This is a genomic window from Dyadobacter fermentans DSM 18053 (assembly GCF_000023125.1).
Lineage (GTDB): Bacteria > Bacteroidota > Bacteroidia > Cytophagales > Spirosomataceae > Dyadobacter > Dyadobacter fermentans.
The window spans coordinates 2652891-2768233 of the sequence record NC_013037.1; the positions used below are offsets into that span (position 1 = coordinate 2652891).

Below are 115343 nucleotides of genomic sequence, written 5' to 3' on the forward strand. Positions count from 1 at the left end.
AGGGCAATGCAATGTCCAGCTCCACGAACTTGCCGCCGCTGATGATGTCCATCACCGAGGTCGCCAGCGAGTAGAGGCACAGAAATATGATCACGGCCGACTGCAAGGTCATCGAAAACGGCTCAAACTGCGCGCGTCCGAAGGGCAGATCGTCGTCGTCGGGCTTGCGGACGAAATTATTCACCAGCAGCGATACGCCCGACAGGCTGATGCCCACCATCGAAAAGAGGGCGTCGAAAATAATGGATTTGGAGTCGCCGGCGATGCCGACGACGATGGCCCAGACCGTAAAAGCCGAGCCGGTGACGATGGAAAGCTTGATCAGTCGTCGCTCCCTCAGCCGCTTTTGTCTCTCATTCATAGCGTGCAGGCGATCGCAAAAGTGCCGGCGCGATCGCCCCGAATAAGTTATAAAGTCCGGAGCCGGAAAGCAAGTTCCGGGGCGTGCATTACCAATTTGTGAAGTTTGGGGCGCGGCGCTGTGCAGCTGTGACGCGTGGGCCGTGAAGCGATGTCGCTTCACGGCTTGGCGAGAGGCATTAGAGGAGGGTTCGCGGTGTTGTTACAATGCTATGAATCAGCCTGTCCAGCTCTTTTTCCATATCTTTCAGGCGGGCGAGGACGTTGATATCACGCGTGGCTGCGTAGGAATTTTGCAAATCCCTGACTTCCTTGATCCGAAGTGCAAAACTGAGGAGCGTCATGAGTTTGTTGATTAGATGTATCAATTAATGCAGCAAAGAAAGCGCGAATCGGCCGCTCGTGTACGGGGTTTTACGGATTATAATAAAAATCTAATCCTTACTATACGTAAAGGCACTATATTGGTACGATCCGCGACCTTGCCACAACTATGAAGAAAATCGCATTGTTCATCGCCCTCGCACTTGTCGGGGCCGCATGCCGTACCGCATCCGAGAAGAAAACGGAGATCGCCGTGCGCGACACCACGATCACCGTCCAAAACTCATTCACCGAGCTGTTCATCGACACCACGGCATTCGCATCGTACGTGGGCGCGCATGCGCCCGACGACAGCCTGACCGCCCGGATGCGCAGTTTCTACAACCACCGGAACTACCAGTACGCCTGGTTTTTCCCCGACGGCATGGCCGAGTTCGTGCCCATTTTCCGAAGCCTGCGGAACGATTACGTGCATTATTCCGGCGACAGCTCCTTGTACAATGCCGCACTCGACAAGGCGATCGACTCGCTTTCGCAGCTAAAAAAAATCCGCCCGGACAATCCGCTGGTGATCGAAACGGAACTCGCATTGACCGAACAATTTTTCCGCTACACCGACCTCGCTTACTCCGGCGATAAGCGGATCAATACGCAGGAGCTCAACTGGTTCATTCCCCGCCGAAAGCTCAACCCGGAAGTTTTCCTGGATTCTTTGCTCAAAAACAAAGGTCAGAATGTGGCAGCCTACGAACCTGTGAACCGCCACTATAATTTACTGAAACAGAAAGTATTAGAATATTATACCATCACTAAAAACGGCGAACCGGCAGCCGTGGATACGGACAAAAAATTCCGCGAGGGCGACCGCGACACGCTGATCACGGCATTGAAAACCCGCCTGCATTTGCTCGGCGACCTGCCGGAGCCGGACAGCACACCGGTTTTCGATACCACGCTGACGGCCGCCGTGAAGCATTTCCAGCAGCGCGTAGGACAAAAGCAAACCGGCGTTACCGGCCCTGCGTTTTTCAAAGAACTGAATGTGCCGGTCACGGCGCGTATCCGCCAGATGCTCATCAATATGGAGCGCATTCGCTGGATGCCCGCCGCCCCGCCTACCGACTACATTCTGGTTAACATCCCGGAATTTACCTTGCACGCTTATGAGGATGGCAAATTGTCATTTGATATGGTGGTAGTGGTCGGTTCCGAGGCCAATAGTACTGTCATTTTTTCAGGCACTTTGAACCAGGTCGTATTCAGTCCTTACTGGAACGTGCCGACGAGCATTCTCAAAAAAGAAGTTTTACCGGGCATTAAGAAAAACCCGAACTACCTGGCACGGCATAATATGGAATGGAATGGCGGCTCGGTGCGGCAGAAACCGGGCAAATCGAACTCGCTGGGGCTCGTTAAATTCCTCTTCCCGAATAGTTACAGCATTTATTTCCACGATACTCCGAGCAAAAGTTTGTTCAAAGAAAGCCAGCGGGCATTCAGCCACGGCTGCATCCGGCTTGCAGAGCCTAAAAAGATGGCCGAATGGCTGCTCCGCCGCGATAGCACGTGGACGAGTGAAAAAATCACGGCTGCCATGAATTCGGGCAAGGAAAAATATGTGCGGCTGCGCGGAAAGAACGAGGTGCCGGTATTCATCGGCTATTTCACGTCGTGGGTGGACCAGCACGGCAATTTGCAGTTCCGCAAGGATGTGTACGGCCACGACCGTCGGATGGAAGAAAGGCTTTTTGGGAAAACTGAAATGCCTGTTGCCCAGGCGCTCCAACCGTGACAATGCCCCACGGGCACGATTTTTAACATTTGTGCGGGAAAGGCAAAGGTAACCTGTGAGTTACCGGTCATCGGTTGGTATTTCAGAAAAGCCGCCGTACCTTTGCTAACATCGTTAGGTAAATCTGAGAATTACCATGGGAATCCTCGAACGAAAAATACGGCAGAAAGAAAATATGCGCACCAATATCCTGGCGGTAGCCTTGCAATTGGTGAAGGAAGAAGGCTGGCAATCCCTGTCAATCAGGAAGATAGCTGATGCCATCGAATATAGCGTACCGGTGATCTACGATCACTTCGAAAATAAAGAAGCGATCCTCTTTGAACTTTCTATGGATGGTTTCCGGTTACTCGATAGATTATTGGAAAAAGACAAGCGTAAATACGCAGATCCGGAGGAGCGGCTAAGGGCCCACGCCGAAACTTACTGGACCTTCGCTTTCAAAAATCCCGAATACTATCAGCTCATGTACGGTTTGGGAATGCCCTGTTCCAGCCCGGGCAAAGCGAAACCGGAGTTCAACAGCTTCCGCGATCACATAGGCGAGGCTATTGAAGGAATCGTAAAAGATAATAAATCTTCCGATGAGGAAACTTGCTTTAAAATTCATGCGTTCTGGTCAGTACTCCACGGCTTGATTTCGATCGTAATGATGCGCTGCTCGGATATCGACGACACTCAGATGAACAAAAAAGTAATGGACGACACTGTAAACGCATTCATCAAAAATCTCTAAATTTTTTTTCTTTAAGGTTAACACCGTTAGTAATAATAACTTCACTACCTATTCGCAAACAACTGATTAACACCGCAAAAAATCGTCCACATCCATGAAAAAGAACCAAGTAAAAACAGTTAAAGGGCTAGCCGCACTTCTGTTACTAACCGCCGGTTCCGCACTGATATACAGCTGCGGTTCCTCCACCGCCAATGCCCCCGAGTCGGCACCGCCGGCACAGGCCCTGCCGGTTATCACTGTTAGCGATCACGAGGTCACCTCGCACCGCGAATTTACGGCGTCCATCCAGGGCAGCCGCGACATCGAGATCCGCCCGCAGGTGGATGGCTACCTCGACCGCATTTCGGTAGACGAGGGCGCCTATGTACACAAGGGCCAGGTGCTGTTCCATATCGACGCCCGTCCTTACACCGAGCAGCTCAATACCGCCAAAGCCAGCCTCCAATCGGCCAAAGCCGCTTTGGAAAGTGCTTCGATCAATGTCGACAAACTGACCCCGCTCGTCGCCAACAAGGTGGTTTCCGATGTTCAGGTGAAAAGCGCGAAAGCGGCCTATGACGCCGCCAAAGCGAATGTAGCCCAGGCGCAAGCGGCTGTCGACGCGGCGAAGATCAACCTCGGTTACACGTCCATCACCGCGCCGGCCGACGGCTATATCGGAACGATCCCGTATAAGACCGGCAGCCTCGTTGGAAAAGGCACGATGGAGGCCTTGACGGTCCTTTCGGAGACAAAAGATATCTACGTTTACTTTTCGATGAGCGAGCTCGACTTCCTCGATTTCAAGCAGGAATTTGAAGGAAATACGATCGAACAGAAGATCAAGCATATCCCGCCGGTTGAACTCGTGCTGGCCGACAACAGCATTTATCCCCAAAAAGGAAAAGTACAAGTCGTTGAAGGCCAATTTGATAAAACAATGGGAGCCATCAACTTCCGTGCGACTTTCCCGAACGGGAACGGGCTGCTGCGCTCGGGAAACACGGGCAGGGTCCGCATTCCGCGCCAGCTCGCGAAATCGGTGCTGATCCCGCAGGAAGCGACGTTCGAATTGCAGGACAAGGTGTTCGTATACACCGTACTTGACAGCAACAAGGTGGAAGGCCGCCCGGTGACGGTGGCGGACCGCAGCGGACGTTACTACCTCATTTCCAAAGGTTTAAAACCGGGTGAAAAGATCGTGTACGCCGGGCTCGACAGGCTGCGCGACGGTATGGCCATTGCACCGCAAAAAATGTCGATGGACAGCCTGTTGCACGCAAATCCGATCTAAGCCACTGGGTGTAAAAGGTTTACCAGATTCCACACCAATTAGCAGAGCACCATCGCATTGACTGAAATGCGATGGACCGCTCCCACTTTGCCAAAACACTCGATAATGCGCCCCGAGAACGGGGACAAATTCAAACTATATGTTTCAGAAATTTATAGAAAGGCCCGTCCTTTCGACAGTAATATCGATCCTGATATTACTGCTCGGGATCATATCGCTCACCACGCTGCCGATAACGAAGTTTCCCGACATAGCCCCGCCGACGGTACAAGTAACCGCCGTATACCCGGGAGCGAACGCAGAAGTGGTTGCCCGCGCAGTGGCAACGCCCATCGAAGAAGCCGTGAACGGAGTTGAGAACATGACCTACATGACCTCGTCCTCCAACAACGACGGTACCATGGCCCTAAATGTGTATTTCAAACAGGGCACCGACCCGGATATCGCTGCCGTGAACGTTCAAAACCGCGTTTCCAAAGCGGTAAGCCAGATTCCCCAGGAGGTGGTGCAAGCCGGTATCTCCACGCAAAAACAGCAAAACTCGATCATCATGTTCGTAGCGCTTTCGAGCGAAGACAGCACTTACGACGAGACGTTCCTTTTGAACTACATTAAGATCAACCTCGTGCCTCAGCTGCAACGTATACCGGGGGTCGGTCAGGCGCAGCCGTTCGGTACGCGGGATTATTCGATGCGGATCTGGCTCAAACCCGACCGTCTGGCAGCATTGGGACTGTCGCCGCAGGAAGTAACCGGCGCCATTCGTGAGCAAAGCCTTGAAGCAGCCCCGGGACGTCTCGGCGAAGCGAGCAAAGAGGTTTTTGAATATGTTTTGAAATACAAAGGAAAACTAACGCAAAACAAAGAGTACGAGGACATTATCATCAAAGCCAATAGCGATGGTTCCGTGATTCGCCTGAAAGATGTGGCGCGCGTCGAATTCGGTTCTTACACCTACTCTTCCAATGGTAAGCTGAACGGCAACGCATCGTCCGGTGTGGCGGTGTTCCAAACGGCCGGTACCAATGCGAACGACATCCTGATCCAGGCAGAAAAGCTGATCGAAGATTTTTCCAAAACATTACCCAAAGGTCTGAAAACGACCATCATGTACAACTCGAAGGACTTCCTCGACGAGTCGATCAACCAGGTACGGTCCACACTTTTGGAAGCATTCATTCTCGTGTTTATCGTAGTGTTCATCTTCTTGCAGGACTTCCGCTCGACGCTCATCCCGGCCATTGCCGTGCCGGTGGCCATTGTGGGAACGTTCTTTTTCATGCAGCTCTTCGGGTTTACGATCAACTTCCTCACGCTCTTTGCATTGGTGCTCGCGATCGGGATCGTGGTGGATGACGCCATTGTGGTCGTGGAGGCGGTGCACTCGAAAATGGAGCGAACGAACCTGGCGGCCAAATCGGCTACCGTCGAGTCCATGAACGAGATTTCGGGCGCGATCATTTCCATTACCCTTGTAATGGCCGCGGTGTTTGTGCCGGTCGGATTCATGCAGGGCCCCGCCGGGGTATTTTATCGGCAGTTTGCATTTACATTAGCCATAGCCATTTTGATTTCCGCATTGAACGCGCTCACACTCAGTCCCGCGCTCTGTGCATTATTCCTGAAAAATCCGCATGCCGAAGAAGGGCATGGCGGTAAACGCAAAGGTTTCGCGGCCCGTTTCTTTGCGGCATTCAATGCAGGGTTCGAGTCGATGACCGGCCGGTATGTGAAAAGCCTTCAATTCCTGATCCGTCGTAAATGGGTGACTATCATAGGATTGCTGGTCATTTCAGGCACAACACTTTGGCTCACCAAAACCACGCCTACGGGGTTCATCCCGACCGAAGACCAGGGCTTCCTGCTTTACGCCCTCAACACGCCTCCGGGCAGCTCCCTCGACCGTACCTCGAAAGCGATGGCGCAGGTGGATAGCATCGTGAAAAAGTCGCCCATCGCCGACCAGCGCTACATTGTGGAAGGTATGAACATCATTTCGAACTCCAACGCATCGCCTTACGGTGTGGGCTTCATCCGCATGAAACCGAAGGAAGAGCGGGGCGAAGTGCAGGATTTCAATGAGATCGTAGGCATGATGTCGCAGCAGGTACGCTCGGTGAATGATGCCAATGCATTCTTCTTCACCTTCCCTACCGTGGATGGTTTCGGTAACGTCAGTGGCTTCGAGTTTATGCTGCAAGACCGCGGAAACGGTTCACTGGAAAAACTCAGCACCACTACCAACGCATTCATCGGCGCGCTGATGCAGCGTCCGGAGATCGCTTATGCATTCACCACCTTCGCAACGGGTAACCCGCAATTCCAGCTGGAAATCGACAATGCGAAAGCCAAACAGCTGAATGTACCCGTGAACGAATTGCTGCAAACGCTGCAAATTTATTACGGTTCGAGCTTTGTGTCGGATTTCAACCGGTTTGGTAAATATTACCGCGTGATGGCCCAGGCCGATCCGCTGTACCGCCAGAACCCGGCTTCGCTCGATGGTATTTATGTCAAAAACACCGAGGGCGAAATGGTACCGGCCAACCAGCTGGTGAGCCTGAAACGCGTGTTCGGACCTGAAACGGTGACCCGCAACAACCTGTACAATGCCGTGATGATCAACGGAACGCCTAAGCCGGGTTACAGCACCGGTGACGCCATCCGCGCCGTGCAGGAAACCGCCGAAAAGGTGCTGCCAAACAACTACAAAACCGAATGGACCGGTATGACGCGTGAAGAAATTAACTCCGGCTCGCAGATCATCCTGATTTTCGTGCTCAGCCTGGTGTTCGTGTACTTCCTGCTCGCCGCGCAATATGAAAGCTACATCCTGCCGCTGGCCGTGATCCTCACCATTCCGCTGGGGGTGTTCGGCGTGATGCTGTTCATCAACTGGATGGGTATTGAAAACAATATATATGTACAGGTCGGTTTGATCATGCTCATTGGCTTGCTCGCGAAGAACGCGATCCTGATCATCGAATATGCCGTGCAGCGCCGTAAAGCGGGCATGAGCATCGTAGAGTCGGCATTGGAAGCCTCGCGACTCCGCTTACGTCCGATCCTGATGACCTCGTTCGCATTCATCGTTGGGCTGTTACCGCTGATGCGCGCCACCGGTGGCTCAGCGCTTGGAAACCGTTCGATCGGTACCGGGGCGGTCGGCGGGATGCTTACAGGGGTGATTTTCGGGGTATTCGCGATCCCCGTGCTGTATGTGATCTTCCAGTATTTGCAGGAAAAAGTCGTCAAAAAACCGGTTGAACCGGAACTCGCCGAAGCCGAGGTGCACTAGTGGCGCGCGGTTCGGAACCAGCATGCGATGACTGTTTTATTTAGAATTAACATCATGAAAAATACATTTAGATTAACGCAAATACCCGTTCTGATTCTGCTGGTAACTTTGCTCGCCTCTTGCAAGGTGAGCAAGGACTACCAGCGCCCGGAACTGGCCCTGCCCACCGAGTACCGCAATGTGCCTTACGGCGACACCGCCACCATCGCAGATATGGGCTTCAAGGAATTTTTCCCCGATACGACGCTGCAAAGGCTCATCGAGCGCGGCATTGCTTATAACTACGACCTGCAAATCGCGCTGAAGCGCATTGATATCGCACAGCAGCAGGTAAAACAGGCCAGGATGCTGCAACTTCCGCGCGTAGATTTGCGCATTGCGGGCACCTATAACCGGCCATCGAGCAACAGCTTGAACGGGATCAGCGCGAGTAGCTTCCTAAAATCGAGCCATATCGAGAACTATATCACCTCGGTGGACCTGTCGTGGGAAGCCGATATATGGGGTAAGATCCGCCGCCAGCAGCAGGCTACGTTGGGCCAATACCTGCAAACGGTGGAAGCCACCAAAGCCGTGCAAACGCGCCTCGTGGCCGACATCGCGAGAGGTTTTTTCAACCTGCTAATGCTCGACAAACAGCTCGAAGTGGCGAAACACAACCTCGAACTGAGCAATAACACCTTGAAACTGACGAACCTGCTCAAAGATGCGGGCGAGGCAACGTCGCTATCGGTGCAGCAGGCGGAAGCACAGCGCGAGGCCATTGCATTGCTCATCCCGCAGCTCGAACAGGACATTACGATCCAGGAAAACGCACTGCAAATCCTGACCGGCCAAATGCCGAATGCCGTCGATCGGAAGGTAAAACTGGCCGATTTCCAGGCAAACGACAGCCTTGCCACCGGCGTGCCGGCTGCATTGGTAAGTCGCCGTCCCGATGTGCGTGCGGCGGAAATGTCGGTGCTCATCGCGAATGCAGAGCTGGGCGTGGCGCAGGCGAGCATGTACCCGTCGCTGATCATTTCGGCGAGCGGCGGTATCGAATCGTTCAAATCGAGCAACTGGTTCAACATTCCCGGTTCGCTGTTCGGCATTGCGGCCGGTACGATTGCACGGCCGATTTTCGCCAGACGACAATTGAAAACGAACCTGGAAGTCGCCAAAATCGGGCGTGAACAATCGGTTCTGGAATTCCGCCAATCGGTGCTGAATGCCGTGGGTGAGGTTTCGAACTCGCTGGTTCAAACCCAGAAACTGAAAGAACAGGAAGCCATCGCGAACAATCAGGTGAACATTTTGCAGCAGGCCATTTCCAATGCGCAGCTGCTGTACCAAAGCGATATGGCTAATTACCTGGAAGTGATTACGGCGCAAGGCAATGCATTGCAGGCCGAACTGAACCTCGCATTCATCCGCAGCCAGTCGCTCGTAGCGCGCGTAGACCTCTACCGCAGCCTGGGCGGCGGCTGGAAATAGATTCCATCAGACCTGCACACACTATCAATTAGCGTCTTTGTTAAGTGTAGTTAAGCGCAAAAAGCCGTCAGACTCGATCCGACGGCTTTTGTATTTTACTTAAAATCAAATAATTATTAACCCAAAACACGGGTGCGTATTGCTACCGTGTCCGCGCCTGCCGCGCGCATTTTCTGGTCGGCCTGCGCTTCGATCAGGTCCTTTAACAGTTCCAGGTTGGCATCGAATGCCACGTGCCGGCCCATCATGAACGACAGGTCATATTCAATATCCTCCCAGGTGCTGATGTCGGCCTCGTTGTGCTGCAACTGCACTTCTAGCTTGTCGAATGCATTCGCCACGCGGGCCGTATAGGTGATTTTTTCTTCAAATTCGAACCACAATTCATAGATCTCCTGTCCCAGCGGCTCGCCCAAACGCATGCGCAGGCTCTCGATCGCCTCGATTTCACGCTGCTGTTTGATCAGTTTCAAAGCGGGATTGCGCATCATTTCCGTCACCGGCACGTCACCTGCTTCGGCTTCGATGAGGTCGTGGATGATAATCATTTTCAATAACTTGGCCATGTCGATCGACTTGTCCAGGTAAGGCTCCATGAGCACGGCCATGAGCGACATGCGCCAGGTATGCTCGGCCACGCTTTCCTGCCTGCCGCTGGAAGTGTAGCTATGACGAAGTTCAAATTTCAGCCGCTCCGCAAGGCGCAGGACGTCGAGAACGGCTTGGAGTTGTGGGATTGTAACCATTTGCAACAGAATGTATTTACTTCCGCAAAGATACGCAATGCGGGCGGGCAAGTCGCTATTTTTCGAACGTGATGGTCGTGTCGCCGACGCCCATGATCACCTTTTTGGCGATGTTGATAAACAGCCCATGTTCCACCACGCCCACGATCCGGATCAGCTGATCGGCCAGCAAAGCAGGGTCTTGTATCAGCCCGAAATCGCCGTCGATCAGCAGGTTGCCCTGCTCTGTAACGAGCGGTTTGCCATCCGCCAGGCGGATTTTACCCAAACCGTTCAGCTTTCCGATCTGCGCCAGCACGTAATTCTGTGCATAGGGAATCACTTCGATCGGCACGGTGAACTTGCCGAGCAGTTCCACTTTTTTAGTTGAATCGGTAATGATGATTTCGGCCTTCGAGAGCGAAGCCACTACTTTTTCTTTCAGCAAAAAACTGCCGCCGCCCTTGATGAGCTGCAAATCGGGCGTGAATTCATCGGCACCGTCGATGGTAATGTCGATCGAACCGACTTCCTCAATGCTGAGCAGCGGGATATTCAGCGATTCGGCCAGTGCACGCGTTTTTTCAGACGTAGGCACTCCCTGAATATCCAGGCCGTTTTTCACCAGTTCCCCGATTTCCGCAATGGCAATGTACGCGGAGCTGCCGGAGCCCAGGCCCACAATCTGCCCGTTCGAGAGGTATTTGACCGCTTCTTTCGCGGCCAGTGCTTTTTCGCTTTTTAGGTCTTTCATTATTTCCTCCCCTTTTTGTGGTGTTCAAAAGTGATTGCAAATGCGCCGCATTCGGTTATGCTTCCGGCACGCTCGCGCCCGGACATTACCATTTGGCCCTTTCATATTGCACCGGCCACGCGACGTTTTCCTTCAAATCGTGCGCGGCTTCCAGCGGAAAGTACGGATTCCGCAAAATCTCCCGTGCCATGATGATCATATCTGCATCCCCATTGACGAGGATCGTTTCGGCTTGCAGGGAATTGGTGATCAGGCCTACGGTGCCGGTCAGAATGCCGGTTTCACGTTTAATGCGCGAGGCGAACGGCAGCTGATAAGCCGGTCCGACCGTAATCTGCTGATGCGCAGCCAGGCCACCCGACGACACGTCGATTAAGTCAATGCCTTTTTCTTTGAGAATGGCCGCCAGTTGCACGGATTCGTCGATGTTCCAGCCGCCTTCGGCCCAGTCGGTTGCCGAAATGCGCGTAAACAGCGGCAGGTCAGCGGGCCATACGGTTTGAATACCCTCGATCACGCGTAGCAGCAGGCGAATGCGATTCTCGAAGCTGCCGCCATATTCATCGGTGCGGTGGTTGCTGAGCGGCGACAGGAACTGGTGCAGCAGGTAACCGTGCGCGGCATGTATTTCGATCACTTTGAAACCGGCCTGCAAGGCACGTTTGGCGGCTTCGGTAAAATCGGAAACGACTTTTTCAATACCCGCTTCGTCTAGCGCAACCGGCTTGGGATAGGTATCCGAAAACGGAACATCGGAGGCCGAAACCGTTTGCCAGCCTCCCGCGCTCGCGGGCACTTCCGCCCGACCTTTCCACGGTACGGCCGTGCTGGCCTTCCTGCCCGCATGTGCGAGCTGCACACCCGGCACACACCCCTGCTCGCTGATAAACGCGGTAATTTGCGAAAGCATTTCAATATGCTCGTCCTTCCATATTCCGAGATCTTCGGGCGAAATGCGCCCCTCGGGCGACACGGCGGTGGCTTCGGAGATGATAAGCCCGGCGCCGCCTACGGCACGGCTCCCCAAATGAACCAGGTGCCAGTCGGTAGCAAAGCCGTCGATAGACGAATACTGGCACATAGGAGAAACAACGATCCGGTTTTTGAACTGGACACTTTTAATAGTAACAGGAGAAAATAGCTTTGACATATCGGAGACGTTAGATTTGGCTAATATAGAAACTATTCGCAAAGCCCGTCCGTTCCCGGCCGACGATCAAAGCAATGGCAGAAGGAGGGAAAGAATCTGATCACCGACGCGCATCAACCTGATCTTCCGGCAGATGCCAATTACCTTTTAAGAATTACCCGGTTGATTTCCGAACCATCTTTCATACGGATTTTGACGATGTACCTGCCCGTCATCAGCTTTTTGGCATCATGGAGGTGCGCAACGCTATCCGCACGGTAAACGATTCGCCCTGCCAGGTCTGAAACTGTAATTTCCTTCACATTTGACTCGTCAACCGACAGCCTCAATGACATTCGGTCGTCGATGGGATTAGGAAAAATAGTGATTTGCGCGTCAGCAAACTGCACGCGCCGGATTCGGCTGTATGCATAAGAGGAATCCGAATCCATCATTTTCAATCGATAGTACGATATGCCCGGCAGGGGAAGCGAATCGACAAAAAGATAGTTCGAGACCGTTTCACCTTCATTCCTGGCTACTACCTTATCAGTTACCTGCCAGTCGTGTCCGTCCGGACTTCGCATAATTTCGAACCAGGCACTGTTCGTCTCGTTGGCTGTCGTCCATGTTAGTACCGCTTTGCCCTCCGACGGGCGGGCATCGAAAGTCGCCAGCGTTACTGGCAATGCGCGGGGGTCGGTTTCAGCGAAACATAATGCATATTCTTCGAAAAGGTGGTTGGCCATCAGCACGGAGCGCGGCACAAATGCATCATCCTTTTCGAGCGTAGCATACAGGATATCATTTCCCAAGTGAGCAAAGGCATGTTTCGTAGTGTCGTTCTGAAACGTGAGCAGGTAGTCACCTTCCCAAAAGCCCTGGCAGTCAATGGGATTGAAGGAATTATTATCTCCAATGAGCGTCAGCAAATCCGGACAATTGCTCACATTTACGGTTGCTGAGGCGGTCGACGTCAAATCGGGCCGCCCGGGATAACTTCGCTCACAGGTTACCCTGTATTGACCTGCGGTGTAGACGTAAAATGTAAAACTCGTCTGATCACTCATCAGATAACCCTCCTGGGTTTCCAGCGAGCCGAGTTTTTCTATCAATAACGTTTGACGATAATCCTGCCCCGTAGCGGACACATTCACCGTTATAGGAAACGACTGATCCGTCCGAGTTTCGGTAAAAGGGAAACAATAGCTTTGGCTGAAATAAATGTTTGGTGTTGGCGGGATGGGAGCGGCGGGGCAGGAAGGGTCAGGCGTTAGGATTCCCTCGGCAATGCCCATGACTCGCCAGGGTAGAAGTTGAGGTGCTACATGAAATCCGTTGCGATCAGTGGCATGGCCATAAACTGCCGAAAAAGGCATTTGAATTGGTAGCACGTCATGGACGTTTAATATCTCTCGTTCGTCCTGTGTGTCCCGTGGTCCGGTGAAGTCAATTGAGCTAAAAGTTGGTACGAAACAAAAGTCAAATGTTTTTGTTGCCAAAAATTTCAACACCCTTACGCTTATTGAAGACTTACCACCCGGCAGAAAATCGTCATTCAGCAGGCTGTCATACTTTACATCCTTCATCACAAATGTGGGAAACTTGGGAGGTATCTGCGTGATAAACAGCCTTGCAATGGATTTCTCGTCATTCAAAGCATTGGTATGCACATCGAAATGCGTACTCCGCCTGAACCCGGGCAACCATCCCAGCATGATCCGGTCGCCATAGTTGAATTCGTCAAAAAGGCTCCGGTCTTCCGCCGTCAGACTGCCCTCTATCATCGCGATATTATCGCATGTTGCAGGATATCCGCCGTGCCCCATTGCAGTAAGGGCGTCCTGAGCCTGATTTGAATGCTATGAGGTCCCGTTGCAGCAAACGAGTGGGTGATTACCTGCTCTTTCAAAGCATAACTCTTGTAACTCTTTCCATCGCCAAAATCGATTTCCAGTCCAATCAGGGACGGCTTATTGGATACTAGCAGTGCTTCGCCGATTTTGAAGCTGGCCTCAGCCTGATACAATGTTTCCTGTAATACGGAGGCATCAAGGAAACGGATCTTCTCTGCTACCTTCCCGGATGCCCTATTCTCCGGCGCGTGTTCCCCTTCTATGTCCATTATGCCGATTGGAATGATATCGGCCTCGCTATTGCTCCTCTCCTGGTCCCGCATCATCGACCGCCAGTCGGGGAACCGGCTCATCACACGCGGATGCGCGCCTTTGCGCAGGCGGTCGTACAGACTGAGCCATGCTTCGGGGTTGGTTTGTACCGGTTTGTCGTCGGCATGCGCTTTTCGATAGTAATCCAATTCACCGGGGGCAAACTCGACGCGGTTGAGCAAAATGTCAATTTCAGAACTTGCGGAATCGCTGGCTTCCGCAAAAGATATAGTCGATTCTGGCTGGGTATTTCCATAAACTGTTTCGCATATGCCAAGCAATAATGCAGCTGCAAACAAACACTTTCCGGTAGATAAAATCTTGCTCATTGGCCAATCCATTCAGATGAAATCCAAATAAAATGGCATCGGAAGCCGCGCATTTAATCCGATGAGCAACCGGAAGGAATCAATAATCAACCGAAAAATAACGCTTGCCAACTAAGCAATAAACAGGGTTTACAATCTTTATCAGGGAACTTATTTGAATAATTTAAAATCAAAATTAGCCTTCCAACCCGCTACTACGCTGCAACAGTTTTTTATTTTCTTTCCATCTTGCCATGCCTCTGCGACGCGATATTCTTTGGAGGAAACAGGGTCACTATCTAGTACAACAGAGCATTCAATTTGGCTATACCCCCGCGGCGCATCGACGGTCACCTCATATTTTCCTTCCTTGTCGGTATAGGCGTTGGTCAAAAACTTAGTTCTTACGAAGCCGTTCGAGGCAATGACCGAGATCCTCACACTATCCACCGGACCATACCCCGGCGCGGTAACAGTCCCGTAAATAGTAGTAATCCCTTTTAACCTGTCGCAACTCCCGAGCAACGTTCCAATTATCCAAAGGCAAAATGAAGCGCCGATGAACCGGACATTTATATTGGCAAATGGCTTTCTTATCATCTTCCATTCAGATTTAGTCAGTCTTAGCGGCGTATTTCCAAAAGCTGTTTCGCATATCCCAATCAATAACGCAGTTGTAATCAAACACTTTACGGTAGATAAAGTCTTGCTCATTGGCCAATCCATTTCAGATGAAATCCAAAAAAAATGGCAACGGACCCCGCGCATTTAATCCGATGAGCAACTGGAAGGAATCAATAATCAACCGAAAAATAACACTTGCTAACTGAGCAATAAATCAACCCATACAGTCTTTGAGAAGAGCATTTCTATTTGAACAATTTAAAGTCGAAGTTGGCCTTCGCTCCCGCTGAGACGCCACAGCAGGTGTTCAGTTTTCTACCATCTTGCCACGCCTCGCCCTTCGTGTATTGCTGGGTAGTCGGGCTACCATCAAGTATCAAATCACATTCAACACGGCCATACCCGCGTGGGGCATCCACCGTCACCCGATACTTTCCGTTTGCATCTGTGAGTGTTTCAGCTACAAATTTCGTATTTGTCATAGTCTGTCGGGCAATAAAAACAATCCTCGCACTATCGACCGGACCATACCCGGGCGCGGTAACAGTCCCGTAAATAGTAGTAATCCCTTTTAACCTGTCGCAACTCCCGAGCAACGTTCCAATTATCCAAAGGCAAAATGAAGCGTCAATGAACCGGACATTTATATTGGCAAATTGTACTCTTATCATCTTCATTCAGATTCAAAATTGACAATTGCCAAAAAGTAGACAACAAACCATTCACCGATTGCAAGGAATGTGCAACCGGCAGAAATGAATAATCAAGCGAATGGGACACGCCGCAAACCAGCTTGAAAGCCCGACCTACCTCTGAAAACCACCCCTACCAACTCAAAGAACCACGATCCGCTCCTTCTGCACCACGCCGTTCTGCAACGTAATATGCAACTGGTAAATCCCCGTCGCGAGGTTCCGAGTCGAGAGTGAATGCGGCACGTTGCGGGCTTCGTACACCGTTTTGCCCTCCGTGTTCACAATCCGTAGCAGCACTGCCTCCCGGTGGTTTGAGATGAAGAGTACGTCCGAAACCGGATTGGGATAAACGTTGCCTGCGTGGTTGTCGGCGAAACGGACGCTCACGATGCGGCTGTATGCGTAAGTGCCTTCCAGGCCGTTTTTGGGCCTGTCTTTCATTTTGAGGCGGTAATAGTTCAGCCCGCCGGCAGGCGCATTATGTACCCATTGGTAATGGACGAGTACATTGCTTTCGCCCTTCGCGCGGTGCTCGCCTGCCTCGTGCCAGGTTACGGCATCCACGCTGTGTTCGATCCCGAAGGCTTCGCTGTTGCTTTCCTCCGCCGTTGTCCATTGCAAAACAGCTGCGCGGCCTTCTTTATGGATTTTAAAATCGGCGAGGGTAACCGGCAGCGCGGAACAGGCCGCTTGTATCGCCGACTGATCCTCACACCCCGGCCCGTTGCCGGTAATGCTCGCCGTGTTGGAGCCGACAAACTCACATACCGCCGAAATGGCGCAATCCGATAAGCTGGCGTTGTTCCGGATCACCAGTCCGCCGATCGTGAGCGCGGCCGTCCGCGCGCCGGAATTGCTTCGGCCGTTACTTACATTGCTACCCAGCCCCGACAGGCTCGTCAACGCCGCATTGTCGCTGATCTGTATCCATCCGATGTTCGTCAGGTTTTCCAGCCCCGAAAGATCCGTCAGCAACTCGTTGCTCCGTATGATCATGTTCGTGGCCGAAGTAAGGCTGCTGAGCCCGGCAAGACTGGTGAGCCCCTTGCTCTCCCCGATCACCAGCCAAAACACCGACCCTACACTTTCCAGGCCCGACAGGTCGGTCATCAGGTTATTATCGCTGATGTATATTTCACTCAGGTACGTGAGATTGTCGAGTCCTTTCAGGCTGGTCAGGCCGGGATTCGAGCTCACGTGCATTTGGTAAGAAACGGATGTTAAGTTTTCCAGGCCGGAGAGGTCCGCCAGCGCGTCATTCCCTCCAATATTGATCCGGCTTACACCACTCAGCTTATCCAATCCCTTCAATGTGGCCAGGCGTACGTTCGACCCGATCGAAAGAATGTCCGAAACGCCTTCCAGGCTACCCAGCCCGGAAAGGCTTGCGAGCGAATCATTGTTGGTAATGTAAAATGTGGACGCATTGACAAGGCTGTCCAGCCCTTTCAGGTTATCGAGGTTTTTATTGAAACGAATGTGGGTAGTGCCCCAAACGGCTTTCAGTTTCTTGAAACCCGTCAGATCAGGCAGCAGATCATTGCTGTAAATGAGCAGATGCTGGGCGGAGGTGATGTTTTCCAATCCCGTAAGGCTGGCCAGCTTCGGATTGGCCTGGATCGTGAGCTTGCCATTCATGACCTCAATGTTCTGTAAAGGCGTAAGGTCGGTAATGTCGGAACCCGAAATGGTAATATCTCCGTTGATGGTTTTACATGAAGCATTAAAGGAATTAACGGCCGCCTGGGTGGTCAGTTTAAGATCGAAAACGTTACAAGACTGTGCGGTTGCGAAGGAGAAAAGGAAACCATGGGATACAAAAATCCCGATGAGACTGCGTAGCGCTCTTTTCATGTCAGTAAGTGATTAACGTTGAGTAATGGGCCTGAATATAATTGATTTATAGGGCAATAGTGATTGCTGACCACAAATTTTCGACCAACGACTAGCAACCTTTCGAAACGATTTCATTTCGCTGAAATCTGACGCTTTCAAGCGGCTTGCGGCAGCGCATTACCAAGCATGGATAAATTAATTTCCATAATAAAAGATAAAAAAGTCTTTATTGTTGGGTCAGCACTTACATTTGCATTCAGGTAAGCGGCGGTGTGCCGGATCAGACGATGGGAATATTTTCAAAAACGTGCGAATATGCGATCAGGGCGGTGTTTTACATTGCCCAAAAATCGGAGGAAGGCCAGAAGGTCGGCATCCGGGAGATTGCCCTGCATATCAACTCGCCTGAGCCGTTCCTGGCAAAAATCCTTCAAAAGCTCAGTAAAGATGGCCTAGTGCTGTCGTCGAAAGGCCCGCACGGAGGATTTTACCTCGATCCCGGCGGACTGCAACGTTCCCTGGCCGACATTGTCCAGGCCATAGAAGGTGACAGCATTTTCAACGGGTGCGGAATGGGCCTCAGCTACTGCTCCCAGGCCAACCCCTGCCCTTTGCACAACGATTTCAAGAAAATCCGGAATCAGATTGTGATCATGCTGCGCAATACTTCGATCGGCAAGTTCAATGAAGGGCTCATCCAAGGGCAGCTTACCCTGAACAAATAAAAATTTTTTACCCAAATAAAGGATAAAAAAGTCTTTTATTCTAAATCTCAACATTATGTCTCCACAACAAAAAGAACTCGTAAAAGCCACAGTTCCCGTACTAAAAGAGCATGGCGTGCTGCTCACCACCCACTTTTACAACCGGATGTTTACCCATAATCCCGAATTGAAGCATCTTTTCAACATGGGTAACCAGCAAAACAAGCGCCAGCAAACCGCCCTGGCAATGGCCGTGCTGGCCTATGCCGAAAACATCGAAAATCCGGCTGTGCTGCTGCCGGTGGTGGACACCATCGGGCACAAGCATGCAAGCCTGCACATCCGCCCAGAGCATTATGCGATCGTGGGAAGGCACCTCATCGCCTCCATCGGCGAAGTGCTGGGCGATGCCGCCACACCCGAATTGCTCGAAGCCTGGACCATCGCCTACAACCAGCTGGCGGCGCTCATGAGCGGACACGAGCAAAAGCTGTACGACCAAAAAGTGGCATTGCCAGGCGGCTGGTCGGGCTGGCGGCCATTTGTGGTGCGCAAAAAAGTGAAGGAATCGGAGGAGATCACCTCGTTTTACCTCTACCCGGTCGACGGCGGTGCGGTGGCAGATTTCCAACCCGGCCAGTACATCAGCATCCGGCTGTTTCTGCCTGAAATTAACCTACAACAACCGCGGCAATACAGCCTGTCGAGCGCACCGAACGGTGAATTCTACCGCATTTCGGTGAAACGCGAGGCCGGCAGCGTGCATCCCGACGGTATGATCAGCAACCGCCTGCACGATTTCGTCGAGCCCGGCGACGTGGTGGACCTGTCGGCCCCTTCGGGCAATTTCACATTGCAGGCAGAAAGCGGAAGACCAAAAGTATTCATCAGCGGCGGTGTCGGACAAACGCCATTGATCTCAATGCTCGAAGCCCTCGTACGTGCAGACGCCACCACGCCCATTACCTGGGTACACGGATGCCGTAACGAGCAGGTTCATGCATTCAAAACCGACCTGCAAGCCATTTCCGACCAGGTGGCACACGTTGAAAAACACTTTTTCTACGATTCGGCCGAGCAGCTTTCGGCGAATGAATACCTCGGCTGGGTGTCGCTGGACCAGCTCCCTGCCGAAGCCCTGCACGCCGATGCGGAATATTACATTTGCGGGCCGGGCGCGTTCATTCGCCAGCATTACCGTTTCCTCGTCGATCGTGGCATTGACCAATCGAACATTCATTTCGAAGAATTCGGGCCATTATCGCTGTCGCTGAACTAACCGTGCAAGGGGCTTCGGCCCCTTGTTACCATCGTTCCTCCGCAATTTCCTTTTCCAGCCGGGCATTCACATCGACCCGCGCATCCAGGAATACAAACACCACCGTTCCATGCTCCCGGGCAAAGCGGTTCGTCACCGAATCTGCCGCGTAACCGGTTGCGAACAGCGGACCCGTTTCCTTCATCTCTTCCTCTCGTTCGCCGCCGGTTTTAACCCTGATCAGGTGCTTGTACCGTTGGTTCAGGTCGAACCAGTTCACATAATCCGCATTGAAAGTGACCGCCTTTACGCCCATTTTCGAGTAATAGTTGATCGCCCCGGCCTGGCCGTAATTGTCGCAGAGCACGATCGTACTTTCCGGGTCCGGTGCGGCGGCGTAGGCCGCATCCACTTTGGCTGCCAGCTCACGCCAGCCCAGCATATCGGCAAAATCCTGCGGAAGCTGGTGATCCTTCCCATCCTCCCAGCGCAGCAACCCCAGCTTCCGGTAAGGCTCGGGATTCGTCACGATCCGTTCGGGTGTTTTGTTGGGAAATGCAACCTGCAACAATGGAATGAACAGCACAACGGGCAACAGTACAAACGCGCCCCGCAGCCACCTGGCTCTCACCTGGGCAGCAATGTAAACGGCCCCAAAAGCGATGTAAACGGGGTAAATGCCGATCGCATAATAGCCCTTCGCGCGGAGGTAGGTGAAAGTTGCAAGCGTGATGACAATGGTAAAAAAGAATAACCGGTAGCGCACAAATGCCGCGTGCGAACACAATGCGAAGAGCCCCGCGGCGATCACCGGAAGCGCTCCTGCGAAAAACAGCAGCTGTTCCTTCAGGAAATCCATGCGGTTGACATTCACCAGCTGCGTTTCGGCCAATGCTTGCATGTGGTGAAGCACGGGAAAATTATTCCGGTACTGCCAGATCAGGTTTGGCGCGATGAGCAGCAATGCCAGCAATAATGCCAGATAAATGTGTTTGTTGAGCAAAAGGTGTCGCTGCGATGTGAGCAAAATCGCCGGCAGCAGGCCTACCGCTGCGAATATGATGTTGTATTTATTTAAAAAACCCAATGCGAAAACCGCTGCCAACCCGTACAGCCAGCGCCGGTCGGTGGATGCGATAAAGCTTATCAGCAAATAATACAGCGCCGTCCAGCATAGCACATCGAAAGAATTGGGCTGAAAAAGCTGATTGAGCCGCAACAGCACCGAAAACAGCATACACGACGCCGCAAGTCCGCAGGCATACAACCCGCCCCCAAGCCGCTCCACGGTTTTCCAGACCACCAGGATCGTGAGCGCGCCCCACAGCGCCGGGAAGAACCGCACCACCCATTCGCCCTTGCCCAATGCATGGATAAGCCACGCAATCCAGGACGTCACCGGCGGCACCGACACGAAGCCCCAGGCCAGGTGATTGCCCTGATCGAGGTGCAGGTATTCATCGCGATGCAGCTCGTACTCAGGGATAATGAGGAAATATTGTAACAGAAATTTCAGGACGATCACCGTCAGGAGCAGCGTGTTTCTCTGGTTCATAGCTAATTCAAAATCATAGGTCAAAAGAATGCGACATGGTTCGGCTACTGCTATCCGCGGGTGGTTCGTGCTTTTTCGGCAACCCTGGCATGGAATTTGTCCTTGAAGCACCCAAAAAAATCAGCAAACCATGAACTCGATACCCAATCACGACCATACATCCGCCTCGCTTTCAGACGAAAAGCAAGCCGAGCGCGATGGCGCCAACAACAGCCTTTGGCAGACCAATGTCACCGCTCAGCCCGCTGGTAACCAGCCCGGTAGTAATGCGCCGGTATATGACGTGCTCGTCGTCGGAGCAGGCATTACCGGCCTCACCACCGCATTGCTGCTTCAAAAGGAAGGCCGCAAATGTATCATCGCCGAAGCGCATTCGCCGGGATACGGCACTACTGGCGGCACTACGGCCCACATCAACACCTTTGCCGACACCACGTACGCGGAAGTGGAAAGCGATTTCGGCCAGGACGAAGCCCGGCAATTTGCCGGGGCCATCGCAGAATCAGTGGCGCTCATTCATCATATGGTGGAAACGTATCAGATCGACTGCGATTTTGAATGGAAGAACGGCTATGTGTATTCAGAAACAGACGATGAAACGAAGCAGCTCGACGATCTTTACCAAAGCGCACTCCGCGCGGGCGTGGCAACCGAGCCCGCACACGATGCTCCGGCGCCGTTACCATTTCAAAAAGCAGTCGTTTTCAGTAAACAGGCGCAATTTCACCCATTGAAATACTTGCAGGGACTGCAAGAGGCATTTACAGAACTGGGCGGGGTGATCGTGGAAAACACGCTGATCGACCAGATCGATTCCAGCGACGAATACCACACGGCGCGCTCGGGCGAGCGGGAGATCAGGGCGAAATCCGTGGTATACGCCACGCATATCCCGCCCGGAGGCATTAATGTGCTGCATTTCAGGAATGCGCCCTACCGCAGCTACGTGATCGCCGCCACATTGAAAGATAACGCCTACCCCGACGCGCTGATTTACGACATGCAGGAGCCCTACCATTATTTCCGCACCCACACCATCGACGGACAAAAGTACCTCGTGGCAGGAGGGCACGACCACAAAACCGGCCACGGCGATCCTGAACAGGCATTTGCGGATCTCATCGAATATACCAAAAAGTGCTATCCCGTGGACCAGGTAAGCACCCGGTGGTCGGCACAATATTACGTCCCTGCCGACGGCCTGCCTTACATCGGCCAGTTGCCCGGAGCGTCCGGCGGCATTTACGCGGCCACCGGATACAATGGCAACGGGATCATTCTCGGAACGGTGGCGGCCATTGTGCTTAACGAGCTCATTTCGGAGGGCACCAGTCCGTATGAAAAGCTCTTTGATCCCGCCCGCGTGAAACCGGTGGCGGGGTTCACCGAGTTTGTGAAGGAAAATGCGGACGTCGCCGCGCGTTTCGTAGCCGACCGGTTTGGACTGGAACAAATCGAATCGTTGGGAGAAATCGCAGCCGGAACGGGCAAAATCATCGAATACGAAGGCCAGAAGCTGGCAGTGCATAAGAAAGACGACGGCGAACTCACCGTGCTCGACCCTGTATGCACACATGCAGGGTGTATCGTACAATGGAACAATTCGGAAAAGAGCTGGGACTGCCCTTGCCACGGTGCGCGGTTCAACTGCCACGGCGAAGTGCTCACCGGTCCCGCCCGGAAGCCGCTGGAACACGTGGAAGTAAAGCAGCCTTCCGCTTCCTGAAACACGAATGGCGGCCCGGTTTCACGGGCCGCCATTTTTTAAGCAATAGCCGATCGCATTACTGCGCTGCCGAAGCCAGCACTGCCTGTGCACTCATTACAACCATCAGACTACCGGATGATTTAGAAGGGTTTACAAAAATCATATACACATCGTGAGACTTGCCGTCGGCGGTATGCTTCACGGGAATATCCAGGGTGGATGGTTTGAAATCCAGCTTATCGGACGGTTCGAGAAACTCCGACTCCCCTATTACTTTGCCGGTGGGGCTATCGAGACGCAGCTCTATTTTACCACCCGCCGCATTCAGCTGCGGCTTAGGGGCCATGGCCATGATACGGAATGCCGATACGCCGTTCAGGTCGACCTGCTTCAAGCCCATGTAAGCGCCCGATTTGGCAGGAATAGCGAGGTTATTTCCGCCGTAAGACATTTTGTTGACATCATCATACACATCAAAACTATGCACGTCCATTGTCGCATTGCGTAGCACGAATGTATGCTCCGACCGCAGCGCGGGCAGGCCTTTCGCCCCATTGTCCTCGTACGCCGCGCGCACCACGAACACGCCCTTGCCTTTGTCGCCATTCGGCAATGCGGCGGTGTAGCTTCCCTTCACAGGCAGCGAGGCTTTGGCCGCGGCGTCGCCGGTGAGGCTCAGGATGTATTTCACCATTTCGGAAGCGTCGGTGGTCGAGAGTTGCGGGTGTGCCGCCATGGCGGTTTCGCCCCAAACGCCGCCACCGCCGCTGATCACCTTGCGGGTGAGGGTTTCCAACGCGGAGCTGTTGCCTTTGTATTTGCGGGCCACATCGGCATACGCAGGGCCAATCGACTTTTTGCTTACGCTATGGCAAGCCTTGCAGTCGCTTCCTTCGATCAGCTTTTTACCCGTTGCGAATTGCGCCGCCGCGTCCGCCGAGCGGTGTCCGCGGGCAATCGCCACCTTGTCGAATCCCTCGGGCAGATAGTCGATGTTTACAGCCACGCGGTCCGCGTCGATGCCGCTTCCAAGCGTGCCGTCCTCCTTGTCTTTCACCTTCACATCATATTGAAAAGGCTTTCCGGCTACGAAAAATGATTTGTTGGCGCCGGGCATATCCAGGCTCAGTACCGGTGCTTCGTTACCCACCGTCACATCCAGCGACTGCGTGGAAATGCCGCCTTTGCCGTCGTTCACGGTCAATGCGGCTTTGTAGAGGCCGGTTTTAGTGAGCGTCAGCGCTGCGTCTCGGGTGTTGATGGTTTTGGTAAAACCGTTTTTGGAAGTGATTTTCCATGAATATGTCAATGCATCCCCGTCGGCATCGTCGGTACCCTCTGCGGTAAGTTTCAATGCCAATGGTGCCGAACCGCCCAGCTTATTGGCGGCCATTTCGATTTTCGGCTTGCGGTTGCCGCCATTGTATTCAATGCGGATCAGGCGGGCGTCGTCGTTGGCGCTGAACCAGCCCGAGCCGTATTCAAGCATGTATAAATCGCCGTTTTGTGCAAATTCCATATCCATCGGATTGGAAAACTTATAGCTGGGCATGAAACGCTCCATCGAAGCATAATTGCCATCTTTATCCATCGTCACGGCCATGATCCAGCCGCGCATCCATTCATACGCCAGCAGCTTGCCATTGTAGTAAGCCGGAAAAGCGCCCGGCGCATTCTTGAAATCGTCCGAGTAGAACACCGGCCCGGCCATTGCATTGCGCCCGCCCGCCCCTACCAGCGGAAATTCCGGCGAGGCGTCGTAGGGATACCATATAAATGCCTTCTGTGCAGGCGGCAGCACTTTCAGGCCCGTGTTGCTGGGCGACTGGTTGGTCGGTGCGGCCACGTCCCACTTCTCCCCCGACCGGCTCGCTGCGAAGTCGTATTTGTTATAGGCCTTATTATCGCCTACAAAATGTGGCCAGCCGAAATTGCCGGCCTTGCGGGCCTGTCCTACCTCGTCGTGACCGGCTGGGCCACGGTTGGCGTCGGGCTTGGCGGCGTCGGGGCCCACCTCTCCCCAGTATACGTAGCCGGTACGCTGGTCCACCGAAATGCGGAAGGGGTTGCGGTGGCCCATGGTGTAAATCTCGGGCCGTGTATTGGGCGTGCCGGGAGGGAACAGGTTGCCTTCCGGAATGGTGTAAGGAGTGCCGTCGGGCTGCGGTTTAATGCGGATAATCTTTCCGCGCAGGTCGTTGGTGTTCGCCGACGATTTCTGTGCGTCCCACGCCTCGCGGCCGGGGCGCTCATCGCTCGGGCTGTACCCGCTGGAGCCGTGCGGATTGGTGTTATCGCCAGTCGAAAGGTACAGGTTACCCTCCTTGTCCCAGGCAATGGAGCCGGCTGTGTGGCAGCATTCTTCGCGCTGCGTGGGCACGTCGAGCAGCACTTTACGAGAAGACATATCGAGTTCATCCCCTTTCAGTTCGAAGCGTGCGAGCACGTTTTTCGACTCGTTCGGATCGGAATAATAGAGGTAAATCCAATGATTTTGTGCAAAATTCGGGTCTTTGTTCAACCCCAGCAAACCATCCTCGCCCATCGACTCCTTGCCTTCCTTGCTGACATAATGCGTACTCACCGGCAGTTTGGCAATCGTTTTAAGCTCCCTGGTTTTGAGGTTATACAAACGCACCTCTCCTTTCCGCTGAATAATCAGGATTCTGCCGTCGCCAAGCACGCTCAGCTCCATTGGCTCGTCCAGCTTTTCGGCCAGTATCACCTTCGAGAAGCGGTTTTCCTCGGGCCGCGCCTTCGAGAAATCGACCGGCTTGGGAGCGTCGCCGCCCATGGCGTAGTGAATGCCCGCCCAAAGGTGGTTCAGGAAAAGCGGCTCTGCGAATGTTTCGTCGGTGTGGCCCATTGCGGTGTAAAACGACCGGCCACCGTCGAACTCCTGGTACCAGCTCATCGGGTGAAAATCCGGGTTTTTACCGCCGGTGTAACTCTTTTCGTCGATCGCAAGCACGACATTGATTTTGGGGGAAATATTCTTGAAGCTGTAAAACTCGTCGCTCCGCTCAAACTCATCGGGCATGCCGCGGGTAGCCCAGTGGTCCTTTTTCGTTACGATAAACTTTCCTTTCTGCACATTATCTGGCATGGGATGATCAAGGAACCAGGCGCCCGCAAGCGCGCCGTACCAGGGCCACTCGTATTCCGTGTCGCTGGCTGCGTGAATGCCCACATAACCGCCTCCGGCCTGAATGTAGCGCTCAAACGCATTTTGCTGCTCCGGATTGAGGATATCACCGGTAGTATTGAGGAAAATCACGGCCTGGTATTTTTTCAGGTTGTTTTCCTTAAACTGGGCTGCGTCTTCCGTAAAAATGGCCTGAAAGCCCTTTTCGGTACCCATTTTCGTGAGCGCCTTCTGGCCGGCCTCAATCGACGCGTGCCTGAACGCCGCCGTTTTGCTGAACACCAGCACGCGCAGCCTGGGTGCCTGGGCCAAAACCTGGCCCGCGAACAGCCATGCACAGCATAGCAGCACGAAAGCGCCCCGTAATTGTTTCTTCATCTGGTTCATCGTTTGAATTTATGACCATCAAATGTACAGCAAAAAGTATTATTGTCTATATTTGAGACAATAAAATTTATGCTATAATTTATTTCAACAATGCAATAAACGGATACATGATACGCTGTAACAAAAACCGGGTACGCTCCCGAAATGTTGCTGTGCATATTTGTGCCTGAAAGCCGTATCTGCGATATTGCCGCGCCAAACACGCCTAAACACCACATGAGGGACATGCATTCACCCAGCGAACAGGACTACATTCAGCAGCTTTCCATTGACTGCGTCATTCTGGGTTACCAGGATTCGCAACTCAGCGTGCTGGTGCCGAAGCTGAATTTCCGCGGCGATTTCTGGGCTTTGCCGAGCGGGTTTATCAACCAGGACGAGGGGATCGATCAGGCTGCGCGGCGAATCCTGGAAGACCGAACGGGCATCAAGGACATTTACCTCGAACAATTCCGCGTGTTCGGCGATGCGCCCCGTTCCAACATCCGCTTCCTCGAACGACTGATCGAACTCAATGGCGATACGCTCGGCGACAAGCGCTTTAACCGCAAGGAATTCGACTGGATCACGCGGCGCTTCGTTTCGATCGGCTACTACGCGCTGGTGGATATCAGCAAGGTAGTCCCGCGCAAGACCGAGCTCGACGAATCCATCGACTGGTACCCGGTGCGCGCATTGCCGCCGATGATCATGGACCACCACGACATGGTGAAATGTGCATTGGAAACCGTGCAGCTCAACCTCGACCAGAAGCTCATCGCATTCAACCTTTTGCCCGAAACATTTACAATGCGCGAGCTGCAAGAGCTCTACGAGTCGATTTATGACCGTGCATTTGCGCGGAACAATTTTCAGAAAAAGATCCTGGACCTGGATGTGCTCGAAAGGCTCGAAAAGAAATTCACCGGCGCGGCCAACAAGGCGCCGTACCTGTACCGGTTCAGAAGAAGGGACGCCTAGCGCTGTGGCTCCAAAGCCACAAAGGCATCAGCGAAGAGCCACCCGAAATTAGCGGCGGAGCGGGGATATTTGTACCGGCAAATAACCGATTCCGTGACGATGAAAACTGAAAGCGCCCTCAAAGTACTTATATTTGACCTCCATCCTGTTTCCCGGAAGGGAATCCGGCTCATGCTCGACATGACCGATCTACCCATTAAAGTGACCGAAGCCAGTCGGCTGCGGCAGTTCTATAAATATGCAACCGGCCAGCACTTCGACCTCGTGATCCTGAGTGTGAACGAGCCCGACAGTTTCGACACCAGCATTATTTCCGGCATTCTTCCTAAAACCGTAGTGCTCTACACCGAGGAAGGTGCAGAAACCGCCATGGACCTGATGGCATTGGGCGCGGGTGCCTGCATGTCCAAAAAATGCTGCGATACATCGCTCAAAGAGGGCATTTTCGCCGTGCTGCAACAGCGGCAGCATGTTTGCGACATCACTCAGGCGCATGTGAATTCCGAATACTGGCGGTTCAGGGCGATCCGGAACGGCGCGCACCTCAGCTACCGGCCGCGCGTCCGCGAACTCACCGGCCGCGAAAATGAGGTGGCGGCATTGCTCGAAACCGGCATGAAAACCGGCGAAATAGCCAGCCGCCTGCAAATCCAGGCCAGCACCGTCAGCACGCTCAAAGCGCGCGCATTCCGCAAGCTCTCGGTCACAAACCTCACCCAGGCGATCCAGGCCCTCGACTAACGTATATCAGATACCGCCATTCCCTCTTCCAGCCCTCGTCACGCCATGCTTAACGTTATTTTGTACGACTCCCACCCGATTATCCTGACGGGCCTCAAAGAGTTTTTCAGGAGTATCGGGAAAGAATTCGTTTTCTTCGAAACAACGACTGTCGGCGGCATTTCAAAGTTTCTTTCGCAACGTCCCATTCACCTGATCGTGGTGGGGTTAAATGAAAGGACGGGCATCGAAGCGAGGATCATTCAGCGCAACAGTACCATTCCCTGGGTGATCATGTACAACGATAACCTTTACAAAAAAGCCCTGACGCTCCTGCTTTCCGGCGCGAGCGCGTGCATTTCCAAGGGCTGCGGCGACCAGGAAACCGAAAAGTGCCTGAACGAAGTGCTGGCATCGCGGACGTACATCTGCGAAAGCACGCTCCACCAATTCGGCTACGAGTTTCTGTTCGACCCGGCCAATCAGGCGCACATCCGCAACTTCCTCAAATACAATCTCCACAGAAAACCAAGCCGGCTCTCTCCGCGTGAGCAACAGGTAGCCGGCATGCTGGTGAACGGCATGCGGACGTCCGAGATCGCTACGGCGCTGAACGTCAGGCACAGCACGATCAGCACGATCAAACGGACGATCATGCTGAAAAAGCATGTCATCAACATCGCCGAACTGGCCTCCGTATTACCTTAGTGATCTCATTTTATTGTTTTGTATTTCAATTTGAAATGCTTTAATTTCAGTCATTTACGACCGACCTGTAATCTCTGAAAGGACCCGTTTCAATTATGCCGCTCTCCATTCTCATAGCCGACGATCACCAGCTCGTCCGAAAAGGACTACAGATGGTCGTTAAAGAGGTTTTAGGGTTCAATGTGATCGTAGAATTCGCCGAAAACGGCCGCGAAGTGATCGACAAGGTTACCGCGCAGGAGTTCGACCTCCTCATTACCGACCTGAACATGCCGGACACCAACGAGCTGGCCCTCATTCCCGACATTTTACGCATTCGGCCGAAGCTTCGTATCCTGGTCGTGACGATGAAGCCCGACAAGGTTTTTGCGGCCCGTTTCTTCCGTGCGGGCGCGCTGGGGTATGTGAACAAAACCGAGGCGGACGAGGTGCTCGCCGAGGCGATTTACACGGTAAGCCAGGGCCGGCGGTACATTTCCCGGTCACAGAACGAGATTTTCTCCGATGCGTTGATCGGCAATACGGCCAACACGCCGTTCGACAAATTATCCAAGCGGGAATTTGAAGTGGCGCTGCTTCTGCTCAAAGGATATGGCGCCCTGGAAGTAGCCAAATCACTGTCGATCAGCGCATCCACGGCCAGCAGCTTCCGGTGCCGCGTTTTCGACAAACTGGAAATCAAGAACCTCCTTGAATTGAACCACCTGGCGCAGCTGTATCAGATTGACGCAGATTTTGAAGGCTGATCGTGAAAGTGCTGCCCTTTCCGGGTTCACTCACGATGGAAATCGCCCCATGAATGTAATCCAGCATGGTATGAATGAGCAGGCTGCCCGTGCCGCGGTTGCCGGCCAGCCTGTCGCGGCTCATGAATTGGGTAATCTGCTCGCGGGTCAGCCCCTGCCCCGTGTCGCTGATCAAGATCTGAATGCGGCCGTTCCTTTCAGCACAGGAGAGCGTGATTTCCCCGTCAGATGTGTTCTTATTGGCATTGTCGATCAGGTTGCGGATCACTACGGAAAGAATCTGGTAATCCGAAACGCATTCGAGGTCGGTCGGGACGATATGGAGTGTGTTTCGATTAAACTTGAAAAGCTCCTTGTATAGCGAAGCGATTTCCTCAAACAACGAATTGATCGCAAACGACATTTTGCTGATCTTGAAACCTTCCTGCTGCGTGCCGATCCACATAAAAAACTGTTCGGTGAATCCCAGAAGATTTTGCGTGCCGAGGTGAAGATCCGACAGGTAAGCGTCAAGATCCGAGGGTGTGAGGCGTGTGTGGTTTTTCAAAAGGTTACCACTAATGAGCGAAATAAACCGCAGCGGCGAGCGCATATCATGCAGCACCATCGTAATGACGTGGTCCTTGAACCGGTTGCTTTCCAACAACGCCATTTCGGACCGCGCCAGGTCATCGACGGCGTTTTTCAGCTCCTCAGTCCGTTCCGAAATCACCTTTTCCAGCTGCTGCGCCTCCGTTTCGAGCTTTACCAGCCTTCTTTTAAACAACATATAACCCATGCAGATCGAAACGCAGATGCATAGCGCGTAAAACCACCAGGTGTTGTAAAACCAGGGCTGTACTTCCACGGACAATTCGAAACCGCCGGCGTTGTCGGCCGCGGGCGCGCCGTTCCGCCGCACCACGAGCTTGTAGTAGCCCGCCGGAAGGCTGTTAATCATCACCTGGCCGTTTTTTTCGACCTTTCGCCAGTCGGCATCCAGCCCGGCAACCTGGTATTCCAGATCGAGGTTGGCCGGATTGCCGAAATAAGGCGATGAAACCTGAACGGAAAGGCGTTTGAAATCGGGCGGGAGAATAAGACCCTTTTCCTGCGGCTGGACCAACCGACCGCTCACGGCGAGGCTGTCGGCGAAAATGCCGCGTGCAGGGTAATAGGGTTTCAGTTTATTAGGGTAAAACCAAACCAGTCCTTTCATCGACGGGAGCGATAACAGGCTGTCTTTTAACCACACATAGGAAGGATCGCAGCCCCCGTTGAACTCGTTCGTAGGCAGGCCGTCGGTCCGGTCGAAGCGAAAAAAGTTGACCGCATCCGATTTACCCACAGCGAATGTAGTAAGCTCGCCTTTGCGGACTTTGAACAGCCCGTTGTTCGTAGGCAGCCAGAAAAACCCGAGGCCGTCCTCGATAAATGAATGCACGATTTTGAGTGCTTGCCGCGGGCCGAGGGGCATGCGGTAGAGCTTGTTGTTTTGGAACAGGTAAAACCCCTGTCCGTAAGTCGAGATCCAAATCTTGTCCGCATCGGCATACACCGTCCTGATCTGCATGGAATCCAACACCGATTTGTAGATTCGGTTCAGTTGATAGTCATACCATTTCAACCCCTTCTCCGTACAGACCAGGAAGTGCCCCGACCGTAATTTCCTGACAAACAAAATCCCCGCACGTTCCGGAAACGCCTTGAAACCGCCGAGCTTGCCATTCACGAGCATGGCAAAACCCCGGTCGGTAGCAATGTAAAACCGCCCCTCGCCATCGTCATCCATATGCATAACCTTGTACACCGGCGCTATGGCGGATGAAGTGGCCTTCGCAATGTCGAGCTTCCGCAACTGGTATCCCTGCTCGTAGTACAATTGTCCGTCGCCACCGGCAAAAAGCCACGGGCCCAGGCCGACATCGATAGGCAACTTTCGGGCCGGCCGGGAGACGGATACAAGCATGTTTTTGACAACCAGCTGGTCGTCGGCCACCTTCGCCTGTGCATAAAGGCTTTGTTCGAGGGCGGGCGAAAGTGAGGGCGGCGTGAAAAATGGATTTTTCTGCACGACAAACAGGCCGTCCGATGACGAGCCGAGGTAAAACATTCCCTGCCCGGACTGGTAGGCTACCGCAGATAAAAAAGGCACGCGCAGTCCCTGTAATGCAATTTCAGAATCGAGCTGTCCATTTCGGAGCAGTACTTTGTAAAGACTCGTACCTGCGTATACGTAAAGGCCGTCGGCGCTGGAATAAAGCTGGAAATCGCCCGAAATGAACCGGGCGTCCGAAGCGAGCGGCCCGCGTATCGAGGCGTAACCAGGCAGCAGCCGGCCATTTTTCCACGCCTCCACGCGGTTGCCCGGCATGATGCAGGCCAGGAACTGCCGTGCGAAAACGGCATATTGTGGTTTCCGGCCCGTGTAATCCCTGATTTTGACAGGCGCTGCGAGCCCGGCCGACAAATACATCAGACTGCGCTCATTCCTGAGGTAAATCTCGCGGTCCGACACACTCGACGAAAACAGGAACGGGTTCTGGCCCAGCTGGTTGTAAAACGCCGCCAGCTTGCGCAGCATGGTTTTATTGCTCACCGCCACCCCTTGCGCGCCCACATGCACCGACCATTCGGGCAGCAGCACCGGGGCAGGCGCCGCATACTTGCCCGAAACGGCTATTTTGATGATCTGCCCGCCGTATAGCCGCGCGTAGAGCGTTCCGCGTGCATCGGCCGTGAGCCCTTCCACCCTCGCCGACTTCAATCCCGGCAGCTGGGATGTGTCGTAGGTCACAAAATGCTGCCCGTCGTAGCGCACCAGGCCCATTTCAGTGGCCAGCCAGCAGTACCCCCATTCATCGAACGCGATGTCCTTCACGCTGTTTTGCGGGAGTCCGTTGTCGGTATTGTATTGAGTGGTAATCAGCCGCGCCTGTTGCGCAGCCGCGGGGAGGCCACGCAAAGCGAGCGCAATCAACGCGACCAGGAGGACTCTCATGAGGATGCTATTACGGACCGGGACTTTTTGCTGTTTTGAATTTACTAAATTATGCGACATCAAAACATCTACTTCTTTGTGTGTAAGAAGTACTACGATTGCGCTGATGGATGCCCGATGCCCTGTGGCAGCTTCATGGCCGGAAGCGGCGGCACGCATTTTGTACGTATATAGGCAAAACAATGCATTGCTATGCCTGAAATGCCCGATTGGAGACAAATCCTCATGCACGACCACCCCTTCACATTCCTGCTGGAAGTGGTGTTGAGGACCATTATCATGTTTGTGATTATTCTGGTGGCGCTGCGGGCGTCCGGAAAGCGGGGAATCAAACAGCTTTCCGTGTTCGAGCTCGTGCTTATTATCGGACTGGGTTCCGCCGCGGGCGACCCGATGTTTTATGAAGACGTGGGCATTTTACCCGCATTCGTCGTTTTTCTGGTGGTGATCAGCTTATACACGTTCGTCACCCGGCTTTCCGACCGTTTTGTAAAAGTGGAAAAAGTGCTGGAAGGCGAGCCGCTGTACGTGATCCGCGACGGGAAGCTGCTCCCGGATGCGTTTCGTGAATCGGGGCTGTCGCAGGATGAATTTTTCGCCGCACTCCGGTTGAGCCATGTGGAGCACCTGGGCCAGGTGCGCACCGTGCTCATCGAAACGTCGGGCGAGTTCAGCATTCTTTTTTATGCCGATGACGAGGTACGGCACGGCCTGCCGATTTTCCCCGATGACCTGAAACGCAAGCTTACCGGCAACGAAACGTGCGATCACATCGCGTGCACCAAATGCGGCGGCACCCGCAACCGCAATGGACTCGAAAAGCTACCAACCTGCCCGCAATGCGAGGTCCACGAATGGGTGGAAGCATCGGCCACCAGGCGCATTTCGTGATAAGTAACTGAATGACAAGCAGATTGTCGGTAGCCGGATAGCGCGAACCGCCGGTCAGATCGGCGCGACCTCGGGCTCGTCGAGCAGCACTTCCTGGCGCGAGCGGAGCCGCTCCACCAGCGAATCGTAATGCAGCAGTCCGGCGGCTTCCACCACCAGTACGCCCACAAACTCGCGGCCACGCCCGATGACATTCAATCGCCTGATCTTCACGCCTTTCACCGATTCAACCAACGAAGTAATATGGTGCACACTGAGCGATTCCGGGTAGGTAAGTCTGAGTTGATAAGTTTTCATACGCCTCGTATTAGTAGTTTGTTAATCAATGATCTCCATACCGCTTCTCTCCGGCCGAAACGGCCAGCGCCAGCTTGTTCTGCTTCGGGGGAAGCGGGCAGGTGGCGTAAGGCGAGAATGCGCACGGCGGGTTAATCGCCTTGTTGAAATCGAGCCAGGCAGTGCCGTCCGGCTCCACGGAGGAGTACAGGAAGCGGCCCGAGCCGTAGGTTTCGTGCTTGTTGGTCTGGTCGGCGAAGATAATGAACAGGCTCTCCGGTTTGCCGACGGCGTCGAGGCTGTATTCGCGGCCATTCACGGTAAATACCAGCTTGCCGGGCGACACCTGGTCGTCGGTGCGGCCGGTAACGTCGGTGATGGACACAGTATGGCCTTTTGTAGGCACAAAACGCGCCTTCACACGCCAGCTTTCCTGCACGGGGTATCTTTCAATGCCTGTAAAACCTTTCAGATATTCACTTTCAAGATCGCGGAGACGGATCGCGTATCGATCGCCGCGCTTGATCACGAACCAGCGCAGTGAGCCGTGTTTGAGTGTAACGGGCTTGTCGGCGGACGAAAGGTCCAGCGCTGTAACAGGCTGATCGTCAGCGAAGATCTGCGCATCGGGCCGGGCTTTGAGTGTGATTCTATCTTTTTCCAACACAATCTCGCCCAGATGTGGCCGGCTCTTGCCCTCGGGAAACAGTATGTCGTTTTCTTCCGCACTGCCGAACGTGTTTTTGCCTTCCTTCAACCAGAACAGCCCGGCCAGGTTCAGCCAGCCCGATTCGGCTTTCAGACTTTCGATCCGCTTCTGATGCCAATCGCGGAGCTCCGCTTCGTAGGTATTGTCCAAGGCGGCAAATGCACTCAGCAAGCACGCCACGGCCAGCCCCGATAGGTGATATACGTACCTTTTCATGTTAGGTATGATAATTAATGGTGGTGGCTGGTGTACAAATTTAATTAAACTATTTAGTCTACCAATTTAATAGTTTAAAATTTTGCTAAAATATTTCGATGTACGCATTCCGGATGTCCTTCCCTGAAAAATCCGTCGGTTGACCTTACAATAAGAACCGGGAACCCGCTAGCGGCATTTTTTGTAATTTCAACTTATGAATACAAAGACGGCGTTTCCGACCCTGGGCATCGATGCTTTCGACTCTTCCGCGGAGGCGGTTTATAAGTTGCTACGCCATGAGGTGGATGGTAAAAGTCGGATCGAGAAGCCGCATAAGCATGATTTCTTCATGCTTTTTGTCGTAGCCAAAGGCAGCGGCACGCATTCCATCGATTTTGCCGACTACGCTGTTGGCGATCACCAGGTGCATTTGCTGTTCCCGGGCCAGGTGCACCGCTGGGAGCTGGAGGAGAATACGTCGGGTTTTCAACTGATGGTCGGCCGGCGTGCATTCGAGGCGTCTTCCAATTTTCTCAGGCTGTCGTTTATATTGTACCGGAACCACCAGGTGATCGACCTTCCCGTCGCGGTATTCCAGGCCCTTTGCTACGAACTCGAAGCGCTGGAACGCGAACTGGCCGCACCGGCCGTGGACTGGGATATGGTACAACTTCGGAGCCGCGTGGCGCTGCAACTGGTAAGCCGCGAAGCCGAGCGCATTTACGAAGATATCGGCACCTACCGCACCAACCCGATCCTTTTCCGCTACCATGCATTGATCGATATCCATTTCAAGGCCCATAAGACGGTGGCCTTCTACGCCGACCAGCTGAACATCTCCCCCAACTACCTTAATATCCTCTGCAAAAGGCATTTGCATGTACCAGCCACGTTTCTCATCCACAACCGCGTGGGACTCGAAGCGAAGCGGCTTCTACTCGTATCGGCGCAATCGGCGAAAGAGATCGCATTCGAACTTGGTTTCAGCGACCTTCCTCATTTTTCCAACTTCTTTAAGGCGCAGACAGGCCTCTCGCCCCGGGCGTTTCGCAATTCGTTATAAATCCTACAAGTTATGGGATAAATAGCGCATCGTAAGGGAACGCCGGCGCGGTTACCTTTGCAAAAACCTTAATCCCAGACAAATGGAATCCATTTCGCGCAAAACGTTCATCCAGAGCTCCGGCCTGTTGCTGGCGGGTGAAATACTCGTTAAAAAAAATGCAGCAAAAGCCTCGGACGCCCCGCGATCCGGGCAGCCGGCCGCAAATGCCGCGAAAAAGTCGACGCTCAAAAACGTTCGGCTCGAAACGGGTTTTGTGTATGAGGATGAAGAGGTAATTGCCACCGAAACCGGCCTTTTCAGGGTCGAGATCGAGGATGGCAAGATCAAAGCCGTGCTGCCCAACGACCCCAAAGCCGACGCTACCGATGCCAAAGGACAGCTCATGCTGCCGGCGTTCAGGGATATGCACATTCATTTGGACAAAACATTCTACGGCGGACCGTGGAAAGCCCGGCTGGCCAGGAACCGGTCGGTGAAAGACATGATCGCGTTCGAGCAGAAAAACCTGCCCGAACTCTTGAAAACATCGACCTACCGCGCCGAGAAGATCATCGAACTGCTGCAATCGAAGGGAACAAACTTCGCCAGAAGCCATGTGAATATCGAACCGACTTCAAAGCTGGATTCGCTGAAAAACCTTCAAAAAGCGATTGAAAACAAAAAGAATACCTTTGGAACGGAGCTGGTTGCATTTCCCCAGCACGGCGTTTTCTACTCGCATTCCGAACAATTGATGAAAGAAGCCGCCGCCATGGATATTGATTTTATCGGCGGTCTCGACCCGAATGCGATCGACGGCAGCGTGGAGAAGCAGATCGACTTCATCGTGCAGCTCGCCCTCGACCACGGCAAGGGCATTGATATTCACCTCCACGAAGGCGGCGAGCCGGGCCTGCGAACGGTCGAATACCTTACGCGGAAAGTGGAAGAAAACCCCGCACTGGCAGGCAAAACGTTCCTCAGCCATTGCTTCGTGCTCGCCCGGCTCGACAAGCCCCAGTTGGAAAAAACTGCCGAAAGGCTCGCTCACGCACGTGTAGGCGTGATTTCCACCATCCCTTTTGGCAGCACGATTATGCCGATTCCGACGCTGTACCGCTACGGTGTGAATGTCATGACCGGCAACGACAGCATTGTGGATCACTGGAATACCTTTGGCTCGGGAAGCGTGCTGCAAAAAGCGAATATGATGGCGCAGCTCTACGGCCAGTCGACCGAGCGGGAGCTATCGCGCTGCCTGAAATTGGCTACCTGCGACACCCTGCCGCTCGACGACAACGGAAAACAGCAATGGCCCAAAGCCGGTGATGAGGCCAGCGTGGTGCTGCTCGAAGCGAGCTGCTCTGCCGAAGCCGTGGCGCGCATTTCACCCGTAAAAGGCCTGATACACCGTGGAAACGTTGTTTTTCACAGCTAGCAATTGTACTATTGCGGCCGTAATTTGGTGAATATTAACCACTTCATTACCTATTTTAGCAGATCGCGCGCAAGATCGGGCAAGTGAGCGGGAAACGGCATATTTTGCAATATCAATCCTGAACTCAGTCAACCGGTCATGAAACGCTATCGCGCCCTGCTCCTCGCCCTTGTCGGCATTCTCGCCGTTTCCCATGTGCGCACACTTGCGCAAACGAAGGAACTTTCCATTCCCGCCAAAGTCATGCGTGTGCCCGATGGCAACGATTATAACAGTGAAGCAAGCGAGTTTAGCTACAAGCGCATGGTGCAGTCGGACAACATCGCGATTTTCTGGCACAAAGAATTCGGGCAAGACCCTATGGCCAATCCCGACACCACGAAGCGCTTCGATGTGCATAGTGCATTGCGGGAATGCGAGCGGTTTTACGATTTTTATGTGAACGACCTGAAACTCGTTCAGAAAGGCCGATCACTCACCGATAAATACAAGATGATCCTCTACGTGATCGGCGGTAAGGAACAAACCGCATTCGGCGGAGGCGTCGAAAACAAGATCGGTATCCTGTGGACGCCCGCCGTGAGGATGGCCAAAGCGCCATATGGGGCGCTCGCGCATGAGCTGGGGCACGCGTTCCAGTATATGTCGCGGTCGGATGCGCAAGCGGGCCCACGCGGGCCGGTGATGGAAATGTCCGCGCAGTATATGCTCTGGCAGGTGTATCCCGAATGGATGACTTTCGAGAACTACCATTTTGTGAGTTACCTCAAAAAAACTCATTTCGCATTCCTGCATCCGCAGAACATGTACCACTCGCCATACGTGCTCGAATACTGGTCGGAAAAGCATGGCAAAGCGTTTTTCGGCACATTATGCCGCTCCACGCAGGAAGGTGAAGATCCCGTGATGACCTACAAGCGGCTCAATAACCTCACCCAGGAAGCATTCAACGACGAAATGTTCGACGCGGCCGCACGGTTTATGACCTGGGACCTCAAACGCATCGGGCAAGTGGCTGCGCCTTATGCCAATAAACATACAACCCAACTTACCGCAGCCGCAAATGGCTGGTACCAGGTCGATTCGCTCAACTGCCCGCAAAACTACGGCTACAACGGCATTGGTCTGGCCGTACCCGCGGCAGGCACCACGGTAACCGTCGATTTCGAAGGCATTGCCGGGGCGAAAGGGTACAGTGATGTTAAAACCGACAAAGCCGGCTGGCGCTACGGATTGGTTGCCCACACCAAAAACGGAAAGCGGCTCTACGGGAAAATGGCCCGCGATGCACGGGGAAAGGCTACCATCAAAATCCCGAAGGACACACAGCACCTTTGGCTGGTGGTGAGCGGCGCCCCTGCCGAGCATTGGCCGGTCGCATTCGGCAGGCAGGCCGCCCAGCAAAAGGAAGAGCAATGGCCGTACAAAATCAAGCTCACCGGCACTTCGTTGGCAGCAAAAAACTGACCCCGGCGCAAGCCGCGGCATAGCGGTAGTCACACCGGTTTAAAGCGGAAAAACACAGGCAGACCTGCACCGAAACATACCGAATTACTTTTGGTACTAAGGAATGGTTTGTTATCTTACGGCGAATAGATGATCCAGTCACGTGCGGGCCGGCCCGTCGCCGTTCCGCTAAAACCCGCGCCCTATGCCACTTCATAAAGCCTGCTATGCCCTGATCCTCTGCGGATTGCTGCTCTGGGGTTGCCGCGACAACCAGAAGGAGCAGCAACTCGCCCAACGCGAACAGACATTACTTCGGAAAGAACAGGAGTTTGCCATTAAAGAAGCTGACTACCACGCGCTTGTTCGCATGCGCGACAGCCTCCTCACCCAAAGAAACGACACGCTCATCATCCAGACCTGGCCCGACGAGCTGGCGGGAATGTGGACGAGCAAATCCATATGCCGCGAGTCCAACTGCACGGAATACGTGATCGGCGACCAGCGCTCCAATGCCTGGGAATTCGTGAGCGACTCCACGGGACTTTTCACGCGGGTTTTCAACAATAACAAACTGATCCGGGTATATTCGGCCAGTTATGACAGCACGGGAATCAGGCTGCATTACAAAAGCGATTCGTCGTCTGCGAAAATGACGGACATGAGCGTCGAGCTGGGCCGTGCCAACGGAAACCTGATCAAGGGCATGCAAACGATCAGCATTGCCAATGCTTGCAACGCCAAGTTCTCAGTTGAATTAACCCGCCTCGCGACCCGCTAGCCATGCAATTATTGAACATCCACATCGGGTCACTGCCTATTGAGGACCCGGTACTGAAATTCCTCATCGAGCTCATCATCATCCTCGGTGCGCCGCTATTGCTGAACAAGATCAAGGTGCCGCATTTGCTCGGCTTGCTCATTGCCGGCGCGCTCGTGGGCCCCAACGGGCTCAACCTCCTCGCGCGCGACAGCAGCGTGGTAGTAACCGGCACAACCGGCTTGCTGTACATCATGTTCCTGGCCGGGCTGGAAATCGATATGGGCGATTTCAAGAAGAATAAATGGAAAAGCATTGGTTTTACGGCCTACACATTCGCCATTCCCTTCGTCCTCGGACTGCTGGGCGGCTACTATGTGCTGCGTTTCCCGATCCTCACCACCGTTCTTTTTGCCAGTCTATTTTCCTCGCACACGCTCATCGCCTACCCGCTCGTGAGCAAGTTGGGTATTTCCAAAAACCTCTCCGTGAACATTACCGTGGGCGGCACAATGCTCACCGACGTGCTGTCCCTGCTCGTGCTGGCGGTGGTGGTCGGGATGACGCAGGGCGCGGTGGACAGCGCTTTCTGGATACGCCTCATTGTATCGGTGCTGTCATTCAGTCTCGTGGTACTGTTCGTTTTTCCGATCATCGGAAGGTGGTTTTTCAAACGGGTGGAGGACAAAATATCGCAGTACATTTTTGTGCTCGTGATGATTTACCTCGCGGCTGTGCTGGCCGAGCTGGCCGGGATCGAGGCCATTATCGGGGCGTTTTTCGCGGGGCTGGCCCTGAACCGCCTCATTCCGCATTCGTCGTCGCTGATGAATCGGGTGGAATTTGTGGGTAATGCCATTTTTATCCCCTTCTTCCTGATCAGCGTGGGGATGCTCATTGATTTTAAAGTGATTGTCAAAAGCTGGGAAACCGTTGGGGTGGCGGCCGTGATGCTGGTGGCATCCATCGGCGGGAAATACCTCGCGGCGATTTTCACGCAGAAGACTTTCAAACTCACCAAAGACGAGGGAATGCTGATTTTCGGCATGAGCTCCGCGTCGGCGGCGGCTACGCTTGCGGCGGTAATGGTGGGTTACAACATCGTCATTTCGGAAACGCCTGCGGGCGAGCCGGTCCGCCTTTTGAGCGAGCACGTGCTCAACGGCAGCATTCTGCTGATCCTGATCTCCTGTACGATCTCGTCCTTCGTGTCGATGTCGAGCGGCGAGAAGATCGCCGAGGCTGATAAGGAGAACACCGCCTCGGGGATTAACCGCGAAAACGAGAGCATCCTGATCGCGGTGAATTATGAGGAAACGGTTGAAAAACTGGTGAATCTGGGACTGATGATCAAGGCAGGCCACAACGACGACCGTTTACTGGCGCTCAATGTCGTGAATGATGACAAAAACGAGTCATCGGTTAAAAACGCCGAAAAAACGCTCCACATCGCGGTCGACACCGGTGCTGCCGCGGATGTGGCCATTCAGCAGGTGACACGCTACGATCAGGACGTTTCGAGCGGCATCAGCAATGTGATCAAGGAGCAACGCATTACCGATCTGCTGATCGGCCTTCAACCCGAAAAAGGATTTACACCATCATTTATATACAATCTTTACAACGGCTATTTGCAAAACGACAACGTAAACACGTTGATTTACCACGCCGCACAGCCCATTTCCACCGTGAAGCGCTACGTGGTACTGATTCCCGCCCGGGCCGAAAGAGAACCGGGATTTTTCCACGCATTGCTCCGGGTATGGAACATCGCGAAGAATTCAAGCGCCGAAATGAGCTTTTACGGCGGCGAACAGGTGATCCGGATTATCAAACGCGTGCTGAGCAAATCAAATATCGAATCGTCGCTGCATACGGTCGCAAACTGGCGCGAGGCCGAAGAAGCCGCCGCGCAGCTTTCGGCCGACGAAGGGCTGATCGTGTTCATGGCGAAACGCGGAATGGTTTCCTACTTCCCGCAAATGGGCGGTATTCCGGATTTTCTCAACCAGCATTCGCGCGACAATAACTTCCTGCTCATATTCCCGTTCTCGCAGCAGGACGATGACCAGACCGAACGGCGCTCGGTGAGCAACCACGACGATTTTATCGAAATAGGGAAGATTATCGGTAAAATATTCCCGAGCTGAGAACCCATTTGCAGGCCGGCTAGGCGATCAGTCCCTTTATTACTTTACCGTGGACGTCGGTTAGCCGGTAGCGCCTGCCCTGGTGTTTGAAAACCAGTTTCTCATGGTCGAGGCCGAAGAGATGCAGCAATGTCGCCTGGAAATCATGCACATGCACACCGTCCTTCACGACATTGTAGCTGAATTCATCGGTTTCGCCGTACACCTGGCCGGTTTTAATGCCTCCACCGGTCATCCACATCGTGAAGCATCCGGGATGGTGATCGCGGCCGTAGTTATCGGCCGTGAGCTTGCCCTGCGAAAAGCTGGTACGGCCGAATTCTCCGCCCCACACCACCAGCGTATCTTCCAGCAGCCCGCGCTGTTTGAGGTCTTGCACCAATGCAGCCGACGCCTGATCGACGTCCCTGGCCTGGCTGGCGATGTTCTTGGGCAGATTACCATGCTGGTCCCAGCCCATGTGATAGAGCTGGATAAATTTCACGTCGCGCTCGGCCATCCGGCGCGCGAGCAGGCAATTGGCGGCAAACGTGCCGGGCCGGCGGGCGTCTTCTCCGTACATTTTATAGATGTAGTCGGGCTCGTCCGCAATATCCACCGCGTCGGGCACGGATGTCTGCATTTTATAAGCCATTTCGTATTGACTTATTTTCGACTGGATTTCGGGGTCGCCCCACAGCGTAAACTGGTGTTCGTTCAGTTCTTTGATGCGGTCCAATGCACGGCGGCGGTCTTCCTTATGCACGCCGTAAGGATTTTGTAAATAAAGCACGGGATCTTTGCCCGTACGAAGCTGCACGCCCTGGTGGTGCGATGCCAGGAAGCCGTTGGCCCAGGCTGCGGTGCTCAACGGCTGGTCGCCGCTCACACCCTTGGAAATCAGCACCATAAAATGCGGCAGGTTCTCATTATCCGACCCGAGGCCATAGCTGAGCCAGGAGCCCATGGATGGCCGCCCGCTCTGCTGGGAGCCGGTTTGCACGAACATCACCGCCGGCTCGTGATTGATCGCTTCCGTAAAAACGGATTTAACAATGCAAAGCTCATCCACGATCCCCGCCGTGTAGGGCAAAAGCTCGCTCACCCACGCACCGGACTGCCCATATTGTTTGAAATCGTAAATCGATTTAACGAGCGGGAAAGTGGATTGCCCCGCCACCATTCCCGAGTTCCGCTGTGTCGATTTGATGGAATCGGGGATTTCCTGGCCGTGCCATTTGGCCAATGCAGGCTTGTAATCGAATGTTTCAAGCTGTGAAGGCCCGCCGCTCTGAAAAAGATAGATGATCCGCTTGGCTTTGGGCGAAAAATGCGGCCCGCGCACAAACGGCGCTACGGCCGCATCGACCGCATTATCCTCCCGCCCCCGCGTGGTGCCCGCCTGCAAAATGCTCGAAAGCGCAATGGAGCCGAAGCCGAGGCCAGCCTTCGTGAGGAAGTCGCGACGGTTGAGTTGCGTAAGTATCGTTTTAAGATCTTCCATGTTCAGCGTTCATTTGCGGGTATATCCCTCATCCGTATTCATCACCGAGTTGGACACCGTTGCCAAAGCGGCTATTTCCTCCGGTTGCAATGCCCTGTCCCACTTCCGCTCGCCCGTGCTCAGGTATTCGAGCGCCTGCGCGGGCCTGGCGCGGAAGCGTTTCAGTTCGTCGGCGTAAAAATCAGCGAGTATTTGCCGCTCTTTCGCATCGGGATGCCGGCCGGTAATCAGCCTGAACGCCACGTCCACCGGCTTTGCATCGTTGTGCCGACATTCGTGCAGCACGCGTTCGGCGAGGGCGCGGGCGGCTTCCACATATTGCGGGTCGTTGAGCATCACCAATGCCTGCAACGGCGTGCTGGTAGAGCGGCGTTTGGCCACGCATTCGCCCCGTTCAGGCGCATCGAAAATGAGCATGGAAGGCGGCGGGGACGTTCTTTTCCAAATCGTGTACAGGCTCCTGCGGTAGAGCCCGTCGCCCGGTTCCTGCTGGTATTTGTAGCGCCAAACCTTGTCGCTCAGCTCGTCCCAGAGGCCCGCGGGCTGGTAGGGGTACACGCTTTCCCCGCCCAGCCTGTCCACCAGCAGTCCACTGATTGACAATGCATTATCCCGCACCATTTCCGCCGTAAACCTGAACCGCGCGCCCCTTGCGAGCAGCTCGTTGCCGGGATCTTTTTCGAGGTTTTCGGGCGTCACGCGGGACGTTTGCCGGTAGGTGGCCGACAGTACGATCAGCTTATGCAGCCTTTTGATATCCCAGCCCGATTCCATAAAATCGACGGCCAGCCAGTCGAGCAGCTGCGGGTGGGTCGGCAAATCGCCCTGGTTGCCGAAGTCGGCCGATGAGCGCACGATCCCGTTTCCGAAATGCATTTGCCAGATCCGGTTCACGAATACACGCGCTGTGAGGGGATTGTCTTTATCAAAAATCCATTTGGCCAGTCCCAGCCTGTTACGGGGATATTTCCCTTCAAAGGGCATAACCGCGTCGAGAGCGCCGGGCGTTACCTCCTTGCCGGGCGCATTGTACGCACCGCGCGCGAGCAGGTAGGTGGGCCGGGGCTTGGGCAGGTCGCCCATCACCATTAGCTCGGGAATGCTGTTGACCAGTTTGTTCTGCCGGTCCATAACGGCTTTGAGCGAGTCGCGGAGCACCCGTCGCCGCGCATTGAAATGGGTGTTGTAAAAATCCTTCAACATGGCCAGGTTTGCCGGAGCAGCGGGCGTTTTCAACATTTCGCCCGCTTTTTGCGGATGGTAGTTATACAGGACTTCAAGTGCCGTCAGCGCTTTGTCGTAAATTTTCAGTTCATCAATCCCTCCGTCTTTGAAAGGGATCAGCAGGTTGCGCTGGCCAAGCATGAAACCGTCAAAACCGTAAGTATGAATGTCTTTTTCATACAAAATCCCTTTATAAAGATTATCGAAATCGACCTTCGTTTTGGCCGCTTCGCCGTTCAGATAGATTTTCGCCCCCGCCGCCTTGCTCGATCCGTCGTAGGTGACCGTCACCTTCGTCCATTTCCGGACCGGCATTGCCAGCACCGTGCTCACCTGAATGGCGTTTTGCGGGTAAGAATGCGCGACAATGAACTGTAACTTATTGTCAGCCAGCCGCAAGGAGTAACCTTTGTAGCCCAGCCTCAGGTCTTCGCAATGGTAGAAAACCCCGGCGTCGGGATACACATTCGCCGGATTGATCCACAATTCAACCGAAAACGGCTCCGTCCTTTCATGCCAGCCGATGTTATTTCCCAGTTTAATGGAGTTGTAATCCGACACGAAATAGGCATTCCCTTTCACTCCGGGTTTCAGAATCAGCTCGTTGCATTGCGCCAGCTGGTTTGGTCGGACCTCGTTGGGCATGACCGTCTTCCCGCCGGCGGTTTTAAATGATTTGTCAAAAGAGTAGGATGCAACCAGTCCTTCACGCGCTTTCTGGTCCAGCAGTTTGGCCGAGAGCTTTCCGCCGTGCAGCCATTTGTCGAAATCGCTTCCCTCGGCTTTGGCTTCATTTTCAAGCCGGTTGCTGAGGCCGGTAACCTGCCGGTCGAAAAACCGGAGCATTGCCTCGTTTTCACTCGTGGTGAGCAGCAATGCGGGGCCGGGGGTCTGGTCGGGGCCATACACGGGGCTGCCCGTTTCGTTGGTGCTATTGAACAGCCCGAACATCTTATAGTATGCCTCCTGGCTGATCGGGTCATATTTGTGATCATGGCAGCGGGCGCATTGGAGCGAAAGGCCCATTACGCCCTGCCCCACCGTTTGCACACGGTCCGCATTGTATTCGACCCGGTACTCCTCGAAAACGATCCCCGCTTCGGAGCTCTTCTTGTGCAGGCGGTTATACGCGGTGGCAAGAATGCTCTCCTTCGTTTTACCGGGCAAAAGGTCGCCTGCCAGCTGCATTGTCATAAACTTGTCGTAGGGCAAATTGCGGTTGAAAGCGCTGATCACCCAGTCGCGCCAGGGCGAAAAATCGCGGTGCTTGTCGTCGAGGTAACCGTCACTGTCGGCGTAGCGCGCTATGTCCATCCATTCGCTCGCCATCCGTTCGCCGTAAGCAGGGGATTTCAGCAGCCTGTCCACGAGCTTGTCATAGGCCTCGGGTGATCGATCGGCTACGAATGCATCTATTTCCGCCAACGAGGGAGGCAATCCGGTAAGATCGAAACTCACTCGGCGGATAAGGTCCTCACGGGTTGCTTCGGCGGAGGGCTTCATTTTCACGTCGTCCAGCCGTTTCAGAATGAAATGGTCAATCGGCGTCCGGGCCCAGTTGGCCATTTCAGGTTTGGGCAATGGCGCCTTTTCGGGTTTGATGAACGACCAATGTGGCTTGTATTTCGCGCCCTGCTCGATCCAGCGGGTGAGTACCGCTATTTCTTTCGCGGATAATGTGAGATTGGAAGCCGGTGGGGGCATTTTCAATTCGGGGTCGGATGCGATGAAGCGCGTGTACACCTCGCTCGCGGCCAGGTCGCCGGGGACGATGGCGTGTCGCTCTTGCGCGTCTTTCAATGCGCTGTATGCGCCTTCTTCGGTATCGAGCCGCAAGCCGCCCTTTTGCTTTTTGGTATCGGGCCCGTGGCAGGCGAAGCATTTGTCGGACAGGATCGGTTTTACGTCGTAGTTAAAATCCAGTTCCTCGGGTATCTCCTGCATGGCTGCTTCCACCGCCTCCGGCTTTTCGACGCCGCAAGCCGCCAGCAGCAGCACGCACAAACACGCCGCCGCCGCACTGCTTCTCCAAAACGCAACCTGCTCCATCCGCAACTTCATGGATTTCCCGTTTTAGCGTATTTACCAAAAGCCCCAAGTGACCGGTATTACACCTATCATAAGTTAAAAGCCGGCTTTGGCTAAATCTAACCGCCGGGTAGTTGAGCAACGTCTTCCCGGACGACATTGGGGCTCAGCGCGGTATGGCATCCGGTCACTGGCCGGAATGCAGGTCCTTCCGCGCCCGCAGCATACTGAGAAACTGGGGCGTGATGCCCAGAAACGACGCCAGCATGTATTGCGGCACCGTTTGAACGAAATCAGGGTAATGTCTTACAAATTGCCTGAACCGGTCTTCTGCCGATTCGCAAAGGAGCAGCTCTATTTTTTTAAGCGAGGCCGTATAATCGCGCTGCATCATGAGCCGGAAATACCGGTTCAGTTCCGGCACTTCGTCGAACAGCATCTCATAGTCGGCCCGGTGCAGTACGAGCACTTCGGTGTCGTGCACGGCCTGGATATTGTATTCGGAAGGTTTTTGATGCTCGAAGCTCTGGTAGTCGCTCAACTACCAGCCCGGAATCCCGAACTGCAAAATCTGCTCGGAACCGTCGTCGGTCCGCCTGAAAAACCGCAGACAACCGCTGATCACGAAATAGCAGCCCGTGCATACCTGGAACTCCTGCAAAAGGAAATCTTTCCAGAGCACCTCCCCAAGCCTGTCCAACTATCCGGACAGGCTTGGATTAAAATGTAAATATTGATTTAAAAAATATAACTTTGTCAAAAATGTACACTTGACACCTCTAAGCTGTGATACCGGATAACCGAAAAGTTTCTGATCAGCAACTGCTAGAAGCTTTGCGCTCCGGGCACGAATGGGCATTTACCGCCATTTATGACCAATACTGGTACCCGCTTTACAAGGTTGCACTCCACAAGCTCGGGCAAAAACACATTGCCGAAGAGATTGTGCAGGACATTTTCACCCGCCTCTGGAACGAGCGGCGCACGCTGCCGGGCACCGCGCTGAACTACTACCTTTTTTCGGCGGTGCGCTTCGAGGTGATCGACTGGATTCGCAAAGCAGGCCCCAGAAGCAGATATTTGGCTTACTATCAGGCATTTGCCAGCCAGGCCGACCATTGCACCGACGACGAGGTCGCCTACAACGAGCTATTGCACAGCATTGACGAAAGCCTCAAACCATTCCCTCCCCAAACCCGCGAAATTTTCAAACTCAGCCGCATCGAAAGCTGGACGGTCGGACAGATCGCCGAATTCATGAACCTTTCGGATAAATCGGTTGAATACCATCTCGGCAAAGCTTCCAAAGCTGTGCGGGAATATCTGAACGAAACCATGCTCATCCTCCTGCTAAGCTTCCTTGCCTGAGTGCATTGCCTCTCATTGCACTATTATAAGAAGTTTAACTTCCATTCGCCTCTTACATATAAATTTTCCTATTTAATTTAAAAACATTCAGGGACTACTGCGCGCTAATACGGTTTAGAGGTTGAATCAGATGATGGTAATCTGTGCCAGCCAACCCCGAACCCCGTGAACTATAACGAAATTGAAAACCTGCTTCTAAAATACCGAGAGGGAAAGTGTACGCCCGCCGAGGTGGATCGCATTCACCAATGGTATGAACAGGCAGACAGCGGCATGTCGCAAACGGAGCTGACCGACTCCGAAAAATCGCTCCTTAAATCAAGAATGTGGACAGCCATTCAGCACGACACACGCCCGCGCGGACGCACGGTTTCGAGGTGGGTAACGGTGCGTATGTATGCGTCCATTGCCGCTGCGGCGGTAGTCGTTTCGCTATCCCTGGTCTATTTTTTCTCTGCCAAACCCGCTTCTCCGTCGGCTGCCAAGGGGCCATTGCTGTTGGAGCCTGGCCGGGAAGGCCTCGTGGCTAAAAGCAATCAGACCAGCCGGCGGATGGTCATCACACTGGATGACGGCAGCCAGGTGACGCTCGCCCCCGGTGCCGCGCTGACCTACCCGCGCCGGTTTTCCCCGGGCAAACGCGAGGTGCAGCTCAAAGGCGATGCGTTTTTCAGCATTATGAAGGATAGTCAAAGGCCATTTTTCGTGTACAGCGGAAAACTGGTCACCCGGGTGCTGGGCACGAGTTTCTGGGTAAAAGAGGGCGGCGACGATCGCCAGATGCAGGTGGAAGTGGTTTGCGGCAAAGTGTCCGTATTTGAAAACGAAAATGCCGAAGAGCCCGCTTCCGAAAACCGCCACCAGTTCAACAAAGGCGTGATCCTGACCCCCAACCAGCGCGTGACCTACTTTGAAGAAAGCGGGCACCTGATGACCAGCCTTGTAGACAAGCCCGTGCTGCTGACATCGCCGGTAGACCAGCCGTCGGCCATTTACAAAAACGTGGCGCTGCCCAGCATTTTTGAACGATTGGAAGCTGCCTATGGCGTGGATATCGTGGTTTCGGGCGAGGCTGTGAACGAATGCACATTCACCGGCGACCTGACCGACATGTCGCTGTTCGATCAGCTGGACCTGATCTGCCAGTCGAACGACGGCTCTTATCAGGTGCAGGGAACGCGTATCCTGGTCTCAGCGGCCGGTTGCAGATAAAAGATGGTTTCACCTAAACAGAACGCTATGCATTAGACCTGTCCAACGCCCAAAAAGAAACCGGCAGAAAGTTACCCTGCCGGTCTGTTTCTTCCTGCTGCCGGAAATCCGCCAAGATGCGGCAGCGGGACATTCATTAGTTATAAAAAACCTGTCTAAACTATGAAAAAAAACCGATACCGAAAAAACCGGGCGTCGCTTTGCTTGCTCATGAGAATCACTTTGGCCCAGCTCATCTTTTCGATTGTTTTCTCCGGCCTCACCTACGCCGCGCACGTCAGTAAAGCGCAGGAAGTACTGGAACGGAACGTCACGCTCCATGCCGACAAGGTGGAGCTGGCAACGGTCCTCGACCAGTTGGAGCAGAAAGCGAACGTCAGGTTCGTATACAGCAACAAGGCCATCCGGGCATCGCGGCCGGTGGCGATCCATGTTGTCAACCAAAAATTGTCGGCCGCATTGCAGCAGCTGCTCACACCATTGCAGATTTCCTACCAGGTGACACCTTCGGGACGTATACTGCTCAAAGCCAGTAAGGAACTTCAAACCAAAAGTGCAGGACAACTCCAGATTCAAATGAGGGACATGGCGGCGCTGGTGCTGAAAGGAAAAGTAAGCGACGAAAATGGCGACGGCCTCCCGGGCGTGAGTGTACGCCTGAAAGGCACGCAGCTCGGTACGCTCACGGACGCTTCCGGGAATTACGAACTGGAAGTGAACAATGTGGAACCGGTGCTGGTGTTCAGCTTCGTAGGTTATAAAACGCAGGAAGTTGCCGTAGGCGACCAGGCTGTGGTGAATGTATCGATGACCCCCGATTTCAAATCGCTCAACGAGGTGGTGGTGATCGGCTACGGTAGTTCGCGGAAGCAGGATGTGGTGGGCTCGGTGGACATTGTTTCCTCTAAAGATGCCGGTGCAAACACCGCTACCAACCCTTCGCAACTGCTGATCGGCAAGTCGGCCGGCGTGCAGGTGCTGCAATCCAACGGCACACCCGGCGCGGACGCCCAGATCCTTATCCGCGGTACCGGCTCGTTCACGGGTGTGGACCCGCTCTACGTGATCGACGGTATCCAGGGCAGCAAAACGATGTTCAACACCCTGGCGACCCAGGATATCGAAAACATTACGATCCTGAAAGATGCTTCATCCACCGCCATTTACGGCTCTGCCGCGGCGAACGGCGTGGTGATCATCACCACCCGGAGGGGCAAATCGGGCGCGCCGCGTATTAATTTCAATACCCAATGGGGTGTTGCCAAAGCATGGAAAACGCTGGACCTTCTCAATGCGGCGCAATATGTGGACCTGCTGAAAGATTTCGCGGCTACGACCAATTCCGCATTGCCCGCCAAATTCAACACGCCTGACGTCACCACCGACCGCACCGACTGGCAGAAAGAAATATTCCGGCCCGCCCTGGTTTCGCAAAACGATTTGAATATCAGCGGAGGCGGTGAAAAAGTGTCCTACAACTTTTCGATCAGCTATATTAAACAGCAGGCCATTGTGAAAAACTTCGCCAACAGCCGGGTAAATGCCCGTTTTGCACTGGACGAAACGCTGGGCCGCTTCCGGTTGGGACAAAGCCTGAACATCCGCTACACGAAGGACGATGGCCAGATCGCCAGCATTTCCGACGCGGTGTACTATGCGCCCTACAAGCCCATTTACGATCCCACGATCCCCGGCGGCTACTCCAACACGACCAATGTGGACGATTTCAGCAATGGTAACAACCCGCTGGCGGCCATTAACCTGAACCGCCCGGTAAACACCGGCTTCGTGTTCTTCCCGCAGTTTTTTGCCGAAGTGGATATTCTCGGCGGGCTGCGTTTCCGTACGCAGTTTTCGGCCGAGATCGGCGGCGGCAAAAGCCGTGGCTACCAGTACGGCTACACGGCGGGCAACAACCTGACCAATCCGCAGCAGGCTACCCTCGGTTTCAGCAACTATTCGTTTTACACGCTCGAAAACTACTTTTCCTATAATAAGGTATTTGGAAGACACAGCGTTTCGGCAACCCTCGGTAACAGCTACCTCGATCCGGGCAACTCGTCCGGCCTGAATGCGACCGGTACTAGAATTCCCAACGACGCCATTCAGAACATCAGCGTGGCGCAATCGCAGGCGGTTACCGGCTCGAACTATGGCTATGCACGCTCGTCGGTGATCTCGTATTTCGCTCGCCTCGGTTATACTTATGCCGATAAATACATTCTGACGGGAAGCTTCCGCCGCGATGGTGCCTCCAACTTTGGTGCCAACAACCGGTTCGGGAATTTCTACGGTCTGGGCCTGGCGTGGCGGTTTGTGGATGAGGATTTTATCAAAAACAACCTTGCTTTCCTGAGCGACGGCAAGCTGCGGCTGGGGATCGGAAGAACCGGGAACAATACCATTCCCACCACCGGCGTAACATCCGTACTCACTTACAGCGGCAGCCCCAACGGCAACCTGGTGTATTCACTGGGTACCAACGAAGGCTTCTACCCAGGCACGACGATCAACACCTTGTCCAATCCCGACATCCGCTGGGAATCGACCGACCAGACGGACATTGGCCTCGACCTGGGGTTCCTCAGCAACCGCCTGAATGTGACTGTTGACTGGTACAACCGCAAAAGCTCCGGCCTGCTCGTAAGTGTCCCGGTTTCGGGCAGCACGGGCGCATCGGGCAGCGGTGGCCAGCCCAGCAAATACGCCAATGCGGCCAGCGCTCAAAACAAGGGCGTAGAGTTTTCGGTCGGCTATCGCGACCAGGCCCGTGGAGGTTTTCAATATAATGTAAGTGCGAACGTGGCTTACAACAAAAACATCGTCAACTCGCTGGGAAGTGAATTTGCGGCGCCTATCCAGGCCGGGGCATTCAGTAATCTGCCCACATTTACCTACACGGCAGCGGGATCGGCCATCGGTTCGTTCTTTGGCTACGAGGTATCCCACGTCGCAAAAGATCAGGCGGAGATAGATGCATTGAACAAAAGCGCTGCCGAACAAAGCGGCGACGCCGCCACCAAATACCAGGCGGGCTTGCTGCCGGGCGACTTCATATTCAAAGATCTCGACGGCGACGGCAAAGTAACCTCCACCGACCAGAAAATCCTCGGCAACCCGATTCCGAAAATCGTGTACGGCTTCAATGCCGGTGCCAGTTACAAGGGCTTTGATCTGAACCTCGTCGTATCGGGCGTATCGGGTTTGAAAATCCTGAATGCATTCAAATTCGTGACCGACAATGAATCCACAGGGCACAATGCTTCTACCGAAATCCTGAAAAGATGGCGTAAGCCGGGCGATGTCGCCGAACTTCCGCGTGCAGGCCAGAGCGCTACCGGCGACGGTAACCTCCGCCCTTCCGACTGGTGGCTCGAAAGCGGCGCTTACCTGCGCGTACGCAACCTCACGGTGGGCTACACCCTACCCCAGAGCGTGATCAGCGGCATTGGCGGCGGCAAAATTTTCAATACCATCAGAATCTACGCCGCGGCCCAAAACCTGCTGACGTTCACCAAGTACAAAGGCTACGACCCCGAAGTAAGCACCCAGAACGGCGGAAGCTACATTTTCTCGCGGGGTATCGACGACCGCCAGCAGCTGCCTCAGCCCAGAACATTGCTTTGCGGCTTACAGCTCGGGTTTTAATCATTTGTAGAAAACTTATTCTGACAGTGAACATGAAAAAGATCATATATTATCTCGCAGCACTGGCGACCGTATTCCAGCTGGCCTCCTGCGATGAATCCAAACTGGAACTGGAAAGCCAGAGCAGCTACGATTATAATACTTACTTCACCTCTTCCGAAGGGCTGAACCAGGCCGTAGTCGCGACTTACGCCACATTGCTGCACAACGGGCTCTGGTCACGCGAGTACTATTTCATTTTCGACCTCCTGGGTTATGAGGCCAAGAAAACGACCAACCTGCAAGGCGACATGGCGCAGCTGGCCGACTATTCGTTCGGGACGAGCCAGGCGCAGATCGGGCAGCTTTGGAACAGCCTTTACCGGCTGATCCTCCGGTCGAACGTGGTGATCGACCGGGCGGGCGTGTGGAACCCCACCACCCCGGCCGACCAGCAGGCTGCCAAGCAGTACATTGCCGAAGCGCGGTTTCTGCGGTCTTATGCTTATTTCAATATCGTCAATCTGTGGGGCAAGGCTCCGCTCATTACGGCCTACGACAGCACCGTGGCGAACAACTATCCGTCGCGTGCTTCCACGGAGGCGATCTGGGCTACCATTGAAAACGACCTGAAACTGGCCGCTGCCGACCTTCCGCTCACTTATGACGCGGCCACAGGCCTGGGCAGGGCTACCAAAGGCGCGGCGGTTGCATTGCTTGGGAAGTCCTATTTGTACCAGAAAAAATGGGCACAAGCCGAAACCACCCTCGCCCAGCTCACGAGCGCGCCTTTCACCTACTCGCTCGATCCCGCGTACGAAAACCTGTTCAGCTCCACCAACCAAAGCAGCCCCGAGAATGTGTTCCAGATCATGAATGCAAAATGGACCGACTGGGGAATCGGAAACCAGTATTATGTATTCGGCGGGCAGGAAACTTGGGGCGGCAAGGCTACGCACTCCGACCGCGCACAGGAATACGGTTTCAAGGACTGGTTCAACGTATACATTCCTACGACGATCGTCAAAGCATTTCAATACCCCAACCCCACGAACGGCACCAACTACACCGACCCGCGCGCCAAATTCACATTCTACGGCAGCAAAGAGAGCGGCGGCGACACTCAGTATTGCCAGAAATGCGCAGGCGGCCCGATCGACTTCCCATTCAAGGCCGACGATCCGCAGGGTTATTATGTTTGGAAAAAATATCAGTACTACAATGAAGTCGCGTCCTACGGCGGTCCTGCAAGCTCTATCAACGGCCAGGTAATCCGCTTTGCCGATGTGCTGCTGATGCTGGCGGAAGCCCACATTCAGCAGGGAAAAACGGGTAACGACCCGCTTGCGCTGATCAACCAGGTACGCAAACGCTCCGGCGCGGTGGCTTACACCACCCTCGGCGCGCAGGCCGACGCGATGAAAATCCTCATGCGCGAACGCCAGGTGGAACTGTGCGGCGAACAAACCCGCTATTTCGACCTGATCCGGTGGGGCATTGCGAAGCAGACGATCAATGCCCAGCGCGCAGCTGAGCCCGGAGACGGCAAGCAGCCATTCCAGGACAAAAACATGCTCTTCCCGATTCCCGATGTGGAGAAGAATTACAATCCGAATGTCGCCAAAGATGTGGGCGACGGCTGGAATTAAGATGCATCGTTAAAAAGCGCAGGCCAGGAAAGTTTTCCCGGCCTGCGCTTTTTAATTACCACTATATCAATACGATATCCCGATACCACCACCCGGATACCAGTGCTCTCGGGGCTCCTCGCGGAAGAATACGAAGTTGCGTCCGTTCTCGATCGAGAATTGCGACAGCTTATCGGTCACGTGCGAATTATCTCCCAGGATCACGCCCTTTTCCGTCAGCAGCGGCTTGATCGTCTGGTATTCGTTGTATTCGTAAGTAGCGGAGTGGTCGCTGTCGTTGATGAACAGGTCGATCTGTCTATCGAACGATTGCAGGCTTTTGATCGAATCGCCGTAGAGAATGTGGCCCACGGCCTTGTATTTGCCCGTGAGCAGGTATCCGGCTTCCGGGTTAATGTCGGTGCCGTAGTATTCGCCCTCGTGGCCTTCCGCTTTGTTTCTCAGCAATCCGGCACAAAGGATCACCGCTCCCAGGCCCTTATCGATACCGGTTTCGACGATCACCCTCGGTTTCAGAATGCGCACAAATGCATACCAGCCGAGCCTTTTGGCAAAGCCCGTCCGGAAATCCGCAAATGCCGTGTAGGGCGAACTTTTAATGGCTTCCACGACGTGGTTTTCCAGTTCCTTGTCGTGCTGCGCTTCTTCGATATATCCCATCACCCGCGCGAAAGGCTCGCCGGTCACGGCTGCGATCGTTTGTGCGAGATATCTTACATTGCCATCTTTGAGCTCATAGGTGTAGTTCGTGTCTTCCTTCGAACTGAAACCCCATTTGAGGATCTGGAGATACTTGGGGTTATAATAAGTGGTAGCGTACAAAACGCGCCGCACACCGTTGATCAACCTGTTTCTTTTTAACTTTCTTAAGATGGCACGTTTCATAAATGCTGTTGAATGCGTCGCATGGGATTTTTCGAAGGGCGAAGATAACACTTGATCAGAAAAATAAATGTGCATGGCTGATTTCACACCGGTTGGTAATGCAGGTCTGCCGTGATTAGCTTTGCCGGAAATACCAACGGAGCACAACGGACGACAAATGGATGAGGCATTTTCAAAGGCCGGAGAATACCTGATCGGGGTGAAAAAGCTGGATACAGGCCAATTGGCGAGTCCCACGCAATTCTCTGAATACACCATTCTCTTTATTCCCGAAGGCGAGGGCTTGTACCATGCCGATTTCGGCGCATTTCCGTACCGCGGGCCCGTTCTGCTATTCTCGACCCCGCTGCAAGCCATTTACCTGGAACAAAACGTTCCGGCCACGGTAACCATGCTGCAATTCCACGGAGATTTCTACTGCATCGAATATCACCGCACGGAAGTGGCCTGCAATGGCCTGTTATTCAACAACATCTACATACAGCCGTCGGTACCGATGGCCGGACGGGATATCGCCATTTTTGAGAATCTGCTACAAGACATCGACGCCGAATTCCGGCAGGAGCCTCCTTCCGAAATTGTCCTCCGGGCCTATCTCCAGCTACTCCTGGCAAAATCGAGCAGCATTAAGCTCAAACTGATCGAAAGTACTGACGACCCAAAGGAAAAAGACGAACAAATGGAGCAGTTCAGGCAGCTTTTGGACCAGCACTACCTCGATCTCCACAAGCCCAACGACTACGCCCGGCTCCTGGCAATGTCTCCTAATAATTTTTCCAAACGTTGCAGCAGGTATTTCCGGAAAACACCTTCGCAGCTGATTCAGGAACGACTGGTGCTCGAAGCTAAAAAGCAGCTTCATTTAACCAGGCAGAGCATCAAAGAAATCGCGTATGCACTAAAGTTCAGGGATGAGTACTATTTCAGCCGGTTTTTCAAAAAGGCGACAAAAGTATCCCCCCAGGCTTTCCGCGCGCAAACGGGCATTTCCATTGTGGCAGATTTGTCCAAGCCATAGCCATTTTCGTCCATGGCGGCCCGCTGGCGCACGATGTAATTTTGGTGCATCAAACCATTACATCATGAAAACTTCCATCATAAACAGTATCGCGAATCTCGACCAGTTGGGGAAAAAGCTGGTGCGCTTTGGCATCGTTGTCGTGTTCCTTTGGATCGGCGGGCTTAAATTCTTCACCTACGAGGCCGACGGCATTGTACCGTTTGTAGCCAATAGTCCGTTCATGTCCTTCTTTTACAGCCATCCGGGCGATTATAAAAGTCACATGAACAAGGAAGGTGAGCTCATCCCGGCCAATCACGAGTGGCATATCGCCAACAATACCTATGGCTTTTCCTACGCGCTGGGTACATTTCTGGTGCTCATGGCCGTGCTCGTAGCTTTGTACAAGGTTGCGCCGCTGCCGAGTCTGGTGGCGAGCCTGCTGATTTTCATCATGACGCTCGGCACGCTGTCCTTCCTGATCACCACGCCCGAAGCCTGGGTGCCTTCGCTGGGCGACGCACAATCGGGGTTCCCCTACTTGTCGGGGCGAGGGCGGCTGGTAATCAAAGACCTGGTCATCCTGGGTGGCGCCATCATCACCATGAGCGAAACGGCAAGGATTTACCTGGATCGCCAAAAGTCAAAAAATCAATTCAAGGTGCAACTCACGGAACCGCATTGATTACAAATGCAACAATGTTGCATTTTCGAAGTGAGCTTTATAATTTTGCAACATTGTTGCATAACCATAAAGCTACATTCATGAATCAGAAAAAAATGCCCGTGACCGTCCTCAGCGGGTTTCTCGGGGCTGGGAAAACTACTTTGCTGAACCACATTCTCCATCACCGGCACGGTTTGAAAGTGGCTGTGATCGTTAACGATATGAGTGAGGTGAATGTCGATGCGAGGTTGGTGGAAGGGCAGCATACGCTCAGCCGCACGGAGGAAAGGCTCGTCGAAATGTCGAATGGCTGCATTTGCTGCACGCTGCGCGAGGATTTGATGGTGGAGGTGGAAAAGCTCGCCAAGGAAAACCGCTTCGATTACCTGCTGATCGAGAGCACGGGGATTTCAGAGCCGGTGCCGGTGGCGCAAACGTTCAGTTTCGTGGACGAGCAGAGCGGCATCGACCTGTCGCGCTGGGCGACGATCGACTGTATGGTGACCGTCGTGGATGCGTACAATTTTGCCGCGGATTTCGGATCGCTGGATACCATTTCCGGCCGCTCGCTGAGCGATGGCGACGACCACCGCACAATCGTGAACCTGCTCACGGACCAGATTGAGTTTGCCAATGTCATTATCCTCAATAAAACCGACCTCGTGCCGCATTCGAGGCTGAAAGAGCTGCATGCGATCATCCATGCCCTGAACCCCGGTGCGCGGATCATCGAGAGCAGTTTTTCAAAAGTGGAAATCCGGGAGATCGTTAATACCGGATTGTTCGACTACGGGCAGGCGGAGCAGTCTGCCGGCTGGATACGCGAGTTGGAAAAAGTAGAAAACGGCGGCCATGTGCCCGAAACGGACGAATACGGCATCAGCTCTTTCGTATTTCGCGATGCGCGGCCTTTTCATCCCAAACGCTTTTGGGACTACATTCAGCAAAACTGGCCGGCGGGCATTATCCGCAGTAAAGGGTTGTTCTGGCTCGCATCGCGCGCCAGTCAGGCATTGAACTGGAGCCAGGCCGGCGGGTCGGTGCGGGCCGAGTCGGCGGGCGTATGGTGGGCCAGCATGCCGGCAGACCAGCGGCGGCGCTACCAGGCGTATATCGACAATCGAGACACGATCGAGGCTCGATGGGGCGAGTTTGGCGACCGGGTCAACGAGCTGGTGCTCATCGGACAAGACCTGAACCAGCAGCAGATCCTGGGCGAACTCGAAGCATGCCTCTGCACGCCGCGGGAAATAGCGCTTATGGAGAGCGGCGCGCGCTTCGCCGACCCCTTCCCCGGATTATGACGCAGATCATATCAGGACATAAGGCATGTCAAGTTTTTTGGCGCCGGATCGCGCTTATTTTGAGATAGGAAACCGATCTTAGTTATTGGAACGACATCCATCAACCTGAAAAACAAAACGTCATGCCCGATACATCCAGAATTAAACATACAAAACTTACTTCCAGAATAATGCCCGCCCGCGAGGCGGCCGCGCTCATCCGCGACGGAATGGTGATCGGCGCGAGCGGCTTCACGCGCTCGGGCGACAGCAAGGCGGTACTGCCCGCACTGGCCCAAATAGCCGAAAGCGAGCGCATCCGCATTACTCTCATGACCGGCGCATCGCTTGGGCAGGGAACCGATGGCGCGCTGGCCACCGCCGGCGCGATCGCCATGCGGCTTCCGTTCCAATCCGATCCGGTGATGCGGACGATCATCAACCAGGGCGGATTGCCCTACATAGACGAGAACCTGAGCGAAACGGCCGCCCACATCCGCAACGGCTTTTTACCGCCCATCGACATCGCGATCATCGAAGCGGCGTCCATCGACGCCGACGGCAGCATTGTCCCCACTACTTCGGTAGGTAATTCGGCCATTTTCGTGCAGCAAGCCAAATCGGTGATTGTTGAAATTAACCAGGCGGTGCCGGTCGAAATCCGCGGGATTCACGATGTGTTCCTGCCCGAAGACCCTACCGGCCGGGCCATATTGCCCATTACCGAAGTGTGGCAGCGCATCGGGCAGGATGTGATCGCCTGCGATCCTGAGAAAATAGCGGCGATCGTGTTCACGAACCAGAAAGACAGCCCGGCCGAAACGACGAGCGACAACGCGGCCGCTGACGCGATCGCTTCGCACCTGCTGCATTTTTTCGAACAGGAAATCGCCGTGGGCCGACTGACGCGCTCGCTCCGGCCCATCCAGGCCGGGATCGGCAAGATCGCCGACGCCGTGCTGAGCGGGCTCGCGCAAGGGGATTTCGAACACCTCACGATGTACTCGGAAGTGTTGCAGGACAGTACGTTCCGGCTGATCGACAGCGGCAAGATGGACTTCGCCTCGGGCAGCTCCGTGACATTATCGGACGACTGCTACCAGCGGGTTTTCGCAGATTTTGAGCATTACCGGCACAAAATCCTGCTTCGGCCGCAAGACATTACCAACGCCGCGGAAGTGATCCAGCGGCTGGGCATCATCGCGATCAATACAGCTTTGGAATGTGATATTTATGGAAATGTAAACTCCTCGCACATCTCGGGCAGCCACATTGTGAACGGCATCGGCGGCTCCGCCGACTTTGCGCAGAACAGCTACCTGAGCATTTTCGTGACCGAATCGGTGGCAAAGGCCGGGAGAATATCGCGGATTGTGCCGATGGTTACGCACGTGGACCATTCGGAACACGATGTGGATGTGATTGTGACGGAACAGGGGCTGGCGGATCTGAGAGGGATGTCGCCGAGGCAAAAAGCACAGGCCATTTTGCGCCACTGCGTACACCCCGATTACCACGATGTGCTGTCCGATTATTTCGAACGCGCCTGCCGGCGCGGCGGCCACACCCCGCATGCATTGGAAGAGGCATTCCGGCTGCATACGAACCTGGCCGAAACCGGATCAATGAAAGGACGTGTGCTAATGGATGCGGCAGAATAGTATAAACCCCGGCGTGTGCTCAAAAGCATTCGCCGGGGTTTTACATTATACGAGCCCTTGTGCGAGCATGGCGTCGGCTACTCTCACGAAGCCTCCGATATTGGCGCCCTGCATGTAGCTCAGGCGTCCGTCCGGTCGCCGCCCGTAACGCAGGCAGGTCGAATGGATGTTCAGCATGATATCCTGCAATTTCTTGTCCACTTCCTCGCGTGACCACGACAGGCGCAGCGAGTTTTGCGACATTTCAAGGCCAGACACCGCTACACCTCCCGCATTAGCCGCCTTTCCGGGCGCATACAGGATGTCGTTGCTTTCGAAAACCTCAATCGCTTCCGGCGTGCAAGGCATATTGGCGCCTTCGGCCACGCAGAAACAACCGTTTTTAACGAGCAAACGGGCGTCGTCCGCATTCAGCTCGTTTTGGGTGGCATTGGGTAGCGCAATATCGCATGGCACTTCCCACGGCGTTTTGCCGGCTACAAATTCACATCCAAACCTGGCAGCATAAGAGTCGATCCGGCCGCGCTCTTCGTTTTTAAGACGCATGATGTAGGCGAATTTCTCGGCGTCGATACCCTGCTCGTCGTAGATATATCCCGATGAGTCGGACAGTGTCACCACTTTTGCACCGAGTTCGATACACTTTTCGAGCGTGTATTGCGCCACGTTACCCGATCCTGAAATGACCACGCGTTTGCCTTTCAGGCTGTCGCGCCGCTGGTTGAGCATTTGCTGCACAAAGTACACCACGCCGTAGCCCGTAGCTTCGGGCCGGATGAGGCTTCCGCCGTAGCTGGCGCCTTTGCCGGTCAATACCCCGGTAAATTCGTTTTTGAGCCGCTTGTACTGACCGAAAAGAAAACCGATTTCCCTTGCACCTACACCGATATCGCCCGCGGGCACGTCGTTGTCGGAGCTGATGTGACGGAACAGCTCGGTCATGAAGCTCTGGCAGAAGAACATTACCTCGCGGTCGGACCGTCCTTTCGGATCGAAATCGGCCCCTCCTTTTCCGCCCCCCATGGGAAGCTGCGTGAGGCTGTTCTTAAATATTTGTTCGAAAGCAAGAAATTTGAGCGTGCTCAGGTTTACCGAAGGGTGAAAACGAAGACCGCCTTTGTAAGGACCGATCGCGCTGTTCATCTGAATACGGTATCCGCGGTTGATTTCCACTTCGCCCTGGTCGTTCATCCAGGGAACCCTGAAAATGATAACCCGCTCAGGCTCTGCGATTCTTTCGAGAATCTTGGCCTTCTGGTATTGCGGATGACTGTCAATGAATGGAATGATGGTTTCGGCGACCTCATGGACTGCCTGATGGAATTCATTTTCGCCGGGATTCCGATGGATGATCCCGCTCATGAAGGATTGTACTGAACTCAATGTCGGACTGGTTAGTATCTGGAATATTAATTGATATTGTTCGTCGAGCCTGCTAATATAATTTATAACGACCAAAAATCGGTAATGTCCCTGTTCCGTAACCGCCTCGCAGCGCAGCAGCTGTTTTGAAATCCGCCTGGTTTTTGGTAAGATTACCCGCAGTTACTACCACCCCTATCCATGCGAAAAACGCTCACTCTGGCGATTATCATCATTGCTACCATTGCCCTCGTTTACGCCGTGGCGTATTTTATTGATATGCGAGGCTTTTCGTTTGCCTGGATACTCAATTTTTTGCTAATGGGCTGCGTGCTTTGGTTTACCCAAACATTGAAAAGCCCGCTTTCGGGACCCTATTACCGTGCAAAAGCCTGGGAGCGCAGCGGGAAAATATATGAGTACCTGGGCATCAATTTTTTCAGGAAAGTGCTGGTATGGGTCGGTTGGGAAAAGCTGAATAAAAAGTCGAACCCGATTGGTAAGAATCCCCAGACTTTGCAGCAACTGCATTACAATACAAAGCAATCCGAGCTAGGGCATTTGATTATTTTTATCATCGTGCTCGGATTCAACGTTTTCGTGGCGATTGAATACGGGTTCAATAAATCCATTTGGTTGCTGGCATTGAATATCATGCTGAATTTATATCCGATATTACTGCAAAGATACAACCGCCCGCGCATCGAGCGGGCGATCAAGCTTAGTAGGCGCCGGTAGCGGGGTTTCCCGGGAAGCAACGGAGAAACCCCAGAAGCCCTTTTTCAAACCTTTTCAGCCAAAATCCTGAACGTTTCGTCATAGCGTTCCTTCACCTTTCCCATTGCGGTGGCCACCTGTTTCTGAGCGGCGGGGTATTGGGCGTTCACTTTCATGAGGCGGTCTGTGATCTGCCCGGCGGTGGTTTGTTCGATTTCGAATGTCCAGTCGGAAAGGCCGAGATCGTAGTACATTTGACCTTTAATGGTATCCTCGGGCTGGCGCAGGTAAAAGCACGGCGTTCCGTTGGTGGCGGCGATAATGGGCGAATGGCACTCGAAGCTCAGCACGGCCTGCGCTCTTTTGTACAGCGATGCGGCCTCGTCCGGTAACCAGTAGCCATGTTTCACGATATGCGGCTTCACGTCCGCAGGCAGCGGATTAATGAGCAGCTCGTCCATCACGTCCAGCTGGTAGGTCATTTCGGGACATACCACCACCTTCCCTTTCGTTTTGCGTACCCACGTCACCATTGCTTCACGGAGTTTGGCGTGGTCGATCTCTTTCCATTTGTCGTTGAGCTCGTCCACCTCGCGGATCCGTTCGGGGCTCCAACCGGCATTGTTAGGCCGGATTTTGTAATAAGGTGTCCGGCGCAAGCGCGGGATCACGCACAGGAACTTGCGGTCGGTCAGTTTGTTGTCTGCGATGAACTTGGCCGCAGCCGCATCGTCGTGAATGTCCATCGCGAATGTGGCGTCCGGTGCAAATGCGATGTGCTTACCTTCCAGGCCCGCCTCTTTCAGCTTTCCGATCGACGCGGTTTCGCGCGTGAAAATGAACGAGGCGTTCTGAATGATCCTTTTCAGGTCCGGGCTGATATCCTGGATGGTAACCCCGAAAATCCCGAAAGGCTTTTGGGTTTGCTTCTGCCAGCTATCCAGGTAATCGGCCGCGACGACCGACGGCCCCGAGCCGTGCAAGAAAAAGTCGGCCTGCGCAAATGCCTTTTTCACCTCTTCCGATTGCGGTTCGCCGGCTTTATTTACCTGTCCGTGAATGATCTGCAAATCGGGATAATGCTTTTTGAGCATACCTTCGGCGAAATCGCTCTTGCTTTTTTTCCAGAGGATCAGCTTCGCCTGCGGCAACCGCTTTTTAAGCAGGGCGATCAGTCCGGGCGTATGGGCGATATCCCCGATATTCACATCCTGCCAGCCCGATACAAACAGGATGGTCGGATCGGCTTTGGCTTGCGCTATTTTACCAATCATGAGCAGGCCCGCCATCGCGGCTGCGTTTTTGATAAAGTTTCTTCGGTTGTTCGAATTCATGGATGATGTTTTTTTGGGATAAATAAAAACTAACTCACGTATGGCTGCATCAATGCCATGGTTTCTTTCTGGCGCTTGTGCACAAATGCGAGCGCCTTTTCCACCTTTTGGGCAGTTGCTTTTTTATTGGTAAGCATATCGAGCACGGCAGGCACGAGGCGGTCGATGTCTTCCGGGTGATCGAGATCGAAAAGCCACTCGCCCAGGCCGATATCCCGCCACATGACACCCTTGCTGGTTTGCTCCTCAAACCTGCATACGATCGCCGGAATGCCGTTGCCAATGCACATGATGGGTGAATGCATTTCGATGCCAAACAGCCCAGCTGAGCGGACATAGGTGCTGATCGCCTCGTCCGTGAGCCAATATTCGGTCCGGAGCACGGTTTTCTGCTTCACATCGTCGGGCACGGGGTCGTACAGCATTTCCTTCCCGATGCGCATCTGCGTTTCGTTTTCCGGCACGATTAGAATCTTGTAGGGGGTTTGCCGGGCCACGGCGGCAATCGCCGCGCGGATCGGTGCGTTATCATGCTCCTTCATTTCTTCGTTGCGGGCGTGTTTGCCGGCATTGGGCTGCTGTTTTTTGCGGGGCAGCTCCCACCAGGGCGTGAAGCGCAGCTGCGGGATCACGCACACAAACTGACCTTCTTGCAGGTTATGGGTTTTCAGGAACGCCTCCGCTTTTTCGTCGTCTTTCAGGTCCACAGCGAACGCACCGTCGGGACAAAACTCCATAATGGGCGATTTCGCACCCTTATCGCGGGCGAATTCCAGCGAGGCCGAGTCCCGGAAGAGCGCGAATTTCGCTTCCGTCATAATGGTAATATCCTCGGGCCTGAACTTCCAGCGGTCGGCAGGCAGGCCGTATACCCCCGGGAAAGTGATGCCGTAAATGCCGTATGGCTTACCGGTCTGCTCTTTCCATAATGCAAGGTCCTTACCCCTCACCAACGACGGCCCGGAGCCGTGGAGCATGAATGCGCACTCATCGAATGCCTTTTTGATATCCGCTTCTGCGGTGATGATTTTCAGTTTCGGAAAGCGCTTTGCCAGCATCTGGTCCACGCCCTTGCCGATATCCACCGGCCACAAACGAATCTCCACATCAGGATAATACTGCTCCAACAGCGTAATCACACCGGGCGTGTGCCCGATGTCGCCGATGTTTTCTACCTGCCACGACGACCGGAGCAGAATACTGCGCTGCGCCGGCTGCCCCACGGCGTCGAACCCGGCGGCGATGCCCGATAATAATGCGCTGTATTTAAGAAATGTTCTTCTGGATTGCATGTTTCAAGATTTTCATGTCGATTGCATTGAAATGGACTGCCGGCATTATCAAGGGTAACCGGGATTCTGTTCGAACGTGGCACCGGTGTTGGCATCGATCACCTTCTGTGGGATAGGCCAGTAGCGGTTGAAATCCTGGATGGTGCCTCCCGACGACGGTCCGTTCGGCACGGAGGGTATGGAATTGTACTTGCGCACCCTGTCTACGAGCCTGCCCATGCGAATGAGCGTGCGAAGGCGGGGCTCTTCCACGATCAGCTCACGCGAGCGTTCGTCGAGGATAAAGTCTTCGGTCACGGCGGCGGCGGCGATCGGCTTTGCATTAGCCCGTGCGCGGACAATATTCAGGTCCGCGGCGGCCATGGCCAGGTCGCCTTTTCTAAAATGCGCTTCGGCACGCAGCAAATAGGTCTCTGCGACGCGCATCCGGCTGAAATCCTTCACCGAATTGCCGCTCAGGTTGTTGTTACCCATGGGCGTACCCTCGATTTTTCGGATATAGGGATAATATTGGCGCAATGTATCAAGCACGAATTTGGTCAGTGAGCCATCTGATTTGGTGGTGTAAAGCTGGCCGTCCGCGCCCCTTTTGGCCACAATGGGTTTGCCGAAATATTCCTTGTCCGCCGCGTTGTTGTAATAAAAGGTCCTGCGGATATTGTGCACCGAGTTGCGTATATCATTCGGATCGAGCTTCCAGATGTCGTATTTGATGTAATTGGTGGGCGAATTGACGCCGATGCCGCGCCCGAGGCTGTCGGACGGCAGGTTGGCCGTGCCGTTGGGCGATTGGATCTTGTCATATTCCGGCCCCCAGTAGCGGATGCTGATATTGGCCAGTGTGGGAGTGGAATAGCCGCCTGGCGTGAAATTTTCGAATTGCCAGGCCCACATTACTTCTTTGTTCCCCGACGATCTGTTGATCTGCCCATCGGCAAAAATGTCGGAAAACACGTCCCCGGGCTTTGCGCCCGCCTTGCCGAAACGCTGCGTCATAAGCTGGTAATCACCGGCTTCCTTGCTGATCACCTTTGTGGCCGCGGCAATGGATTTATCGAACCACGATTCGTCCTTCTTTTCCATACCCAGTGAAATATAAACCTCGCTCAGCAGGTGAAATGCCGCCGCGCGCGGGATTCTCCCGTCGGGCACTTCCATATTCAGCAATGTGGAAGCCGCTTCCAGATCCTGCGCCACGAATTCCAAAACCTCCATCCGCGTATTGCGCACGAAATCGAACCTCGGCTCCTCGATCCGCTCTTTCACAACAGGCACGCCTCCGTACACATTTGCAAGGAAATTGTAGGTATATGCCCTGAAAAACAAGGCCTGTCCCTTGATGTTGGCGCGGGCCGCATCGCCTATTTTCAGTTCAGGATCGTCGATGTTGTCCAGGATGAGGTTAGCACGGACGATCATCTGCTTGAATGCCCAATCCCAGTAAATAGCCGTGGCCTCAAGGTTCGAGTTCAGCAGGCTGTAATCCTTGTTACCCCGCGAATCGTTACGGCCCCACTGGCTTTGGTCCGTGCCTACGGTCATGTATTCGAAATTGTTGGACGCTATACTGTGTTCCTGCCGGGCAGCTTCGTAGAGCGACACTACCGCCGCATCGTACCCCGCTTCGTTCACGAGCAGGTTTTCGGGACTGAAACGGTCGAGCGGCACTTCTTCCAGGTAAGACTCTTCGCAACCGGTCGTCAGCCCGAGCGCACACAGGGTCAGCAAAAAGGAAATGTATCTTTTCATAATCAGTAGCTTTTAGAAAGAAATATTCAGCCCGGCAATGAAGGTTTTGAGCAAAGGCCCATTCTCCCCAGGCCCCCGGCCGCCGCCGCCGAATTCAGGGTCCCATCCTTTCCATTTCGTGATGGTTGCCAGGTTTTTGGCGCTTACATACACTTGCAGCGAGCCGATTTTCACCGGTTTTAACAATTTATCGGGTATGTTGTACGACAATGAAACGTCTTGCAGCCTGGCAAAGCTGCGGCTTTCGTAGAAACCGTATCCGAGCGGGTTTCGGTAGTTGATCCTCGGCCGTGTGTCGATCGGGTTGCCGGGCGTCCAGTAAGGCACGTCGAGGAAGTTGGCCTGGTCGTAAAAGTTTGTGCCCGGGTTCAGCATATCCATTCTGCTGTACCCGCCATGGCGGATGTTGAATGCGGCAGACAGGCTCAGGCCTTTGTAGCTCCACACGTTGGTAATGCCCAGATTGTACCGCGGCTGTGCATTGCTGATCACAGTGCGGTCCTGCGGAGTGATTTTTCCATCGGGCACGCCATCGGGGCCGCTAATGTCCTTGAAGCGGATATCGCCCGGCATAGCTCCCGGAATAAGGCTCAGGTCGTCGCCTTCCTGAAAAATTCCATCAAAAACGTAGCTATAATTGCTCATGAGCGGATGTCCGATAAACCAGCCGCTGGCAATGTCGTCGTCCTCGCGGCCGTCGTTGTTCACGTCGGCGCCGGTCAGTTTCACGACCCTATTCCGGTTGAACGAGAAAGCGAGGCTGGTGTTCCAGGTAAATCCGCCGCGTTCGATGTTGGTGCTTTTCAGGTCGATTTCCAGACCGTGGTTTCTTGTCTGGCCTACATTCCGCAGAAACTTCTCAAATCCGTTGGTGTTGGGAATGGCCTGTTCGAGCAACAGGTCATAAGTCCGCGTCCAGTAGTAATTCACCGAAGCGCTGATCCGGCTGTTAAATACCTGCACGTCGGCCCCGATGTTGGTGCTTTCCGAAGTTTCCCAGCCCAGACTCGGGTTAGCGAGGCTGCTCGGGCTCAATCCGACAGACGTGGCGCTGCCATCGCCAAACACATAGTTTTTCTGTTCCACCTGGCTCAGGGAAGCGTATTCTTTCACGCCGCGGTTTCCGTTCCGCCCCCAGGAAGCCCTCAGTTTCAAAAAGTTGATTTCCTTCAAATCGTGCATAAATGCTTCCTCGGTCACATTCCAGCTCAGTGCAACGGCCGGAAACACCCCGAATTTCTTGCCTGCCCCGAAGGCCGAAAAACCGTCGCGCCGGATGCTCACGGTGGCCAGGTACTTGCCCGCCACCGAGTATCCGAGCCGCGCCATGCTCGAAAGCTGCCGGTTTTTAAGCGCCGACGCATCAATGTTGAACCCCTCCCCGATTTCGAGCGCATTGTAGCCCAGTGCATCATTGAAAATGTTCTGGCTCGAAAGCATCGAGGATTCACTTTTCTGCTCATAGGCACCGTACAATAATGTCACGTCCAGGCTCTGGCGCGGGGTGATCTGCTGCTTGTAGCTGATGATGTTCTCCACTGTGATATTTTGCCGCTCACCATGGTATTTGGAGCCGGAGCCGAGCCGGTTCAGCGGTTCGTAGGATGGGTTGAATTTAAATTCTTTCGAATCCGTACGGGTGTACGCCGCATTGAGCTTGTAGGAAAGTCCATTCCAAATGCGTACATCGGCGAAACCATTGGCAAACAATGCGTTGGTAATCGATTTCCGCTGGTTCAGGGCATGGCCGATCAACGGGTTGGCAACAAGGCCAATATCCTGCGGTAACGGTCGGGGCGATTTGCCGTCGTCCAGAAAAAGGCTGGCAAATGGGCTCAGGTAGGTCGTAGCGACGAGGTCCGCACGTACGCCCGAGTCGTCGCGGGAAGTGAAGCCGGAGTTGACGCCCAGTTTCAGCCAGTCGGTCGCATCTACCGAAAGGTTAAGCCGACTGGAAATCCGGCTGAAATTGTCGCCTTTTACCGGCGACTTGGCTTTGAGATAGCCGCCGGAAAAGAAATAGCTCGTCCGCTCGGTTTTCCCGGATACGCTTAGCTCGTAATTGGACATCGGAGCCGATTGTCTGATTTCCTCAAAAGGCTTGATTGACCTTCCTGCGGCGATGTTTTCAAGCTCCACCGGCTGGAATGGCACCGGTCCGCCGTCGGCGATCTCCGCATCTTTGCGGGCGGCGAGATATTGCTCCGCATTGAGGAGTTTGGGTAAAAAAGCATAATCCGAAGCGCCTACGTAAGTGTTGAATGAAAACACCGGCTTACCGGACTTCCCCCGTTTGGTGGTCACTTCGATCACGCCATTGGCGGCCAGGGAGCCGTAAATAGCAGTGGAGCTGGCATCTTTGAGCACGTCGATCGACTCGATATCGCTCGGATTAATGTCCGACAGGCTTCCACCGGCGTAGATGATGCCATCCAATACGATGAGCGGGGCGGTGCTTCCGGAAATAGAGTTGATACCGCGGATACGGATTTCCCCCGCCTGGCCCGGACGGCCATTGTCGGTAACCTGCACGCCGGCCGTGGTTCCCCGCAGTATTTGCGAAGCATTGGTATTGGGTTGAAGTTTCGTCTGCTCCACATTCACACTCGCGATGGCGCCGGTGAGGTCACGTTTTTTGACAGTGCCATAACCCACTACCACCACTTCTTCCAACGCTTTGGTATCGGGCTTCAAAACGATGTCCACCTGTGTCCGTGAACCGACTTCCACCTCCTGAGGCAGATAGCCCACAAAGGAAAATACCAGCAAATCAGCCGATTCCGGCATTTCCATTGCAAATTTCCCGTCCACATCCGTCACGGTTCCCGCCTGCGTCCCTTTCACCACGACGCTCACGCCGGGCAGCCCGGCGCCCGCTTCATCGGTTACTTTGCCTTCTACCCGGCGCTCCTGCGGGCGCATTTGCTCCGACGCGGGGTGCGCTGCGGGCGCTATGCCACCCGTTTTCTGGTCCGGCTCCGCCCGCGACAGGATGATCTGCCTTCCCGCGACAACATAGCGCACCTGCACCGGTTTCAGGATCAGGTCCAGCACCTCGCCCAGGCTTCGGTTTTCAGCATTTAACGTCACGCGCTGTTGCACGGGCACCACCTGCGGGCTATACGAAAATTTGATCTCAGCCTGCTTTTCGATCAGATGCAGCACCGATTTAAGACTTTTTTCCTGAACGGTAATGGATATACTTCGATTGAGCAACTCCTGTCCGGCGGCCGTTCGCGCCCAGGAAAGGTGGATGAATCCAAGCACCAGCAGCAGTGGGCCCACGGTGGTCCTCATGCATTTGAATGCATAATGTGCGGCGAGTTTTTTCATAGTATCCGCTGATTAGGGTTAGATGTAGGCAATAGTTTAGCTTTCCCGCCGTGCGGCGGGATATCAGATCAAGCATCGAGAATTATCGGCATTCGCCTCCATGAATGACTACCTGGCCGTCGAGCTTCTGGTAATCCGCATTGATGGTCGTGCAAATGACCCGCAGTTTCTCTTCAAATGTTTCGGTTTTGAGCGAGGCGCTGAGCTCGCAATTCTTCAACTGTTCCCGGTTGTACAGAATGGAAATGCCGTAGGCTTTTTCCAAATCCCCGATCACCCGGGTTACCGGCACGGCGTCGTATTCGAATGAAGGCATCTCATTCTCAACACCGATCACCCGCGGTTCGGAGACGATCGACTTGCTGAACTCCTCGGACCGGCGCGAGAAGACAGCTTGCTGGTTGGGGAGCAGCAGTAATCCGCTTGCATCCTGCACATTACCCTTTTCGGGCACATCATCTTTCGAAACCGACACCTGCCCGGACTTCACATTGACCAGCACCTTGCCCTCTGCATCGAAGGCCCGCACGGTAAATTGCGTGCCCAATACGCGGGTCACCACCTCGTTGGCATACACCAGAAAAGGCTTGCGGATGTCCCGCGTGACTTCGAAATCCGCTTCGCCGGAAAGGTATACCACCCTGGAAGCGCCATCCCAGGAAGGATTAAAGCTGATCCGGCTGCCCGGTGCAAGCCGCACCACGGAACTGTCGGATAGTACGATTGTTTCGACGGCGCGGCTCCGGTTGACCCGCTCGGTGTATTTGCTTTGCAAACCGGCCATTCGTTCCGCGTAATAGCTTTCGGAATCGTGCCGGCCGTGCCACCAGTAGGCCAGCAAGCCGCTCAGTACCAGCACCACCGCCGCGGCCATCCACCGCACGCGGCCAATGCTCCTTACAGGAACCGAATACTGACGGTTGGTTTCGCGGATTCTGGCCAGAAGCGCCTCGATTGCCTCTTCGGAAATGACTTGCCCCGCGTAGTGGCTCAATCCGAGGCGGATGGATTCCAGCAGGTAAACGGCCCTGTCCCATTCATGGCGATTCGGCGGGTTACCGGCCAGCCACGTTTCCCACAACAGCGCCGTCTCCGGAGTCGGCTCCAACTGGTGGTTAACGAAATGGTCTGAGAGCAGAAAATCGGCCGTCGAGTAGTTGTCCAATGCGTGGTCCAAGGTGCTATGCTTTTTCGCGTTCATACATAGATGACGGAAACCGCAAATAGTACTCAGTTTAACCCAAAAAAATATTAAAAAAGTGAATAACAGTCAGGACGATCCAGCCGCGGAGCTTCTCCACGGCACGGGAAACGAGGTTCTTGGCGGATTGGGTATTCATTTCGAGGATGTCCCCGATCTGGCTGTAATTCAGGTTTTCCACAAACCGCAGCTTGATTGCCTCCTGCTGGCGCTGCGGAAGTTTGGAAATGAGCGCGGTGAGTTTATCCTGCCGGGAAGCGGCCATGTCGAGTTCTTCCAGTATCTCGAAATCCTCGGCATCGAACATTTCGAGATCGATTTCCGACAAGGGCGTGAAAGGCCGCTCCTTCCGTTCCAGCAAATGCAGGATACGCGTTTTTAATGCTTTGAGCAGATAGTATTTGACATGCGCCGGCACAGACAGCCGCTCGCGCTTGATCCACATTTCCGTAAAAACATCGTGAATGCAGTCCATAACAAATGCCTCCGAAGCAGCCACCAGGCTGGACCCGTAACGGTACATATCCTTGATATAAAGGCGGTAAAGCTTCGTGTACGCTTCCTCATCCCCTTCCTGAAATGCCTTCCAGAGCTCTTGTTCGGTTAATTCAGGCAATGTAGCTGGTCAGATTAGTGAAAAGTTGCGGCCGGTGCAATGAGCTAACGACCAGCATTAAGAGATGGCTGGCGGGTAGTTTTACTGCTGCCGACGCATTTTCAGCGAAATAGAAACGGCTACTTGATCAGCTTATTGGACACAACATATTCCGACAGCTTCCGGGCGAATAGCTGGGCGCCCTGCTCGCTCAAATGGCACACGTCGCAAAACATTGTCGAATCTTTGGGAAGCACCGCCGACATGTCAAAGAAATAGGTATGGTATGTGTGATGTGCCTTTTCCAGTATTTCGTTGTGCACGCGAATGCCCTTCTGCACATTCTCGGGTTTGCCCCAGGTCGTAACGGGCGACACCACGAAGCAGGGCGTGAAGTATTTCTTATCCGTTTCCTCACCCGTCAGTTTCACTCCCTCAGGGAAAAAGTTGGCATATTTTACCAGGATAAGCGGCTCCTTCCGTTCGTTGGCGAAGCTGGCAATGGCGCCGATGTTGTTTTCGTACGATTTGGCCGTTTTGATGTCGCTTCCGTAAGAAGCCAGTTCCGGATCAACCACGTCGTTGCTGATGTATTTCCGGTGCGATAATTTGTCTTTGATCCCCTTCACCACCCTGTGCACCACGTAGGGCGTAACGGTGAAATTCATTTCGGGATGTGCGCGTAATAAATTGACTTCATCGTACCATTTAATGTGGCTGTAATCCTCATGGAACAGCTCGGCGGAGATATTATTGGCCCTGTTTTCATTAATGGCCTCGTAATAAATAACCAGGTCGAAATGATGGTCGTCCATCAGCTTGTACTTGATCACATTATCGAGCGAGTTATGCCCGGGCATGGCTACATTGAAAAAATTAAACTTTTCAATGCCCGGATAAGCTTTCTGAAATAGCGTATCGAGGCGCTTTTCCATGCGTGACCAGTCGGTATTAACGACCGACCCGCCAAGTATCAATATATTTCGCGCCTCCTTATCGTCCGGCGGGGGCGCCATTTGATCAATAAACGTGTAATATTTCTTTTGCAAATAGTTGCCGGGAAGCCAAAACGGGTAACCAAAAAAGAATAAGGCTGACCTGAATGCGAGTTCAGTAAATAGCAGAAGCAGGCCAATTGCCGTCACCGAAAGCAAAATTCTTCTGGAAATCATTGTGCGTTTGTAGAGAGTAAAATAATATCGAGGATGGTGGCGCCTGGTCCTATTTGACGACTTCGCTCACCAGAATGACCGGAGTAACGTCCGTGTAGTTCTTAAAATCGGCACGAAATGCGTCACGCTGCGGAGCAACAGCCGCCTGGTATTCGCTCAGGCTTTTTACGTAAAAGGTTCCTATTGCCAGATAAGGTAACGGTTGATTGGGAATACCGCTCGAAAGCCCCTTTTCAATGGTATATTTCACCAGGTTCGCCCCTAAGAAACTGGCTACCATGGGCATGTGTTTTGTTTCGTAATATTCCATATTGAAGGTTTTACCCTCGGAATACGGATACATAATGGAAATCTTGATCAGCCCTTTTTCCGGAGACTTTTCCTGACCCAATGCAACAAAACAGGTCGCTACAAACAAAATAGATAAAATAAGCTTCAATTTCATGGCTAATTAACTTAAAGTTACAAACATTTAATTGCTTGTAATATATGCAATAAATTACTTTCTCTGCTTGCGGCACAGTTGATGAAAATCGCCGCGCAATCAGGTAATCATTTTCAAACCGCTATCTACTCAACGTAAGCGGTTTTTTTTACCATTTTGCTTTTGAAAACAATCATACTTTTCCAGCGCCTCTTCGCCCAGCAGTTGTTTCAAATCCTGCCGGTAAGTTTCCGGTTTCCAAACAATTTTCCAATGCGCCGCATATTCTTTTAAAGGCTCCAAACCCGCTTCCTTCCTTCGTTGGTCAACCTGAATGGGATCGGACACCGGCAACACGTAATAGCGGTTTGTTTTTTCATCCAATCCGATCTGACTTCCGTAAATCTGGCAGCGGCCCTGCCCCAATGCAACCCGGTCTTCGAGCAGAGCCAGCGAACTGTTTTGCGCTGCGCCGCGCTTTACGGCATCCCGCATGACAGGCAGGTATTTTAATTGCGTTGGAATATCCGAATGTTGCAGGACCAGAAACAGCGTGTTGCCGTGCGTTGCAATTACCTCCGGCCCGGGCCAGCCGTGCGTATCGAGTATGTTCGTCACAATGCCGATGTTAATGCTGTCGGCTTTGATGATTCTCGTGTTGATATCGTGCACCTCGGGAGAATCCATGCCATATTTATTAATGGTATCGTAAACGGTCAAACGGTATTTCTGATCGCTTGCAAACACCGAATCCAGCACGGCAATCAGCCGGCGATCGTATTTTGCTTCCTTTAAATCCTTGTTACCTTTAATCAGCCCGATGGCTTTTTCCCACCTCGGATCAGCCCTCAGGTTATGGAGCGTCGAATCCGCCAGGACTTTGTCCAATTCATCATACTGCACCCGCTCTATAATCCTGAAAAGATGGTAAAACGCACTGTCCGCCTCATGTACCATCGCCCATGCCGACACGGCCGTGTAACGATGGTGCAGATACCCCACACCGCCATTTCCAGCAAATGCACGATTGAACAGCTCACCTGATTCCCGGTATTGCTTTGCCTGGAAGAGCGAATCCGCACGCCCGACGCGCGCTGCATAATCCGCACCGAATTGCTGACCGGAACATTCGCCGGTCAATGCTAAAAACAATGCAAAAATCACCAGGGCAATTTTGTTCATTGCATTTGTTAAAAATCGCCGCCGATCGCAAACATATTCACCCAGCCGGCGTCGTTCCGGGCCATTCCTCCATAAGTAAGCGTGCCTTTATAGTAGCCGGAAATGAAAAGCTTTCCGTTTGGGTTGACTGCGATTCCTGTCCCGATGATCGATTCGGAACTGCGTGGCAGCTGCGCCTGCTGGATGATGCCGTCGGAATTGTATTTGAGGATCGCCGATCCCAACTTCACCACATACGCATTGCCGGATTTGTCGACGTCCACCGCCGTGCCGCTCCCATCGAATTTGAGGATTTGCTCCCAAAGCATGTTGCCGGCGGCATCGAGTTTCACCAGGCTTCCGCCGGGCGCGCCGTTCTTCAAAGCGAATATATTGCCTGAACCGTCCACCGCCACGTCAAAACCTCCGGACGACACATCGCCTCCGAATGCTTTCATCCACACGAACTCGCCCTGAGAGTTGTATTTGGCCAAAAACACATCGCCCTCACCCGGCAAGGTGCCCTTCGAAGTAACGCTGGTGTTGCCGAAAGTGGTGGTGCCCATAAAGAAGCCTGTCACGTAAACCTCCCCCGTCCGCTTGTCGGTAGTGATGCCATACCCCGTATCGCGGCTGGCCCCACCGCCCGACTGGACCCATTCAAAGGCGCCGTCGGTGCTGTATTTGACGATAAATGCATCGAATTCTCCGGCCGACTGCTTGCTGGTATTGCCGAAAACGCCCGTGCCCTGGTACTCTCCCGTTGCATAGGCATTGCCGTTCATGTCCACGGCAATGGCCTGCCCGCGCTCTCCGCCGTCGCTCCCGTAGGCGCGTATCCACTGGAACTCGCCTTGGGTGTTGTACTTGACGATAAATGCGTCGGCGTCGCCATGGGAAGTGATCGCGATGTCGCCGGAGGTCAGAGTCCCGTAAAAATCGCCCGTTACGTACACATTCCCGCTGCCGTCCACTGCAATGCCGCGGCCCTCGTCAGATTTCGGCCCGCCCAGCGTCCGCGACCATTCCAGCTCGCCGTTCGGTTTGTATTTGGCAATGAACACATCGTTGCCTCCCACCGCCGTGCCAAATTCCGTGGTGCCGTAAAATGACCCCGACACATACACATTGTCGGCATTGTCCATCGCTACGTCCAGCCCGAGGGAGTTCGGTGCGGAAATCATGGCGGGTAGCGGATTCAACGCCGGTTTATCGGCATTATGAGCAGGCTCGGGCACGATCTCGCCGGTTTCGGATTTTTTACATTGCCAAAGAACCAGGCACAAAATGGCAGCGTACAGGAATTTCATGATCACACGCATCGAAGTTTAAAAACCGGCGGGAGCTTCATAAAATCAGCTCCGTCGGTAGCAGTTATACTTGCACAGACAAAGAACCGAGGCAGCAATGTTGCATCCGGCCCTCATTTTTATCAACAACGTGTTACAAAATGCATTACCGGGAACTGTCTCAACAAGCAAAAGCAAGCCGCTGCCCCGGTTTTCACCCGAACAGCGGCTTGAAATTTTCGATTGAAATTAATATCCCGGATTCTGGCGCATGTTCACATTTGAAGTCATTTCCGTCACCGGAATCGGCTGGGCGTAGTCGGTTGCGTTCCATTGGATGGGGCCGCCGCGGACTTTCTGGTAGTAAGCGGCTTCCTTGTCACCGATTTTCCAACGGCACACATCGAACCACCAGTTGAACTCCCCGAAAAACTCGGCCCAGCGTTCGTATTTCAGCGGATCGTTTTTCAGGACATCGTCGGAGGCCTTGGTAGCGTCCGTGAGGCTCTTGTAATCCATTGCCGACGGCTTATCTACCGGCAGGCTGTACGCGCGGCGCTTCACCCTGTTGATGTATTCCAGCGCACCGGCATTGTCGCCCGTGCGGGCAAGCGTTTCGGCGTAGAGCAGGTAAATGTCGGCCAACCGCAGCCAGAGGATATTGCTGCCGTTTGCCCGATTGATTTCCAGCTCTGTTCCGTTCAAATTGATGTATTTCCGGAAACTCCATGCCTCCATATCCAGCTCGTTGATATCCAGATAATGCGAAATGGGCCGCTTCGTGCCGCTCACCACCATCGAATCGACGTAAGGTTGCAGGCAGGCTACCCAAAGCCGCGGATCGACGGTTTTATTGTTTCGCGCGGCGATGGATTTGGTGATATAGGACTGATCCACGTTCGAGATGTTCGGCGACGTCGTGCCGGGCTTGAAATAATGGCCTTCGTCGAAGCCGAAACGGGTGATATTTTTCGCGTGCGGAAACACGTTTGACCAGGCCGAAGCAATGGGCGTGCCGTTAGCGCCGACATACGACGGCGATATCAGCGTTCCCATCATCGAGCCCATAGAAAGGTCTGTGGCGCCCGCGAAGCTCATGTCCACATTCAGGTTCAGCTCGAAAAGCGATTCGGAATTGAACTCGTTTTGCCCGTTAAACATCGTTTTGTACACATCAAACGGTACCAGCGACTTACCGCTCTCGGTGATCACATTGCCGAGTGTGGTTTTGGCATTATTCCAATCCTCCGTAAACACGTAAGTTTTGCCCAAAAACCCTTTCACACCCCACTCATCGACCTTGTGGCGATCGGTAACAGCGGTCCATTTCTGGCCTTTCAGCAAAGTTTCGGCTTGTTTGAGGTCATTGATGATAAAATCCCAGCATTGCCGCACGGTGGAGCGCGATACCTGAGTTTTGGACAAATCGTTTGCCACCGTTTCCTGGATCGGCACGCCCATCATATCGCCGCCTTTGCCGTCCACGATGAAGCTCTCGCCCCAGAAAGTGGTCAGGTAAAAGTAGTACCACGCCCGCAGGAACAATGCCTGCCCTTTGATCAGGCTGATAGCCGCCTTATCGGCCTCGGTAGCATTCTGGTTCACCTTTTCGACGCCCGCCAGCAGCGTGTTGCACCGCTGCACGCCGCGCCAGAGATCAGGCCAGATTTGCAGCAGGAAGTTATCGCTCGGCAGCGCATTGTTTTGCGCCATCTGGATCCAGTTTGGTGAGCCCTGCCAGCTGAGATCGCAGGTGTGGTCCCACAGATAGGTGCTGTAAGGCCCCATCGCACGCCCGAATGTGCCCGCCGCGTGTTGCGTCGCATAGGCACCCGCGAGGAGCTGTTCTAGGTCCGAAACTTTGGTGGGATAGGCCGAAGTAGCAATGGCCGTCGGGTTTTCGACATCCACAAAACTTTGTTTACAAGCCGCCACAAGCCCCAACATGACCAGTAACGACAGTTTAATGCATATTTTCATCATTCGTCTGTTTGAATGTTAGAAACTGAGACTGAGACCCATCGAAAGCAGCATCGAACGCGGGTAGGAGAAAATCGTGTCGATGCCCCGCGCCGTGGTCCCGTTACGCCCGAGCACTTCGGGATCGAGGCCCGAGTACTTCGTGAGTGTAAACAGATTCTGCCCCTGCGCGTAAATGCGCAGCCCCTGCATATGCAATGCTTTCAGCTGACTGCTGGAAAACATGTAGCCGATTTGCAGGTTCCGGAGTTTCAGGAACGAGCCGTCCTCCACGAAATAGCTCGAAATGCGCCCGTAATTCGAGTTCGGGTCGCGCGTGAATGCGCCCGACGCCGACGTGGCCCCTACCCGCGGCTGGTCGGTAAGGCCGTTGCCGTTGAAGAACGAAGAGTTCAGGATGTCGCGGGTCGAGGTGTGATCGCCGTAGAAATACTCGGTGTAGTACTTGTTGCCGTTGTACACATCCACTCCCTGCATGCCTTGCAGCAACGCGGTGAGTTCGATGCCTTTCCAGCCCAGGTTGAGCGTGAGGCCATAGGTGAGTTTCGGCCAGGGGTTGCCGATGAACGTTTTGTCGAGCGTGGTAATGCGCCCGTCGCCATTCACATCCCTGAAACGCAGGTCGCCCGCCGCCGTGCCCGGGTTCTGATAGTAAACCGCGGTTGATCCCGCTGCCTGCTGAACCCTTTCGTTCAGGGATTGGACTTCGGCGTCGCTTTGGAAAATGCCGTCGACCTGGTAGCCGTAAAACTGGCTCATCGGGTTGCCCACCTGCGTCCGTCCGGCATTGCCGTCGAGGTCGTTGCCCGCCACCCCGTCGCTGATCGGATTGTTGTTATTCCCGTCCAGCTGTTTCACGAGATTCTTGTTGTAGGCTGCATTGATGGCCAGCGAGTAGGTAAAATCTCCCTTTTGCCCCCGGTAATCGGCGGCGAGTTCGAGGCCTTTGTTGCTCATCTGGCCGATATTGGTAAAAACCGATGTGCCCCCGAAGCCGGCCGTGGGCGCTACGGGCACCCGGTAGATCATCCCCTGGGTCTGGCGGCTGTACCAATCGAGCGTGATGTTCAATGCATTGCGGAGCAGCCCCACATCCACGCCGACGTCGGTCTGCAATACGGATTCCCAACGGATGTTTTCGTTCACGAGCTGGGCCGTGAGCGCGTACCCTTTCGAACGGGAACCGTCGGCCAGGCCCATGGCATTGGTACCGCCGCTGCCGCCGTACGACGACTGGTAGGTATATTGCGGAATGTTGCTCGTGCTGCCCAGTTTGCCATAACTCGCCCGCAGTTTCAGGTTCGACACCGCAGGCAGGTTATCCCGCAAAAATGCCTCCTCGCTGAGCTTCCAGCCCACCGATGCCGATGGAAACACGCCCCATTTGTTGGCCGGGCCAAAGCGGTCGGAGCCATCGCGGCGGACCGTCGCCGTGAGCAGGTATTTACCCGAATAGGTATAATTGATCCGCCCGAACTGCGACAGCAGACGCGTTTCCGGCAGCTCGGCGCCGTTGGTCACATAGCTGGCGGGATTGGTCGTTAACCCCAGATTATAAGTCACATACGGAAATCCCTGCGCCTCGCCGTGCAATGTACTAAGGTCGGATTTGTAAGCTTCATATCCCGCAAGCGCCTTGATTTCGTGCTGCTTGAATGTTTGGGCGTAGGTAAGCACGAAGTTGGCGGTGAGGTTGCGCTGGTTGTTGATATCCCGGCCCAGAAACGCATTGCGGTTGGCAATAATGCCGTAATCGAATGCCTCCGTGAATTTCAGGTTCTTCGCGTTGTACACCGATGCCCCGAATGTGGCACGAAAGCTGAGCGCCGGAATGATCTGCCAGTCGGCATACACATTGCCCTCGACGGCGTACGTTTGGTTCGACATGTGGTTTTGCCGCTCCTGCCCCACGAGGTTAGGTCCGCCGAAAAAGCTGCCCGTTTTGGCCCAGCCGCCGTAGCTGTTGGAAGGGTCGTAAATGCCCACCACCGGCGCCGAACGGAACGGGTATGTGGCGCTCACGGTCGGATTGATCTCCGTCATCCAGGCGTACATCGTCTCCCCTACTTTCAGTTTCGAATTGAGCTTGTAATCCGAATTCGTCCTTAAACCGTAGCGTTTGAACCAGTTATCAATGATCGTGCCGCCTTCCTTCTGGTAATTGGCGGAAATGTAGTAATTGCTCTTGGCCGAAGCGCCCGACAAGTCGAGCGAATAGCTTTGCTCCACGCCGTTGGAATAAAGTGCGTCGATCCAGTCGGTATCCGGCAGCGATGCGGGGTCTCCCCAGCCGCCGGTAGCCACGCCAAAAGCGGTCTTGGCTTTGTAATAATCATTGGTATTCAATAATTTGTACAAATTCACGGGCTTTCTCACTCCGTAGTTCGCATTGAGGTTAATGCTCATCTTGTCCATCGACGTGCCGCGCTTGGTCGTAACCAGCACCACGCCGCCTGCCGCCTGTGCGCCGTAAATGGCTGCTGCGCTGGCGTCTTTCAGGATTTCGATGGATTCCACATCCTGCAAATTGAAGTTATTGCCTGCCGACATCCGGATGCCGTCCACAATGTAAAGCGGCGCCATTCCGCCGATGGACCCCGCCCCGCGGATGATAATGTCCGAATTAGCCCCCGGCGAACCGTCGTTGCGCGTGACCTGCACGCCTGCGGCACGTCCCTGCAAGGCCTCGTTCACACTTCTTACGGGGAGGTTTTTAATCTCGTTCGCTTTCACGGTCGACACCGAGCCTGTGAGGTCGGAGCGCTTTTGCGTGCCATAGCCCACCACCACCACCTCTTCCAGGGCCTTAGTATCCACTTTCAATGTCACGTTCATCACCGAGCGGCTGCCCACCTCGATTTCCTGCGGCATATAGCCTACAAACGAAAAGATCAGGGATGCAGGACTGTCGCCCACGTCGATGCGGAACGTACCGTCGGCCTGCGTGGTGGTCCCGGTTTGGGTGCCTTTCACGAGAATGCTCACACCGGGCAATGCCGCGCCGGATTCGTCACTCACTTTTCCGGTCACCCATTTTTCGAATGCTTCCGTTTCCTCCATCCCTTCCTGCTTTCGCAGGCCCTGGCCGGGTTCGCGGGTGAGGATAATGTATTTTCCCGATGAATTATAACTGATTCCCAGCGGTTTGAGCAGCTTGTCCAGCACTGCTGCAAGGGGTTCGTTGTGCACAACCAGGCTCACATTCCCGCTTTTTTGCAGGAGAGCGGGCTCGTAGCTGAACTTTACTTTGGCCGATTTCTCGATCCGCGTCAGGGCCGCCCTGACGTCCTGGTTAACGAGCGTCACCGTCACCGGGCGCGTAAGCATTTCCTGTGCAAAGCCATCGCCGGCCACACTGACACTGAACGTCAGCATGACCAGAAAAAGATGAAAACAGGAGATTTTAACCATAGCTATCATGATCTCGACAGGCAGTCGATGTTTTTTCATACCTTTGATCGTTTTGTGATTTTCCCGTAAAGATTTTTGCAAAACCGGCTCCCTGATCTTGCCACAGATGTCCGGGGAGCTAGTATCGGGCCGGCAATGTTTCCGCATTGCCGGCTTTTTTTGTGTAAGCCTATGTCATAATGGGTCAGGGTTTAGGGTGATGTATTTTTTCCGGAATCCTGCTTGCCGATGAGAATGCGCGCATCGACGATCTGATACGACATTCCCATGGTTTTGCAGATCACGTCGAGCTTCTCATAAAGGCTTTCGTCTTCCAGGCTCACTTGCAGCGACCGCCCCTTCACCAGCTCGGCATCGAAGATAATCTCCACGCCATAAGCCTCCTGCAACACCTGAAACACCTCCTGCAAGGGTGTATTATCGAATTCAAACGAACTGCGCGGGGCCGATTCCACGATCACCGGCTTTTCCACGAGGGTCTTGTTGAAATGCAATTCTTCCCGCAGGAACTCGGCTTGCTGGTTTGCCGTCAATATCAGCCCAGTAAGCCGCGAATTCCCCGAATTTTCTTCATAATCCTTCTTCCCGAACACAGAAACCTTGCCCGTCACCACCGATACGATCACTTTCGGGGCACTAACGTACGCCTTTATACGAAAGCTCGTCCCGAGTACCTTGGTCACGGTCTCATTGGCATAGATCAGGAAAGGCCGGCCGGTATCGCGCTGGACGTCGAAAAACGCTTCGCCGCTCAACTGCACTACCCTTTCGCGGGCGGAGAACCTGGCCGGGTACACCAGCTTGCTGTCCTTGCCGAGGGTAATGCGTGAGCCGTCGGGCAGGAGCACCTGCCTGGCGCTGTCGCTCGTGTTGATTGCCTCGCGCATTTCGCCGGTCAGCGATTTGTCGGGCTGTAAGGTCGCTATCTCCTGCGCATGTTCCGCATTCCGAAGCCAGAGCCCGAGCGCGGCCGCCAGTAGCAGCAGCGATGCCGCCACGTGCCAGGCTTTCACCCGCCGCCAGATCGCGAACCGTACGGGGCGCGTCCGGTGATCGACCCGCTCCCAGATTTCACGGGCCAGCAGGTCGTCGCGCGTGGCGGGGTCATCTGCATGCAAATCCTGCACGAGCGACCGCGCGGCCAGGATCTTATCGGTTTTTTCGGGATGTGCGGCCAGGTAATCGTCCCAGAAAGCCTCATGCGCAGGGTCGGTTTTCAAAACCCAATGCTGGAAGGTTTCTTCGAATGCAAAATCTTCAATATCGTAATCGGCAAAATCTCCTGCCATGGCGAATCCGTTTCGGTTGATATACCCCAGTGCAGATTACGCCGCGTTTTAATCCATTTTTTCAGAAAAATTTTCAGGATTTCATGAAAAAAGAAAACAAAACTGGGATAATGGACGATAAATGCATGATTTCGCGCAGCGTTTTAAGGCCGGTGTAGATGAATTTGCAGGCCGACTGGTAGTTGACGCCCATGATGCGCGCCACCTCTTCGTTGTTGAGCTCGTGGAAAAAACGCAGGTGAATGGCTTCCTGCTGCCGCTTCGGCAACTGTGCCAATGCTGTTTCGAGCTGCTTCGACTGCCGCGTCAGCGTTTCCTGGCGCACCGTCTGGTTCTCGAAATGATCGTCGTGGGTTTCCATACGCTCGTCGTCGAGGCTTTCGGACTGCTCGAAGCGGAGGTGCTTCACGAGTTTGTATCGGAGCGATTTGAGCAGGTAAAACCGCAGCGAGCGGATTTCCGGGAGTTGCTCCCGGTTTTCCCAAAGTTCAACAAAAAGGTCCTGAGTGCAGTCCTGAATGAGGTTTCGGTTGCTGGTAACCTTGTAGCCATAGCGGATGAGGTGGTGCACGTGCCCCTGGTAAACACGCGCAAATGCACCCCGGTCGCCTTTCTGGAATGCTTCCCAGAGGCCCGCGTCGTCATTTCCCCCGAACCCGTCAATGGATGTCGCCATGGCAGATGTGATTACCATTTGGCAATGGCATTGTAAAGTGAGAGGGCAAAAATAACGACTACTTGAATATTTTAGTGAAAATTTATTAAAAAAATAATGACAACCAGGGAGATACGCAGGCATTGCGGCGCCGTCAGCTACTTCGGGCGCTCTTAATCTCTGATCGACGTGGTAATGTCGATATGGGCCTCAGCCACGTCGCCGATGAAGCTCGGGTGATCGTCGAGCTCTTCGGATGTGACATCGTTATAAATCAGGAACGCGGTGAGGCTTAAATATGCCGTCGGTCTGATCTCACCCATCACATTCTGGATCTGATACCTGGCCGGAAGTTCCAGCGAAATTTCGGTGGTAGCTCCCACGGGTATCGGTATGGCCAACGGGCTGCCGGTGACGGCGCTCTCGCCTGGGGTTGTGAGCGCGCTCACGCCGGAAACGTGCATGGAATACACCAGCTCGTAACCTGCCGACACCGGGAACGACGGGCCAGCCAACCTCTTCACGGTGGCTTTCACATCAAAGGTAAGCACGCCTATCTGGCCCACCGTGCTGGCCGACGGGTTGGAATCCATTTTGGCACGCGAGCGGTACAATATGATGTTCGGACTGGTGGGCGTCACCTCGCCGATCACCGAATTGTCTTTCGCGTAGAAGGTCAGCTTTTCGATCTTGAACTCGCAGGGATAGGCCCTTGGGCTACCATTAATTTTGGAACAGGCCGACTCGGGGTCGTTGGGAAGCTCGGGCACTTCGTGGTCGGTGCAGGACAGCGCTGCGACGAACAGGCCGTAAGTAAGCGCCAGCAGGGTGCGGACATAAAGCGTATTGTTTCTCATTCGTTCTTGTGTTGAGAGTGTGACGATAGGACAATAACTAACTGATAGTCAAACTAAACAAAAGAAACGATAAGTCCGCCGATACCAGCCGGGCACTTATTGTGCGGTCAATAAATAGAACAAAATCTATAAACTAAATAGATTATTAACTTACTTTGCGGGCGCTATCCGGCTTTAAAGCCATCTTTGCTCTCCATTAAACTATAAAATATATAGATCAACAAGTTTAATTCAAAAAATGCGCTCCTGCGGCCCCGGCACTACCTGTACTCTGTAAACGATTGAAAATTGACCCGTTATGATTGAAACTTTGACCCTGAAACCATTGAAACACTTACCCGGCCGGGCGGCGATTCTGCTGCTGCTCGCCGCCGCTCCGGCCGCTACCTTTGCGACCGCGCCGAATATCACCGCAACCCGCCAGAAACAGGACAGGACCGTGTCGGGCGTCGTGAAAGACCAGAAAGGCGAGCCGATACCCGGCATTAATATTCTCATCAAAAACTCCGTGACCGGCACGAGCACCGATTCGCAAGGCAAGTACAGCATTAAGGCCGACGCCGAGGCTATCCTGGTATTTTCCGGCATTGGCTTTGTAACCCGCGAAGTGGCCGTGAACAACCAGAGCTCCATCGACATCAGCTTGCAGGAGGACACCCGCCAGCTGAACGAGCTTGTGGTGGTCGGCTATGGAACGCAGAAGAAAAGCGACCTTACCGGCTCTGTTTCGTCCATTTCCGAAGCGCAGTTCAAGAAAACACCGGTGGCATCGCTCGATAACGGCCTGCGCGGAAGGGCGGCGGGCGTGCAGGTAACGAGCACGTCCAACCAGCCCGGAGGCGCCACGAGCATCCGTATCCGCGGCAGCAACTCGGTGAATACCGGCAGCGAGCCTTTGTACGTGATTGACGGCTTCCCGGTTTTCAATGACAATGCTGCCACTGCCGGCGGTGCTACCGTAGGCCCGAAACTGAATGCATTGTCGCTGATCAACCCGAACGACATCGTGTCCATCGAGGTGTTGAAGGATGCGTCGGCGGCGGCCATTTATGGCGCGCGCGGTGCCAACGGCGTGGTGCTTGTGACCACCAAAAAAGGCCAGGAAGGCCGGATGAAGATCGATATCAATGCCTACTATGGCGTTCAGCAGGTGTCGAAAAAGCTTCCGCTGCTGAATGCGACCGAATATGCCCAGCTCGTAAACGACGCGAACGGAAAGGAAATTTACACGCAGGAGCAGATCGCGTCCTTCGGCAAGGGTACCGACTGGCAGGACGAGATTTTCCGTTCCGCGCCGGTGCAGAACTACCAGGTAACGGCCTCCGGCGGCGATGCCAAAACGAAATATTCCCTGTCGCTCAACTACTTCGATCAGGCCGGAATCATTATCAATTCCGACTTCAAACGCTATTCGGGCCGTTTCAACTTCGAAAAGCAGGCCACATCGAGGCTTTCACTCGGCGCGAACCTGAGCATTGCCAACACCAATGCCAACCAGGCGCTGAGCAGCACGGGCGGCGGCGAAGGCACGCAGGGTGTGATCGTTTCGGCCCTCGATTTTAACCCCATCCTGAAACCGCGCAATGCCGACGGCACCTACGTACTGGAAAACGACCGCGGTATCCCCATCGGTAACCCCGTAGCCACCGCATTGGAGCTGACCAACAAATCGGCCACCACGCGCTTCCTGGGCAATGTTTTTGCCGCTTACAAGATCATCGACGGCCTGGAATTCCGGACGAGCATTGGTGCCGACATTACGTCTACCGGCGAAAAATACTACGCACCCCGCACCATCCTCGCAGGCTCCGCGGCGCAGGGCATCGGTCGCGTTTCCACTTCCAACGGCACGTCGTGGCTGAATGAAAACACGCTGACCTTCAACAAAACCTTCGGTAAGCACGCCGTCACGGCATTGGCCGGTTTTTCCGCCCAGAAATACACCCGAAACCTGCTCACTTCCTCCGCTTCCGGCTTTGTGAACGACCTGCTGGGCGCGGATAACCTCGAATCGGGCGCGATCATCCGCACGCCGGTGACGAACACAAACGATTGGAGCCTCATTTCGTACATCGGGCGGATCAATTACGGGTTTAACGACAAGTATCTGCTCACGCTCACTGGCCGTGCAGATGGTTCGTCAAAGTTCGGTAACAACAACAAATACGGCTTTTTCCCGTCGGGATCGGTGGCATGGAAGCTGTCCGAGGAGGAGTTTATCAAAGACATCAACGCCATTACCGAACTGAAACTGCGCCTGAGCTACGGCCGGATCGGTAACCAGGAGATCAACAGCTACCAGTCGCTGGCGGGCCTTACGGGCGCGAGCTACATCATCGGCGATAAAGTGGTGAAGGGTTTTGCCCCCAACAACATTCCCAACCCCAACCTGAAATGGGAAACCACCACGCAAACCGACCTCGGTGTGGACCTGGGCCTGTTCCGCAACCGACTGAACCTGACGTTTGATGCCTATTATAAAAAGACGACCGATATGCTCCTGAACATCAACGTGCCCTGGTCGACCGGCTTTGCAAGCGCGCTGCAAAACATCGGAAGCATTGAAAACAAAGGGATAGAGCTCGGCATCCAGGCTGTGGTGCTGGACAAGGACCTGAAATGGAATATCAATTTCAACGTTGCGGCTAACAAGAACAAGGTACTCGACCTCGGCCCGGTTTCGCAGATCCTGACGGGCGAGATCAATGGTTATCTCAAAATCAGCGATCCGGTGGTGATCGTGCCGGGCCAGCCGCTCAACTCGTTTTACGGCTATGTGAGCGACGGCATTTTCCAAACCGGCGACGATATTGCCGGCGGCGCGCAGAAAACCGCCGTGCCCGGCGACCGCAAATACAAAGATTTGAATGGCGACGGCGTGCTGGATGCCAAAGACCGGACTTTCATCGGCAATGCACAGCCCAAGTTTTTCGGCGGGTTTACCAACGATTTTAGCTACAAAGGCTTCGACCTGAGCGCTTCCTTCAACTACGTGGTAGGCAACAAAATCCTGAACAGCACCCGCGCCGACCTCGATTTGCCGACTGGCCAAAAAAACAGCTCGGCCCGTGTCAAAGACCGCTGGACGCCCACCAACCCAAGCAATACCATCCCAAGAGCGACCCTGAACCGCGCATTCCTCTTCTCGGACGCGCAGATCGAAGACGGCTCGTTCCTACGCCTCGGCTCGCTTTCGCTCGGTTACAACTTTCCTTCCTCGTGGGTGAGCAAGGCGGGTATCAGCAATGCAAAGCTGTACGTGTCGGCGCAAAACCTGTTTGTGATCACCAAATACACCGGCTTCGACCCGGAGACGAACCAGTCGGGGCAGAACAACATCCTGCGCGGAATCGACTCCGATTCTTATCCCAACTCGCGGTCGTTCCTGGTGGGCGTAAACCTTAGTTTCTAATTGAGAAAGCATTAATTCAGAATCCAATGAAAAAACTCATATATCTCGTAGCGTTCCTGCTGACAGCCAGCTCCTGCAACGACTTTTTACAGGAAAACCCGGCGTCGCTCATGGTCGACCAGAATTTTTACAAAACCGAAGCGGATGCCGACGCGGCGATCGTGGCGGTGTACGATGGTTTGAACGACCAGTCGAGCATTTTCTACCGCGGCATTTACCTGCTCGCCGAGCTGCCTACCGACAATGCCGAATGCGGCCAGGGCGTGGCGAATGCGAATATTTTTGCATTGAAAAACTACACGTACGGCCCGGTGAACGACCGCATTTACGTGCTCTACACGGCGGTGTATAAAACCATCGCGAATGCCAATGTGGCAATCGACAAAATCCCGGCCATCCAGATGCCCGATGCCAAGAAAAGCAGGCTGATCGCCGAAGCGCGGTTTGTCCGGGCATTGTTGTATTTCAATATGGTGCGGCTGTTTGGCGACGTGCCGCTGGTGCTCAACCAGGTGACGTCGCTGGACGCGGTGGATGTGCCCAGAACAGAGGCTTCCAAAGTGTACGAGCAAATTATCGCCGACCTGGATTTTGCAGAACAAAACCTGGACGCAAGCAATGGTTCGGCCAACATCGGTCGGCCCACTAAGGGCTCCGCGGCCGGACTTCTGTCGAAAGTGTACCTGACTTTGAAAGACTATCCCAAAGCGCGCGACAAGGCGAAGCAAGTGCTCGACAATGCGCAGTATGGCCTGGTAGAAAGCTATTTCGATATTTTCACCCCGCAGAACCGCTTCAATAAAGAGATCATTTTCGACATTCAGGCTAAGGGAAACACCGGAGCGGCCAACGGCTTTGCGATGGCGTTGTTCCTCCCGAGAACGACCATTAAACTCCCCGCGGGCGGAACCGTGGGCGGCAACAGCGCCGACGTGCCGACCGAAGAGTTTTACAACAGTTTCAAAACAGGTGACCTCCGCAAGGCCCGCACGTGTTTCACCGAATACGACGCGGGAGCCGGCAAAGCGACTTTCCGTCCGCATTGGTACAAATTCTTCGACCCGTCGGCGATCGCCACGCTCGGCGAAGGGACGCTCACCTACCCTATCCTCCGCTATTCGGACCTGCTGCTGACCTACGCCGAAGCATTGAACGAGATCGGCGGGCCTTCTGCAGAGGCATTCGAGGCGGTGAACAAGGTGCGTCGCCGCGCTTACGGCAAGGCTATCGGCACGGCCGACAAGGAAGTGGACCTGGCCGGACTGAGCAAAACGGCATTCCAGGACGCGATCCTCGACGAACGCAGGTGGGAATTCGGGTTTGAAAACCACCGCTGGTTTGATCTTAAACGCACAGGCAAGCTTCTGAGCACCTTGCAGGCGAAAGGCAACACGGCCATTAAGGAACACCACCTGCTTTTCCCGCTCCCGCAGCGCGAGCTGGATGTGAACAAAAAACTCACGCAAAACCCCGGCTACACCAACTAAATACCTTACTAACAGTACTATAACTTGCTACATAGTACATTAGACGACTCCGAATGAAAAAATACATTTTAAGTGTGATTGCCCTGCTGGGAAGCATTTCCAGCCCATTTGCCCAAACGGCGGAACGCCCGAACATCGTCCTGATTTTCTCGGATGACCATGCCTACCAGTCGATCGGTGCGTATGGCAACAAGATCGCCAAAACCCCGAACATCGACCGCATTGCACGCGAAGGCGCGATTTTGACCAATAACCTCGTGGCAAACTCTATTTGTGGGCCCAGCCGGGCCACTTTGCTTACCGGGAAATACAGCCACATGAACGGCTACAAGAAAAACGACCGGACGCTGTTCGACACCTCTCAGCTGCTCTTCCCGAAGGAGCTGCAAAAGAGCGGTTATCAAACGGCGTGGGTCGGAAAACTGCATTTGAACAGCCTGCCGGTGGGTTTCGACTATTGGAACATCTTGCCGGGGCAAGGCATTTACTACAATCCCGAGTTCATCACCGCGCCGCACGACACCACGCGGAAGATCGGCTACGTGGCGGACATTATCACGCAAAGTTCCCTCGAATGGCTCGACAAGCGCGACGACAAAAAGCCGTTTTTCCTGGTGGTAGGCCAAAAATCGGTGCACCGCGGATGGCAGCCCGATTTGCAGGACCTGGGCGCTTACGACGACATTGATTTCCCGCTTCCCGAAACGTTTTACGACAATTACGAAGGCCGCGTAGCTGCGAAAGACCAGCAAATGTCGATCGAAAAGACCATGACCCTGAAACAGGATTTGAAAGTACACCTGGACTACGACCGCGTGCCGGGCTACAAATTCTTCACCGACGCGCAGAAGAAAACCTTCCGCGACTACTATGATAAAATCAGCAAGGAATTCGACGACAAAAAGCTGACCGGCAAAGCATTGACGGAATGGAAATACCAGCGCTACATGAAAGACTACCTGGCAACGGCCAATGGTTTAGACCGGAACATCGGCAAAATCCTGGATTATCTTGACAAAACCGGCCTATCGAAAAACACCGTCGTGATTTACGCCTCCGACCAAGGCTTCTACCTCGGCGAGCACGGCTGGTTCGACAAGCGCTTTATCTACGAAGAATCGCTCAAAACGCCGTTTGTGATCCGCTACCCGGGCGTGATCAAGCCGGGAACGAAGGTGGACAACCTGATTTCGAACATCGACTGGGCGCCGACGATCCTCGATTTGGCACATACCAAAATCCCGTCGGAGATTCAGGGAAAATCGTTTCTGCCCCTGCTCGACAAGAATGCAAAAGCCAGCACGCCGTGGCGTGACGCAGCGTATTACCACTATTACGAATTCCCTGACTTCCATCACGTTTACCCGCATTTTGGCCTGAAAACAAAACGCTACAAACTGGTGAGATTTTACGGCGGCGCGGATAGCTGGGAATTGTTCGACCTAGAAAAAGATCCGCATGAACTTAAAAACGTGTACGCCGACAAGGCAAATGCGGCCGTGGTGAAAGACCTGAAAGAGAAGTTAAAAACGCTGATCGTTCAATACAAGGACGACGAAGCGCTAGCGCTTTTCAATGCTGCCAAATAACAGCTGCCCATGTGGAATGGCGGCATTGCCATCGCAATTATTATTTATTTTGAAACAAAAAGAATCTGAGCAGTCAGGTTCTTTTTGTTTATATCATCCCTGCCTATGAAGCGCATCCTGACCTTACTGATTACCCTGACGACCACATTTTGTTTCGGGCAGACTAAGAAGAAACCCAACATTCTGTACATCATGTCCGACGACCACACCTCGCAGGCGTGGGGCATTTATGGGGGTATACTGAAAGATTACGTAAAAAACGACCACATCGAATGGCTGGCGGCGAATGGCGCTACGCTGGGTAATGCATTCTGTACCAACTCGATATGCGTGCCCAGCCGCGCGGCAATCCTGACCGGCCGGTATAGCCATCGAAACGGCGTGTATGATTTGAGCGATTCACTCAGCCCCGATAGCTTAAACTACGCCAAACTGCTGAAAACGGCCGGCTACCAGACGGCGCTGATCGGTAAATGGCATTTGGTGAAAGAACCGGCGGGATTTGACTACTACTGCGTGCTGCCCGGCCAGGGACGTTACCGGAACCCCATCATGATGACGAAAGAGGATTTCCGGGAAGACCAGAAAGGGGGCAAAGTGTATGAAGGCTATTCGACGGACGTGATCACCGACCAATCCATTGCCTGGCTCGAAAAGCGGGACAAAAGTAAGCCGTTTTACCTCTCCACCCATTTCAAAGCCACCCACGAGCCGTTTGATTATCCAAAACGCTACGAAAATTACCTCGAAGACGTAGAGATCCCCTACCCTGCGGACTTCGCCGACCGCGGTGCCACGGGTTCGGGCCGCACGCACGACGGCTGGCCGCTGGACCTCCTCGGCACGCGCTACGAAAAAGGTACCGGTAAGGAATATCCGGGCCATTCGTTTTCATTGCAGGGGCTGGATTCGGTAGCCGCGCGAAAAAAGATTTACCAGAAGTTTGTGAAGGATTATATCCGCTGCGGCGCCGCCGTCGACGACAACATCGGCCGCCTGATCCAATATCTGAAAGATGCGGGCGAGCTGGACAATACGATCATCATTTACACATCCGACCAGGGCTATTTCCTCGGCGAACACGGCTTTTTCGACAAGCGGTTTATCTACGAACCGTCGATCCGCATGCCGTTCGTGATCAGCTATCCGAAGGAAATTCCGAAAGGCAAAAGGGTTAACGACCTCATTCTCAATATCGACTTCGCGTCGCTGTTCCTCGATTATGCCGGCATTGCGCCGCCCGCATCCATGCAGGGCAAAAGTTTCCGCAAAAACTTGCAGGGGAAAACGCCCGCTCATTGGCGGAAGGACATTTACTATCGCTATTGGGCCAATGAACCGAACCGCCCGGCGCATTTCGGCATACGGACGGACCGGTACAAGCTGGCATTTTTCTACGGGCAATCGAGGACCAAAACCGCCCGGGACAACATGAAATACCCGCCGGGCTGGGAATTTTATGATTTGAAAAACGATCCGGGCGAAGATCGCAATGCCATTCTCGATCCGCAATACAAAGACATCATTGCCAAACTGAAAGCCCGTCTGAAAGACATTAAAAAGGAAAGCGGCGACGGCGTGGAATCGAACCCGACCATTGAGGAATTGATCCAACAGAATTGGTAGTTATGCACCGCGGTAGTTAGATTGCTGAACTATTTCAGTTTTCCTGAATCTAAACCCAAAGAAACAGCCCGCATGCTTCGACCATGGAATATCGATATTGTACTGGATGACCAGTGCGGCAAAGCGATTTATTTGCAGATCGCCGACGCGATTATCCGGGATATCCAGTCGGGCCGGCTCAAAGGCGGCGAGGCGCTACCCGGCAGCCGCCATCTGGCGCAGGTGCTGAATGTGAACAGAAATACGGTTGTAGAGGCTGTGGATGTGCTGTTGACCGAGGGATGGCTGGTTTCCAGGGAAAGGCGGGGCACGTTTGTGGCGGAAAAGCTGCCCAGCCTCCGGGGCGCGAAGGTACCGCTCCCCAAAACGACCCCGGCAGCGCCGCTATTGAACAAATACCAGATCCAGTTCGACGACGGCCACCCGAACAGCAAGATCGCGCCGGTAGCAGAGCTGGCGAGGGCTTACCGGCAGATTTTCCAGCGAAAAGCCCGCTGGCAGATGATGTCCTATGTGGATGCCCTGGGCGACATTGATTTTCGGAGGGAAATTGCTCAGATGCTCAGTCATCAGCGAAGCATGCAGGTGACCGAAAACGACCTCTGCGTGACCAGGGGCAGTCAGATGGCCACTTACCTGACGGCGCAATGCCTCTTGCAGCCGGGTGATTATGTGATGATCGAAAACCCGGGTTACAAGCCCGCATGGTCGGCTTTCGAGCAAGCCGGCGCCCGGTTACTGCCGGTGCGTGTGGACCAGGACGGCTTGTCCATCGACGAAGTGGCAGCCTATCTCAAAACCTACCCGGGCCAGGTGAAGGCGATATTTACCACGCCGCACCGCCAGTACCCGACGACGGTCACGCTCAGCTTGCACCGGAGGCTGGAATTGATCCGCCTGTCCAACGAGCACGGATTTAAAATCATTGAAGACGATTATGACAACGAGTTTCATTTCGGACACCGGCCAATACATCCGGTTTGCGCATTTCCGGGGCTTCGGAATTACGTTTACATCGGAACGCTCAGCAAGGTGGTTGCGCCCGCATTGCGGATAGGCTACCTGGTGACCAATGATCAGGAACTGCTGCACAAGGTGAGTGACCTCCGGAAGATTATCGATGTGCAGGGCGATACGATCATGGAGCAGGTGATCCTCCAACTGATCAAGGACGGCACCATCAGAAGGCACATCCGCAAGGCCTCCCAGTATTACAGGGCAAAAAGGGACTTCACCGTGTCGCTGATCGACAAATACCTGGGAGGAAAAGTGACTTACACGGTTCCCGAAGGTGGACTGGCGTTCTGGATCGTGCCGCATCGGCCGGTGAGCTGGGAGGATATTACTTCCAAAATGCACTCGCAAGGGATTTTAATCATCAATCCCGATACTTTCAGTCTGGGAGAATCCGCGAACGGGTTTCGGCTTGGTTACGGCTCGCTGTCCGAACAACAGCTCGAAGAGGGCATTAAAGCCATTTCAAAATTGTTGTGAAGCGCCCGCGCTGCCGTCAGCATTCGGAATAGGACGGAAGGAACACGCCATTCACCGCGACCAAAGTTTTGAGCACGATCACCGTCCCGTCTTCTAGTTCCAGATAAGGCTCGTCGCTTTGAGGGTAAATTTCCCTGATAAGCCCTTCCGCACGTTCCAGGCCGTTTTGATCAATAATCATTTCGGCTTTCGCATTGCGCTCTTTACAGCCTGTGAGGATCTTCAAAAAGTTCTCATTCATCGAAAGTGTTTCCCGGATATCCATTTTGTTCAGATTTAAGGAAAACAAACACCCGACGTTTTCCATCGGGATGTTTGTTTTCAGTATTTCAAATGACACTTTTTGCTTCCGCCACGCATTACTTTCTTCACTATACTCATGCCACTTCCGGGCGGCTGCGGGCTTTTCAACCTTTCACGTCCGCGATGGACGCGCCGAAATTGATGTGCAGCACATTGCCGGTGGGCGTAACCAACGCCGGAACGGACTGAACGCCTGCGTTTTCCGCTTCCGCAATTCTTCCGCTTTGATCGCCAAGGTGTACGATTTCCACATTATTCTCGCCAATAAGGCCGATAATTTCCTGTTCCGCGCTCACGCAAACCGGGCAGCCTGCGTGGTAAAAAATGGACTTGTTCATTTGCAATGGTTTTAAAAGTTATGAATGATCTACATTGCAAACGTACCCAGGATTCATGACCGCGCGCTGATCCAGTTTTGCGATATCCAGGCAATTCTGGCTGAACTCATAGCCGGTCGCCGGAGCCTTGTCCGGCCTTCTCCCGCTTGATACCCGCGGGCGCTGCGCGACGGGGTTTCCGAACGCCCCGCCACCAAAGCAAAAACCCGGTAACCGCCAGCAGGCCAGGCGTGAGGCCGATGATCGCATACAGGATTTTCACGGCAATGCCCCCGAAATTTCCCACATGCAGCGGAAAGAATGTCGCTTCGATGCGCTCGCCCAGAGGCTTATCGGCAAGCCTGGTAACCTGCACGATTTCACCGGTTTGCTGATCAACCCGGACCGAATTGGAACTGCCCCATATCCTGGACTCGCCTGCTGCATAACCCCTGACTTCAAACTTGCGCGCAGGCTGCGTCGGCAGGTAAACGTAGGTAGGCTGCAAATCCGGCATCGCGGCCAGCGCCTCGCGGTACATCCGGTCGGGCGAGGCGGCCATGAGCGTGTTCGGCCGGGTGGCCACCTGTTCGTTTTCCCAGGTTTTAGCCTTGAATGCAAACAGGTTCATCCAAAATCCCGTGAAGAAAATCACGGCATTGAGCAACAGCGACCATACGCCCACGATACGGTGCAGATCCGAGCTGATCGTCCGCCAGTTCTTGCGGTTGATTTTGACCCGGAAACAGATGACTCTCCACAGCATTTTGCGGTACACAATGGCCCCGGTGATCAAAGAGAGCAGCATGGTAATGCCAAAAAAGGCTGTCAGCGCCGCGCCGGGAATGCCGAGCTGGAAGCTGAAATGAAACTGGAATAACCATTCTATAAAGCTGGGCGTGAATTCGCTGGACGGCCCCTCGCGCAACACCGCACCGGTGTGCGGGTCGAAGGAAATCAGTCCGAGATCGTAGGTAAACAGGCGGGTGTCATTGAAATAGATCCTGAAATTGTACGCATCCGCCGGCTCAGCGTCCGGGTTTACCCACGCAATGCCGTCCAGGTTCGGGTAGCGGCTGGTGATGTTTTCATAACAACGCTTCAAAACCTGGTCGGTAGCCGCATGGTCCACCGGGGTAACATGCAGCAGTTCCGCATTGAAATACTGGTCGAGCTCCGTCCTGAAAACGAGTACCGAACCGCTTAATCCAAGCAGGATCAGGAATATCCCCGTGAACAGGCCCAGCCAGCTGTGCAGCCTGAAAAGCATTCGGGTAAATGGTGCTTTCTTCGTCATATGCTGAAAATCCAGTTACCAGATCTGATAGCTCACGCCCAATCTCACATTAAACGGATCGCCCAGTCCCCCGAGCGTCATCCCCGAGCGGCTTCCCGTAAAATAATGCTTGTTGGCCAGGTTATAGGCATTCACTTGAACCTGGAACCGCTGGCGCTGGTAAGATAGCGCCGCATCCAGCACGGTGTACGACGGGAACACGAAGTTTTGGTTGCTCAGCAAACCCACCTGATCGCTCACATAGCGCACGCCCGCCGATACGCTGAACCCTTTCAGCAGGTTGGAGGGAAGCGCATATTTACCCCAGAAATTGATCTGGTGTTTGGGTGCATTGGCAAAGCGGTCGCCTTTTTTACCGTAGGTGCTCGTGCTTACGAGCACGTGTTCATTGAATGCATACCCGGTAATGAGGCTGAGCGGCCCCACGTGGCCAGTGAGCGAAAACTCACCTCCGCGGCTGCGCGTGCCGTCGATGGCCGCCTGCCGGTGCGAATTTTCGTCCGTTGGCGCGGCGGTGAGGATATTGGCATAGTTGATCTGGTACAGCGACAACGTGGCCGACAAGCGGTTGTCCAGCACGTCAGCCTTCGAGCCTACTTCATACTGGGTCGCTTTCCGGGTCGGGAATGGGCCGCCGGCCAGTACATTGTTCGAAGTTTGGGGATTGAATGATTTCAGGTAAGTCCCGTAAATGGACACATTGTTCACCGGCAAATACACTACCCCGATGCGCGGAATCCAGCCGGACGCTTGCAGCTCGTCGCCCTGCTTGTTGTCCCGGTCGGACAATGGCGTTTCTTTCGCGTTGTAATTGTCGTAGCGCAGTGAAAGCAGCACTTTCAGCTTGTTGCCGATGCTTACCTGGTCCTGGATGTAGCCGCCGATCAGGTTGGTTACCCGCTTGTTATCGTCCGATTCGTCGGCAGGTACCGTGGCGTCGGGCACACTGCCGGTGTAGTCGGGGTTCAGAATGGAGATGCGGGTGGAGGATTTGTACTGATAGTCGTTCTCGGTCCAACCGTACCGGTTATAGTCCGTGCCGACGATGATCTGATGCCCGATTCCGCCCGTTTTGGCAGTATAAGTAGCAAAAGCGGTGGTTTGCAGGCTAAACCGGTCGGTAAGCCAATCCTGATACCCGCGGCTGATCGAATCGTTTCTGATCCGCCCTACCGGAATGTGGTCGGTGAAGTCGAGGACATTCCGCACGGCCCGCTCCACGACCGTGAGTTTGAGGTTATCGCTGATCTGGTGATCGAAGGTCAAAGTGGCCGACATGTTGCGGGTTTTACCGTAGTCCGTCGGGCTCTGGACCGTCAGGTTGTTGGAATAATGGTTAAAATCGAAACTGCCGTCGGGCCTGGTGTAAATGAAGCTGCCGTTGTCATATTGCTGCACTGCTTTGGAATAGGCATAATTCAATTCGAGGTTCAGCGAAGAGCGGCTGTTTACGAGGTACGTCAATGACGGCGCAATGAAAAGGTTCTTTTTTTCCTGATAATCCCTGAAACTTTCGCTGCGGTCGTATCCGACGATCGCGCGGTACAAGAGCTTTTTTTGCCGGTCAATTGGCCCTGTAAAATCAGCGGACGCGCGGCCGAATGCCCAGCTGCCCAGCGAAAGGTCCACGGTTGCCCGCTTTTCGGTCAGCGGTTTTTTAGTTACAAAATTCACTACCCCACCCGGAGAGCCCTCGCTGAACAATGCGCCCGACGGCCCGCGAAGCAGTTCCACCGACTCGATGTTGTAGAGCAACGGCTGCTGGCTCCACAGGAACAGGTTGCCGCGGATGCCATTGTAAAGCAGGAAACTCGCGTCGTTTGGCGAGTAAGCCGTAAAACCGCGGATCTGGAAGTTGCCGTTGCCGTTATTGGCCTTCATGCCGGTCATCGAACCGGCGATTTCGTTCAATGTAAATGCCTGGCGATCGCGCAGTACTTCCGACGACACCACCTGCACGGATTGCGGCGTGGAAAGCAGCGGGGTGTTACTCCGCGTCGCCGAATTGGACGACAGCACCTGATACCTGTTTTTCGCTGCGCTTACCAGCACTTCTTCCAGTTCTTGCTTGCTTTCGGAAAGTTGCAGGTTCAGGAATGCGTTTTTGCCTTTTGCAATGCGAAGGCTCTCTGTGTAAGCCGTATAGCCTACGTTGGAGACTGAAAGAATGTATGCACCCGGTGTGATGCCGGTCAGGACAAACTGGCCGTCGGCATCGGTAATGGTGCCGAGCGCAGTGCCCTGCAAGGTAACGGATGCGCCTGTGATTGCCTGTTGCTCTGCATTCAGGATACGTCCGCTCAGCGAACCCAGCCCCGACTGCGCAGTGCTATGCAGGCATATCCCCGCCGTTAACAACAGCAGTAATATGTATTTGATTTTCATTGGTAGATGCAATTAATATGCTTCCCTGCCGCAAAAGCCGGCGAAGCATGTTTGATGTAATGGAATGCGCAGGGCCGGGCAACCGGAACGGTCAACGGGCAAGGCGCGTGTTTCAAACCTGTAATTGATCTACTCGCAGGGAGGCGGAACCAGGATGGAGAGCGGGGCCTGATACGTGCCCAGCTGGTACGAAAAGCTGATTGGACCGGCTTGGGGCGCCGGCACGGGAGCAAATTCGAAATGTGCAAATGCAGGAGTAAAAAGATGCAGCACCGGAATGCTTTCTACACGGCTGCTCGTTTGCTGATCCTGCTTTTTCTGCTGTTCTTTCAGCTTTTTGGCAAGGTAGCATTTCCCGTTACAATGCAGCTGGGGCTTATCACGGTTTTGACAAAGCACACGCGTGATATATTCCTTATTCACATTGTAGTAAGCGATCGTGCCCCACTGACTGAACGTCGGCAGGATGGTCGTAATGAGCCATATGTAAACTATGAATGTACGCATCGATCAGGTCGCAAATATAGCAATAACCTCAATACGCATGGGTGGGCCAAATCATGTTATAAACAGAAATACGTCCTAAGCGGTGTCGCAGGACGTATTTCTGTCTTCGAGGTCGGTGGCATTGGCAGAGAGCTTGAAATCCACGCGTTGCTCATCGCCGTCCTTAACCGTAATGTTTTGATTCTGGGATTGATAACCGATAAAACTAACCGAAACAGACAGCTTTCCTGCCCGTAGCTTTTCTATTCGGAATTTTCCGTTCTGATCTGAAAAAGTACCCGCAGCATTTTCTTTGACTGAAATGGTGGCACCTGGAAGCAATTCGCCCTCGGCCGAGCGGACGGTGCCGTAAATGGCGGCGCGCGTGAGGTAATGCGACACACTTCCCGCTATCACCAGCGACTCTCTTCTTTCCCAAAGCGACACGAAAATCGTTTGTACCAGCTCCTTGGCAAGATCCTCGTCTTCCAGCCGGCACAGGGCAATCGAGTAGAGTTTGGCCCAATTCTGATTGTAAATCCGCTCGAAGGATTGTTTATCTAAATGATGGCGGATTGGATCGGGAAATGGCATCTGCGGACGGTTACAACGCCGCGAAGTTGCCATCTATTTATAATAATTCCAAATTAAGTTAATACTTAGCGGCTTCGGTTCAGCTTTTCTTCCACTTTAATACGTTCGAAGAATGCCCGGTAATCCTTGATATTCAGCATGTCATGTACGGCCTGCTTCTTGTCCGCGGCCTGTTCGAAATACGCCTTGCAGATTTGGTACCCTACCCAATAGCCCAGGTCGGCAGGGCGGTCGGCGGTTTCCTGGCTGCTGTTGGCAATCCAGTTGGCGTAGCGGTCAAGGTACATTTCCTTTTTAAAATCTTCCCAAACCTTCCGTTCATGTCCGACAGCCCACACATGGAGGCGCTGGTTGGCCGTTCTTCCGCTGATCAGTTCACCGATAAAATCGGCCATTCCTTCTTTGATCGCGTGGCACAGCAAGGTGGTATCGCCAGCCATATTCGCTTGCTGAACATGCACGAGTTCGTGTGCTACCACGTGTTTCAGTTCGTTGAAGAGCAGCATATTCTTTTTCTGCCATAAATTCAATTCATGAGTGGGCGTTTGCTTGCTTGCTGCCTGCATATCCACGCCCATGATGGAGCCATAGTTGGTGACGGTGCCGCCCGAGCTCCATCCGCCGATCACAAAAGCCACATTCGGGAAAGTGGCGGGCTGGTACCATTGCTTCATATTCCGAAAAATGATGCGGAGCGAGTCCTCCAAACTGCTTACCTGCTCCGTGTTGGCCCGGATACTGGCGTAGTAATCCGGCATCGTTTCGAGGTTGTGCACGAAGCCCTTCACTCCGCCGATATTCGGCGTTTTGGTTTTGAAATATTCTTGCAAATCGGGCGTGCCTTTCTCGAAATATTCTTTGAGAAATAGCTGCTGCGCATTGGAAGGGTCCTTTTTGTACTGATCATAAACTTTCCAGAATAGCGCGATGTCGCTCGTGATCACCGCGGCCTGATCGGGATTTTGCTGCGCTTTCTCCTCGTCGGCTATATATTTTGTCAGCGCGGCATATGCCTTGTTTTTGCGGACCGCCGCCAAACCGGGCTCGGAGTCCATCCAGTTTCTGTTCCTGAATCCGTACTTCACCGCCTTTTGCAGGATGACCAGGGCGCTGTCGGGCATGTCGGCCATGGCATAGAAGTACGTGGCGTTCACGGCAGGCTGCCTTTTATAGGCCACCATTCGGCGGGTTTCACTTTCCGCGAAATAATTTCTGGCTGCTGCCTTGTATTGCTTTGCTTCGCCAAGGCTGTCGGCCAGCTTTTGATACCGGTCGGCTTCCGGGTTGAAATCCTGTGAAAAAATCCTTTCACTAATAAGTAGTAATGCTACCAGGACGCACAGCTGCGTGGCCCTCAACAGAACTGGATTCCTCATCTTAAGGTTGCGAATTGAATTCCGGTGGTCGATAATTTGTAACCGATGGTTCGGCGACTGTCAATATACCACTTTTCCGGATTATTGCTTCTTCGACGGCGCGTAGTACAGCAAAACCGCGCCGCTGCCGAAGGTGTGCGTGTTTGTCAAAGTCAAAACCACGTCGTCATCCAGCTGGTCGAACAGCGGTAACCCTTGCCGCGCCACCACCGGGTGGACCATCAGTTGAAATTCATCTACGAGGCCGGCATTCATGAGGGCAATCATCAGGCTGCGGCTACAAACGAGGATATGGCTGCCATCCTCCTCCCGGAGCGCCCGCGTTTCCGCTTCGAGGTCGCGCGTGGCTACTTTCGCGCTTTTCCAGTCCACACTTTGCAAAGTGCGGGAAAACACGATTTTGGGAATGGCATCGATACTTTTCGCGAAATCATCCATTGATTTTTCACCGCTGGGCTGCTCTACCAAGCCTTTCCAGAATTCCATCAGCAGGTAGGTTTTCCTGCCGAACAATGCAGCTCCGGCATTTTTGAGCAACTCCCCGTAGTGATCGTGCACAGCTGCGTCGGGCGAAACGGCCGTGTGATCGCAAAAACCGTCGAGCGTCATGTTGATTGCGGCGATTATCTTTCTCATAGCGGATAAAATGGTTGATCAGGTTTTGGATAATGGCAAAAATAGCTAACTGCCAATCCGTTACCGCGGCCATTTAAAACATATTCGGGGGGCATTTGAGACAATTTGAAAAACCATTCCTTCCCAAACAAAACGGCTGCGCACGTTGTGCAGCAGCCGTTTCGGATTATCGTAGTAAGACCCTGGATTACCAGCCGGGCGTCTGGCGGTAAGTGCCGTTGGATTTGGCAATTTCATCCGGGCTAATCGGCCAGGCCATGTGCTTCGCGGGATCGAAGCTGCGGGCGGGCCATATTTCCTTCACCGTAAAAGGGGACGCAGGGTCCGTTTTGTTGGTGTGAATGCGGCCGTGCAGCGGCGCGTTGATCCTCGTGTAGTCACCCCACCTTTTCAAATCCTGCAAACGGTCCGTCCATTCGCAGGCCAGCTCCACGCGGCGCTCGTGTTTGAGATCTGCCATCGTTGGCGAAGCTTTCGGCGCCAGGCCTACCCTGGTGCGGATTTCGTTGAGCGGCGCGGCGGCTTCCGCATTTTTGCCCTGCATGATCAGTGCCTCCGCTTTGAAAAGCAGCACTTCGGCGTAGCGGATCAACGACAGGTTCAGGCGGGTGGTCGGGTAGTCGCCGTTCTGGTTGATCATATTGTTGGTGCTCGCATCCTCGTTCGTGCCGTAGCTGTAAGGCTCCATGTATTTGTTGATCTGGAAGCCCGACAGGCTGTTGGTCGAAAAGTAGGACCGCTCTTTCCCGAAATAGGTGAATTTATCACCGAATTTCAGGATCGTGACCTCCCGGCGGGGATCGTTCGCTTCATATTCCTGGTAAAGCTCCTCGGTAGGCTGGAAATAGCCCCAGCCATTGAAAACGCCCCAGCCTTTGTTTTCCAACACCACACCCACAAACTCTGAACCGCCCTGCACACCGGAAGTTACCGACCAGATGTATTCGGGGCCGAAGTTGTTTTCCACCTTGAAAACGCTCTGGTAGTTTTCCCGCCCGTTGGCTTTGCCGCTCATTAGCGTGCGGCCGCCTTCGTTCTTAATCTTATCGGCCAGTTCGGGGATGAGTGCCCATTTACTCTGGTCGAATTGTGCCCAGTAGGCGTAGGTTTTCACCATGTAAGCCCATGCGGCAGCCTTATGTGCCCGTCCCTGGTCATCCGGGCCGTATGTTTGGAACAATGGAAGCAAATCGGCGGCTTTTTGCAGATCGGCGATGATCTGCGCGTAATTATCCGTCACCGAAGGAAGCTGCGGCGGAATGCGCTTGCCGTATTCCGCATGCTCGGGGCCGTCGAAAGGGACACCCTGGTCCTTGTGCCCCCAGAGGTAGGCGATCCAGAAATGCGCGAAACCGCGTACGAAATAAGCTTCGCCAAGCGCCGCATTCTTTACCGCTTCCGAAACACCCGTGGCAGTCGGCACGCCTTCGATCACCTGGTTGGCCTTGTTGATCATCCAGTACACATCGTTCCAGCCACCGGTCATGCCGCCTTCGCGTCCCGTCACATTGAAGTTTTTAATGTTGTCGCTTTCCGCACGTACGCGGCCGGTCACCAGGTCGTCGCTCGCATTCTGCATCCAGAACAGGTTCCTGCCCCAGGTGGATTCGTAACGCATCGGCACGTACATGGCCGTAACGGCTTTTTTCACATCGTCCTCACTTTTCCAGAAAAACGCCGTGGTGGGGGCGCCATTCGGCTTGGTATCCACCCAGCTTTCATCACAGCCGGAAGCCGATGCGAGCAGGGCTACCAGTGCTAATTGATTGATCAATCGAAGTTTCATTATACTCAAATTTTGTAATGCATGGATTAGAATTTCAATCTCAAACCGGCAGAGTAAACGCGCGACACGGGGAACTGTCCGCCGTCGAAGCCGATGCCGCCCACCTCGGGGTCCATACCCGAATATTTGGTGAATGTCAGCAGGTTATCGCCGCTTACATACACGCGCAGGTTCTCGATTCCCTTGATTTTCTTGAACGTATAACCGATCATCAGGTTTTTGATACGGAGGTAGTTCCCGTTTTCGAGGTACCAGTCGGAGTTGGTCGCAAAGTTGCGGTTCGGGTCGTTGGCCTGAATGCGTGGAATGTCCGATCCGGTGTTGGTTTCCGACCAGGCGTCCAGGATTTTGTCCCACCGGTTGTATCCTTGCTCGGCCCCGTTCAAAGTCGACTGCTTGAATGCATGGAAAAGCTTCACGCCGCCGACGCCCTGCAAGAAGAGGCTCGCATCGAAGTTCTTCCAGCTTACATTGGCTGTTACGCCGTAAGTAATTTTCGGGAATGCGCTTCCCATGAACACACGGTCGCCGTCGTCGATTTTGCCGTCGCCGTTTTCGTCGATGAATTTAAGGTCACCCGCTTTGGCATTCGGCTGAATGCGCGTTCCGTTGGCGGCGGTGTAGGCCGCGGCCTCTTCGTCTGTCTGGAAAATGCCGGCATTTTTGATCAGCCAGTAAGAATAGTAAGGCTGGCCGACCACCGAGCGGTAGGGCGTGAGGATACCTCTCCACGAATCGGTATGTGCCCAGAAAGAGTTCGTGTTGCCGTCGATGTAATCCACCCGGTTTTTCAGGGTAGCCAGGTTTCCGTTCACTTCGTAGGTGAAGTCGTTCACACGGTCTTTCCAGGAGGCCGAAAATTCCCAGCCGGTATTCCTGATTTTACCCTGGTTGATATAAGGCGCGCCGTAACCGAATGTGTTCGGCCACCCCGAATCCTGTTGCTTGATCAGGTCGTAGGTCAGTTTGTCGAAATAGTCGACCGTTAAAGAGAGCTTTTCTTTCAATACACTCACATCCAGACCGATGTCCGTCTGCTGCGAAGTTTCCCAGGAAAGTTCGGGATTGAAGCGCGCATTCACATACAAACCATTGCTGAATGGCGCGGTATTCCCGATTTGGTAGGTGTTGTTGGTGCTCAGGCTCGGGTAACCGTAATAGCGGGCGATGGACCCGATGTTTCCGATGCGGCCCCAGCTTGCGCGGAGTTTGAGCAGATCAATCTGCGGAATGCTGTTCATAAACGGCTCCGAGCTGATTTTCCAGGCACCGGTTACGCCGGGAAACCCTTTGCCGCGATAGCCCGCCGCCAAACGTCCGGCGATGTCGAAGCGGTAACTACCCGTTACGAAATAGCGGTCGGCCCAGCTGTAAGAGAGACGACCTACGTAAGAGGCATTTTTGTCCTTCCATTCGTAATCAGTCGGGCGGTTTTGGTCAAAAATCGTTGCGTTGATGAAGTAGTTGGCCCACATATCTTCATTTTCAAAACCTTTTGCACCGGCCGTGTAGCCGCGCTCGCCATTGTCCTGGGCTGTCACCGACACCATTGCGCCAATGCTGTTCTTGCCGAGCACCTTATTGTAGCTGGCGGTGTTCTCCCAAATCCAGTGGTAATTGCGGTTCGTCTTGTATTCGAGGTTGTTCTGATTGTTAGGCTTTCCCGGTTCTGTCCGGCGCGGGTCGAAACGCTTCCAGAGCCAGTTGGACTGGCGGTAGGTGAAACGCGAGAAGACGGTCAGATCGGGAATGAGATCCGAGTAAGTCAGCTCCGACACCGACTGGATCTGGGTGGTTTTGTTGTAAGGATTGTTCCTTTCCAACGTCCCTACGGGGTTAATCGCATCTCCGTGGATACCCAGGTACTGGCTATCGCGCGGTCCTACCCCGCCGAAGCTTCCGTCCTCGTAGTAGGCAGCTGCCGAGCGGGGCATGTAAATCGCCGACAAGATCGTGCCGCTGTACCCGCTGTTGGTTTCGGTGCCGCGGTTGTCGTTGTTATTCCAGAAAACGTCCTGTCTGAATTTCAGATGGTCATTAAACTGATAGTTTGCGTTGAGGCGCAGAGACAAATTCTGGTTGTAAGTGTTCAGGAGCGTTCCTTCGTCCTTTTCATAGCGTCCCTGGATGAGGGTCGAAAACTTCTCGGTCCCCGAATTGATGCTCACATTATGCCGCTGGATAATGCCCGTGCGGAACACTTCGTCCACCCAGTTGGTGCGGGTTACCTGCGCGTAAGGGTTCTTCGAGGCATCCCAGCCGTCGAGCGGTGATAAACCCGCATTGGTATACGCAAGGTTCGAAACCCGGGCTTCCTCTTCGGCGCTCAGCGACTGAGGGGTTCGCCAGGCCTGCTTGGCACCCACAAAACCACTGTATTCGATACTCGGCTTGCCTTGCGCCGCCTGGCGGGTGGTCACGAGAATTACTCCGGCAGATCCCGAAAACGCCCCGTAAATCGCTGCCGAAGCGGCATCTTTCAAAACGGTCATGGACTCCACGTCGGCCGGGTTAAATGGCGCTCCGGGCACACCGTCGACCACATAAAGAACGCTTTCACCGCTGCGGGAGCCCATTCCGCGGATTGTCACCTTAGGTGCTTCATTCGGATGCCCGCCGCTGCTTACAGAGGTGACGCCCGGTATTTTGCCCTGGATCATGCTTTCAACATTCAATACAGGCCGGTTTTTGATCTGCGCCATGTCGGGAACGGTGGAAACAGCCGCTGACAGATCGCTCTTCCGCGCTGTACCATAGCCGATTACCACCACTTCGTCCAGTGATTTGGAATCCGCTTTTAAAGTAACATCAATCGTGGACTGGTTGCCGATGAGCACCTCCTGTGACTGGTAGCCAACGAAGGAAAACACGAGCGACGCATCTTCGCCTTCATTAATGGAAACCGAAAAACGACCGGCTGCATCGGTTACTGCGCCGCGTTGCGTGCCTTTGACGATAATGCTGACGCCGGGAAGCAGTTCGCCATTTTCATCCCGAACGGTACCCTCGATGTCGCGAAGGCTTTGGTGCGCTGCCGTGAGCGTCAGGGCCTGGCTTTCCAGGTGTTGGGTGCATACTAATGCACCGGCCAGGCACAACTGCCGCACAATGTGCAGCGGCCTGGCTTTTGAGGTAGAAAAACGAAGCATAGTAAATTGGAGAATTACAACAGACAGGAGAGGTTCACCTGTATTACTGGCGGGCAAAGATGGGGCGACAACAGCAGGCGAGAAAGCCGGGAGACGAACCTTAACAATTATTTAAAAGCCCGAAAAGAGGAGAAAATGTTACCTAGTTGCTCCCGGCTGCCACACAGGCAGCCGGATTTTCAGATTATTCCATCACCGCGTCAGGCGCTGTATCAGGCTTTGCAGCTCGTTCATGTCGACCGGCTTTGTTAAATGTCCGTCGAAACCTGCTTCCATGGCTTGCTGCTTGTCTTCTTCCTGGCCGTAGCCCGACAATGCGAGCAAGATGACATCGCCTCCCCAGCGGCCGCTGCGGATGAGCTGCGCGGTTTGGTAACCATCTAGTTCAGGCATCCCGATGTCACAGAGAACAACCGAAGGCCTTATGGCTTCGACAGCCTCTGCACCGGCCTTGCCACTGGTGCGGATATCGACCTGGTAACCCTTGATTTTCAGCAGCATGGCCGTTGTAACAGCGAGATCTTCAAGGTCATCAATGAGCAGAATGTGCTGTAATCGGGATTTTTTCGAAAGGTCGTTTTCCACCGTTGTTTTGTGCGTGTTTGATTCCAATAAAGGCAGATAAATCGTAAACTCACTGCCCATTCCTATCCCCGGGCTTTTGGCTTCTACCCTACCTCCATGCATTCCCACGAGCTGCCTCACGATCGTGAGCCCGATGCCCAGGCCACCTTGTGTGCGGGCGAGGGAATTATCGCCTTGTACAAACAATTCGAAAACGGACGTCTGCTGTTCCGGCGTGAGGCCTATTCCATTATCCCTGACGCGGATAACCGCCTCCCCATCCTGGCTGGTTAGGGTTACCCAAACGTGCCCTTCGTCACCGGTATAGCGGAGGCTGTTGGTTAAAAGGTTAGTCACGACCTGCGATAGCCTGGTTGCATCACCCTCGACGATGAGCTTCGCAAAGCCCGTCTGAACGTCGAGCACTTTCCTGCGGGCTTCATATTGTGACCGGATGCTTTTGACAGCGCTGTTTATCAGTGCCGCCATGTCCAGGCGTTCCAGTTGCAGCTGGATTTTGCCCTGTGTAACCCGGCTGACATCCAGCAGATCGTCGATCATCCGCACCAGGTGCGTGGCCTGCCGGTCCATCATATCGACGACGTCGGACATTTGCGCATCGTTTTGCCGGGTCACTTTCAGCAATGAAATGCCGTTGCGGACGGTGGCCAGCGGATTACGCAATTCGTGGGCGAGCATGGCGAGGAATTCGTCTTTGCGCTTGTCTGCTATTTTCAATGCCTCGTCCGTCTGTTTTTGCATCGTCAGGTCGCGCATTACTTTGAGAAGACCAATCAAATTACCCGCTTCATCCAGCAACGGGCTCGTGATGCCGGACCCATAAAAGCGGGAGCCATCGCTGCGGAGGTGCCAGCGTTCGTTCTCCGCACGGCCTTCCTGGATCGCTTTGTTCTTTTCATATTCCGGCGCTCCCTCCGCACGGTCTTCGGGCACGAAGAATATCTCCCCGGACTTGCCTATAATTTCGGCTTCGGAATACCCGAGTACGTGCTCAGCCCCGGAGTTCCAGTCGCGGACGCGCAGGCCCAGGTCAAGTGTAAATATGGCATAGTCCTTGGCGCTTTCGAGAATGGCGCCTTGCCGTGCCTGGATACGGTGCAGCGCTGCCTCCGACTCGTTGCGTGCCGTGATATCGAGCATGATGCCGCTCATCAGGATCGGCCCGCTCTGGTTCCGCTCCATCACCCTGCCATAACCGCTGATCCACAGCCCCACACCGTCCTCGCGCACTGCACGGAATTCCGTATCAAATTCCACATCCTCTTGTATGGATCGTTGCAAAAGGGCGTAAACCCGGTCGCGGTCGTCGGGGTGGATATGCCGGAAGAATAGCTCCGGGTGTACGGGGGCTTCCTGCGGCGACAAGCCGAAGATCCGGAAGTGTTGTTCATTCCAAATGACGAGGTTGCTCACCAAATCCCACTCCCAGGTAGCCATGTCTGCCGCCTCGGTGGCCAAACGCAGGCGTTTTTCCGAGATGCGGGATAGCTCTTCGGCCTTTGCCCTTTCAACGGCGGTCCAGGTGCGGTCGGCGATTTCCTCCGTTATCGCAATTTCCTCCGCGGACCATTCGCGCGGCGCGGAATGGTGAATGGTAAAGGTCCCGACCATGTTGCCATGCTTCACCAACGGAACAGCGATGGCCGCCGGGGAATCCACTGCTGCATAGGATTGCTTTTGCTCGTCGGTGAGCCTTTGGTCATTGTCGGTGTCGGTAATGACCAGCGTTTGCCCGGACCGCAAAATGGCCACCATCGGCTCACCGAAACCGGCGTAAGCGTACTCGCGTATCATCGGGCGCCCTGTAAGCACATATTCCCCGCGAACGGTCCCCACTTCCTTTCCGGCTGTCCCCTTTACTTCGGTATATTGGGCGCGGCTGGCATTCAAGTGCTCCACGAGCATTTGGCAGGCCATATCGGCTACCTGCTCAGGTTCGGCAAGCGGTCGGAGCCGGTCTACCAGCCGCAGCATAAAATCCTGCCGGCGTTCGTCCCGCTTGCGCGATGTAATATCGCTGGCAGCGCCTACCCACTGGCGGATCGCCCCGTTTTTATCCAAAATTGGCACCGCACGGGAGAAAACCCATCCCACCGTGCCATCGCGCCGAAATACCTGATGCTCAACCTCGAAAGTAGTTTTCCGTTGAATCGCATGCTGAATGACCGTCCATACCCGCAGCCGCTCTTCTTCCGGGATGTATTCTTCCATCCAGGTCCCGTTCAGCGTCATGGTGCTTTGCAGATATTCCTTCCCGTCCAGTTGGATCATGTGCCGCCAGTCGGCGCTCATGGTGTAGATAATGTCGGAAGTAGCACCTACCAACCGGGCGAACCGTTCCTCGCTTTGAGCCAGCTCCTGTAATGCATTTTCGCGTTCCTTTCTTTCCAATAACTGGTTTGTCGTCTCGAAAGCTGCGACCAATATGCCTCCCATATTTCCGGAATCATCCCGGACCGGACTGTATGCAATCGTATACCAGGCTTCCTGTAAACTTCCAGCCCTGGTGATTGCCTGGGGCACATCTTCAAACGTAAGCGATTCCCCAGCCCAAACGCGGTGGTAGGTAGGCTCATGAACATCTCCCGCGTCTGCCCAGCTCTGCCGGACAGGTTGTCCCAGCCCGCCCGGATGCTTGTCGCCCATGATTTCGAGGTAGGCATCGTTGTAGATTTGTATAAGATCCTCACCCCATAGCAGCAGGTTCGGGAATGGCGCAGCGAGTACCAGAGCTGCCGCCGTGCGCAAGCTTTGCGACCAGTCGGCAACAGGGCCCAGGACGGTATTTTCCCATTCCAGCTGCCGGCATAAGGCATGCATTTGGGAATTCCCCCGGAAAACTGTATTTGACTGGCTGGCCATTAGATTACCTCTGGATTAGTTGGTCGATCGACGGAGGCTCTAAGTCGGCAAAAATCATTCCACGCTGTGGCGGTGAGGTGCTGGAACGGAAGTGAAGGAGGCTGGTGTATGCGAAAGTGGTAGTCAAATACAACCGTTGGCGTACCCGAAACGATATTTGCAACGTTTAAATCGGCATTAGCATTGACCAGGAGGATGGTCAGTGCCGCTTTCTCATGGACAGAAGCGCAGAAACAAGTTGGTACAGGCAAAGCCCCAAACATCCCGACGCCAGCAGGGCGTAAACGTTCGCAATCATCTTAAAGGTGGGTCATATCAAAATACTTCTATAAAAGTAGTTGAAAGTTAAATTCAATACAAATCAATGACTGCGTAAACTTTTGACGGGATCCATTAATGCCGCTTTCACACTTTGCCAAAAGACGGTCAGAAATGCCACCAGCAGCGTGACAGCGCCGGAAAGCAGGAAAATCCACCATTCGATATTGATCTTATAGGCAAAAGTTTGCAACCACCGGCTCATGGTAAACCAGGCAATGGGCGAAGCGATGGCAAATGCGGCTAGAACAAGTAATAGGAATTCTTTCGACAACATGCCTACAATTTCACCGACCGACGCACCGAGCACTTTGCGCACACCGATCTCTTTGGTCCGCTGGGCAGCCGAAAACGTAGCAAGGCCAAAAAGCCCCAGGCACGCAATGGCGATCGCGATCAATGTGAAAGATAAAACGAGGTCCGCGGTTCGCTGGTCCTTCTCGTAGCGTCGCTGAAAATCCTCGTCCATGAAAGAATAGGTGAAAGGCACGTCGCTGCCGACCCGTTGCCACGTCGTTTTCACATCAGCAATCAGCTTGCGGTAGTCGCCCGGGCGCACTTTCGCAATGAGGTACTGGTGCTTATCGGTAATGGAGGTTGTCAGCGCGTAAGGTTTAATGTCGGTATGCAGGCTTTGGTGATTAAAATTTTTCAAAACCCCTACGACTGTTGCCTCGCGGCGGCCGTTGTTGAAATCATAGAACAACCGCTTGCCAATGGCCTGCCGGAGGTCCCAGCCTAGCTCCTTCACGGCGGCTTCGTTCAGGATAATACTGCTTGAATCGGCGCCATACTCCTTTGAAAACGACCTTCCCGCCAGCAACGTGAAGCCAAGTGTTTCGACATAATCCGTTTCCACGGTGGCAAAATGAATATCGACGGCATCGCGCACGGTTTGCCCTTCCTTGTAAAACAGCAGGTCTTCCATCGTTTCAATCCCCGGATGCACCGACCCGCTGGTGACCATCCCGATGTTCGGATTTCGCAGCAGCTCGTTTTTCAGGACATCGTAATTATTCGATGTTTTCACGCTTTTCAGAGGAACGACCAGTTTCTGGTCTTTGTCGAATCCCAGGTTTTGGTTCTGGATAAAAGACAATTGCTGCCAGGTCACCACGGCGCCCAGGATGAGGATAATGGAAATGGTAAACTGAAAAACAACCAGCCCTTTCCGCGCCGCAACGGCTCCGAAGCTGCCCGTTATCCTGCCCTTCAGTACACTTACAGGCCTGAACGACGACAGATAGAAAGCCGGGTACAGGCCGGCAAACAAGCCGGTCATTAATGTAACGGCCGCCATCCAGAAAACAAACCGGGGCTCGTCCAGCATGCGTAAGTCCTTGCCCATTAAGTTGTTGAATATCGGAAGGCATACCAGTATGATCCCGATCGCCAGCAAAAGGGCCAGAATGGACATAACGAGCGATTCCCCCAGAAACTGGTACACGATCGATTCGCGGTAGGCGCCCATGGATTTGCGGATGCCTACTTCCTTTGCCCGCTGTTCGGAACGCGCGGTGCTCAGGTTCATGAAATTGATGCACGCGATGAGAAGTATAAAAATCGCTATCGACCCAAAAATGTAGAGATACGTGATGTTCCCGTTCGGAGAAAGCTCGTTTCCGATGTTGGACCTGAGGTAAATGTCCGTTACAGGTTGTAAAAACAAGCTTTTTGAAATGCCCATTGCTTTGAGATCGTCGCCGCCCCGCCGCGTCAGAAATGCGGGAAGCCTGGACTCGAATGCTTTGGGATCAGTGCCTTCCCGCAGCTTAATGTACGTGTGAAAGAGGTTGTTGGCCGCCCAATTGCGTTGTTCGACGATCCAGCCTCCCAAGTCCGAGTTTTGCATGGAAAGCAATAGCTGCGCATTGACATGCGACTTATCGGTATTCCTGTAAACGCCCGTAACCGTATAATCGAACACGCCGAACGGCAGCCCGACCTTGATCACTTTCCCCACCGGGTTTTCTGCCCCGAACAATTTGTCGGCCACTTTTTCACTTAAAACCAAAGTATTGGGCTTGTTCAAAGCTGCTTTCGGCGTGCCGAACTTGAAATCGTAGCTGAGCACGTCGAACAGCGTCGAATCGGCGTAGCAGGCACTTTGTGCAAAAAGCTCCTTTCGGGCTGTGCCTTCGCCTGTTTTCAGGAGCATTTCGTCAAAGCCCGGGAACCTAACGATGCGGGCGGCAACCTCAACCTCCGCAAAGTCTTCCGCAAGCGCCGGTCCCGCAGGACCTGGCAACGCAGACCATTTCTCGGTGGGCGTAGCCAGCGCTACCCGAAACAACCGGTCGGCATGCTTATGATGCTTGTCAAACCGCCATTCGTCCGCGATGTAAAGGATGATCGTGAGGCAGGTAGCCAAACCCAATGCAAGTCCGAACACATTGATCGCCGAGTGGACTACACTTCTTCGAATGTTTCTCAGCGCGATTTTGAGGTAATTACGGATCATATAAATCGACCGTTTCGTAGTATTATAATATCTGTTTGCGCTGATCAAATACCCTGCCACATCCAGCCGGAGCCCCTTATTCCCTGATGATCAATCAATTAAAATATCATTGTAAACAAAAGACCGTCCGAAATCGTACAATGTATGTTCGGTGGCGGATGCTGAATGCCCGGGGGTTGGCCGGTGTGAAGGTCTCAGCATGCAATTTTTCACGGCAAAATAGGCGATCACAAACTGAATTGGAAATAACTTTGCTTCAAGCCCAAGCAACGACCGACATCATTTTGGCATCATGCGCTTATAGTTCTGCGATCTTCATGAAACAAAGCCTTACCCATTTCATTGTTCTTGCATTATCCCTCGTGATGGCGGTAAGCGCTGCAAGGCCAGGGCCGGGAGCCGGCCCGCCCAGCCGCGAGGCCAGCGCCTATTTCGAGCAGGCATTTGCATTTATTCAGAACAATGCATACTTCCACAAACATCTGGATTTCGCGAAGGTGAAGCAGCAGGCACTTGCCAAAATGCAGCATGCACAGTCGGCTGCGGACACGCACGATGCCATTCGCTTTGTGTTGGAGCAACTGGACGACCGGCATAGCTTTTTGCAGCCAGCCAGGCCCGCCGGCGCGCCTTCCGGCAGCATTTCTGCCCGGAGTGTTATGCCGTTTGAGGTTTCGGTGGAAGGGAATTATGGCATTATCAAACTGAAATCTTACAATTCAACGGATGCCGCCAATGCGCACAGGATCGCCGACAGCCTGTACAATTGCCTGCTGGATTTCGACAAAAAGCATACGAAAGGCACGATCATCGACCTCCGGGAAATGGAAGGCGGAACTTACATTCCGTTCGTAACTGGCCTGGCGCCAATGATTGACGCCGAGCAGCTGATCGGCTTTGTAGATCGCAAAGGGAAAAAGGGCCGCACAGTGCGCTATCAAAACGGGATTTATTACCAGCAAGGCCGCAAGAAGGCGCGGCTCGGCTACCTGACCCGGTACGAACGCCCCAATGCAGCGGACCGGCCCATTGCCGTGCTGACGGGCCAGTACACGGCCAGCTCCGGGGAAATGATCCTCCTGTCCCTCAAAGGCCTTCCGCGGACACGCACTTTCGGTGCGCCGACTTACGGAGTCCCTACCGGAAAAGCCAACTTCTTCCTCCCCGACAGCAGCATGATCTCGCTGACAAATACCGCGTGTTTCGACCGGCAAAAGCAAATCCATTCAGGTGCCATTCAGCCGGATGTGCCTTGTGCCGAAAAGGATGCCATGCGTGAAGCAAAAAACTGGATCGACCATTTTTGACAACCGCGGCCGTAGCGACGCATCGGTCTTACGGCATATTTTTCTTTCCGACCGTCCATCCACTCACCTGCGCCAGGGCTGGTGTGCCGGTGAAAAGTTTGCCGGCTTGCTCATCGCCCGTGAGCTGCCATTTGTACCACGCGGTGGCCACTTTGGCAAATTCCCCGCCGTGCGGCTTGGCGTATGTTCCGCCATGGCCCACATCGAGATTTGCGACGAAAACCGGCACGTGGTTGATCTGCGCGTAATCGTCCATGCCGTTGTTATAGGCAATGTCCGACGGCCCGCCCAGCAGGTAAAGTGTGGGGGTATGGATTCTTTTCAGGTAATCCTTTGAAATCTGGGGCATACCGGGCTTTGTGCTCGGAGCGCCCTTGAAGATGCCGCTGTTGCAAACTACCGTGGTGGTCACCCTCGGGTCGCCGGCCACTTCGAGGGTTTGCAAACCGCCGCAGGACATGCCGCTCACGGCAATGTGTTTCAGGTCGATCTTCCCGTAGTAGGGGCTACTTTTGTCGGCATTCTGTTTTTCTGCCCAATCAATGGCATCCAGCAGCTGTGCCGACCGGGAGCTCCCGCGGACCTGTTCGCCTGATTCTTTGGGCATTACGCCGATCGCAATGACCAGAAAACCGTGAGAGGCCACTTCATTCAAAAAATTGACGTGCTCCCAGGGCGAATTATAGCACGCACCATTTCCCCATGCGATGACAGGCAATTTCCCTTTCTTTCCAAAACCATCGAGATCTTTCGGCCTGAACACGGTGTGGGTCGGCAAGGAAGGCTCGGTGATCATTACCGCGCTGTACTTTCCGGTGCCGCCGTTTTCAACCACGCGCGAAGTTTCCTGCGCCCATAATGCATTGACAGACAACCATGCGGCAAGCGCACCGATGACCAGATTTGATAATTTCATGTTGAAAGTGTTTTGTTAAAATGCTACGGATTCAAGTGCGCAAAAGCTCAATTCGTCATTCATCTCTCAAAGCCTGTTTTCATTGTATCATTCACGAGACAATGAATTAAAGCCACTTTTTCATTTATTTACTCCTTCATTCTACCATTATGACTGAAAAAGTTACAGCCGGGCTGAATTGGGACAGCATTGATTTCGATAAACACTTTTTGCCAGGACTATCGGTGGATACGGTCATTTTCGGCTTTCACGACAACGGGCTGATGGTGCTGCTGCTGCGGTACAAAGGCACCGATGCGTATGCGCTGCCCGGCGGCTTCATTTATCACGACGAAAGTGGCGAGGATGCGGCCAAGCGGGTATTGCAGGAGCGAACGGGCCTGTCCGACATTTTCCTGGAACAGTTTCAGACATTTTCCGACACCGGCCGCAGCGATCCTCATTTTTTCAAAGACATTATGGCTGCCAGGGGTTTGAAACCCGCCGAAAACCATTTCCTGCTCAGGCGTTTCGTGTCAATCGGATATTATGCGCTGGTGGATTATGCCAAAGCAGTGCCGACCTCGGACGATGCTGCCGACGAATGCACCTGGCATGACCTGAACAATCTCCCGCATTTGATCCAGGACCATAGCCGGATCATCGAAACGGCGTTGATTACCCTGCGCGAAGACCTGAACAAGAAGTTGGTCGGCTTTAACCTCCTGCCCGACACATTCACGATCAGTGAACTACAAGCGCTATACGAGACTGTTTTGGAGAAAAAATTCCTGCGGACGAGTTTTCAGCGGACCATGCTGAGCCTGGGTGTATTGGAAATGGTATCCAAAAAAACCGGTGTAGCGCACAAGTCACCATATTTGTACCGGTTTGTGAAAGATTAGTGGTTTTTACCCTAATCGATAAACTGGTGAATGGAGCGGCCCATTGTTCTCTAAAAATCCCCGCGAAAACCAGGTATAAAAAACAGGGTAGTTTCTTTGTATCCCAATTGAGACAAAGCTCTGAATGCTTCATAGCCGACAAACCGTTCTCACTCACCACTCCTTGATTTTTAGCTATACAATAATTGGTATGAAAAACATTCTCTTGGCCTGGGCAATGGCGGCCGTATGCACGGGTTCATTCGCTCAGCAAACCGCGCCGGCGCGTCAGCACTTAAACTACAAGGCAGAACTCAAACAATCGGGTACGGATGAAACCCGGGTGGGCCGGATCGATTCCCTGTTGCAGAGCTTTGTCGATGAGAAAAAGGTTAGCTCCGTGGTGGCGTTTGTCGCGAAGGGTGGAAATGTTGTGTATAACAAAGCATTCGGCTACAAAGACATTGAAAATCAGATCCCTGCCACGACAGCGGACTATTACATCAAATTTTCCCAGACAAAAGCCGTAACCACCGTCGCATTCATGACCCTGGTTGAAAAAGGCCTGGTGGCTGTCGACGACCCGGTTTCCAAATACTTTCCCGGCATTCCGGACCGTGTATTGATTTCGGTGAATGAGGATGGCACTTATCAAACCAGGCAAGCGGCCACGCCCATGACCTTCGCGCACCTGATGTCGCATTCGTCGGGACTGAACGCCGGGCCGGTTGCGAAGCTGAGACGTGAGCAAATGCAGAAAGAAGCCGCAGCCGCACAAGAAGTAACCGGCCCCGGACAGCGAACAGGCGGCACCGGAAGCGCCCGATACTTGAAAGACGACATGATCGCGCTGGCAAAATACCCCCTCGGTTTTGATCCCGGAAGTGAATGGAGCTACCAC

The 115343-nt window shown here is 53.8% G+C and carries 84 protein-coding genes (2 of these 84 cut by a window edge); 35 read left to right on the forward strand and 49 right to left on the reverse strand.

The features are described from left to right. Both DFER_RS10680 and DFER_RS30095 read right to left on the reverse strand, forming a co-directional pair. Nucleotides 1-361, reverse strand: the 5' end (the start) of a protein-coding gene (locus DFER_RS10680; RefSeq protein ID WP_015811644.1) for a cation diffusion facilitator family transporter. It extends 557 nt beyond the left edge of the window; 361 of the gene's 918 nt are visible here — the first part of the coding sequence; it begins with the start codon at nucleotides 359-361; its stop codon lies off the left edge, out of view. 178 nt (nucleotides 362-539) lie between these two features. Next, the gene (locus DFER_RS30095) at nucleotides 540-704 is read right to left on the reverse strand and encodes a hypothetical protein (RefSeq protein ID WP_015811645.1); all 165 of its coding nucleotides are present in this window, start codon (nucleotides 702-704) and stop codon (nucleotides 540-542) included. A gap of 149 nt (nucleotides 705-853) precedes the next feature. Between DFER_RS30095 and DFER_RS10685 the strand changes: the two genes are divergently transcribed. The 5 genes from DFER_RS10685 (at nucleotide 854) to DFER_RS10705 (ending at nucleotide 9262) form a co-directional block, all read left to right on the forward strand. Next, entirely contained in the window at nucleotides 854-2476 is a 1623-nt protein-coding gene (locus tag DFER_RS10685) for a L,D-transpeptidase family protein (protein ID WP_015811646.1), read from the forward strand. A 136-nt stretch (nucleotides 2477-2612) separates the two neighbouring features. After that, entirely contained in the window at nucleotides 2613-3212 is a 600-nt protein-coding gene (locus tag DFER_RS10690; protein WP_015811647.1) for a TetR/AcrR family transcriptional regulator, read from the forward strand. 94 nt (nucleotides 3213-3306) lie between these two features. Continuing rightward, nucleotides 3307-4488, forward strand: a complete 1182-nt coding sequence (locus DFER_RS10695; RefSeq protein ID WP_015811648.1) for an efflux RND transporter periplasmic adaptor subunit — start codon at nucleotides 3307-3309, stop codon at nucleotides 4486-4488. A 139-nt stretch (nucleotides 4489-4627) separates the two neighbouring features. Further along, a complete protein-coding gene (locus tag DFER_RS10700) occupies nucleotides 4628-7786 on the forward strand; it encodes an efflux RND transporter permease subunit (RefSeq protein WP_015811649.1) in 3159 nt (1052 codons plus the stop codon). 54 nt (nucleotides 7787-7840) lie between these two features. Further along, nucleotides 7841-9262: an efflux transporter outer membrane subunit gene (locus tag DFER_RS10705; RefSeq protein ID WP_041734944.1), complete on the forward strand. Its 1422-nt coding sequence runs from the start codon at nucleotides 7841-7843 to the stop codon at nucleotides 9260-9262. Between the two features lie 116 nt (nucleotides 9263-9378). Here the strand turns inward: DFER_RS10705 and DFER_RS10710 are convergent, their stop codons facing one another. The 8 genes from DFER_RS10710 to DFER_RS10745 all read right to left on the reverse strand — a co-directional run bounded on the left by DFER_RS10710 (nucleotide 9379) and on the right by DFER_RS10745 (nucleotide 17519). Continuing rightward, complete coding sequence (locus tag DFER_RS10710; protein WP_015811651.1) at nucleotides 9379-10008, reverse strand: HD domain-containing protein; 630 nt, start codon at nucleotides 10006-10008, stop codon at nucleotides 9379-9381. Nucleotides 10009-10063: 55 nt separating this feature from the next. Further along, nucleotides 10064-10741 (reverse strand): ribose-5-phosphate isomerase RpiA, encoded by a 678-nt coding sequence (gene rpiA, locus DFER_RS10715; protein ID WP_015811652.1) that lies wholly within the window; start codon nucleotides 10739-10741, stop codon nucleotides 10064-10066. Between the two features lie 85 nt (nucleotides 10742-10826). After that, nucleotides 10827-11891 (reverse strand): NADH:flavin oxidoreductase/NADH oxidase, encoded by a 1065-nt coding sequence (locus tag DFER_RS10720; RefSeq protein WP_015811653.1) that lies wholly within the window; start codon nucleotides 11889-11891, stop codon nucleotides 10827-10829. 140 nt (nucleotides 11892-12031) lie between these two features. Continuing rightward, a complete protein-coding gene (locus tag DFER_RS30365) occupies nucleotides 12032-12985 on the reverse strand; it encodes a T9SS type A sorting domain-containing protein (RefSeq protein ID WP_222837328.1) in 954 nt (317 codons plus the stop codon). Between the two features lie 668 nt (nucleotides 12986-13653). Continuing rightward, the gene (locus DFER_RS10730; protein ID WP_015811655.1) at nucleotides 13654-14367 is read right to left on the reverse strand and encodes a hypothetical protein; all 714 of its coding nucleotides are present in this window, start codon (nucleotides 14365-14367) and stop codon (nucleotides 13654-13656) included. A gap of 150 nt (nucleotides 14368-14517) precedes the next feature. After that, nucleotides 14518-15060 (reverse strand): hypothetical protein, encoded by a 543-nt coding sequence (locus DFER_RS10735; protein WP_143828711.1) that lies wholly within the window; start codon nucleotides 15058-15060, stop codon nucleotides 14518-14520. A gap of 155 nt (nucleotides 15061-15215) precedes the next feature. Beyond that, on the reverse strand, nucleotides 15216-15647 hold the full coding sequence (locus DFER_RS30100) for a carboxypeptidase-like regulatory domain-containing protein (RefSeq protein WP_041734947.1): 432 nt from the start codon (nucleotides 15645-15647) through the stop codon (nucleotides 15216-15218). Nucleotides 15648-15803: 156 nt separating this feature from the next. Further along, nucleotides 15804-17519, reverse strand: a complete 1716-nt coding sequence (locus DFER_RS10745) for a T9SS type A sorting domain-containing protein (RefSeq protein ID WP_015811658.1) — start codon at nucleotides 17517-17519, stop codon at nucleotides 15804-15806. 269 nt (nucleotides 17520-17788) lie between these two features. Between DFER_RS10745 and DFER_RS10750 the strand changes: the two genes are divergently transcribed. Continuing rightward, entirely contained in the window at nucleotides 17789-18226 is a 438-nt protein-coding gene (locus DFER_RS10750; RefSeq protein ID WP_015811659.1) for an RrF2 family transcriptional regulator, read from the forward strand. Nucleotides 18227-18281: 55 nt separating this feature from the next. After that, nucleotides 18282-19484, forward strand: coding sequence for an NO-inducible flavohemoprotein (gene hmpA, locus DFER_RS10755; protein WP_015811660.1), 1203 nt, complete (start codon nucleotides 18282-18284; stop codon nucleotides 19482-19484). A 25-nt stretch (nucleotides 19485-19509) separates the two neighbouring features. Here hmpA and DFER_RS10760 read toward each other — a convergent pair whose 3' ends face one another. Further along, the gene (locus DFER_RS10760; RefSeq protein ID WP_015811661.1) at nucleotides 19510-21018 is read right to left on the reverse strand and encodes a glycosyltransferase family 39 protein; all 1509 of its coding nucleotides are present in this window, start codon (nucleotides 21016-21018) and stop codon (nucleotides 19510-19512) included. A gap of 130 nt (nucleotides 21019-21148) precedes the next feature. On the opposite strand from DFER_RS10760, the gene DFER_RS10765 reads away from it, so the two are divergent. Then, complete coding sequence (locus DFER_RS10765) at nucleotides 21149-22744, forward strand: FAD-dependent oxidoreductase (protein ID WP_015811662.1); 1596 nt, start codon at nucleotides 21149-21151, stop codon at nucleotides 22742-22744. A 58-nt stretch (nucleotides 22745-22802) separates the two neighbouring features. Here DFER_RS10765 and DFER_RS10770 read toward each other — a convergent pair whose 3' ends face one another. Further along, a complete protein-coding gene (locus tag DFER_RS10770) occupies nucleotides 22803-26249 on the reverse strand; it encodes a ThuA domain-containing protein (protein WP_143828712.1) in 3447 nt (1148 codons plus the stop codon). A gap of 234 nt (nucleotides 26250-26483) precedes the next feature. On the opposite strand from DFER_RS10770, the gene DFER_RS10775 reads away from it, so the two are divergent. The 4 genes from DFER_RS10775 to DFER_RS10790 all read left to right on the forward strand — a co-directional run bounded on the left by DFER_RS10775 (nucleotide 26484) and on the right by DFER_RS10790 (nucleotide 29392). Then, nucleotides 26484-27218, forward strand: coding sequence for an NUDIX hydrolase (locus tag DFER_RS10775; RefSeq protein WP_041734949.1), 735 nt, complete (start codon nucleotides 26484-26486; stop codon nucleotides 27216-27218). Nucleotides 27219-27317: 99 nt separating this feature from the next. Then, nucleotides 27318-27959, forward strand: a complete 642-nt coding sequence (locus DFER_RS10780; protein ID WP_015811665.1) for a response regulator transcription factor — start codon at nucleotides 27318-27320, stop codon at nucleotides 27957-27959. 45 nt (nucleotides 27960-28004) lie between these two features. Then, nucleotides 28005-28646 (forward strand): response regulator transcription factor, encoded by a 642-nt coding sequence (locus DFER_RS10785; protein WP_015811666.1) that lies wholly within the window; start codon nucleotides 28005-28007, stop codon nucleotides 28644-28646. Nucleotides 28647-28741: 95 nt separating this feature from the next. Then, nucleotides 28742-29392: a response regulator gene (locus tag DFER_RS10790; protein ID WP_015811667.1), complete on the forward strand. Its 651-nt coding sequence runs from the start codon at nucleotides 28742-28744 to the stop codon at nucleotides 29390-29392. Here DFER_RS10790 and DFER_RS10795 read toward each other — a convergent pair. Then, nucleotides 29325-32372 carry a sensor histidine kinase gene (locus DFER_RS10795; RefSeq protein WP_041736324.1) on the reverse strand — a complete coding sequence of 1016 codons (3048 nt, stop codon included), beginning with the start codon at nucleotides 32370-32372 and terminating at the stop codon, nucleotides 29325-29327. The two genes, DFER_RS10790 and DFER_RS10795, sit on opposite strands and share 68 nt — an antisense overlap. A gap of 192 nt (nucleotides 32373-32564) precedes the next feature. Here DFER_RS10795 and DFER_RS10800 point away from each other — a divergent pair, with 192 nt between their 5' ends. After that, entirely contained in the window at nucleotides 32565-33263 is a 699-nt protein-coding gene (locus DFER_RS10800) for a DUF421 domain-containing protein (RefSeq protein ID WP_015811669.1), read from the forward strand. Nucleotides 33264-33317: 54 nt separating this feature from the next. Here the strand turns inward: DFER_RS10800 and DFER_RS10805 are convergent, their stop codons facing one another. Next, nucleotides 33318-33560 carry a hypothetical protein gene (locus DFER_RS10805; RefSeq protein WP_015811670.1) on the reverse strand — a complete coding sequence of 81 codons (243 nt, stop codon included), beginning with the start codon at nucleotides 33558-33560 and terminating at the stop codon, nucleotides 33318-33320. 25 nt (nucleotides 33561-33585) lie between these two features. Continuing rightward, a complete protein-coding gene (locus DFER_RS10810; RefSeq protein WP_015811671.1) occupies nucleotides 33586-34464 on the reverse strand; it encodes a DUF1684 domain-containing protein in 879 nt (292 codons plus the stop codon). A 196-nt stretch (nucleotides 34465-34660) separates the two neighbouring features. Here DFER_RS10810 and DFER_RS10815 point away from each other — a divergent pair, with 196 nt between their 5' ends. The 5 genes from DFER_RS10815 to DFER_RS10835 all read left to right on the forward strand — a co-directional run bounded on the left by DFER_RS10815 (nucleotide 34661) and on the right by DFER_RS10835 (nucleotide 41285). Further along, nucleotides 34661-35509: an AraC family transcriptional regulator gene (locus DFER_RS10815; RefSeq protein WP_015811672.1), complete on the forward strand. Its 849-nt coding sequence runs from the start codon at nucleotides 34661-34663 to the stop codon at nucleotides 35507-35509. An 82-nt stretch (nucleotides 35510-35591) separates the two neighbouring features. Then, nucleotides 35592-36929, forward strand: a complete 1338-nt coding sequence (locus DFER_RS10820; protein WP_015811673.1) for an amidohydrolase family protein — start codon at nucleotides 35592-35594, stop codon at nucleotides 36927-36929. 138 nt (nucleotides 36930-37067) lie between these two features. Then, nucleotides 37068-38396: a DUF6055 domain-containing protein gene (locus DFER_RS10825; RefSeq protein ID WP_015811674.1), complete on the forward strand. Its 1329-nt coding sequence runs from the start codon at nucleotides 37068-37070 to the stop codon at nucleotides 38394-38396. Between the two features lie 184 nt (nucleotides 38397-38580). Further along, on the forward strand, nucleotides 38581-39156 hold the full coding sequence (locus DFER_RS10830; protein ID WP_015811675.1) for a hypothetical protein: 576 nt from the start codon (nucleotides 38581-38583) through the stop codon (nucleotides 39154-39156). A 2-nt stretch (nucleotides 39157-39158) separates the two neighbouring features. Further along, nucleotides 39159-41285 (forward strand): cation:proton antiporter, encoded by a 2127-nt coding sequence (locus DFER_RS10835; protein WP_015811676.1) that lies wholly within the window; start codon nucleotides 39159-39161, stop codon nucleotides 41283-41285. Nucleotides 41286-41304: 19 nt separating this feature from the next. Here the strand turns inward: DFER_RS10835 and DFER_RS10840 are convergent, their stop codons facing one another. The 4 genes from DFER_RS10840 to DFER_RS29900 all read right to left on the reverse strand — a co-directional run bounded on the left by DFER_RS10840 (nucleotide 41305) and on the right by DFER_RS29900 (nucleotide 46720). Then, nucleotides 41305-42768 carry a DUF1501 domain-containing protein gene (locus tag DFER_RS10840; RefSeq protein WP_015811677.1) on the reverse strand — a complete coding sequence of 488 codons (1464 nt, stop codon included), beginning with the start codon at nucleotides 42766-42768 and terminating at the stop codon, nucleotides 41305-41307. A gap of 9 nt (nucleotides 42769-42777) precedes the next feature. Next, a complete protein-coding gene (locus tag DFER_RS10845) occupies nucleotides 42778-46053 on the reverse strand; it encodes a DUF1553 domain-containing protein (RefSeq protein WP_015811678.1) in 3276 nt (1091 codons plus the stop codon). 154 nt (nucleotides 46054-46207) lie between these two features. After that, nucleotides 46208-46561, reverse strand: a complete 354-nt coding sequence (locus tag DFER_RS10850) for a Crp/Fnr family transcriptional regulator (protein WP_050774676.1) — start codon at nucleotides 46559-46561, stop codon at nucleotides 46208-46210. Next, complete coding sequence (locus tag DFER_RS29900) at nucleotides 46562-46720, reverse strand: cyclic nucleotide-binding domain-containing protein (protein ID WP_143828713.1); 159 nt, start codon at nucleotides 46718-46720, stop codon at nucleotides 46562-46564. It lies immediately after the preceding gene. A 134-nt stretch (nucleotides 46721-46854) separates the two neighbouring features. Here DFER_RS29900 and DFER_RS10855 point away from each other — a divergent pair, with 134 nt between their 5' ends. The 4 genes from DFER_RS10855 to DFER_RS10870 all read left to right on the forward strand — a co-directional run bounded on the left by DFER_RS10855 (nucleotide 46855) and on the right by DFER_RS10870 (nucleotide 53876). Further along, nucleotides 46855-47388 carry an RNA polymerase sigma factor gene (locus tag DFER_RS10855; RefSeq protein WP_229206233.1) on the forward strand — a complete coding sequence of 178 codons (534 nt, stop codon included), beginning with the start codon at nucleotides 46855-46857 and terminating at the stop codon, nucleotides 47386-47388. Between the two features lie 165 nt (nucleotides 47389-47553). Beyond that, a complete protein-coding gene (locus tag DFER_RS10860) occupies nucleotides 47554-48600 on the forward strand; it encodes a FecR family protein (protein ID WP_015811680.1) in 1047 nt (348 codons plus the stop codon). Between the two features lie 162 nt (nucleotides 48601-48762). Next, entirely contained in the window at nucleotides 48763-52248 is a 3486-nt protein-coding gene (locus tag DFER_RS10865; protein WP_015811681.1) for a SusC/RagA family TonB-linked outer membrane protein, read from the forward strand. A gap of 32 nt (nucleotides 52249-52280) precedes the next feature. Then, on the forward strand, nucleotides 52281-53876 hold the full coding sequence (locus DFER_RS10870) for a RagB/SusD family nutrient uptake outer membrane protein (RefSeq protein ID WP_015811682.1): 1596 nt from the start codon (nucleotides 52281-52283) through the stop codon (nucleotides 53874-53876). A gap of 66 nt (nucleotides 53877-53942) precedes the next feature. On the opposite strand, the gene DFER_RS10875 is transcribed toward DFER_RS10870, so the two are convergent. Then, nucleotides 53943-54761, reverse strand: coding sequence for a class I SAM-dependent methyltransferase (locus tag DFER_RS10875; protein ID WP_015811683.1), 819 nt, complete (start codon nucleotides 54759-54761; stop codon nucleotides 53943-53945). A gap of 157 nt (nucleotides 54762-54918) precedes the next feature. Here DFER_RS10875 and DFER_RS10880 point away from each other — a divergent pair, with 157 nt between their 5' ends. From DFER_RS10880 to scpC, 4 genes are all read left to right on the forward strand, one after another. Then, nucleotides 54919-55779 (forward strand): helix-turn-helix domain-containing protein, encoded by an 861-nt coding sequence (locus DFER_RS10880; RefSeq protein ID WP_015811684.1) that lies wholly within the window; start codon nucleotides 54919-54921, stop codon nucleotides 55777-55779. Nucleotides 55780-55843: 64 nt separating this feature from the next. Further along, nucleotides 55844-56446: a DUF417 family protein gene (locus tag DFER_RS10885; RefSeq protein WP_015811685.1), complete on the forward strand. Its 603-nt coding sequence runs from the start codon at nucleotides 55844-55846 to the stop codon at nucleotides 56444-56446. An 80-nt stretch (nucleotides 56447-56526) separates the two neighbouring features. Then, complete coding sequence (locus DFER_RS10890; RefSeq protein ID WP_041736328.1) at nucleotides 56527-57732, forward strand: GTP-binding protein; 1206 nt, start codon at nucleotides 56527-56529, stop codon at nucleotides 57730-57732. 170 nt (nucleotides 57733-57902) lie between these two features. Further along, entirely contained in the window at nucleotides 57903-59372 is a 1470-nt protein-coding gene (scpC, locus tag DFER_RS10895; protein WP_143828944.1) for a succinyl-CoA:acetate CoA-transferase ScpC, read from the forward strand. 45 nt (nucleotides 59373-59417) lie between these two features. Here the strand turns inward: scpC and gdhA are convergent, their stop codons facing one another. Further along, nucleotides 59418-60734: an NADP-specific glutamate dehydrogenase gene (gdhA, locus tag DFER_RS10900; RefSeq protein WP_015811688.1), complete on the reverse strand. Its 1317-nt coding sequence runs from the start codon at nucleotides 60732-60734 to the stop codon at nucleotides 59418-59420. Nucleotides 60735-60935: 201 nt separating this feature from the next. Between gdhA and DFER_RS10905 the strand changes: the two genes are divergently transcribed. Then, nucleotides 60936-61472, forward strand: coding sequence for a glycosyl-4,4'-diaponeurosporenoate acyltransferase CrtO family protein (locus DFER_RS10905; RefSeq protein WP_015811689.1), 537 nt, complete (start codon nucleotides 60936-60938; stop codon nucleotides 61470-61472). 44 nt (nucleotides 61473-61516) lie between these two features. Here the strand turns inward: DFER_RS10905 and DFER_RS10910 are convergent, their stop codons facing one another. The 15 genes from DFER_RS10910 to DFER_RS10980 all read right to left on the reverse strand — a co-directional run bounded on the left by DFER_RS10910 (nucleotide 61517) and on the right by DFER_RS10980 (nucleotide 83193). Next, on the reverse strand, nucleotides 61517-62785 hold the full coding sequence (locus tag DFER_RS10910; RefSeq protein WP_015811690.1) for a polysaccharide pyruvyl transferase family protein: 1269 nt from the start codon (nucleotides 62783-62785) through the stop codon (nucleotides 61517-61519). Nucleotides 62786-62814: 29 nt separating this feature from the next. Beyond that, nucleotides 62815-64077, reverse strand: coding sequence for a polysaccharide pyruvyl transferase family protein (locus DFER_RS10915; protein WP_015811691.1), 1263 nt, complete (start codon nucleotides 64075-64077; stop codon nucleotides 62815-62817). A 48-nt stretch (nucleotides 64078-64125) separates the two neighbouring features. Continuing rightward, the gene (locus tag DFER_RS10920) at nucleotides 64126-65826 is read right to left on the reverse strand and encodes a RagB/SusD family nutrient uptake outer membrane protein (protein WP_015811692.1); all 1701 of its coding nucleotides are present in this window, start codon (nucleotides 65824-65826) and stop codon (nucleotides 64126-64128) included. Between the two features lie 12 nt (nucleotides 65827-65838). Further along, a complete protein-coding gene (locus tag DFER_RS10925; protein ID WP_015811693.1) occupies nucleotides 65839-69159 on the reverse strand; it encodes a TonB-dependent receptor in 3321 nt (1106 codons plus the stop codon). Between the two features lie 82 nt (nucleotides 69160-69241). After that, nucleotides 69242-70360, reverse strand: coding sequence for a FecR family protein (locus DFER_RS10930; RefSeq protein WP_015811694.1), 1119 nt, complete (start codon nucleotides 70358-70360; stop codon nucleotides 69242-69244). 34 nt (nucleotides 70361-70394) lie between these two features. Continuing rightward, the gene (locus tag DFER_RS10935) at nucleotides 70395-70976 is read right to left on the reverse strand and encodes an RNA polymerase sigma factor (RefSeq protein WP_015811695.1); all 582 of its coding nucleotides are present in this window, start codon (nucleotides 70974-70976) and stop codon (nucleotides 70395-70397) included. A gap of 119 nt (nucleotides 70977-71095) precedes the next feature. Then, nucleotides 71096-72127: an SGNH/GDSL hydrolase family protein gene (locus DFER_RS10940; RefSeq protein WP_015811696.1), complete on the reverse strand. Its 1032-nt coding sequence runs from the start codon at nucleotides 72125-72127 to the stop codon at nucleotides 71096-71098. A 49-nt stretch (nucleotides 72128-72176) separates the two neighbouring features. Further along, nucleotides 72177-72572, reverse strand: coding sequence for an EthD family reductase (locus DFER_RS10945; protein WP_015811697.1), 396 nt, complete (start codon nucleotides 72570-72572; stop codon nucleotides 72177-72179). 129 nt (nucleotides 72573-72701) lie between these two features. Then, nucleotides 72702-73733: a DUF6624 domain-containing protein gene (locus DFER_RS10950; protein WP_015811698.1), complete on the reverse strand. Its 1032-nt coding sequence runs from the start codon at nucleotides 73731-73733 to the stop codon at nucleotides 72702-72704. Between the two features lie 8 nt (nucleotides 73734-73741). Then, a complete protein-coding gene (locus tag DFER_RS10955; protein WP_143828714.1) occupies nucleotides 73742-75022 on the reverse strand; it encodes an SBBP repeat-containing protein in 1281 nt (426 codons plus the stop codon). 228 nt (nucleotides 75023-75250) lie between these two features. Then, nucleotides 75251-76984, reverse strand: coding sequence for a RagB/SusD family nutrient uptake outer membrane protein (locus tag DFER_RS10960; RefSeq protein WP_015811700.1), 1734 nt, complete (start codon nucleotides 76982-76984; stop codon nucleotides 75251-75253). 15 nt (nucleotides 76985-76999) lie between these two features. Beyond that, nucleotides 77000-80431, reverse strand: a complete 3432-nt coding sequence (locus tag DFER_RS10965; protein ID WP_229206234.1) for a TonB-dependent receptor — start codon at nucleotides 80429-80431, stop codon at nucleotides 77000-77002. A gap of 152 nt (nucleotides 80432-80583) precedes the next feature. After that, the gene (locus DFER_RS10970; RefSeq protein WP_015811702.1) at nucleotides 80584-81681 is read right to left on the reverse strand and encodes a FecR family protein; all 1098 of its coding nucleotides are present in this window, start codon (nucleotides 81679-81681) and stop codon (nucleotides 80584-80586) included. A gap of 73 nt (nucleotides 81682-81754) precedes the next feature. Continuing rightward, the gene (locus tag DFER_RS10975; protein ID WP_041736343.1) at nucleotides 81755-82357 is read right to left on the reverse strand and encodes an RNA polymerase sigma factor; all 603 of its coding nucleotides are present in this window, start codon (nucleotides 82355-82357) and stop codon (nucleotides 81755-81757) included. Between the two features lie 152 nt (nucleotides 82358-82509). Next, a complete protein-coding gene (locus DFER_RS10980; protein WP_015811704.1) occupies nucleotides 82510-83193 on the reverse strand; it encodes a hypothetical protein in 684 nt (227 codons plus the stop codon). A gap of 298 nt (nucleotides 83194-83491) precedes the next feature. On the opposite strand from DFER_RS10980, the gene DFER_RS10985 reads away from it, so the two are divergent. The 5 genes from DFER_RS10985 to pdxR all read left to right on the forward strand — a co-directional run bounded on the left by DFER_RS10985 (nucleotide 83492) and on the right by pdxR (nucleotide 92801). Then, nucleotides 83492-86605, forward strand: a complete 3114-nt coding sequence (locus DFER_RS10985; protein ID WP_015811705.1) for a SusC/RagA family TonB-linked outer membrane protein — start codon at nucleotides 83492-83494, stop codon at nucleotides 86603-86605. 26 nt (nucleotides 86606-86631) lie between these two features. Further along, complete coding sequence (locus tag DFER_RS10990) at nucleotides 86632-88092, forward strand: RagB/SusD family nutrient uptake outer membrane protein (protein ID WP_015811706.1); 1461 nt, start codon at nucleotides 86632-86634, stop codon at nucleotides 88090-88092. A gap of 53 nt (nucleotides 88093-88145) precedes the next feature. Further along, entirely contained in the window at nucleotides 88146-89681 is a 1536-nt protein-coding gene (locus DFER_RS10995; protein ID WP_015811707.1) for a sulfatase family protein, read from the forward strand. 105 nt (nucleotides 89682-89786) lie between these two features. Further along, a complete protein-coding gene (locus tag DFER_RS11000; protein ID WP_015811708.1) occupies nucleotides 89787-91307 on the forward strand; it encodes a sulfatase family protein in 1521 nt (506 codons plus the stop codon). A gap of 72 nt (nucleotides 91308-91379) precedes the next feature. Continuing rightward, nucleotides 91380-92801 (forward strand): MocR-like pyridoxine biosynthesis transcription factor PdxR, encoded by a 1422-nt coding sequence (pdxR, locus tag DFER_RS11005; protein WP_015811709.1) that lies wholly within the window; start codon nucleotides 91380-91382, stop codon nucleotides 92799-92801. A 16-nt stretch (nucleotides 92802-92817) separates the two neighbouring features. Here the strand turns inward: pdxR and DFER_RS11010 are convergent, their stop codons facing one another. From DFER_RS11010 to DFER_RS11065, 12 genes are all read right to left on the reverse strand, one after another. After that, nucleotides 92818-93066, reverse strand: coding sequence for a hypothetical protein (locus DFER_RS11010; RefSeq protein ID WP_041736346.1), 249 nt, complete (start codon nucleotides 93064-93066; stop codon nucleotides 92818-92820). A 142-nt stretch (nucleotides 93067-93208) separates the two neighbouring features. Next, nucleotides 93209-93442: a hypothetical protein gene (locus tag DFER_RS11015; protein WP_015811711.1), complete on the reverse strand. Its 234-nt coding sequence runs from the start codon at nucleotides 93440-93442 to the stop codon at nucleotides 93209-93211. 106 nt (nucleotides 93443-93548) lie between these two features. Next, nucleotides 93549-94718, reverse strand: a complete 1170-nt coding sequence (locus DFER_RS11020; protein WP_050774677.1) for a PepSY-associated TM helix domain-containing protein — start codon at nucleotides 94716-94718, stop codon at nucleotides 93549-93551. A gap of 15 nt (nucleotides 94719-94733) precedes the next feature. Continuing rightward, nucleotides 94734-97103, reverse strand: coding sequence for a TonB-dependent receptor (locus tag DFER_RS11025; RefSeq protein WP_015811713.1), 2370 nt, complete (start codon nucleotides 97101-97103; stop codon nucleotides 94734-94736). A 129-nt stretch (nucleotides 97104-97232) separates the two neighbouring features. Next, complete coding sequence (locus tag DFER_RS11030) at nucleotides 97233-97610, reverse strand: hypothetical protein (RefSeq protein WP_015811714.1); 378 nt, start codon at nucleotides 97608-97610, stop codon at nucleotides 97233-97235. Between the two features lie 75 nt (nucleotides 97611-97685). After that, complete coding sequence (locus tag DFER_RS29175; RefSeq protein WP_015811715.1) at nucleotides 97686-98183, reverse strand: carboxypeptidase-like regulatory domain-containing protein; 498 nt, start codon at nucleotides 98181-98183, stop codon at nucleotides 97686-97688. A gap of 65 nt (nucleotides 98184-98248) precedes the next feature. Then, nucleotides 98249-99559: a gliding motility protein GldB-related protein gene (locus DFER_RS11040; RefSeq protein ID WP_015811716.1), complete on the reverse strand. Its 1311-nt coding sequence runs from the start codon at nucleotides 99557-99559 to the stop codon at nucleotides 98249-98251. An 81-nt stretch (nucleotides 99560-99640) separates the two neighbouring features. Beyond that, nucleotides 99641-100195 carry a dihydrofolate reductase family protein gene (locus DFER_RS11045; protein ID WP_015811717.1) on the reverse strand — a complete coding sequence of 185 codons (555 nt, stop codon included), beginning with the start codon at nucleotides 100193-100195 and terminating at the stop codon, nucleotides 99641-99643. A gap of 187 nt (nucleotides 100196-100382) precedes the next feature. Beyond that, on the reverse strand, nucleotides 100383-101981 hold the full coding sequence (locus tag DFER_RS11050) for a RagB/SusD family nutrient uptake outer membrane protein (RefSeq protein WP_015811718.1): 1599 nt from the start codon (nucleotides 101979-101981) through the stop codon (nucleotides 100383-100385). A 26-nt stretch (nucleotides 101982-102007) separates the two neighbouring features. Beyond that, nucleotides 102008-105130: a SusC/RagA family TonB-linked outer membrane protein gene (locus tag DFER_RS11055; protein WP_015811719.1), complete on the reverse strand. Its 3123-nt coding sequence runs from the start codon at nucleotides 105128-105130 to the stop codon at nucleotides 102008-102010. A 192-nt stretch (nucleotides 105131-105322) separates the two neighbouring features. After that, a complete protein-coding gene (locus tag DFER_RS29180) occupies nucleotides 105323-108535 on the reverse strand; it encodes a PAS domain S-box protein (RefSeq protein WP_050774679.1) in 3213 nt (1070 codons plus the stop codon). A 403-nt stretch (nucleotides 108536-108938) separates the two neighbouring features. Continuing rightward, nucleotides 108939-111356, reverse strand: coding sequence for an ABC transporter permease (locus DFER_RS11065; RefSeq protein ID WP_015811721.1), 2418 nt, complete (start codon nucleotides 111354-111356; stop codon nucleotides 108939-108941). A 317-nt stretch (nucleotides 111357-111673) separates the two neighbouring features. On the opposite strand from DFER_RS11065, the gene DFER_RS11070 reads away from it, so the two are divergent. Then, nucleotides 111674-112663: a S41 family peptidase gene (locus DFER_RS11070; RefSeq protein ID WP_015811722.1), complete on the forward strand. Its 990-nt coding sequence runs from the start codon at nucleotides 111674-111676 to the stop codon at nucleotides 112661-112663. 28 nt (nucleotides 112664-112691) lie between these two features. Here the strand turns inward: DFER_RS11070 and DFER_RS11075 are convergent, their stop codons facing one another. After that, nucleotides 112692-113579 carry a poly(ethylene terephthalate) hydrolase family protein gene (locus tag DFER_RS11075; protein ID WP_015811723.1) on the reverse strand — a complete coding sequence of 296 codons (888 nt, stop codon included), beginning with the start codon at nucleotides 113577-113579 and terminating at the stop codon, nucleotides 112692-112694. A 149-nt stretch (nucleotides 113580-113728) separates the two neighbouring features. On the opposite strand from DFER_RS11075, the gene DFER_RS11080 reads away from it, so the two are divergent. After that, nucleotides 113729-114463 (forward strand): NUDIX hydrolase, encoded by a 735-nt coding sequence (locus DFER_RS11080; protein WP_015811724.1) that lies wholly within the window; start codon nucleotides 113729-113731, stop codon nucleotides 114461-114463. Nucleotides 114464-114653: 190 nt separating this feature from the next. After that, a protein-coding gene (locus DFER_RS11085) for a serine hydrolase domain-containing protein (RefSeq protein ID WP_015811725.1) crosses the window boundary here: on the forward strand, nucleotides 114654-115343 show its 5' portion. 609 nt of this gene lie beyond the right edge of the window; only the first 690 of its 1299 coding nucleotides appear in the window; the start codon lies at nucleotides 114654-114656; its stop codon lies beyond the right edge, outside the window.

What these genes read in the sequence shown, in the direction of transcription:
- DFER_RS30095 (WP_015811645.1), bottom strand. Translation starts at nt 704, where the DNA reads ATGACGCTCCTCAGTTTTGCACTTCGGATCAAGGAAGTCAGGGATTTG.
- DFER_RS10685 (WP_015811646.1), top strand. Translation starts at nt 854, where the DNA reads ATGAAGAAAATCGCATTGTTCATCGCCCTCGCACTTGTCGGGGCCGCA.
- DFER_RS10690 (WP_015811647.1), top strand. Translation starts at nt 2,613, where the DNA reads ATGGGAATCCTCGAACGAAAAATACGGCAGAAAGAAAATATGCGCACC.
- DFER_RS10695 (WP_015811648.1), top strand. Translation starts at nt 3,307, where the DNA reads ATGAAAAAGAACCAAGTAAAAACAGTTAAAGGGCTAGCCGCACTTCTG.
- DFER_RS10700 (WP_015811649.1), top strand. Translation starts at nt 4,628, where the DNA reads ATGTTTCAGAAATTTATAGAAAGGCCCGTCCTTTCGACAGTAATATCG.
- DFER_RS10705 (WP_041734944.1), top strand. Translation starts at nt 7,841, where the DNA reads ATGAAAAATACATTTAGATTAACGCAAATACCCGTTCTGATTCTGCTG.
- DFER_RS10710 (WP_015811651.1), bottom strand. Translation starts at nt 10,008, where the DNA reads ATGGTTACAATCCCACAACTCCAAGCCGTTCTCGACGTCCTGCGCCTT.
- rpiA (WP_015811652.1), bottom strand. Translation starts at nt 10,741, where the DNA reads ATGAAAGACCTAAAAAGCGAAAAAGCACTGGCCGCGAAAGAAGCGGTC.
- DFER_RS10720 (WP_015811653.1), bottom strand. Translation starts at nt 11,891, where the DNA reads ATGTCAAAGCTATTTTCTCCTGTTACTATTAAAAGTGTCCAGTTCAAA.
- DFER_RS10730 (WP_015811655.1), bottom strand. Translation starts at nt 14,367, where the DNA reads ATGAGCAAGATTTTATCTACCGGAAAGTGTTTGTTTGCAGCTGCATTA.
- DFER_RS10735 (WP_143828711.1), bottom strand. Translation starts at nt 15,060, where the DNA reads ATGAGCAAGACTTTATCTACCGTAAAGTGTTTGATTACAACTGCGTTA.
- DFER_RS30100 (WP_041734947.1), bottom strand. Translation starts at nt 15,647, where the DNA reads ATGAAGATGATAAGAGTACAATTTGCCAATATAAATGTCCGGTTCATT.
- DFER_RS10745 (WP_015811658.1), bottom strand. Translation starts at nt 17,519, where the DNA reads ATGAAAAGAGCGCTACGCAGTCTCATCGGGATTTTTGTATCCCATGGT.
- DFER_RS10750 (WP_015811659.1), top strand. Translation starts at nt 17,789, where the DNA reads ATGGGAATATTTTCAAAAACGTGCGAATATGCGATCAGGGCGGTGTTT.
- hmpA (WP_015811660.1), top strand. Translation starts at nt 18,282, where the DNA reads ATGTCTCCACAACAAAAAGAACTCGTAAAAGCCACAGTTCCCGTACTA.
- DFER_RS10760 (WP_015811661.1), bottom strand. Translation starts at nt 21,018, where the DNA reads ATGAACCAGAGAAACACGCTGCTCCTGACGGTGATCGTCCTGAAATTT.
- DFER_RS10765 (WP_015811662.1), top strand. Translation starts at nt 21,149, where the DNA reads ATGAACTCGATACCCAATCACGACCATACATCCGCCTCGCTTTCAGAC.
- DFER_RS10770 (WP_143828712.1), bottom strand. Translation starts at nt 26,249, where the DNA reads ATGAAGAAACAATTACGGGGCGCTTTCGTGCTGCTATGCTGTGCATGG.
- DFER_RS10775 (WP_041734949.1), top strand. Translation starts at nt 26,484, where the DNA reads ATGCATTCACCCAGCGAACAGGACTACATTCAGCAGCTTTCCATTGAC.
- DFER_RS10780 (WP_015811665.1), top strand. Translation starts at nt 27,318, where the DNA reads ATGAAAACTGAAAGCGCCCTCAAAGTACTTATATTTGACCTCCATCCT.
- DFER_RS10785 (WP_015811666.1), top strand. Translation starts at nt 28,005, where the DNA reads ATGCTTAACGTTATTTTGTACGACTCCCACCCGATTATCCTGACGGGC.
- DFER_RS10790 (WP_015811667.1), top strand. Translation starts at nt 28,742, where the DNA reads ATGCCGCTCTCCATTCTCATAGCCGACGATCACCAGCTCGTCCGAAAA.
- DFER_RS10795 (WP_041736324.1), bottom strand. Translation starts at nt 32,372, where the DNA reads ATGAGAGTCCTCCTGGTCGCGTTGATTGCGCTCGCTTTGCGTGGCCTC.
- DFER_RS10800 (WP_015811669.1), top strand. Translation starts at nt 32,565, where the DNA reads ATGCCTGAAATGCCCGATTGGAGACAAATCCTCATGCACGACCACCCC.
- DFER_RS10805 (WP_015811670.1), bottom strand. Translation starts at nt 33,560, where the DNA reads ATGAAAACTTATCAACTCAGACTTACCTACCCGGAATCGCTCAGTGTG.
- DFER_RS10810 (WP_015811671.1), bottom strand. Translation starts at nt 34,464, where the DNA reads ATGAAAAGGTACGTATATCACCTATCGGGGCTGGCCGTGGCGTGCTTG.
- DFER_RS10815 (WP_015811672.1), top strand. Translation starts at nt 34,661, where the DNA reads ATGAATACAAAGACGGCGTTTCCGACCCTGGGCATCGATGCTTTCGAC.
- DFER_RS10820 (WP_015811673.1), top strand. Translation starts at nt 35,592, where the DNA reads ATGGAATCCATTTCGCGCAAAACGTTCATCCAGAGCTCCGGCCTGTTG.
- DFER_RS10825 (WP_015811674.1), top strand. Translation starts at nt 37,068, where the DNA reads ATGAAACGCTATCGCGCCCTGCTCCTCGCCCTTGTCGGCATTCTCGCC.
- DFER_RS10830 (WP_015811675.1), top strand. Translation starts at nt 38,581, where the DNA reads ATGCCACTTCATAAAGCCTGCTATGCCCTGATCCTCTGCGGATTGCTG.
- DFER_RS10835 (WP_015811676.1), top strand. Translation starts at nt 39,159, where the DNA reads ATGCAATTATTGAACATCCACATCGGGTCACTGCCTATTGAGGACCCG.
- DFER_RS10840 (WP_015811677.1), bottom strand. Translation starts at nt 42,768, where the DNA reads ATGGAAGATCTTAAAACGATACTTACGCAACTCAACCGTCGCGACTTC.
- DFER_RS10845 (WP_015811678.1), bottom strand. Translation starts at nt 46,053, where the DNA reads ATGAAGTTGCGGATGGAGCAGGTTGCGTTTTGGAGAAGCAGTGCGGCG.
- DFER_RS10865 (WP_015811681.1), top strand. Translation starts at nt 48,763, where the DNA reads ATGAAAAAAAACCGATACCGAAAAAACCGGGCGTCGCTTTGCTTGCTC.
- DFER_RS10870 (WP_015811682.1), top strand. Translation starts at nt 52,281, where the DNA reads ATGAAAAAGATCATATATTATCTCGCAGCACTGGCGACCGTATTCCAG.
- DFER_RS10875 (WP_015811683.1), bottom strand. Translation starts at nt 54,761, where the DNA reads ATGAAACGTGCCATCTTAAGAAAGTTAAAAAGAAACAGGTTGATCAAC.
- DFER_RS10880 (WP_015811684.1), top strand. Translation starts at nt 54,919, where the DNA reads ATGGATGAGGCATTTTCAAAGGCCGGAGAATACCTGATCGGGGTGAAA.
- DFER_RS10885 (WP_015811685.1), top strand. Translation starts at nt 55,844, where the DNA reads ATGAAAACTTCCATCATAAACAGTATCGCGAATCTCGACCAGTTGGGG.
- DFER_RS10890 (WP_041736328.1), top strand. Translation starts at nt 56,527, where the DNA reads ATGAATCAGAAAAAAATGCCCGTGACCGTCCTCAGCGGGTTTCTCGGG.
- scpC (WP_143828944.1), top strand. Translation starts at nt 57,903, where the DNA reads ATGCCCGCCCGCGAGGCGGCCGCGCTCATCCGCGACGGAATGGTGATC.
- gdhA (WP_015811688.1), bottom strand. Translation starts at nt 60,734, where the DNA reads ATGAGCGGGATCATCCATCGGAATCCCGGCGAAAATGAATTCCATCAG.
- DFER_RS10905 (WP_015811689.1), top strand. Translation starts at nt 60,936, where the DNA reads ATGCGAAAAACGCTCACTCTGGCGATTATCATCATTGCTACCATTGCC.
- DFER_RS10910 (WP_015811690.1), bottom strand. Translation starts at nt 62,785, where the DNA reads ATGAATTCGAACAACCGAAGAAACTTTATCAAAAACGCAGCCGCGATG.
- DFER_RS10915 (WP_015811691.1), bottom strand. Translation starts at nt 64,077, where the DNA reads ATGCAATCCAGAAGAACATTTCTTAAATACAGCGCATTATTATCGGGC.
- DFER_RS10920 (WP_015811692.1), bottom strand. Translation starts at nt 65,826, where the DNA reads ATGAAAAGATACATTTCCTTTTTGCTGACCCTGTGTGCGCTCGGGCTG.
- DFER_RS10925 (WP_015811693.1), bottom strand. Translation starts at nt 69,159, where the DNA reads ATGAAAAAACTCGCCGCACATTATGCATTCAAATGCATGAGGACCACC.
- DFER_RS10930 (WP_015811694.1), bottom strand. Translation starts at nt 70,360, where the DNA reads ATGAACGCGAAAAAGCATAGCACCTTGGACCACGCATTGGACAACTAC.
- DFER_RS10940 (WP_015811696.1), bottom strand. Translation starts at nt 72,127, where the DNA reads ATGATTTCCAGAAGAATTTTGCTTTCGGTGACGGCAATTGGCCTGCTT.
- DFER_RS10945 (WP_015811697.1), bottom strand. Translation starts at nt 72,572, where the DNA reads ATGAAATTGAAGCTTATTTTATCTATTTTGTTTGTAGCGACCTGTTTT.
- DFER_RS10950 (WP_015811698.1), bottom strand. Translation starts at nt 73,733, where the DNA reads ATGAACAAAATTGCCCTGGTGATTTTTGCATTGTTTTTAGCATTGACC.
- DFER_RS10955 (WP_143828714.1), bottom strand. Translation starts at nt 75,022, where the DNA reads ATGAAATTCCTGTACGCTGCCATTTTGTGCCTGGTTCTTTGGCAATGT.
- DFER_RS10960 (WP_015811700.1), bottom strand. Translation starts at nt 76,984, where the DNA reads ATGATGAAAATATGCATTAAACTGTCGTTACTGGTCATGTTGGGGCTT.
- DFER_RS10965 (WP_229206234.1), bottom strand. Translation starts at nt 80,431, where the DNA reads ATGAAAAAACATCGACTGCCTGTCGAGATCATGATAGCTATGGTTAAA.
- DFER_RS10970 (WP_015811702.1), bottom strand. Translation starts at nt 81,681, where the DNA reads ATGGCAGGAGATTTTGCCGATTACGATATTGAAGATTTTGCATTCGAA.
- DFER_RS10975 (WP_041736343.1), bottom strand. Translation starts at nt 82,357, where the DNA reads ATGGCGACATCCATTGACGGGTTCGGGGGAAATGACGACGCGGGCCTC.
- DFER_RS10980 (WP_015811704.1), bottom strand. Translation starts at nt 83,193, where the DNA reads ATGAGAAACAATACGCTTTATGTCCGCACCCTGCTGGCGCTTACTTAC.
- DFER_RS10985 (WP_015811705.1), top strand. Translation starts at nt 83,492, where the DNA reads ATGATTGAAACTTTGACCCTGAAACCATTGAAACACTTACCCGGCCGG.
- DFER_RS10990 (WP_015811706.1), top strand. Translation starts at nt 86,632, where the DNA reads ATGAAAAAACTCATATATCTCGTAGCGTTCCTGCTGACAGCCAGCTCC.
- DFER_RS10995 (WP_015811707.1), top strand. Translation starts at nt 88,146, where the DNA reads ATGAAAAAATACATTTTAAGTGTGATTGCCCTGCTGGGAAGCATTTCC.
- DFER_RS11000 (WP_015811708.1), top strand. Translation starts at nt 89,787, where the DNA reads ATGAAGCGCATCCTGACCTTACTGATTACCCTGACGACCACATTTTGT.
- pdxR (WP_015811709.1), top strand. Translation starts at nt 91,380, where the DNA reads ATGCTTCGACCATGGAATATCGATATTGTACTGGATGACCAGTGCGGC.
- DFER_RS11010 (WP_041736346.1), bottom strand. Translation starts at nt 93,066, where the DNA reads ATGGATATCCGGGAAACACTTTCGATGAATGAGAACTTTTTGAAGATC.
- DFER_RS11015 (WP_015811711.1), bottom strand. Translation starts at nt 93,442, where the DNA reads ATGAACAAGTCCATTTTTTACCACGCAGGCTGCCCGGTTTGCGTGAGC.
- DFER_RS11020 (WP_050774677.1), bottom strand. Translation starts at nt 94,718, where the DNA reads ATGACGAAGAAAGCACCATTTACCCGAATGCTTTTCAGGCTGCACAGC.
- DFER_RS11025 (WP_015811713.1), bottom strand. Translation starts at nt 97,103, where the DNA reads ATGAAAATCAAATACATATTACTGCTGTTGTTAACGGCGGGGATATGC.
- DFER_RS11030 (WP_015811714.1), bottom strand. Translation starts at nt 97,610, where the DNA reads ATGCGTACATTCATAGTTTACATATGGCTCATTACGACCATCCTGCCG.
- DFER_RS29175 (WP_015811715.1), bottom strand. Translation starts at nt 98,183, where the DNA reads ATGCCATTTCCCGATCCAATCCGCCATCATTTAGATAAACAATCCTTC.
- DFER_RS11040 (WP_015811716.1), bottom strand. Translation starts at nt 99,559, where the DNA reads ATGAGGAATCCAGTTCTGTTGAGGGCCACGCAGCTGTGCGTCCTGGTA.
- DFER_RS11045 (WP_015811717.1), bottom strand. Translation starts at nt 100,195, where the DNA reads ATGAGAAAGATAATCGCCGCAATCAACATGACGCTCGACGGTTTTTGC.
- DFER_RS11050 (WP_015811718.1), bottom strand. Translation starts at nt 101,981, where the DNA reads ATGAAACTTCGATTGATCAATCAATTAGCACTGGTAGCCCTGCTCGCA.
- DFER_RS11055 (WP_015811719.1), bottom strand. Translation starts at nt 105,130, where the DNA reads ATGCTTCGTTTTTCTACCTCAAAAGCCAGGCCGCTGCACATTGTGCGG.
- DFER_RS29180 (WP_050774679.1), bottom strand. Translation starts at nt 108,535, where the DNA reads ATGCATGCCTTATGCCGGCAGCTGGAATGGGAAAATACCGTCCTGGGC.
- DFER_RS11065 (WP_015811721.1), bottom strand. Translation starts at nt 111,356, where the DNA reads ATGATCCGTAATTACCTCAAAATCGCGCTGAGAAACATTCGAAGAAGT.
- DFER_RS11070 (WP_015811722.1), top strand. Translation starts at nt 111,674, where the DNA reads ATGAAACAAAGCCTTACCCATTTCATTGTTCTTGCATTATCCCTCGTG.
- DFER_RS11075 (WP_015811723.1), bottom strand. Translation starts at nt 113,579, where the DNA reads ATGAAATTATCAAATCTGGTCATCGGTGCGCTTGCCGCATGGTTGTCT.
- DFER_RS11080 (WP_015811724.1), top strand. Translation starts at nt 113,729, where the DNA reads ATGACTGAAAAAGTTACAGCCGGGCTGAATTGGGACAGCATTGATTTC.